This window comes from Limnohabitans sp. MMS-10A-192 (assembly GCF_003063335.1).
Lineage (GTDB): Bacteria > Pseudomonadota > Gammaproteobacteria > Burkholderiales > Burkholderiaceae_C > Limnohabitans_A.
Genome location: NZ_NERX01000002.1, coordinates 170154 through 285496, shown reverse-complemented (window position 1 = coordinate 285496; position 115343 = coordinate 170154). Strand labels below are relative to the sequence as shown.

Genomic DNA, 115343 nt, shown 5'->3' with positions numbered 1-115343 from the left:
AAGCCCGGCAGCGTGTTCGTGATGTGCTCCACCGTGGACCCGAACTGGTCGGTGGCTTTGGAAGCACGCCTGGAAGCCATGGGCCTGCGCTACGTGGATGCGCCCATCTCGGGCGGTGCGGCCAAAGCGGCCAGTGGCCAGATGACCATGATGACAGCAGGCAAGCCCGAGGCTTATGCCCTGGCCGAGCCGTTTTTGAACGCCATGGCCGCCAAGGTTTACAAGCTGGGCGACAGCGCGGGTGCGGGCAGCAAGGTCAAGATCATCAACCAGCTGCTGGCGGGCGTGCACATTGCCGCAGCGGCCGAAGCCATGGCGCTGGGCTTGCGCGAAGGTGTGGACGCCGCCGCTTTGTACGAGGTGATCACGAACAGCGCTGGCAACAGCTGGATGTTTGAAAACCGCATGGCCCATGTGCTGGCGGCCGACTACACGCCGCTGTCGGCCGTGGACATTTTTGTGAAAGATCTGGGCATCGTGCTCGACATGGCGCGGGCCAGCAAGTTCCCGCTGCCACTGTCGAGCACCGCGCACCAGATGTTCATGCAGGCCAGCACCGCTGGTTTTGCCAAAGAAGACGACAGCGCGGTGATCAAGATTTTCCCGGGCATTGAATTGCCGAAGGGCAAAGCATGAGCACGTTGAAGCTGGGTTGCATTGCCGACGACTTCACTGGCGCCACGGATCTGGCCAACAACCTGGTGCGCTCGGGCATGCGGGTGGTGCAAACCATTGGCGTGCCCTCAGCGCCTTTGGCCGCTGATGTGGATGCGGTGGTGGTGGCGCTCAAGTCGCGCACCATTCCCGCCGCCGAGGCGATCGCCCAATCGCTGCAAGCCTTGAAGTGGTTGCAGGCGCAAGGGGCGCAGCAAATCTATTTCAAATACTGCTCCACTTTTGACAGCACGCCCGAGGGCAACATCGGCCCGGTGACCGAGGCGCTGATGGACGCGTTGGGCTGTGACTTCACCATCGCGACCCCGGCCTTTCCGGACAACGGCCGCACAGTGTTCAAGGGCTACCTGTTTGCGGGCAATGTGCTGTTGAACGAAAGCGGCATGCAGAACCATCCGCTCACGCCCATGCGGGATGCGAACCTGGTGCGTGTGATGCAAGCGCAAACCCAACGCAAGGTGGGCCTGATCGATTACAAAACCGTGGCCCTTGGCGAAGCAGCCATCCGCGAACGCATCGGCGTACTGCGCAGCGAAGGCGTGGGCGTGGCCGTGGTGGACGCGACCAGCAACGAAGACCTGCTGCGCATGGGCCCGGCCTTGAAAGACCTGCCGCTGCTCACCGCAGGCTCGGGCGTGGCCATTGGCCTGCCGGCCAACTTTGGTCTGAAGCCTTCGCTGCAAGCGAGCCAATTGCCAGCAGCCAGCGGCTTGCAGGCGGTGGTGTCGGGCAGCTGCTCGCTGGCCACCAACGCGCAAGTCGCGCACTTCAAAGCCACCGGCAGACCTGCGATGGCCATCGACCCCGCCAGCTTGATGAACGGCCAAAGCGATGCGGTGGTGCAGCAGGTTCTGGGCTGGGCCGCGCCGCTTTTAAAAGACGGACCGGTGCTGGTGTATTCGACCGCCGAGCCGGATGCCGTCAAAGCCGTGCAAGCGCAGCTGGGCGTGGCCGAAGCGGGTGCTTTGGTCGAACACGCGATGGCGGCTGTGGCGCGGGGCTTGGTGGACATGGGCGTGCAGCAGCTGGTGGTGGCCGGGGGTGAAACCTCGGGCGCTTGCGTGCAGGCGCTGGACATCGCGCAGCTGCAGATCGGCCCGCAGATCGACCCGGGCGTGCCGTGGTGCCACGCGCCTTCAAGCCGAGGCGGTGTGCACATCACGCTCAAGTCAGGCAACTTTGGGACCGAAGACTTTTTCACCAAAGCCTTTACAGTGCTGGCATGAGCATCACCGAATCCCAAGCCCGCGAAGAAATTTGCCGCGTAGGCCGCAGCCTGTTCGAGCGCGGCTATGTGCACGCCACGGCGGGCAACATCAGCGTGCGGCTGGACGATGGTTTTTTGATCACGCCCACCGACGCGTGTTTGGGCTTTCTGGACCCTGCGCGTCTGGCCAAACTCGACCTGCAGGGTGAGCAACTCAGCGGCGACAAAGGCAGCAAAACCATCGCCTTGCACCGCCAGATTTACGCCGCCGCTGGCGAGCAGGATGCCAACACCCGCTGCGTGATCCACACGCACAGCACGCACTGCGTGGCCCTGAGCCTGAATGCCCACGGGCCTGAATTGTTGCCACCGATCACGCCTTACTTTGTGATGAAGGTGGGCCATGTGCCGTTGGTGCGTTACCACCGCCCCGGCAGCCCCGATGCCGCGCAAGAAGTAGCGGCGCTGATCCGCCAATACGCCGCGCAGGGTGCGCCGATCCGCGCCGTGATGCTCACTCGCCTGGGACCCAACGTCTGGCACGACTCGCCTGGGGCCGCCATGGCCACGCTCGAAGAGCTGGAAGAAACCGCGCGGCTCATGCAGCTGATGCCCCACACCGCGCCACTGAATGCCAGCGCCTTGGACGATTTGCGCCAGGCCTTTGGCGCGAGGTGGTGATGCCCTGCCACATGGCTCACCGTCTGTCACACCCTCACTTGTCATCCCGGCCTCCGAGCCGGGATCCAGTGTTGGTGGGTGCACATGGCCCCCGGATCAAGTCCGGGGCGACAGCTGCTGAGTCCTGCGTGACACCTGCTGGGCCCGAGCTGGCACCTGTCATCCCGGCCTCCGCGCCGGGATCTATTGTCTGCGGAGGCCCATGGACCCCGGATCAAGTCCGGGGTGACATTCGGTGCATTCGGGGGCACCGCTCGCCAATCGTCTGGGGTGACATGTGTCACCACTGAAATCCCCTTTTGCTGAAAGAAAACCCATGCCCCGTTTTGCCGCCAACCTCTCGATGATGTACCCCGACCTGCCGTTTCTGGACCGCTTTGAAGCAGCGGCCAAAGACGGTTTCAAGGCGGTAGAGTATTTGTTCCCGTATGCTTTTCCCGCGCAAGAGCTGGCGGCACGGTTGAAGGGCAACGGTTTGCAGCAGGTGCTGTTCAACACACCTTCTGGCGGCGCAGAGACAGACGGCTTTGCCAAGGCCTGGGAATCGGGCAGCCGTGGCACGGCCAGCGTGCCCGGACGCGAGGCCGAGTTCCGCACCGGCTTTGCGCAAGCGCTGGTCTATGCCGAGGCGCTCAACTGCCCCCGCATCCACGCCATGGTCGGCTTGCGTGCCGAAGGTGCGAGTGCCGATGCGGCCGATGCCACGCTGGTGAGCAACTTGCAGTGGGCCGCTCTTGAGGCGGCCAAGGCCGGACGCGATGTGCTGGTCGAGCCGATCAACACGCGCAGCGTGCCGGGCTTTCACCTCAACCGCCAAGACCACGCGCACCGCATCGTGCAGGCCGTGGGCGCGTCCAACGTGAAGGTGCAGATGGACCTGTTCCACTGCCAGATCGTCGAAGGCGACCTGAGCACCAAGATTGCGCAATACCTGCCCACGGGCCGAGTGGGTCACTTCCAGATTGCCGAAGTGCCGCACCGCCACGAGCCGGGCACAGGCGAGGTGAACTGGGCGCACATTTTCAAGACCATCGACGAGGTGTCTGCCGCCTGCGGCTGGGACGGCTGGATCGGCTGCGAATACAACCCGGCCGATGCCACGGCGGGTGGCACCTCGCGCGGCCTGAGCTGGGCACGTCCTTATTTATGAAACAAGGACCTTGTGATCTGTGATGGGTGAACTTCATTACCTGATCTGGGCGGGGCTGGCTGCGGCCATGGTGGGTTTGTCCAAAGGGGGATTGCCCACCGTGGGCATGCTGTCCGTGCCCATTCTTTCGCTGTTCATGTCACCGGTCAAAGCGGTCGTGATGCTGCTGCCGATTTACATCATCTCTGACATGGTGGGGCTGTGGTTGTACCGCAAAAATTTCAGCGCCATCAACCTGAAAATCCTCGTTCCGGCAGGCGTGGGCGGTGTCTTGGTGGGCTGGCTCACCGCATCGGTGGTGTCAGACACGGTCGTGAAAATGATGATCGGCCTGATGGGCGTGGGTTTTGTCTTGAACGCATGGCGTAAGCGCAACACCCTGCAATCGCCGCACCCGGCCAGTTGGAAAAAGGGGATTTTTTGGGGCAGTTTGTCGGGCTTTACCAGCTTCATTTCGCATGCGGGTGGGCCACCGTTTCAGGTTTACCTCTTGCCCCAAAAACTGCCCAAGCTGGTGTTTGCCGGCACATCGACCTTGTTTTTTGCCGTCATCAACCTGGCCAAACTGGGGCCTTACCACCAGCTGCAGCCTTATGGGTCCGCGGAACTGGCGGGTGCACTGGTGCTGATCCCGTTTGCCCTGGTGGGTACCGTGGCGGGTGCTTACCTGACACGGAAAATCGCCGACGACTGGTTCTTCAAATGGGTGCTATGGGGCTTGCTGGCGATTTCCATCAAGCTGATCGTGGACGTGCTTCGGGCTTGATATACCGTGCCAAGGCCAAGGCGCAGGTCGCCTTGGCCTTGGCGAAAGACAGGCTCACACCATCGGCAATGGCAAGGCCCGCAAACGCTTGCCGTTGAGCGACGCGATCGCATTGGCAATGGCTGGGGCCAAGGGGGGCAAGCCCGCTTCGCCAATACCGCCTGGGTGGTTGTCGGTGGGCATCACCTTCACGAACACTTCGGGTGCTTCGTTGGCACGCAGCACTTGGTACTTGTTCAGGTTGGTTTGCTGTGGCTCACCCGCCCTGAAGTCCATGCGCTCGTGCAGCGCAGCAGACAAGCCAAAGATCACTGAACCTTCGATTTGCGCTTGCACGTTTTGCGGCTGCAAAGCGTGACCGCAATCCACCGCCGACCAGACCTTGTGCACCTTGGGGCGGCCGTTGACGATGGAGACTTGCACCACCATGCCGCAGAAGGTGTTCCAAGCGTCCGAAAACGCCAGGCCCAGCGCGTGGCCTTTGGGCAGCTTGGCCTTGCCCCACTGCGACATGTCAGCCACGGCTTTGAGCACGGCCTGGCCACGCGGATTTTTCTGGAGCAAATCCATGCGGTAGGCCAGAGGGTCGGCTTTCACGCCACGTGCCACTTCATCGATCAGAGTCTCGATGGCGAACTTGGTGTAGCCCGGGCCCACCGCACGCCAGAAACCGGCATGGATGCCGCGCTCTTCTATCATGAACTGCACGCTGTGGTCAGGGATGTCGTAGGTGATCTCGGTGCCTTCCATCACGGGGGCGTCTTTGCCACCGGCGGCCTTGAAGGCTGGCGGCACCACCCGTGAATAAATACCTTCGGACACCACGCGGTGCAACAAGCCGACGAGCTTGCCCTGTGCATCCACCCCGGCCACCAGGTGCTGACCGGTCATGGGGCGGTACTTGTCGTGCGTCATGTCGTCTTCGCGGGTCCAGATCACCTGGATCGGGGTGCCTGGCATGGCCTTGGCCACAAGCGCCGCATCGGCCGCGTAATCGGCCTCCACCCGGCGACCAAAACCGCCACCGAGCAAGGTGATGTTGACCTTGATGTTTTCTGGCTTGAAACCGCCGGCGCCCGCCACCGTGCCGGTGACAAACGAGGCCGATTGGGCGGGTGCCCAGACTTCGATCTTGTCGCCGTCCACACGCGCTGTGCAGTTCATCGGCTCCAGGCAAATGTGGCTGACCATCTCGCTGATGTAGGTGGCGCTGAAAGTGCGGGTGGCACCGGCCAACTGCTTGGCCGCGTCACCGTGTGCAATGAAGGCCACGCCTTTGTCGTTCAGGTCTTCGGCGCGTTTGGCGTATTCCACGCGCATTTGGTCGGTGTACTGCACACGCGCTTTGGACTTTTGGCTCCAGACCACCTTGAGTTGGTCGCGTGCAGTCTTGGCCGTGAAAAATGAATCGGCCACCACGGCCACGCCGTAAGGCAGTCGCACCACGTTCTTGACTCCCGCCACTGCACGGGCAGCGGTGTCGTCCACGCTCTCGGGCACCTCGCCTTGCACCGGCGCACGCAGCACCGAGGCCCACAGCATGCCCGGCAATCGCTGGTCCATGCCGTACAAGGCCTGGCCGCCCGACTTGGCGGGCACGTCCACGCGGGGAATGTCTTTGCCAATCAGGCGGAACTGCGCCATCGGCTTGAGCATGCTCTTGTCGACCTTGGGCAACTCGGCTGGAGCCGTCGCCACTTTGGCGATGTCTGCATAAGTCATGGCGCGGCCGCTGCTATGGATGACGCGGCTGGCTTCGGTACGCAGCTCAGCAGCGGGCACGCCCATGGCCTGGGCCGCAGCGTTCACCATGACCAAACGGGCTTGGGCACCGGCCAAGCGCAGCGGCTCGTAATAGCCTTGCACTGTGCGCGATGCGCCGGTGGTCATGCCGCCGCCAAAGCGGGGGTTGCCAAAGCGCTTGGGGTCGCTGGGCGACTGCACCACGCGTACCTGGCTCCAGTCCAGGTCCATCTCTTCGGCCAGCAGCATGGGCATGGCAGTCATGGTGCCTTGGCCCATTTCTGCACCAGGGGACATCAAAGTCACCACGCCATCCAGGCCGATGTTGATCCAGCTGTTGGGGCCAAAGCCTCCGGCGTTGGGCGACTGGGCCAAAGCCAATTCGGTTTGCGTCAGGCCAAAAGACAGCCCCAGGGCCAGACCGCCGGAGCCGAGGATAAAGGAGCGGCGTGACACGCTCGGTGTCAGTGGGGTGTTCATGGTTTTCATGCCTTGCCTCCTTGGAGGGTTTTCTGGGCGTGCGAGACCGCGCTGGCGATCTGGTTGTAGGTGCCGCAGCGGCAAATGTTGCCGCTCATGGCTTCCAGGATTTCGGTGCGACTGAGGTTCTTCTTGACCACGCTGATCACTTTGGCCGCGGTCATGAGCTGACCCGACTGGCAGTAGCCGCACTGAGGTGCTTGGGCCTTGACCCAACCAGCTTGCAAAGCTTGTCCGGTGGGTGTCTTCATCAGGCCTTCCACGGTGGTGACGTTTTTGCCATCCACTGCCGATACGGGCAGCGAGCAAGAACGCACAGGCTCACCATTGAGGTGCACCGTGCAGGCACCGCACTGCGCAATACCGCAGCCGAATTTGGTGCCCGTGAGGTTGAGTTTTTCGCGGATGACCCACAGCAAAGGGGTCTCCGGCTTGGCATCGACCGACACGGCCTCGCCATTGACTTTGAATCGAACCATCTTGTCTCCTGTTGATTGCTAACGGACGAAGGGACTGTTCCCCGGTAAAACACAAGCGGTATGCAAAGACATTTTGCGAAGGGCACACCGCGTAAAACTCAGCCTGCGAACATAAAGTTGACTTGATGACCAGACTGTCGCTCAAGGCTCAATGTTGAGCAAACCCTGAGTCAGACGCTCAAGCCGCACACCGTTTTCGAGCCTGACCAATTGCTGAGCGCCTGGCTCAAATCCGTACCCCGACGCAAGGCGGTCATTTCGGCCACGATGCTCATGGCGATTTCGGGGGGTGTCAAGGCGCCCAGGTTCAAGCCCACCGGACCGTGCAGTTGGCTCACTTCGGCCTCGCTCACATCAAAGTCCAGCAAGCGCTTACGGCGTTGCGCGTTGTTGTGCTGAGAGCCCAATGCACCGACATAAAACGCGGGGGTGCGCAAAGCCTCCATCAGTGCCAGGTCGTCCAGTTTGGGGTCGTGTGTCACGGCCACCACGGCGCTGTTGTGGTCCAGCTGCATGCCCAGCACCAGGTCGTCGGGCATCTCTTTCGACAAGGTCACACCGCTCATGGCTTCCCAGCCCTCGTGGTATTCCACACGCGGCTCGCACACCGTGACCTGGTAGTCCAACATGACAGCCATGGCGGCCAGATAGCGCGACAACTGACCGCCACCAATGACGAGCAAACGCAGGCGCGGGCCGTGCACGGTGGTCAGGCTTTGGCCATCAAACTGCAGCTTGTCGCCTTCGGTGGCGGCACCCATGCGCACCATGCCGGTGGCCATGTCCATGCGGCGCTCCACACGCTGGTGTTGCTCAATCAGCACCAGCAATTCGCGCAGTTGCGAATGGGCCGACAGCGGCTCCAGCACCACCTGCACCGAGCCGCCGCAAGGCAAGCCAAAGCGGCGCACCTCTTCGGCCGTTTGGCCGTAGGTGGTGGACTCGGGCAGCCTGAGGGCCAACTCGCCTGCGGCCACGCGGCGAATCAGGTCGTCTTCGATGCAGCCGCCCGAGACCGAGCCGGCCACTTGTCCGTCGTCGCGGATGATCATGAGCGAGCCCGGCGGGCGTGGGGCCGAGCCCCAGGTGCGCACCACCGTGCCCAGCACCACGCGGTGGCCTCGGCTTTGCCAGTCCAGCGCGGTGCGGATCACGTCGATGTCGATGCTGTTCATGTTTGTCTCCGTTTTTCTTGTGCAAAAAAATGGGGTGCGTTACCCCGTCAAAATGGATGGGGCAAGCTCGCCGAGGGGGTCAGCGTCCAGCGCCACACCCCATGCAGCATTTGCACCGCCGCCAACGCCCCCAACAAGGCAAAGGACGACTGCACGGCCAGTGGGCCTTGCCAAGGACTGAGCAAACCCACCCAGCCCAGCAAACCGGGCCCCAGCAAAAGCGCCAAACCACGTTGCACACCCTGTGTCCACCGCACACCCGATTTCATCGGCATGCGGTGACGACCCAGATGCACAGCCCAGGCCAAGGAGGGCAGCACCATGGCCAAGGTCCCATGCACCGCGCTCTCGCCCAAGAGCATCAAGGGGCCCAAGATCAGAAAACCCAAACTGATGAAACTCAGGCGCTCATGAACAAGGGCATGGTCAACAGGCACGCACCACCGGATGCACCCGGCCACCAAGGCTGGCAAACCAGCCATCAACACCAAGTGCGAGGTGGCCATCCACTCCAGTGACAGGTTCAAACCAGCACACCATGCGTTGCCCAGCCACAGACTGCCCATCATCAGCCCCATCGCCGAAGCGGGCAGCACCTGAGGCAAACTGGCCTGGACACCCCGGCACACCGTGGGCTGCCCAGCATGAGAACGATCTCGGGCGTGCAAAACGGCCGCACACATGGCCAGCAATGCACTCACGCCCAAAGGTGCCAAGGAGACGCTACCGGGCATGCGCCAGGCGCCATAGGCCAATGCAGCGGCCACCACCGGGTGCCACGCCACACGACCCAACGTAAAGGTACTGGACTGGCTGCGGGTTTCCATCAAACCACACCACACCCCCCATAAGATGGCCAGCGCAAGCAGACCCGCATGGGCTGCACTGTGAGCCGACAAAAAGTCAGGCCACCAAACGCCCCACGCGGTCAGCAAGCCCAAAAGTCCCATCAAAGCAGGGGCTGACTCCAAGGCCCACACACGGCCTCGACTGAGCAGCCGCGCGGCCCACCACAGCACCACCGCTGACACACCGCTGGCCACGGACCAGCCCAGACGCATGCCTTGCTCTCCCAACCAAAGCCAACCGAGCAAGACCACGGTCCATTGAGCCACCTCACCGGCATGGACCAGCGCATGAACAGGCGGATGCCCCAAGCCATGCAGGCGAGTCACAGCGGGACGCTTTCGCTCAGACATGGGCATACCCGTGCAATTGGTCGGAACCACCGGTCGCGTGCACGCTCACATTGAACGACACGATCACCCGGTCGGCCGTGCCGTGGTAGGGCATGGCCTGGTGCGCCAACCATGAGGGAAACACCACCAACTGGCCCGGGACAGGTTCGATGTCGAGGTGCGCGTTTTGCAAATACGCGTTGCCAAAATCCATGGCCGCGCCGCCCAGCCGGTTGAAGTGCGGGCCATAAAACCGCGTCACGCCATTGGCCGCGCCCAGCACCGGGTGCTGGCGGCGCTGCTCGGACGGATCGACCTGCAGGCAATACACGCCCGACCACGAACAGTTGCCGTGGGTGTGCACATCGTGGTGGCTGCCTTGGCTGGAGATCTGAAACCAGATGCCGCGCAGCGCGATCTGAAAACCCGGCTTGGCCTCGGGCCAGGCGCCTTGGTTGGCCAGCACCACGGTCTGGCGCACGCTGTCCACGATGAAGCGCACCAGCTGTTCCCACTCGGCCACACGGATGCGTTGCAGCAAATCGTCACGGCTTGCGTAAAAAGCTTTGGGCTCACCCAACACGGCGGGGTCGGTGGCGCGCATGGTCTGAAACACCCGCACCAACACCTCGTTGACCGCCTCGGCGTGTGCCAAGCGGTGCACGCCGATGGGCGTGTGCCACAACTGGTGGAGCGGGTCGGGCTGGAGCATGGCAGTCTTGTGAGGATCAGGCCGTGACCATCAAATCGGCCGGCCACTTGAGCCGGTGCCCGGTGCGTGCGGCCAGCGCCTCGATGTCATCCAGCGTATCGACATCGGTGCGGTAACGGTTGTTGGTGCTGACCCAGGCGTGCACTTGTTCGGGGTTGGCCGACTGCCATTGACGGCAGCCCACGTTGGCCGCACCGGCCAAAATTTGGTCACGCACTTCGGCGCTGAACATGACCGGGTTGCCCGGCAGACCATCGACCGTGGGCTGCACCACTTGCGCGCCGGTGGGCCGCTTTTTATAGGCCCCGATCAGGTCGTTGATGTCTTGCGAGTTGATCAGCGGCTGGTCGGCCAGGGCCACCAGCACGGCATCGAGCTTGACAGACAGCGCCTGCAAGCCCAAACGCAACGATGAAATTTGACCGGCATCCGGATCGGGGTTGCGCACCAGCGTGACCGGGAACTCTTTCACGGCTTCTTCGATGCGGTCAGCGTAGTGGCCCAGCACCACCACCACCTCGTCCACCCCCGCACCCGACAGCGCGATCAGCTGGCGACGAATCAGCGGCACGCCGCCCAACTCCAGCAGGCTTTTGGGGCGGTGCCCCATGCGCGAGCCCGAACCCGCCGCCAACAACACCGCGCCCACGGTGACGCGGCTGTACAAGCCCCCACCGCCTTTGAGAATGCAACCCATATTCAGCCTCCACAGCAAGATGATTTGGCCGATGCTGCCACAGTGGTCAGCGCGACTTTCGGCTCGGCTGTCAAGGCCGGGACGGCGACAGCGTCGGACGCTGTGGCTGCGGCCTTCTTGGCTCCACCGCAGCAGCTGCTGGCAGCCACCGGCGCGAGGGTCTTGGCGCTTGCGGCCTCCTTGGAATCGCTGGCTGCAGTTGTCGAGCAGCATGTTGACGACTCAGCCGCAGAAGCTGCAACAGATGACTGAGTTGTAGAAGACGCTGAAGAAGCCATGGACGCCGACAAAGCTGCCTGAGCTGCAGGCACCATGGGCTCACGCCCACGCCGCGCCGCCACCACAGAGGTCAGCACAGACAAAGCAATTTCTTCGGGCGTTTGCGCACCGATGAACTCGCCAGCGGGCGCCACGATGCGGGCCACAGCCGCAGGGTCTTCGCCGCTGGCCACCAGCGAATCGAGCAAGACACTGGCCTTGCGGGCACTGGCCACAAACCACAGGCCTTGGGGCTGCAAAGCCAAGGCGGCTTTGAGGCCCTGCAGATCGCGGCGGCCTTGCGTGGCCACCACCACAAAGGGCGATGACAAACGGACGATGACGCCGGCCGCGTCGTCGCTGTCCAGCACCGTGTCGGCATCGGGGAAATCGGCCGCCTGCGCACCCTGCGCCACCACCGCCACGCGCAAGCCCACACGCGGGGCCAGGCCCACCAGCGCACGGGCTACGGGCGAATCGCCCACCACCGTCAAGGTGGCGCTGGGCATGACCGGGTCGATGAACAGTTCGAGTGTGCCACCCGAGTGGCAGGCCATGCCGAATTCGAGCACATCGCCCAAATCGCGCTCGGCGCTTTCATCCGATGGGGCGATGCGGATCTTGCGCGGCTGGCCGTCCAGCAAGGCGCGGCGCACGGTCTTGATGACAGCCGGTTGGGCGCAGCCGCCGCCGATCCAGCCGTGGATTTGACCGTCGGGCGTGACGACCGCTTTGTCACCCGCCTTGCCCGAGGTGGGGGCTTGTGCGCTCAAGACCGTGACCAAGGCAAAGGGCTGGTCGGCGCTTTGCAGGCGGGCGGCTTGGGTGATCCATTCATTGCGGTTCATGGGGTGCTCCTTCATGGCTCAAATTCAATGCAAAACGTGTCGGGCAGCGGCCAGATCGGCCAGGCTGGCCAGCGGCACAAAGCGTTCGATGCGGTGGCGGGCACGCTGTAAGGCACCCGCTGCGGGCACCTGGCGCGTGGGATGAAACCAGGTGATGCGGGCACCGCGTGCGCGCACTTCCTGCAAGGCGGCATCGAGCAGATCCGGCCCGTCGGTGTCAAAACCGTCCGAGAACACCCACACGCGTGCGCCCCGGTTGAGCTGGGCGCGGGCATGCTGGCGGGCAAACTCTTGCAGGCTGGCGGCGATGCGCGTGCCACCGCCAAAGCCTGCGGTGACGGCGTTGACTTTTTCCTGAATGGCGGGCGTGTCGCGGTGCATGTAGGGCGTGACTTCGGCCAAGCGGGTGTGGAACACAAACACACGGGCATCGGCCTCGAGGGCAAAGGCACGAGCCACGCGCAAGAACAGCGCGGCGTGTGATTCCATCGAGCGGCTCACATCGGCCAGGATGAACAGGCGCGGCGGCTCCACACGTTTGACTTTCCAGGCTGGTTGCATCAGCTCGCCACCCCAAGCCACGCTGCGGCGCAGGGTCTGGCGCAAATCCAGCCGCTGCCCACGCGGGGCCACGCGCCAGCGGCGGGTGGGGTGGGGCTGCAGTTTGGCGGTGATCTGGCGCGCCAGTTGTTGCAGGGCGCTCAGCTCTTGCGGCATCCACATCTGGCCGTCGCGCTGGTGCAGGGCTTCGGTGCGGCTGGCACCGCCTTGGGCGCGGGGCGTGCCGTTGTCTTGTTCATCCAGCTGGCTCGATGCCGAGTCAGCGGCTGTTTGGGGCGCGGCCTGCTGGCCGTTGGCTTGGGTGTTCGGTTGTTGCGCTGCATCCATCTGGTCGTGCAGCGCTTGCACGCTTTGGCGCAGGTTGCGGCTGGGCCGGGTCTGGCCGCTGACCTTGACGCCGCCGCGCAGTTTTTCGGGGTGCCAAAAGCGCTCGTACACATCGGCCCACAGCTGCCATTCGCGGTGGCTGTGGCAGGCAATCGCACGCCAGGCGGCTTGCAAAGGGCGCTCGTGCAGCGGGCCAAACAACTGAGCCGCTTGCAACATGGCTTGCTGCTCGGCCACGCCCACCGTCAGGCCATGGTCGCGCAGCAACGCAGCAAAACCCGCCAGACGCTCAGAGGGCGCGGTGGCGCTCTGGGCAGACGCGCCGGCAGGGAGGGTTATGTGGCGTTCGTGCATGCCACATTCAACATTCGGCGCTCAAACTGACGGCGGTCATGCCGTCGCCTTGGCCTGCTCGTTGGCGTTTTCAGCCACACCTACCGTGCGGCGGCCTTCGACCAGTTGGCGCAGGCGGTCAGCGCCCATCACAAAGCGGTCTTCGCGGGTCTTGAGCAGGCAGCCAAAGGTGCCCAGCACGGCCGACATGTCTTCGGGCAAGCTGTGGTGACGCATCTGAAACAGGGCGTTCACCCAGTCCAGGGTTTCGGCGATGCCAGGGATCTTGGCCAAGTCTTCGCGGCGCAGGCGCTGCACGAACTGCACAGCGTCTTCGACCAGCCGGGTGTCGACCTCGGGCAAGGCGGTTTTGACGATGGCGATCTCTCTCGCCAGCGTCGGGTAATCGAGGTAGTGGTACAGGCAGCGGCGGCGCAGCGCGTCCGACAACTCGCGCGTGCCGTTGCTGGTCAAAATGACCTGCGGAATGTGCGTGGCGCGGATGGTGCCGATCTCGGGCACGGTGATCTGGTATTCGGCCAACACTTCGAGCAAGAAGGCTTCAAAGGCTTCGTCGGCGCGGTCGATCTCGTCGATCAGCAGCACGCAAGGGCCTGACTGGCTGATGGCGCGCAGCAAGGGACGCTCCAGCAGGTAGTCGCGGCTGAACACATCCGACTCGCGCACCCGGCCAGTGCCATCTTGGCCAGATTCGCTCATGCGGATCGCCATCAACTGGCGGCCGTAGTTCCACTCGTAAGCGGCTTGCGCCAGGTCCAGGCCTTCAAAGCATTGCAAGCGCACCAGAGTCGCGCCTTGCGATTGGGCCAGCGCCGTGGCCAGCGCGGTTTTGCCCACGCCCGCGTCGCCTTCGAGCAAGAGCGGGCGCTGCAAGGCGGACGCCAGCCACACGGTGGTGGCCAGGTCCGCATCGGCCAGATAGCCCGCACGCTGCAGCCGCTCGCGCAGCAAGCGCTCCTCAGCTGCGGGTTGTCCGGGTTGGTCTGGCGTCGTCATGCTCAGGCCTTCTTGCCCAGCAGGCCGCCGAACCAGCTCTTGACCAGCGCCCAGAAGATGGCCAGGCCGTTGATCTCGCGGGCCACCACGGGTGCCTTGGGCGCAGCGGCAGGTGCTGCAGCCTCGCCAGCTGATGCAGCAGCCGGTGCAACAGCCACAGCGGGCGAGCCTTCGGCCGCAGGCAAGGTGAGCGCGGTCTGGCGGAAGTTCTCGACAAACTGCGCCAGCAGCATGTCGGACACCTGCACCATCATGCGGCCGCCGAACTGCGCGAACTTGCCGTTCACGATCACCGCAGCCTGGCCGTTCAGCACGCAATGCGCTGGATTGGCCGGGTCGGCGGTGATGATCGCGGTCAGGTCCATCGAGGCGGACGAGCCGCCCTTGTCAGCGCCCTTGCCGCGCAAGACCATCTTGCGCTCGGCCGCCACGGCTTCGATCACGTCCACGGTGCCGCCGAATTGCGCCACAGCCGGGCCGACCTTGACCTTGACGCCGCCCTTGAACGAGGTCTCGGACAGCTGCTCGGTGATTTCGGCACCGGGCATGCAGTTGGCCGTGGCTTTCAGATCGGTCAGCAGGGCCCAGGCCCGTGCCGCGTCCACATCAAGCGGGTATTGTTTGTCGAGTTTGACTTCCATTTTCTTTCCTGATTACAAATTAGCCCCATGCTCGCGCAGCGCTTTCCAGGTGCGGAAAGCGTTGTGCGGCATGTCCAGGTGCGTGACACCCAGGTGAGAGAAGGCATCGACCACGGCCGAGGTGAAGGTGGGGATCGAGCCGACGTGAGGCGACTCGGCCACGCCCTTGGCACCCAGGGGGTGATGCGGCGAAGGCGTCACGGTGTGGTCGGTTTCCCAGTGCGGGGTTTCCACGAAGGTGGGCAAGAAGTAGTCCATCAGCGTGTTGCCCAGCAAGTTGCCCTGCGCATCAAACGGCATTTGCTGGCCCATGGCCACGGCAAAACCTTCGGTCAGACCACCGTGGATCTGGCCGTCGATGATCATCGGGTTGATGCGGGTGCCGCAGTCGTCCAGCGCATAGAAGCGGCGGATTTTGGTCTCACCGGTCGCACGGTCGATGTCCACCACGCACAGGTAAATGCCGAAGGGGAAGGTGAAGTTCGGTGGGTCGTAGTAGTGCACGGCCTCCAAGCCTGGCTCCAAGCCATCTGGTGGCTGGTGGTAGGCCTGCCATGCCACATCGGCCATGGTTTTGAACTTGCTGTCGTCGCCCTTGACCTTGAAGCGGTCCACTTCCCAGTCGAGGTCGTTTTCATTGACTTCAAGCATGTGGGCGGCGATCTTGCGAGCCTTCGCGTGGATCTTGCGGGCAGCCAGAGCAATCGCAGCACCGGCCACAGGCGTAGAGCGCGAACCGTAAGTGCCCAGGCCGTAAGGCGCAGTGGATGTGTCGCCTTCTTCGACCTGAATCACTTCAGACGGAATACCCAGCTCGGTCGCGATGATCTGCGCATAGGTGGTTTGGTGGCCCTGACCTTGCGTGATCGTGCCCATGCGGGCGATGGCGCTGCCGGTGGGGTGGATGCGGATTTCGCAGGAGTCGAACATGCCCACACCCAAGATGTCGCACATCTTGGAAGGACCGGCACCGACCACCTCGGTGAAGGTGACGAGGCCAATACCCATCAAGGTGGGGCTGTTGGGGTCGGCGCGTTTGGCCGCTTGCTCGGCACGCAGGCCTTTGTAGTCCACGGCTTCGAGCACTTTGTCGAGTGCCGTCTGGTAGTCGCCCGAGTCGTATTCAAAACCGAAGGCGCTGGTGTAGGGGAACTGCTCTTTCTTGACGAAGTTCTTGGCGCGGATCTCGGCCTTGTCCATGCCCAGCTTTTGGGCCAGCACGTCGACCATGCGCTCGATCAGGTACACCGCTTCGGTCACACGGAAGGAACAGCGGTAAGCCACGCCACCGGGGGCCTTGTTGGTGTAGACGCCCTTGACGCTCGCATGTGCGGCGGGGATGTCATACGAGCCCGACACGATGTGGAACATGCCCGCAGGGAACTTGGTCGGGTCGGCACAGGCGTCAAACGCACCATGGTCGGCCACCACGTTCACACGCAGGCCGGTGATCTTGCCGTCGGCTGTGGCGGCCAGTTCGCCGTCCATGTGGTAGTCACGGGCGAAGGCGGTGGACGAGATGTTTTCGATGCGGTCTTCCACCCACTTGACGGGGCGGCCCAGCACGATGGAGGCCACGATGGCGCAGACATAGCCGGGGTAAATGCCGACCTTGTTGCCAAAGCCGCCACCGATGTCGGGGCTGACGATGCGCACTTTGGATTCGGGAATGCCCGAGAGCATGGACACCACGGTGCGCACCACGTGGGGAGCTTGCGAGGTGATGAAGGTGGTCAGGTCGCCCTTGATCGGGTCGAAGGAGGCCACGCAGCCGCAAGTCTCCAGCGGGCAGGGGTGCACGCGGGGGTAGTGCATGTGCTGCGACACGGTGATTTCGGCGTTGGCAAAAGCGGCATCGGCGGCCGACTTGTCACCGGCATCCCAGGTGAAGATGTGGTTGTGGTGGTCACGCTTGCCGTGGGCACCTTCGGTCTTGCCGGCCAAGTCGTCACGAATCACGGGCGCGCCGGGTTGCAAAGCGGCATAGGGGTCGAGCACCACGGGCAGCTCTTCGTATTCGATCTCGACGGCTTCGACCGCGTCGGCGGCGATGTAGCGGTCGTCGGCGATGACGATGGCCACTTCCTGCATTTGGAAGTGGACCTTCTCGTCGGCCAGCACGGCGGCCACGTCACCCGCCAGGGTGGGCATCCAGTGCAGTTTCAGAGGCTTCAGGTCGTCAGCGGTCAGCACGGCGTGCACGCCAGGGATGGCGAGCGCAGCTTCTTTGTTGATCTTGACGATGCGGCCATGGGCGATGGGGCTGCGGACGATGTCCATGTGCAGCATGCCGGGCATCTTGATGTCGTCAACGTAATTGCCCTTGCCCTGGATGAAACGGGCGTCTTCCTTGCGCAGGCGCGATGCGCCCATGCCTGCCAGCGCGAGTTCGCGGGCTTCAGCGGTTTGTACCGGTGCGTTCATGTGTGTCTCCGATCAAATGGTTTGTCGCATCAAGCCGCAACGGGCTCTTGCAGTTTTTTGGCGGCGTACTGGACGGCTTTGACGATGTTCTGGTAACCGGTGCAGCGGCACAGGTTGCCGGCCATGCCGTGGCGAATTTCGTCTTCGCTGGGGTTGGGGTTTTCTTGCAAGAAGCGGTAGGCACGCATCAGCATGCCGGGGGTGCAGAAACCGCACTGCAAGCCGTGCTCTTTGTAAAAGCCTTCTTGCACAGCGTGCAGCACGCCTTTGTTGGCCAGGCCTTCGACTGTCAGCACTTCGGAGCCGTCGCACTGCACCGCCAGGTGAGTGCAGGACTTGACCGATTGGCCGTCGATGTCCACGGTGCAGGCACCGCAGTGGCTGGTTTCGCAGCCAATGTGCGCGCCGGTCAGGTTGAGTTCTTCGCGCAAGAAATGGATCAGCAGGGTGCGTGGCTCAACGGCTTTTTCTTCTTTCTTGCCATTGACGGAAACGGTGACGAGTTTTTTGGACATGTTGATTTCCTTTTGCTTTAAGCGCAGCGCGACCAGGCTTTGTTCAGGGCGCGCTTGACCATCTCGCCAGCCATGGCGGTCTTGTATTCGATGTCGCCACGCAGGTCTTCGGCGGGGTCGCACGCGGCAATAGCGGCTTCGACGGCAGCTTGCACGTTGGCGGCGTTGAAGGGCTTGCCCAACAGGGCGGCTTCGGCGGCTTCCACGCGCACGGCGGCGGGGGCCACGTTGGTCAGGGCCACGCGCACATGGCTGACCTGGTCACCCGACTTGCGGATGACCACAGCGCAACCGGCTGTGGCCCAGTCACCGGTCTTGCGCTTGAGTTTTTCGTAGGCGTAGCCGGTGCCAGCCGCGAAAGCGGGCACGCGGATTTCGCACATGACTTCGTTTTCTTCGAGCAGCGTCATGTAGGTGCCGAGGAAAAAGCCGTCGGCGGCCACGGTGCGGCGGCCGTTCGGGCCTTCGAGCACGAAGGACGCGTCGATCACGATGGACAGTGCAGGGTGGTCGTTGCCGGGGTCGCCGTGGGCGATGTCGCCACCGATCGTGCCGCGATTGCGCACTTGCGGGTCAGCGATCAGCTTGGCCGCTTCGCACAGCAAAGGTACTTTGGCTTGCAAGATGGGCGAGGTGATCAGCTCGTTTTCGACCGTCATCGCACCGATCACCACGGTGTTGCCGTCTTCCCGGATGCCCTTGAGTTCGGGGATGCGGTTGATGTCGATCAGGTGTTCGGGCTGGGCAAAGCGCAGCTTCATCATGGGCAGCAGGCTGTGGCCGCCCGCCAGCAGCTTGGCATCGGAGCCCAATTGGCCGAGCAAGGCAACTGCCTCGCCGACGGTTTTGGGCGCGTGGTATTCAAAACGCGGTGGAATCATCAAGGTCTCCTGTGGTTTTTTTCAAAAACAGAAGCCGAGTATTGGCGAGAGTCCTTTTCCTACTGATGAGTCAGGTTTTAGACAGATTCACGTTTTATGGGGTGTTTTGTTGCACGAAACGCTCTAAAGCGGGCACGAGTTGCATAGAACGCGGCATACACGCCCCGGCAATCAGGGTATGTCCTAGGGCCAACGGGGACTGGGACTTACCCTAGAAGAGCCCTCGTCACAGACCCAAGGCCTCACGCAAGCGCCCCACCGCGGCACGCGAAACCGGTACAGCTTGCGTTTTCTTGCCCTTGAGCAACACATGTGTTTTGCTGCCCTCACGGCCGAGCTCTTGGATCGATTGCAAGTTGACGATGAAGCAGCGGTGCACACGCATGAACTGCGCAGGATCGAGTCGCAATTCCAAATCCCCAATGCTGAGGTTGCAAAAGTGGTAGCCCTCACGCGTCAGCACACGGGTGTAATGCGCCTGCGATTCGAGTGACAACACATCCGCGGTGTCCACAAAAGCGACTTTTTGGTCGGCCACCATCGGGATGCGCGACAAACGCATGTTTTTTGCGGGTGGCTCGGCGGGCGCCTGCTCTTGCCCGACGACTTGGGTCACGTCGTAGAACACCAGTGCAAAGCCCGTGGTATCGCCTCGGGCATCTCCGAGTCGGCTGACTTTGATCAACAAGACCTGCTCGGGGATGTTGATGATCATGGTCATCGGCACCGCATTGGCCATGGGGCAGCCCGAAGCTTCGTCCAAAAGGAACTTCACTTTGGGCTTGGAGCGCTCGGGATGAAAAGACGTGACCAGCTTGTCAAAGGGTTGCTTTTCTTCCACAGGCAACACGCGCCGGGCGTAGTCGTTCATGGCCAGCACATTGCGCTGCGCGTCCAAATGTATGACGCCCGCCTCGAACTTCTCAAACAAGTACAAGCTGGGATTCGCCGTGGTTTTTTGATCCATCTTTTTGCCTCCTGGCCATTGCGCCCAGTGGGCCAGATTCTGCCACCCCCCGCCCATTTGGGCCCTTGGCCGTACAGGCAGGGTGTAAAGTCATTTCTTCGCTCAGCCCTCTTGCGACCTTTTTTGGGACCCACCATGAACGCCCCCTTGCACCGTGAAATGCCCGCTGGCCAACTGGACAGCGCACAAGCCTTACGCGAAGTGACGCAGGCCTGGGACGCATCGATCCTGCCCGAGCTGAAAAAGTACATCGAGGTGCCGGCCAAGTCGCCCGCCTTTGATACCGACTGGGCTTCGCACGGCCACATCGACACCGTGGTGCGCCAGGCGGCCGATTGGGTGACGGCGCAAAAGGTCGAAGGCTTGACGCTGGAGATCATCCAGCTGCCCGGTCGCACACCGGTGCTGTTTTTTGAAGTGGCCGCCACGCGCTCAGCCGCTGAGGGCTCGGGCCAGACCGTGCTGATGTACGGCCACCTGGACAAACAGCCTGAGTTCACCGGCTGGCGCAACGATCTGGGGCCTTGGACGCCCACCTACGAAGACGGCAAGCTCTATGGCCGGGGCGGCGCAGACGACGGTTACGCGGTGTACGCCAGCATCACCGCGCTGCAAGCGCTCAAAAGCCAAAAGACACCGCACCCGCGCATCGTCGGCCTGATCGAGACCTGCGAAGAATCGGGCTCTTACGACCTGCTGCCTTATGTGGATGCGCTGCGCACGCGCCTGGGCGATGTGGGCTTGGTGATTTGCCTCGACAGCGGGGCGGGCAACTACGACCAGCTGTGGCTCACCACCAGTTTGCGCGGCATGGCCAGCGGCACGCTCAAGGTGCAGATCCTGACCGAAGGCATCCATTCGGGCGATGCCTCCGGCGTGGTGCCTTCGAGCTTTCGGATCATGCGCCAGGTGCTGGACCGGCTTGAAGACAGCGCCACCGGCCGCTTGTTGCCGCAGAGCTTTCACTGCGAAGTGCCTGCCGAACGCCTGGCGCAAGCGCAGGCCACGGCATCGATTTTGGGCGATGAGTTGTACAAACGCTTCCCGTGGGCGCACTACGACTGCGGCGGCTCCACCAGCTTTGCCTTGCCCACCACCACCGACCCGGTGCAAGCCCTGCTCAACCGCACCTGGGCACCCACTTTGAGCGTGACCGGGGCCGACGGCTTCCCGGCGCTCAAGGACGCGGGCAATGTGCTGCGGCCCTACACCGCCTTCAAGCTCAGCCTGCGCCTGCCGCCGCTGATCGATGCGGCCACTGCCGTGCAAGAACTCAAGACCTTGCTCGAAGACAACGCGCCCTACCAAGCGCAAGTGACCTTTGAAAGCGGGGGCGGCGCCACCGGCTGGAACGCGCCCGACACGCAGCCTTGGTTTGAGCAGGCGCTCAACCACGCCAGCCAGGCGCACTTTGGCGCCTCGGTCGGCTACATCGGGCAAGGCGGCACGATCCCGCTGATGAACATGCTCAGCGCAGGTTTTCCCAAAGCGCAGATGATGGTCTGTGGCGTGCTGGGCCCCAAGAGCAATGCGCACGGGCCGAATGAGTTTTTGCATGTGCCCTATGCCAAAAAGCTCACCGCTGCTGTGGCCGAAGTCATCGCCCGCATGCCATGAAAAACGTCAAACGCAGCGCCTTGCAGGGTCAAGCCGGTCAACTGGCCGTGTACGACTGGCCCCTGCCGCCAAGCCCGATCCGGGGCACGGTGCTGCTGGTGCACGGTTTGGGCGAACACACGGGGCGCTACGGGCATGTGGCCGAACATTTGCGGCAATGGGGCTTTGCTGTGCGCGGTTACGACCACCAGGGCCACGGCCACTCTGACGGCGTGCGCGGCACGCTGCACACCGACGATGGCCTCTTGCAAGACCTGGCCACCGTCATCGACGACACCCGCGATCGCCATGGCGCCCACGATGCGCCCTTGATCTTGCTGGGCCACAGCATGGGCGGTCTGGTGGTGGCCCGCGCCGTGGCAGAACAACTGCGTTATGTGGACGCGGTGATCATGTCGTCACCCGCTTTGGGCACCTGGGCCAACCCTTTGCAAAAACTGTTGCTGGCCACTTTGCCCAAATACTGGCCCAACCTGTGCGTGGGCAATGGGCTGAACCCCAAGCTGATCGCCCGCGATGCGCAAACGGTGCAGCGCTACACGCTCGACCCGTTGGTGCATGACCGCATCTCGACCCGGCTGGGGGCCTGGATCTACAAAGAAGGCCCCAAAACCGTGGCTTTGGCCGCCGAGTGGAAAGTGCCCAGCTTGTTGGTCTATGCCGGGCAAGACCGTCTGGTGCACCCGGATGCCAACGCGGCCTTTGCCGCCAAGGCGCCGGCATCGGTGGTGCACTCACACTGCTTTGCGCCGATGTACCACGAGATCTTCAACGACACCCAGCGCCAGCTGGTGTTCAAGGTGCTCAAGCGCTGGCTGGACGATCGCTTCGCTGCTTGAGGCCGAGCCAAGCCAAGGCCAGTCCGGCCAAAGCCACCGGCACCAATGAGCCCACGTTCAACCAGGTCCAGCCACCCGTGGTGACCAGCGCACCAGACGCGAATGAGGTGACCGCCATGGTGGCGAAGACGCAGAAATTGATGGCCGCCTGAGCGCGGTCTTTTTCTTCAGGGCGCCAAGCCCGCATGGCCAAGGTGGTGCTGCCGGTGAACAGGAAGTTCCAGCCCAGACCCAGCAAGAACAAGGCGATCAGGAATTGGTGCAATTCCACGCCTGACAAGGCCACCGCGATGCAGACAAAATTGAGCAACACGCCCACCCCCATGATGGTCAAGGTGCCGAATCGCTTGATCAAGTGTCCCGTGAAAAACCCCGGCGCGAACATGCCGATCACATGCCACTCCAGCACCCATGCGGCATCGCTGAAACCGAAACCGCACACCTGCATGGCCAAGGGCGTGGCCGCCATGAGCAGGTTCATCACGCCGTAGCTCAATGCCGCTGTGGATGCAGCAACGATGAAGATCGGCTGGCGCATGATGACGGACAAAGGGCGCCCCACCGCGTCACCGGCTTTTTTGGGCGGCAAGGCAGGAAAGCGGATGAAGCTGATCACCACCAGCCCCAAGACGGCCACAGCGGCCAACGCCAAGTACGCCCCCATGAATGGCGTTGCAACGATGTCCTTGGTGCGCGACGCCAAATTGGGGCCGACGATGGCGCCGATCAGGCCACCGGCCATGACCAGAGAGACAGCTTTTTCGCGGAAGCTCTCCACCGACAGTTCAGCTGCGGCAAAGCGGTACAGCTGGCCGTTGGCGCTGTAGTAACCGGCGATCACCGTGGCGCACACCAGCAACCAGAAATTGTGGCTCCAGGCCGCATAAGCGGCCAACAAGGCAGACAAGATGGCCACCAGCAAGCCCAGCTGGAAAGAGATGCGCCGCCCAAAGCGCGACTGGGTCTTGGCCACCAGGCCTGTGGACAAGGCGCCGCCCACCACATAACCCATGACCGGCAGGGTGGCCATCCAGCCCAACGGGGCCATGGACAAACCCACAAGGCCATTGATGGCGATGAAGGTGACGTTGTTCGTGAAGAACAGGCCCTGGCAGAGGGTCAGGAGAATGAGGTTGGCGTTCATGGGGACGAGTGTATCGTCAACCGCTTATAAAAGACTGTCACCAAGATCCCAAGCAGCCGCTCAACTCAAGCGCAAACAGCCAAAACAGCCAGGGGGGCTGTTTCTGCGCGCAATACGCGAGCACCCAATGTGACCGGCGCAAAGCCGCCAGCCAATGCGCTGGCCTCTTCGGCGGGACTCAAGCCGCCTTCAGGGCCACTGAGCACCGTCACGGGTCCGTCCGTCGGCATCTGCGACAAAGGCTGCGTGCCTTCGGACAAAGACAAGACCCACCGCTGCCCCGGCGGTGCTTTTTTGAGCCAGTCACTCAAGGTCACGGCCGCATGGATCACGGGCACCCGATTGCGACCACATTGCTCGGCGGCTGCCACGGCCACACCTTGCCAGTGGGCCAGTTTCTTATCCGCACGTTCGCCCTTGAGTTTGAGCACGCTGCGTTCAGCCATCAAGGGCGTGATGCTGGCAACCCCCAGCTCCGTGGCTTTTTCAACCAGCCAATCCATGCGCTCGTTGGCGGTGATGCCAGCCAGCAAATGGAGTGCACGGCTGGCTTCGCGCTCAATCGGATGGTGCACGCCCACTTCAACCTCGACATCGCTGCGGCCCATGCGGGTCACCGTGGCGTCGAATTCACCGCCCTCGCCATTGAACAAGGTGATCACGTCGCCCGGCTGCATGCGCAGCACCTGCACATGGCGGGCAGCGCCCGGCGGCAAGCTCAGCGCCAGGCCAGTTTGCAGGGGGGCAGGGCAGTAAAAACGGGGCATCAGGGTCTCACATCCGACCGTAAGCAAAACCGACCTGGGGCGTGGTGCCCTCGATCTCATCGATCACCTTCAGCAGTGGGCCCAGTTCGCGGTAACGGTCGCAGGCCTTGCGGATGTAGTGGATGAAGCGCGGGGCATCGGCCAGGTATTTGGGTTTGCCATCGCGCAGGGTCAGCCGCGCAAAAATGCCCGCCACTTTGAGGTGACGCTGCAAACCCATCCACTCCACGGCGCGGTAGAACGCACCAAAATCACTGTGCCAGTCCTCAAAGTCCATCAGCCCGGCCTTGCGGGCCTTTTCCCAGTAACGGATGGTGATGTCGAGCACAAAGTCTTCGTCCCAGGTCAGGAAGGCGTCGCGCATGAGGCTGGCGATGTCGTAGGTGACGGGGCCATACACCGCGTCCTGAAAGTCCAGCACACCGAGTTGCTCACTCTGGTGGGGCATCATCAAATTGCGCGGCATGAAGTCGCGGTGCACATACACGCTGGGCGCGGCCAGGTTGCGCTGCACGATCAAGGCAAAGGCCTTGTCCATGGTTTCTTTGTCCTGACCTTGCAACTGCACGCCTTTGTGCTGGGCCAGGTACCAATCGGGGAACAAGCTCAGTTCGCGGTTCAGCAAGGCTTGGTCATAAGGCGGCAACACGCCAGGGCGCGAAGCCAATTGCCACTGGATCAGCGCGTCCACTGCCTGCATGTACAGGCCGTGGTTGGCCTGGGGGCGTTCGGCGTCAATGGCCGACATCATGGTGGCGCTGCCCAGATCGTTCAACAACATGAAGCCATGGGCCTCGTGCCAGTCCAGCACTTCGGGCGCCCGCAGCCCCGCGTCCTTCATCAAAGCCGCAATCTTTACAAACGGTTGCGAATTTTCTTTGTCGGGTGGCGCGTCCATCACGATGCGGCTGTCACCGCTCAGTGTGTCAACGCGCAGATAGCGGCGAAAGCTGGCATCGGCCGAGGCGATGCGCACCGTTGCAGGCAAAAGCCCTTGGGCAGGTGCGATGCTGACCATCCAGCTGTTGAACAGGGCTTGACGGGCCGGATCGGCCCAGCTGACTTCAGAAGTCACGGCGGGGGAGGAAGTAGGGTGGCTCATGGATAATCCCATTCTACAAAGCCAGCGCTCTTGCCCTTGGGCCCGCCGCAGGCCCTGCCCACTTTGCCCACCTCGAGTTGTGTCCACCTTCCCTGTTTTGCCCTCTTTGCCACTGGCGCCTGTTGCCCCGCCCGCTTTGCGCGGCGTGGTCATCGCTGTGCTGTGGGCGATCAGCAGCCTGGCGCAAGCACAGGGCACTGGCTTGACGCTGCGCAGCAGCCCGGTGCTGGAAGAAAAGATTTCCGAGCGTCAGCGCAGCGAGGGGGCCATCTTTGTGGATGGCGAACAAATCACGGCCCGCCCCGACATGGACTTGGTCATTGACGGCCAGGCCACGGTGCGCCGCCCTGGCTTGGCGATCAAGGCCGACCACATCACCTACGACCAAAGTCGTGACATCGTCAACGCCACGGGTCATGTGCGGCTGAGCCGCGATGGCAGCTTGTTCGAAGGCCCCCGCTTGCAGCTGCAAGTCGACAGCTTTCAGGGGACCTTTGAAAAGCCCACTTTTGAGCTCTACCGCAGCGGCGGCTACGGCGATGCGGCGCAAGTCGAGTTCATCGATGACAAGCGTCAGATCATTCACCAGGCGCGCTACACCACTTGCAGACGTACACCCGGGCCGGAGTGGTTGCCTGAATGGTTCGTCAAAGCTGCGCACATGACCATGGACACGGAAGAATCCACCGTCCAGGCTGAAGATGTTCAGTTGCGCTTCAAGGGTGTCCCCATCATGAGCGCATCGTCCGTCAGTTTTGCGATGACCGACGAACGTAAATCGGGCTTGTTGCCCTCCCTCATCGGCGTGGACTCGGTCAGCGGTTTGAGCATGTCAGTGCCTTACTACCTGGACATCGCTCCCAACCGTGACGCCACCATCACCACCAACTTGATGAGCAAACGCGGCGTTTCGTTGGACAGCGAGTTCCGCTACCTGGAGCAAGACTACAAAGGCCAGGCTCGCTTGATCGCCATGCCCAACGACAGCCTGCGCCAGCAGTCACGCTGGGGCCTGACCACGCAACACAGCGGCAGCCTGGACACCGGGCTCGATGCCGTTGGCCGTGTCGGGATCGGCCTGACGCTCAACCGGGTGAGCGATGACAATTTCTGGCGTGATTTCCCCCGCTCTGGGCTGGCCCTGACTCAGCGTTTGCTGCCCTCGACCGGCGCACTGTCCTGGGGACGGGGCAACTTCAGCATGACGGCACAGGTGCAGCGCTGGCAAACCTTGCAAATCGACACGGCGGCGATCACGCCGCCTTATGACCGCGCACCACAGGTCACCATGCGCTACGGCCAATGGAATGCCGAAGGCCTGGACTGGTCGGTGGTGGGCGACACCACCCGCTTTGAGGCCGATTACACCCGCATTCCGAATGTGAGCGCGTCCACCTTGGCCAGTTTGCGCAATGGCGAGCGCAGTTATGTACAAGCGCAAGTCAGTCGACCATGGGTCCGGCCTTGGGGGTTTGTCACACCCAAGCTGCAATTGCACGCCACACGCTACCAACTGGACAACGCACTGAGCACCGGGGAAAGTTCTTTCAACCGCGTCTTGCCTACGTTCAGTTTGGATTCAGGCCTGGTGTTCGAGCGTGAAACCAAGTGGTTTGGCAAAGACATTTTGCAAACGCTGGAGCCACGGGCTTTTTATGCGCGCACACCCTACCGGGACCAAAGTCTGCTGCCGCTTTATGACAGCGGTGCTGCCGATTTCAACCTGTCGACCATTTACAGCGAGAACCCCTATGTAGGTCAAGACCGCCTGGTCGACAACAATTCACTCACCTTGGGTGTGACCACGCGCCTGTTCAATGCCACTTCAGGCGCTGAAATGCTCAAATTGGGCATGGCACAACGCATCCGATTTGCCAGTCAGGAAGTCGTCTTGCCAGGTCAATCGACCATCTCTGCCGGTCTGAGCGACATGCTGCTGGGTGCAGGCGTGCGTTGGGATGAGCGCTGGACCATCGATTCGGCCGTACAAATCAACGCCCAAACCAACGCGGTCTCTCGCACGACCTTGCAAAGCCGATACAACCCCTCTCCTTACCGTGTGTTCAACGTCGCCTACCGGCTCAACCAAGGTGTGAGTGAACAAGTGGACATGGGTTGGCAATGGCCGATCAACGATTTGTGGGGCGGCGGTGACCGCAAGGCAGAATCTGCCTGGAGTCGCACACGCGGACAAGGCCTGGGACCAGACCGCTGGTACAGCGTGGGCCGCATGAACTTCAGCTTGACCGAGAAACGTCTCGTGGACACCATCATCGGGTTCGAATACGATGCCGGTTGCTGGTTGGGGCGCGTCGTCTTGCAGCGTCTGCAAAGCACCGTGAGCACGGCCAGCACACAATTGATGTTCCAGTTGGAATTTTCGGGCTTGGCCAGGGTCGGTGCCAGCCCCCTGCAAAGCCTGCGCAACAACATCACCAACTACCAATTCCTGCGTGACCACACCGAACAACCGAGCCGATTCCAGTCTTATGAATGACCTTTTCTTCCGCCTGCGCTGTGCAGGCATGGCTTTGGGCTTGGCGAGCTTGCTCTGCAGCTCGGTGGCTTGGGCCCAAACGAATATCCCACGACAAGCCGACTTCATTGTGGCGGTGGTCAACTCCGAACCGATCACCAACCAGGAAGTGCAAGCGCTGCGCAAACGCATGAGCAAATCTGCCCAAGGCGGCAATTTGTCGGCGGCTGACGCGGCCGATTTGACACGCCAGGCTCTGGAGCAACTGATCAACGAAAAAGCCCAGCTTCAGCAAGCCCGTGACAACGGCATCAAGATCGAAGAAGAAGCCATTGACCAAGCTGAATTGAACGTGGCTGCCAACAGCCAAGTGACACGCGATGAACTGCGCAAAAACATGGCCAAGGAAGGCCTGACGGTCAAAGCATTCCGGGACCAATTGCGCGACCAATTGATGCTCACGCGGGTGCGCGAGCGCGAAGTTGAAGGCCGCGTGCGTGTGAGTGACCGCGAGATTGAGCAGTACCTGCAAGAACAAATCCAGGCACAAGGCGGGCAAGTCCCCACCGAATTGAATCTGGGCATGATCTTGATCGCCGTGCCGGAAACCAGCAGCGAAGCCCAGATCAAGGCGCTGCAAGACCGCGCCGATGACGTGGCCCGGCGTGCCCGCAGTGGTGAAAACTTTGCCGATTTGGCCAAGAACTTTTCGCAAGCCATCGACAAAGGCGCCAATGGCGGTGCCATGGGCTTGCGGCCTGCCGACCGTTACCCCGAGCTGTTTTTGAATGCCACGCGCAACCTGCGGGTCGGCGGCACCAGCGCGGTCATCCGTTCGGGTGCGGGCTTTCACATCCTGAAGGTGATCGAACGCAAGCAGGGCCAGGCCACCTTGAGGGTTCCACAAACCCGCGCCCGCCACATTCTGCTGCGCCCCACGGCGCAAATGCCGCAAGCCCAGGTGGTGGCACGTTTGAAAGACATCCGCCAAAGCATCGTCTCCGGCAAAGCCGATTTCGCGACAGTGGCACGACAGATCTCGCAGGACGGCAGCGCCGCACAAGGCGGCGACTTGGGCTGGGCCAACCCCGGCATGTTTGTGCCCGAATTCGAGCAAGTCATGAACGGCCTGCGTCCCGGCCAAGTGGGCGAGCCCCTGGTCTCGCGGTTTGGCGTCCATCTGATCGAAGTCACAGACCGCCGCAGTGCACCGGTGTCTGAACAAGACCAACGCACCATCGCGCGCAGTGCACTGCGTGAGAAAAAACTCGAAGAGGCTTACACCAGCTGGGTCGATGATGTGCGCAGCCGCGCCTATGTCGAGATGCGCGAGCCGCCCCAATGAAACACATCGCCCGCAAACGCTTCGGTCAGCATTTTTTGACCGACGGCGGCATCATCGATGCCATCGTGGACGCCATTGCCCCACAAGCAGGCCAAGCCATGGTCGAGATCGGCCCTGGCCTGGCCGCGCTCACACAGCCTTTGGTGGAGCGACTGGGTCACCTGACCGTGATCGAGCTGGACCGCGATCTGGCCGTGCGGCTGCGCCTGCACGAACAACTCACGGTGGTTGAATCTGACGTGCTCAAGGTCAACTTCACCGACTTATCGCACAGCATGCTGGCCGCAGCCACAGCAGCCACCAAAAGTAGCAAAATCCGCGTCGTGGGCAATCTGCCTTACAACATCTCCACGCCCATCCTGTTTCACTTGCTCGAGCATGTGGCGGTGATCGAAGACCAGCACTTCATGCTGCAAAAAGAAGTCATCGACCGCATGGTGGCCCAGCCCGCCACCTCGGACTACAGTCGGCTGTCTGTGATGCTGCAGTGGCGTTATGACATGGCCAACGTGCTGTTCGTCCCGCCCGAAAGCTTTGATCCACCGCCGCGCGTCGACAGCGCCGTGGTGCGCATGGTGCCGTTGGCACAACCCCCTGTGGTCAACGTGAAGACCTTGGAGACGCTGGTGCAGGTGGCTTTCAGTCAGCGCCGCAAGATCTTGCGCAACACGCTGGGCAAATGGCTGGACGAAAAGGGCTTTGCCGGGACATTTGACCTGCAACGCCGCGCCGAAGAAGTGCCCGTGGCCGAGTTTGTGGCTTTGGCGCAGAAAGTCTGAACACTGAAATATCTGTCACCCCGCACGGGATGCGGGGTCCCTGGCTGTTTTGTCTGCCGAGCTGAAAATCGTGGATCTCGGCTCGGGGGCCGGGACGACAGAGGACCATGCACCGCCAAAAAAAAGCCCGTCATTGACGGGCTTTTTTGTGGGTGCCGCGTGAGCGGCTCCATGCGAGATCAGGCTGCGGCGAGCCAATACCCTGCATTGAATGGGCTGCTCATGCGCAGCGCCAAAGGCGACACGTCGACCAATTTGTCGGTCGGCATTTTTTCGCCTTCTTCGACCGTTTCGGCCACTGCGGCGTCTTCGGTTTGTGCCTCAATCGCCCGTCCTGCTTGGCTGTTTTGCGCAGAACGGGCTACAGAAAAGAATAGAAGCATCGGAAGGGTATCTTCCGGTCTCCCCAGTAATCGGCCGTGTCGCGGAAGATGTCCAGCAATTGCTCGCGGGCTTCCTTGTCAAACTTCACATTGGCGGGGATCGATTCCAGCACCACAATGAAGCCGGGCTGTGGGCCCGACTTGTGCAGGGGGTCGGTCATGCAGTCGTACAGGGCATCAAAGTTCTTGCCGAAGTGCGAAGGCAGTGTGAATTGCGCGCCAATCAGGTCCAGCACGTCTTGTTTGCTCTGGGCTTCGGCCAGGTTGGCATACAAAAAGTGGTGGCCCAAGCCTTGGGCGGCCTCTTGCAAGTCGCTCACGCGGTAAGCGCGGATCGACTGCACGATGTTGGACCGCACGCCCTTCAAGGGCGCCTCTTGGTCCTGGCGAATCGGCATGTCCATCTCCGTGGTTCTTTCTCTTAAAAATCAGTTCTTATCGACAATTTCGCGAAAACTCGCGTAATGGTCCTGGGTGTAGTAACAGGCTCTCGGGTTGCGAGCTTCCTGTCCACCACACACGATGCGTCGGGCGCCGCGATCACGCGAACCGGGGGTCTTGACGGTGTACTCACGGTAGTAACCGCGTTCTTGTCGCGGCAACTGACGTTCACGGTTGCCAAATACAACCCCGTCCTTTTCGTAAGGAAAAGGACCACCCTGACGGATGAGTTGGTAAGTGGCTTGACCTTCACGCGGCAGATCGGCCACCAGCACAGTGGACGAACTTGGCGCGTCGGCAACGGTTTTGGCTTGCACCAAAAAAGTGCAGGCCATCAAAATCACCCCGACTATCACTGAGAACCAGCTTGGCCGGTCGTGGTTTTTGAACGCTACCTTCATGAAAACACCTTTCAAGAGCTCCGGGTTAACCCGAAAACTCGAAGGCGCTAGTGTGATGCAATTGTCACAAAAATGCAAGCACTTGCATCTTTAATAAGCAATGCTTCCAAGGGTTTAGACCTTGGAAGTTGGTGCTCGCTCTCTGTTTAACCCTTAACGGGCCGCGTTGGCGTCTGCCACGGTCAGGGCCGTCATGTTGACAATGCGGCGCACCGTGGTGCTGGGCGTCAGGATGTGCACGGGCTTGGAAGCCCCCAGCAAGACCGGCCCCACCGCGATGTTGCCGCCAGCGGCCGTCTTGAGCAGGTTGTAAGCGATGTTGGCCGCATCGATGTTGGGCAAAACCAGCAAATTGGCGTCGCCTGCCAGCGTGCTGTTGGGCATGATGGCATGACGCGCTGCAGCATCGAGGGCCACATCACCGTGCATCTCGCCATCGACTTCCAGCCATGGCGCGTTGTTGCGCAGCAGCTCCAGCACCTGGCGCATCTTGACCGCGCTGGGCTGGTTGGACGAACCAAAGTTGGAGTGCGACAGCAATGCGGCTTTGGGCTTGAGGCCAAAACGGCGCATTTCTTCGGCGGCCATCACGGTGATCTCCGCCAGCTCTTGCGCCGTGGGGTCGTAGTTCACGTGGGTGTCCAGCATGAACACCTGCCGGCCCGGCAGCATCAAACCGTTCATGCAGGCGAAGGTGTTCACGCCCTTGCGTTTGCCCACCACCTGGTCGATGTAGTTCAGGTGCATGGGGTTGGTGCCCCAAGTGCCGCAAATCATGCCGTCCACGTCGCCTTTGTGCAGCAACATGGCGCCAATGAGCGACAAACGGCGGCGCATCTCGATCTTGGCGATCTGCTGGGTGATGCCCTTGCGCTCGGTCATGCGGTGGTAGGTCTGCCAAAAGTCGCGGTAGCGGTGGTCCATCTCGACGTTGACCACGTCGTAGTCCAGCTCTTCCTTCAGGCGCAGGCCGAATTTTTCGATGCGTTCGGCGATCACGGCTGGGCGGCCAATCAGGGTGGGGCGGGCAATGCCCTCGTCCACCACGATCTGGGCGGCGCGCAACACGCGTTCTTCTTCACCTTCGCTGTAGGCGATGCGTTTCTTCAAGGCGCGCTTGGCGGCCGTGAAAATCGGCTTCATCATCGTGCCCGAGGCATAGACGAAGCCCTGCAATTTCTCGCGGTAAGCGTCCAGATCAGCAATCGGGCGCGAGGCCACACCGCTGTCGGCTGCGGCTTGCGCCACGGCCGGCGCGATCTTCATCATCAAGCGCGGGTCAAACGGCTTGGGGATCAGGTACTCGGGGCCAAAGGCCAGTGGCTCGCCCACATAGGCTGCGGCCACCACTTCGCTTTGCTCGGCTTGCGCCAGCTCGGCAATGGCGTGCACGGCGGCGATTTCCATCTCCAGCGTGATGGTGGTCGCGCCACAGTCCAGCGCCCCCCGGAAGATGTAGGGGAAGCACAGGACGTTGTTGACCTGGTTGGGGTAGTCGGTGCGACCGGTGGCCATGATGGCGTCGTCGCGCACGGCCTTCACATCGTCGGGATCGATTTCAGGGTTGGGATTGGCCAAGGCAAAAATCAGCGGCTTGGCGGCCATGGACTTGACCATGTCTTGCTTGAGCACGCCACCGGCCGACAGGCCCAGGAACACGTCAGCGCCCTCAATCACCTGTGCCAAGGTGCGGTGCTCGGTTTTTTGCACGAACTGGATCTTGTCTTCGTCCATGAGTTCGGTGCGGCCTTCGTAGACCACACCGGCCAGGTCGGTGACCCAGATGTTTTCACGCGGGATGCCCAACTTGACCAACAAGCCCAGGCAAGCCAGCGCGGCAGCGCCTGCGCCAGAGGTGACCAGTTTGATTTTCTTGGGGTCTTTGCCCACGATCTTCAGACCGTTCAAAATGGCCGCGCCCACCACGATGGCGGTGCCGTGCTGGTCGTCGTGGAAGACCGGGATCTTCATGCGCTCGCGCAGCTTGCGTTCAATGTAGAAGCAGTCTGGCGCCTTGATGTCTTCGAGGTTGATGCCGCCAAAGGTTGGCTCCAGCGAAGCGATGATTTCGACCAGTTTGTCGGGGTCTTTCTCGTTGATCTCGATGTCGAACACGTCGATGCCCGAGAACTTCTTGAACAGGACGCCCTTGCCTTCCATGACGGGCTTGCTGGCCAGGGGGCCAATGTCGCCCAGACCCAGAACGGCCGTGCCGTTGGTCACGACGCCCACCAGGTTGCCCCGGCTGGTGTACTTGAAGGCGTTGGCAGGGTCCTTGACGATTTCTTCGCAAGGAGCGGCCACGCCAGGCGAATAAGCCAAGGCCAAGTCGTGCTGGTTGACCAGTTGCTTGGTGGGGGCAATGGCAATTTTGCCGGGGGTGGGGAACTCGTGGTATTCGAGTGCGGCTTTGCGCAGCTGGGCGCGCTTTTCTTCGGCTTGGAGCTTGTTGCTCATGGTGATCTCCATCGTGTCATCGACCAGACATTTCATCTGGTGATATTGGTTTTTCCATTGTAGTCTGCCAACTTGACGCACAGCACTTGGTAAATCCGCGCACAAAGTGAGTTGGCTTTTGACTTTTACGCACAGATGGCGGTGCGCCTGCTGCTCTGCATCAGCGCAAATGCTTCCAGGCTTTGTGGCCCAAGGCCTGCGCGATCGAGACCGCCCGAGGGCCTGGCACCACCGTGAAGGACTCGCCGGTGTGCAAGGTGCCCCCGACATCCACCGCCAGATAAAACCCGCATCGCCCGCTTTGCACCATGTCTTTGGCCGCCTGCGAATAAGCCATCACCGCATTGAATTTGCCGCAAGGCTCACGCGGCTGGGTCACGCGCAAAACCACCTCGTCAAAACGCAAGAGGTCACCGATGAACACCTGTTCCTCCAGGACGCCCTCCAGACTGAGGTTCTCCCCCAGATAACCCGGTGCCAGGGCCTCTTCGAACAGGCTGACGCCTTGTTTTTGGCGTTGCTGCTGCCACCAGGCCAGGTGCTCTGAAGGCAATGCATAGATGGCCTTGCTCAAGCCCCCATGGACACTCAGATCCGATTGCTCATCGCCCGCCAAGCCCAAAGGTCCGGCCACGGCCTGCGCCACAGCGGTCTTGCCAATGGCCGACATGAGTTTGCGACCGCCCACCGTCAACGGGCGGACCGTGCCGGTTTGGATGGAGCGCAAGCGACCCATCACCCTCAGCCTCTCATCAAAGCTTCGATCTCATCGGCCTTGACCGGCACATCCCGCGTGATCAGCTCGCAACCGGTCTCGGTCACGATGGCATCGTCTTCGATGCGGATGCCGATGTTCCAGAACTGTTCGGGCACGCCTTGGGCAGGGCGCACATACAAACCCGGCTCGATGGTCAGCACCATGCCCGGCTGCAGGATGCGGCTGGGGCGGTCCTTGATGGTCTCGCCGCTGAGCGGGTCCTTGCGCTCGCTGATCTGGCCCACCTGCGAAGGCTCCACATAGCTGCCGCAGTCGTGCACATCCATGCCCAGCCAGTGGCCAGTGCGGTGCATGTAGAACGGAAAGTAACTGCGGTTGGCGATCACGTCCTGCGCATTGCCCACCTTGGCTTTGTCCAGCAAGCCCAGGTCCAGCAAGCCTTGGGCCAGCACGGCCACCGTGGCATCGTGCGGGTCCACAAAGCGGGCACCAGCGCGTGTCGCGGCCACGGCCGCGTCTTGCGAGGCCAGCACCAGGTCGTACAGCGCACGCTGCGGGCCGGTGAATTGGCCGTTGGCCGGGAAGGTGCGGGTGATGTCGCTGGCGTAGCCGTCGAGTTCGCAACCGGCATCGATCAGCACCAGTTCACCCTCGCGAATGCGCCCTTCGTCGGCGCGGTAGTGCAGCACACAGGCATTGGCACCAGCCGCCACGATGGAGCCGTAGGCGGGGTATTGCGAGCCGTGTTGGCGAAACTCGTGCAGCAGCTCGGCGTCCAGGTGGTATTCGCGCACATCCTGCCCGGCGCGCAGCATGGCGGCGCTGCGCTGCATGGCGCGGACATGGGCACGGGCACTGATCTGCGAAGCGCGGCGCATGATGTCTTGTTCGTGCGCGTCTTTGACCAAACGCATCTCGTCGAGCACGCTGCACAGGTCACGCTGCAAGTCGGGGCACAAGGCGCCAAAGCGCACACGGGCGCGCACCGATTGCAGCCAGCCGTCAACCCGGCCCTCCAGCCCCGCATGCGTGGCGAAGGGGTACCAAACGGTGCTGCGGTTTTCGAGCAGCTTGGGCATCTGCGCGGCCAACTCGGCCGACGAAAACGCCTTGTTCACCCCCAAGGCCGCAGGTGCAGCGTCTGGGCCCAAACGGATACCGTCCCAGATCTCACGCTCCAGATCCTTGGGCTGGCAAAACAAGGTGGCCTCGCCATCGGCCGTGATCACCAGCGTGACATGGGGCTCGGTGAAGCCGGTCAGGTAATAAAAATAGCTGTCGTGCCGGTACAAAAAATCGCTGTCGCGGTTGCGCTGCCGCTCAGGTGCGGTGGGGACGATGGCGATGCCACCAGCGCCCAATTGGGCAGCCACGCGGGCGCGGCGTTGGGCATAGATGGAAGCGTGTTCAATGACCGTCATGGGGTTCCAATTCACAGATTCAAAGCATTATGGTGGTCAAGTGTTCAATTGCGCCAAGCGCTCGGGGGTGCCCACATCGGTCCAAGCGCCCGCATACACCTCGCCCGACACCAGCCCCCGGTCCATGGCTGCACGCAACAAGGGCGCCAGCGCCAGCGCCGTGCCTGCTGGGTTGCCAGCGGGCAATCCGCAATCTGCGAAGAACGACCGTTTGTACAAAGCGATGGTGCTGAAGGTGTAATCGCAGCCCGGCGCGCCTTTGGCCAAGTTGAGCACACGCCCCTGGGCAGACAGGCCAAAGTCGCCCCCCGGGTTGTGCGCCGGATTGGGCACCAGCCAAAGGTGGGCCAACTGCTCACTGGCGGCAAAGCGCTGCACAGCGTTTGCAGAAAAAACAAAGTCGGGGGCAAACACATCGCCCGCCACCACCCAAAACACATCGGCCAAGCCGGGCAAGGCACGCACGATGCCGCCGGCCGTCTCCAGCGCATGGCCAAAATCCTGCCCCTCGTGGGAATAACTCAAATCGACCGTCGGCAAGCCTGGCAGAACAAGTTGCCGCCCGAAGTGCGTCGAGATTTTTTCACCCAGCCAGGCCGTGTTGATCAGCTGCCGAGTGAAGCCCCCGCGGGCCAGGGCCTGCATGGGCGACTGCATCAAGGGTTGGCCACGCACAGTCAGCATGGGCTTGGGCTGCACGTCGGTTAAAGGACGCATGCGCTCGCCACGACCGGCGGCCAAGATCATGGCTTGGGCACCACCGGACGCGGTCACATCAAAAGCAAGAGGATTCATGCCGCAATGTTGCCATGTTCCGTACCCAGCTTGTCGCGCGCAAACCGCCCGGGATGCGCTCTTTTCCACATGAAGGCTGGCCCAAACCGCTAAAATCTCGGGTTTTCCAGAATACTTTTCCCGGAGTTGCCCCCATGGCCAATCAACAACAAATGGCAAATGCCATCCGCGCCCTCGCAATGGACGCTGTTCAACAAGCCAACTCCGGTCACCCCGGCGCCCCCATGGGCATGGCCGACATGGCCGTCGCGCTGTGGGGCGATCACCTGCAACACAACCCCAAAAACCCGCACTGGGCCAACCGTGACCGCTTTGTGCTGTCCAACGGCCACGGCTCGATGCTGATCTATTCGGTGCTGCACCTGACCGGCTACAAACTGCCGATTGAAGAACTCAAGAACTTCCGCACCCTGCACAGCAAAACCGCTGGCCACCCCGAAGTGGGCGTGACCCCCGGCGTGGAAACCACCACCGGCCCACTGGGTCAGGGCATCACCAACGCCGTGGGCATGGCGCTGGCGGAGAAGATGCTGGCTGCCGAGTTCAACAAAGCCGAGCACAAAATCGTCTCACACCACACCTACGTGTTCCTGGGTGACGGTTGCCTGATGGAAGGCATCAGCCACGAAGCCGTGGCCCTGGCCGGCGCCTGGAAGCTGAACAAGCTGATCGCCCTGTACGACGACAACGGCATCTCCATCGACGGCCAAGTGGCCCCCTGGTTCATCGACAACACGCCCCAGCGTTTTGCCGCCTGCGGCTGGAACGTGATCGACGCCGTGGACGGCCATGACGCCGCTGCCGTGTCCGCTGCAATTGCCAGTGCCAAACACAGCGCCGACAAGCCCACCCTGATCGTCTGCAAAACCGCCATCGGCAAAGGCTCACCCAACCGTGCGGGCACTTCCAAAGCCCACGGCGAGCCTTTGGGCGCTGAAGAAATCAAACTCACCCGCGAAGCCCTGGGCTGGACGGCAGAGCCTTTCAAGATCCCCAAAGAGGTGTACGCCGACTGGGACGCCAAGGCCGCAGGCGCTGCCCGCGAAGCCGAGTGGAACACCGCATTTGCCGCTTACAAAGCCGCCTTCCCGGCCGAGGCCAAAGAGTTTGTTCGCCGCATGAAGGGCGACTTGCCCAAGAACTTCAACCAAGTGGCGTTTGACGCCGTGGTCGCGGCCCACACCAAGGGCGAGACCGTGGCCAGCCGCAAGGCCAGCCAATTGGCGCTCGAAGCCTTCACCGCTGCCTTGCCCGAAATGCTGGGCGGCTCGGCCGACCTGACCGGCTCCAACCTCACCAACACCAAGAGCACCCCCGCCTTCCGCGTGGACCTGGCCGGTGATGTGGTCAAAACCGAAGACGGCAAAATCGGCCGCCACATCAACTACGGCGTGCGCGAATTCGGCATGGCCGCCATCATGAACGGCGTGGCCCTGCACGGTGGTTACATCCCTTACGGTGGCACCTTCCTGACTTTCAGCGACTACAGCCGCAACGCCATCCGCATGGCCGCGCTGATGAAGCAGCGTGTGGTGCATGTGTTTACCCACGACTCCATCGGTCTGGGCGAAGACGGCCCGACGCACCAGTCGATCGAACACGCCGCCAGCCTGCGCCTGATCCCTGGCTTGGACGTGTGGCGTCCTGCTGACACGGCCGAAACCACCGTGGCCTGGGCTGTGGCGCTGCAAAACGCGAACCGTCCTTCGGCCCTGCTGCTCAGCCGCCAAAACCTGGCCTACTCGCCCAAGAGCGATCTGGGCGACATCAGCCGTGGCGCGTATGTGCTGTCGGAGCCCGAGCACGTCGGCATCAAGAAGACGCACGGCGTGATCATCGCTACCGGCTCTGAAGTGCAACTGGCCCTGGCCGCGCAAAAGCTGCTGGCCGAACGCAAGATCGGTGTGCGCGTGGTCTCCATGCCCAGCACCAATGTGTTCGACCGCCAGGACACCGAATACAAACAAAGCGTGCTGCCCGCAGGTCTCCCCCGCGTGGCGGTCGAAATGGGCTCCACCGACGGCTGGTGGAAATACGGCTGCGCTGCCGTGGTCGGCATCGACACCTATGGCGAGTCAGCCCCTGCACCTGTGCTGTTCAAACACTTCGGCTTCACCGCCGAGAACGTGGCCGACACGGTCCACGCTGCGCTGCTCAAGGCCTGACAAGGCCACTGACCGGCCGGACCCCATCAGCGCCCGCAAGGCGCTGATGCCACGTCCGGGATCAGGATTCTGAAAGGGTCCTGGTTTCCAATCCGGTTACGTAACGGTTTCGTAACTTTCTCCCGAGGCATTCACATGACCATCAAGCTTGGCATCAACGGATTTGGCCGCATCGGCCGCCTGGCCCTGCGCGCCGCCCTGAAACACGGCTACGACGACATCCAGATCGTCGGCATCAACGACCCCAAGCCCGCCGACTACCTGGCCTACATGCTCAAGTACGACAGCGTGCACGGCCGCTTTGATGGCACGGTGGACTTCACCGAAGACACGCTCATCGTCAATGGCAAGAAGATCAAGCTCTCGCACGAGCGCGACGCGCACAACCTGCGTTGGGGCGAGATGGGCGTGCACACCGTGCTGGAATGCACCGGCCACTACCTGACCGAGCCCACCAGCCAAATGCACATCGCCGCTGGCGCCAAAAAGGTCGTGATCTCGGCCCCGTCCAAAGACAGCATCCCGATGTTTGTCTATGGCGTGAACCACAAAAAGTATGCTGGCGAAGCCATCGTGTCGAACGCGTCATGCACCACCAACTGCCTGGCCCCCGTGGTGAAAGTGCTCAATGACAAGTGGGGCATCAAGCGCGGTTTGATGACCACGGTTCACGCCGCCACCGCCAGCCAAATGACCGTCGACGGCTCCTCGCGCAAAGACTGGCGCGGTGGCCGTGGCATCCTGGAAAACATCATCCCCAGCAGCACGGGCGCGGCCAAGGCCGTGGGCGTGGTGATCCCTGAGATCAAGGGCAAGATCACCGGCATGGCGTTTCGCGTGCCCACGTCGGATGTGTCGGTCATTGATCTGACCGTGGAGCTGAACAGCGACGCCAGCTATGCCGAGATCTGCGCCGAAATGAAAGCCCAAAGCGAAGGCGCCCTCCAAGGCGTGCTGGGCTACACCGACGAAAAAGTGGTCTCCACCGACTTCCGTGGCGAGCCCTGCGCCAGCGTGTTCGACGCGACCGCCGGCATTGCCCTGGACAAGAGCTTCGTCAAGATCGTCGCTTGGTACGACAACGAATGGGGCTACGCCAAGCAGTGCCTGGAGATGGTGCGGGTGGTGGCCAAGAAGAAGTGATCTGCTTCTGATGCGGTGGCAGGTGCCTGCGGCAGACGCAGATGCCGGTGCCCCGCCAGGGCTCAGAGGCGCTTCGCTTTGCCACATCGCCCAGGCGGAGCACCGGCATCTGAATCATGGTGGTCCTGCTCAAAGCGCCCTCGGGCGCTTTTTTCATGGGCACAAAAAATGTGGAAGCAAGCCCCAGCGCGCGAAGGGGCTGCCAGCACACGGGCATTAGGCCGCAGGTGGAGCCTTCTACAAAATTCAGAGACTTTGAACCCGCTCAACGCGCAGCCGCCCGAATCCAATCCGCCGCCTTCTCTGCAATCATGATCGTCGGCGCATTGGTGTTGCCGCTCACGATGCGCGGCATCACCGAGGCATCGACCACGCGCAGGCCCGGCACGCCGTGCACGCGCAGTTGCGCGTCCACCACCGCCATGTCGTCTTGGCCCATGCGGCAGGTGCCCACAGGGTGGTACACCGTGTCGGCGTTTTTCCGAATCCAGTGTTCGAGTTGTTCATCGCTGCGCGCATCGGCAGATGCTGCCCACTCTTTGCCATACGCCGCCAAGGCGGGTTGGGACAAGATGTTTTGTGCTTGACGGACGCCGTCGCGCAAGCGCTGCAGGTCACGCGGGTCGCTTAAAAACTGCGGATCAATCAGCGGTGCGCTGTGTGGCTTGCGGTCGGCCAATTGCACGCGGCCTCGGCTGTCGGGTTGCAACAGACACACATGCAGCGAGTAGCCGTGGCCCAGTGTCAATTGACGCCCGTGGTCCACCAGTTTGGCGACCACAAAGTGCAGCTGGATGTCGGGGTGCGCCTGGTCAGGTCGGCTTTTGTAAAAAGCCCCGCCCTCTGCAAAATTGGTGGTGAGCGGCCCCTTGCGGTGTTGGCGCCAAGCCCACAGGGCTTGCAAGGTGTGCCATGCGCCTTTGGGTGACACCCCGATCAAATCGGTTTGGCCAGGTGCATCGGCGACCAGCACCGCGTCTGGGTGGTCGTGCAGGTTTTCGCCCACGCCGGGCAAATCGTGCAGCACCTCGATGCCCAGGCTTTGCAAATGCGCGGCAGGCCCGATGCCCGAACGCATGAGGATGGCGGGCGACTGGAAAGCGCCTGCGCTCAAAATGATTTCGCGCCGGGCGGTCAAGGTCTGCGCCTTCCCGCCCTGCAAGGTGTGCACCTGCCGCGCCACGCCATCCACCAGGCCGATGCGGTCCACGGTGACGTCGGTCATCACATGCAAATTGGGTCTGCCCAAGTGCGGCGTGAGGTAAGCCTTGGCCGCGCTGAAACGCTCGCCTGCACGTTGCGTCACCTGGTACAGGCCCACGCCCTCCTGCGTGGGGCCATTGAAGTCGGTGGTGAGCGGCAAACCCGCTTGCACGCCCGCCTCGACAAAGCGTTTGGCGAACGCATTGGGGCTTTGCAGATCGGCCACGTTCAAGGGGCCGTTTTGGCCATGCCATTCGTTGTGGATGCGCTCGTTGTGCTCGGCCTTGAGAAAGTAAGGCAGCACATCGGCCCACGCCCAGCCCGCACAACCTTGCGCGGCCCAGTGGTCGTAATCGGCCTGTTGGCCGCGAATGTAGGCCATCGCATTGGTGGAGCTTGAGCCGCCCAAGGTGCGCCCACGCGGCTGAAAACCGCTGCGCCCCAGCAGACCCGGCTGCGGCACCGTGCTCAGGCCTTGCGTCACGATTTCAGTGCGCGCCATGAGGGCAATGCCCGCAGGACAATGGATCAAGGCACTGGTGTCCGGCGGCCCGGCTTCGATCAGGGCCACCTGCAGCGTGGGGTCTTCACTCAAACGACTGGCCAGCACACAACCGGCCGATCCACCGCCCACGATCACAACATCGAACTCCATGCATCACTCCGCTTGCTTGCCAACTTTTCCAATGTACTGGCTCCAGCGAAGACGTCTGTCACGGCGGTGTCTGCCTGTTTAGCGGGCTGCTTGACCACAAGGCATTCAGCTCCCTGATGGCCCGCAGACACTGCGGCCATTTCGCCTTGGGATCAAAAAAGCCGCCGACCCCTTGCAGGGCAGGCGGCTCATGCAAACAAAGGCCAATTACTTGACTGCTGCAACGGACTTCTTGACCGCTTCAGCCACATGCTCTTGCGCTTTGACCGTGTGCTCTTGGGCCACCAGGGTGTGCGTTTGTGCCGCTTTGTGGTCGCCAGCAACGATCAGCTTGGCCACTTCTTTGTGTGACTTGGCGGCGTGCTCAAAATGTTCAGCCGCTTGCGTGTGGTGCTGCTGAGGTGTGACAGCAGTCGAAGTGTCGTGTGGTTTGATTTCATTGAGGGACATGGGGTAACTTTCAAAAAATGGGAGAGTCTTCAAGCCTGTAAATCAAGTGCACCTGATCTACTGACCCATTCTTTCCACGAAGCGGCGTGCCGTCTGTTGGCCTGCACACGCTGGCTGGCGAGTTACAAAACCAAAACAAACCCTTGATTTCCCTAGGGGATGTAATTTAGTTACATATTTGCCATACGATGGTTACATAGGCGATTGGGCGCACAAAGCGCTTCGCATCCCACACGCTCAAGGAAAGAGACACAGACATGACCACCACGATCGGTATCAACGGATTTGGCCGCATCGGCCGCATGGTGCTGCGCGCAGCGGTGCAGAACTTCAACGACGTCGAGATCGTCGGCATCAACGATTTGCTGGAGCCTGAGTACCTGGCCTACATGCTGCAATACGACAGCGTGCATGGCCGCTTCAAGGGCACTGTGGCCGTAGAGGGCAACACCCTGGTGGTCAACGGCCAAAAGATCCGCCTGACACAAGAGCGCGACCCGGCCAACCTGAAGTGGAACGAGGTCGGAGCCGATATGGTGATCGAAGCCACGGGCCTGTTCCTCGACAAAGACAGCGCGGGCAAGCACTTGGCCGCAGGCGCCAAAAAGGTGGTGATCTCGGCGCCATCGAAGGACGACACGCCCATGTTTGTGTATGGCGTGAACCACGACACCTACGCTGGCCAAACCATCATCAGCAACGCCAGCTGCACCACCAACGCGTTGGCCCCGATCACCAAAGTGCTCAACGACAAGTGGGGCATCAAACGCGGCCTGATGACCACCGTGCACGCCGCCACTGCGACGCAAAAGACCGTGGACGGCCCGAGCAACAAAGACTGGCGCGGCGGTCGCGGCATTCTGGAAAACATCATCCCCAGCAGCACGGGCGCGGCCAAGGCGGTGGGCGTGGTGATCCCGGCTATTCAAGGCAAGCTGACCGGCATGGCGTTCCGCGTGCCCACCTCTGACGTGTCGGTGGTGGACTTGACCGCCGAGCTGGACACCCCCGCCACCTATGCCGAGATCTGCGCTGAAATGAAGGCGCAAAGCGAAGGCGCTTTGAAGGGCGTGCTGGGTTACACCACCGACAAAGTGGTCTCGACCGACTTCCGTGGCGAAGTCTGCACCAGCGTGTTTGATGCCGATGCGGGCATTGCGCTGGACAGCACCTTCATCAAGGTGGTGGCCTGGTACGACAACGAGTGGGGTTACTCCAACAAATGCCTGGAGATGGCACGGGTGGTCGGGCGCTGAGACTGAGCACTGTGGGCCGGCGCTGTCGGACCTGAAGGGACCGACCGACAGGCAGAAATGCGATGTGAATCCACCTGTCACCCCGGGCGAAGACCCGGGGTCCATGGGTGAAAAGTCATGGATCCCGGATCAAGTCCGGGATGACAAATTAAAAATTCCGGGATGACAGATTAAAAAGTCTGGGACAACAAATTAAAAAGTCAGGACAACAAATTAAAAGGTTCGGGATGACATGGCTGGGAGCGGGGTGGCTGGCTGAAACTCACTCACAAAGCCGCTGTCACCACCACTTCAATCTTCCAATCGGGGTTGGCCAGCTGCGCTTGCACCGTGGCGCGGGGTGGGGTGTGGCCGGGCACCACCCAGGCGTCCCACACGCGGTTCATGGCCGCAAAATCAGACAGATCGGTGATGAAAATCTGGGCCATCAAGATCTTGGTCTTGTCGGTCCCCGCCTTGGCCAGCAGCGTGTCGATGGCGGTCAGCACCTGACGGGTCTGGCCCTCGATGTCTTGTCCGGGCACTTCGGCGATTTGGCCGGCCAGATAAATCGTGCCGTTGTGGATGGCGACTTCTGACATGCGTGCGCCGACATCGATGCGTTGAACCATGGTGTTTCCTCGGGGTTATTTCCAAAGCGCCATGGTAGCGGCTCAGCCCTGCTGTGCGCGTGTGCGCGCCAGGCAACGGGCCGCCGCCAGGTCCCAGCCGCCCCAGCCGCAGCTTTTGAAAAACACCGGCCCACCAACGGGCCTGTGCGCGTTTTGCCAAGCCTCGGTCTGGCCCACCACATCGGCCAAGCTTGGCAAGGTGCTGACATCGAGGCCCGCTTGCAGCAAGTCACCGGCTTCGTGGTCGGCGTCGCGGGTGTCCACCACCAAGGTGCCGGTGCGGGCCAGGTGTTGGCAAACCTCGGCCGACCACTCGACCATGCGGGGGGTGAAGGCCCCCACAGCGGCCACAAAAGCATCGCTGCGGGGCCGTGCGGTCAACACGACTTGTTGTGCGGGCGTGGTGCTGACCACCAGCGGGCAATCGGCCAATGCGGCGTTGGGCTCATCCACACGCCGCGCTTGAAGGCCCATGCTGTGGGCATGCGCCACCAGCGCATCGGCACTGGCACGGCTGCGCGAGGCCACCCAAAACTCTTGCACACCCAGGCCTTGGTGGAACGCCTCCAGATGCGATTGGCCTTGCACCCCGGCGCCCACAATGAGCATCGGGCCATCGCGGCGCGGGGCCAGCTGTTGGGCTGCCAACAAAGACACGGCGGCGGTGCGGCGCGCCGTGACGGTGGGGCCATCCAGCAAGGCCACACGCTGACCGGTTTGCACATCAAACACCACGATGTCGCCCTGGATGGTCGGCAAGCCGCGCTCGGCATTGCCGGGAATGAAGCTTATGAGCTTGGTGATCGCGACCTGCGCATCGGCCGCAGGCATGACAAACAAACTGCCACCGCCCTGCAGGGCCTGCACGATGCGCGGCGGCACAGCCACCGTGGGGTCTTGCAGCAAAGCCGCGATCTCTTGCGCCAAGGCGCTGTACGGCAGGGCCCCGGCGGTTTGCTCAGGACTCAGGATCGCATCGCTCAAGACTGACCGATCTTGACTTGGTTGAGCTGGGCCTGCGCCTTGACCAGGGATGGCACCATCTCGCTGCCATAGCCCAAGGCCACCGCCGTGCTCAGCGCCTGGTGCACGCTGCCGCCAATGATGGAAGGCACTTTCATGCTTTCGCTCAGGTGCGCGTAGTAGCGCAAGTCCTTGGTCGCGTTGTTCAGCTCGAACTTCATGGCGGCATAGTCGCCTTGCAAGGTCTTGGCCATCAACTGGAACAGGCCCGAATTCACGCCGCCAGCCGAGATGACATCGACCAGTTTTTCGAGTTGTATGCCCGCCTTGGCACCCACCGCAAAAGCTTCGGCGGTGGCGGTACAAATGGCCTGCGCCACAAAGTTGTTGAGCAGTTTGATGACGTGGCCTGAGCCCATCTCGCCCACATGGAACACGTTCTCGCTGTAAGCCCGAATGACCGGCTCGATCTGCGCAAACACCTCGGGCGATGCGCCCACCATGGAGTTGAGCTTGCCCGCCTCGGCTTCGATGGGTGTGCGGGTCAGGGGCGCATCGACATACACCACGCCTTTCTCGGCGCACAGGGCGGCCAGGCGGCGGCTGGAATCGGGCTCGCTGGTGGAGGTGTCGATGATGACCAGGCCTGCACGGGCCTTTGACAAAAGGCCGCCGGGCCCAGCCACCACGGCCTCGACCTGGGGTGAGCCGGTCACACACACCAGCACCACGTCACAGGCGGCCAAGTCGGCATAGCTGGCCACTTGCCGCGCACCCGCTGCCAGCAAGTCCTGCACGGGCGCGGTGCGCTGGTGAACCGAAATCGACAAATCAAAACCCTTGGCCCGGATGTTTTTGGCCATGCCATGGCCCATCAAACCCGAAGCGCCGACAAATCCGATGTGTTGCATATGGCCTCTTGCGTGCAGTGAAAAAGAAAGGCCATTCTGAAAGAAGGGGCCACCGCCCCCTGTCACCTGTGCACATGCCCTGCAAAGCCCCACAAGCTTTTGCCGCATTTGCCGCCTGCGTGACAAAGCGCCACCCAGGCCATGGCTACCATCGCGCATGCACCTGACCGCCTCCTCCCCTGTTCAATCCTTGGCTGACCTCCAGCGCCTGGAAGCCACCCCTTTGGCGCAAGCCATGCCCTGGGCCAGCACTTACGACGTGATCCGCGCCAGCGCGCAAGTCCACGCCGACCGACCCGCGCTCACGTTTTTGGAAACCGGCCAAGTCGGCGGCCCCGCCACCACCTGGACTTACCGAGATCTGCTGCAAGGCATTCACCAGACAGCCAACTTGCTGTTCACCCTGGGCCTGCGCCAAGCCGATGCGGTGGCTGTTTTGCTGCCCGGTGGATTGGCCTACCACCTGGCCCTGTGGGGTGGCGAGGCGGCGGGCATTGTGCAGCCGCTCAACCCGCTGCTGAGCGAGGACAAGCTCTTGTCTTTGCTGCAAGCCAGTGGTGCCCAGGCGCTGATCGCACACGGTGTGGACGACGACAGCCAGCTGCGCGCCAAAGCGCTGCGCCTGCAAGCCCAATGCCCCACTTTGAAAACCGTGCTGCTGGTCCACCCCGATGGCGGACCGCTGTCGGCCACCCACGCGCTGCCCGCAGGCGTGCATGACTTTCACGCGGCACGGGCGCAGCAAGTGAGCGATCGGCTCATCAGCGAACGCGTGTTCCAGCCGCAAGACATCGCGGCCTACTTTCACACCGGGGGCACCACCGGTGCGCCCAAGCTGGCCCGCCACAGCCATGGGGCGCAAATCTTCACCGCCTGGGCCAACGCCCAGATGCAGGGCTTTCAAAGCACCGACGTCACCATCAATGGCTATCCGCTCTTCCATGTGGCGGGCGTGCTGCCGGGGGCTTTGTGCTCCTTGGCCGTGGGCATGCACATCCTCATCCCGACGGCCAGTTTGTTTCGCAACCGCGAGGTGATTGCCAACTATTGGCGGCTGGTCGCGCACCATGGCTGCACGCTCATGTCGGGTGTGCCCACGGTGCTGGCGGCGCTGGCCGCTGTGCCGCTGAACGGGGCCGACATTTCAAGCCTGCGTGCCGTGCGCACCGGCGCCGCGCCCCTGCCGCCCGAGCTGGCCTTGCGCTTTGAACAAGCCTTTGGCCTGCAGATCAACGAAAGCCTGGGCATGACCGAGACCGCCGGCCTGAGCACCGTGGCCCCGCCGGGCCTGAGCGCCCCGGCCGGTTGCGTGGGCTGGCCGTTGCCCCATGCCAGCGTGCGCATCGTGGCCTTGGGCAGCGACGACCAGGCCACTGCCCAGACCTTGCCCGCTGGCGACAAAGGCATGGTGCTCTACAAGGGCCCCAATTTGTTCTCGGGCTATCTGGACGCGGCCGAAACCGCCCGCAGCTTCACGCCCGATGGCTGGCTCATCACCGGCGATGTGGGCTTTGTCGATGAACAGGGTCGCCTGCACCTGACGGGCCGCGCCAAAGACCTGATCATCCGCGGCGGCCACAACATTGACCCCAAAGTGATCGAAGACGCGCTGGGTGCGCACCCCGACGTGGAACTGTGCGCCGCGGTGGGCGCGCCCGATGCCTATGCGGGCGAGCTGCCTGTGGCTTTCGCTTCGCTCAAACCCGGCGCCCAAGTGAGCGAGCAAGAGCTGCTCGCCTTCACAGCCGAGCGCGTGGACGAAGCGCCCGCCAAGCCCAAACGCATCACCATTTTGGAGCGCATGCCGGTCACCAATGTGGGCAAGATCTACAAGCCCGAACTGCGCACATTGGCCACGGGTGCGGTGGTGCAGGCCTTGGTCGATCAGGTGTATGGGGTCAATGAGATGCGCCCCAGTGTGACCGCACAAGGCGACCTGCCTGTGAGCGTGAGCCTAGAGCGCGATGGCAATTGCGATGGCGATGCCGACTTGCACCGCGAACTGCAAGCCCTGATCGCGGCGCTGCCCGTGAAGGTGCAAGTGATCAGCGCAAATTGAACGCCCGCACCGGGCGTGGGCTCCAGCGCTTAGGGAATCCCCGCTTGATACAGATTGGGGTGTCACTACATTGAGGGTTCCAACCCACCAAGGTGCCCCATGAAAATTCGCGAACTGGCCACAGGACTTCAATTCCCCGAGGGGCCCGTGGCCATGGACGACGGCTCGGTGCTCTTGGTCGAAATTGCACGCGGCACCCTGACCCGCGTGACGGCCGACGGGCGCGTTCAGGTGGTGGCCGACTTGGGCGCCGGCCCCAACGGCGCGGCCATCGGGCCTGACGGCGCGGTTTACATCTGCAACAACGGCGGCTTTGAATGGACGCGCGACCCCGGCAACTGCCTGCGCCCCATCGGGCAAGCGCACGACTACTCGGGCGGGCGCATCGAGCGCGTGAACCTGAACACCGGCAAATTTGAGCGCCTGTATGAGCAAGTGGACGGCATCGGCCTGCGCGGCCCCAACGACCTGGTGTTTGACGCACATGGCGGTTTTTACTTCACCGACCTGGGCAAGGTGCGCCAGCAAGAGATGGACCGGGGCGGCCTGTTTTATGCGCAGCCCAACGGCTCGGGCGTACACGCCGTGGCCAAGCCCGCGATGACGCCCAACGGCATCGCACTCTCGCCCGATGGCCAAACCTTGTATTACGCCGAAACCGAAGGCGCACGCGTGTGGGCCTTTGACGTCACCGCCCCCGGCCAAGTGCGCAAAGACCCCTGGCCATCGCCACAGGGTGCGCGCATGGTGACGGCATCACCCGGCGGCCACTACCAACGCTTTGACTCCATGGCCGTGGATGCCCAAGGCAACATTTGCGTGGCCACCTTGCTGCACGGCGGCATCTCCATCGTCAGCCCCGACGGCCAAGCCGTGCAACACGTGCCCCTGCCAGACCCTTACACCACCAACATCTGCTTCGGCGGCCCCGGCCACCGCACCGCCTACATCACCTTGTCTGGGACAGGGCGCTTGATCGCGGTGGACGACTGGCCGGTGGCGGGCTTGGGGTTGAATTTCAATGGGTGAGTTGTTGCATTGATTCGGGATCAGACAGTGAACATACTATTAACTTCTGGGATAGTGAAAAAGATGTTGATATCTTGGCTTGTTGCAAGACTGATAGCATTAGGAGCAAAAGGAGTATCGATGAAATTGATGTTGTAAGTTAGCTTGTGATCTCCCACTTTCGCCCACTCGGACAATCCACTGTTCACTGCGTCACTGGTTTTGAACACCCAATCAAAGTTACCGTCTTCATTCTTTTTTTCAAAAGTGGAGGTGTCAGCAATTACAAAAAAACTTTTCAAAATCGTTGCGTCATCACCGGTAATTTCAACACCATCCAAACTTACCGCTTTAAAAGCATAGTCAACACGATCTTCGTCAATGATTGTGAGGGAGCCTGTTACATTTGCCGTCAGACCGATAATGTTCCCCTCTGCCGAATCTCCGGCTCGGATTTGAACCTTGGGTGCATCGTTCGTACCGGTGATTTCAACTTTGACTGTTTCCGTTGCAAATGCACCATGCGGGTCCCTTTGAGTGACCGTGTACTCCAGCACCATCTTGGCAGCTTCAGGAATCATGTCCAATGCTTCTTTAGCAGCTGAATCAAAATTCCAGTTCAGTTTGCCCGAACCATTTTTGATGGCTGCGTCGTCCAACGAGAGCATGCTCATCAAACGGTCATAAGTCGCCTTCTCTGGAGCTGTCAGATTTGCTGGATCCAGGAAAGGGATGTAGTCACCACTGATCTTCAAATCCGTGACCACGTATACCGTTCCGCTTTCAATATCTGGGTCGCTCACAGTCACGCTACCCGAGGTCTTCACCGCATTCAGTGGGTCTTCGGTCAAACCCGTTACATCGACCCGATCACCTGTTTGAATTTGGAAAACGGGCACATCGTTCTCGCCCTTGACCGTCGCCGATATCACACTGGTCGTGCCATCTACCGCGGCGATCGTCATGCTTTCAAAAAATGCTTGATCTTGATAAAGCGCTTGGGTTTTTGTATTGTCCAAGGTGTATGACCATTCACCGACTGGTGCATCAAAAGTGAAGTGACCATATTTGCCAATCAGTTGAGCTGAAGGCACGGGCTTGAATGCAGCCTCACCCGTGTCCACATCCGTCACTGTCAATTTTCCGGTCAGCACATTGCTGGGTGCATCTTCTGTCACTTGGCCCGTAGAAGTGCCAGCGATCACCGCCTTGTCATTCACGCCTTTGACGACAATCGTCAAGGTCTGCTCTGCCGAGTCCACCGTCCCGTCGTTGGCCTTGAATTTCACGGCGATGGTTTTTAATTCACCCGTTTTGAGGCTGTTGTACGCAACGTTGTTTGCATCAAACATGTATGTCCCGTCTTTGTAGAAAGACAAGCCAGCAGGCGCTGTTTCAGTCAATGCATAAGTCAACTTGGCACCCGAATCGGCATCTGAGGCTGTCACAGAGCCTGCTGCTGCAACACCTTCATTGATCGCCTTGTTTGTTGCAATCGCCACAGGGGCATCATTCGCCCCGATCACAGTGATGCTGACCGTTTTGGCCTCACTGACACCACCCGCATTGTCCACAGCGCTGTAGGTGAAGCTGACAGTTCGTGTTTGACCTGCTGCCAACCCGTCAAAGTCTTTGTTGGCATCGAAACTGTACGAACCGTCTGCATTGAAGGTGAGTTTGCCAGCAGCAACATCACTCACCAAACGATAGCTTGCGACCGTTCCATCCGAATCTGTGGCTGCGGGAACTTTGTCACTGAGCAATTTGTTTTCATCCACCTTAGCTGCTGCATCTTGGGCAACAGGTGCCTGATTGGATTTACCACTGCCTGCCGCTGCCAAGGCACCCGTTCCAAGCACCGCTGCACCTACCCAAGGATTCAGCAAAGGGAAAACGCCAAGTGCCGCACCAGTGGTGGCGGACGTGCTCATCGCAGAATAAGAACTCGCAGCAGCGCCATCGACAGGCACATAGCTGGCGGCGGCTTCGCCGGTACCGGCAAACAAGCTCACATCTTCTTGCTTGTAATAGTTCTCCAACACCAGATCCGGCGTCTGTGCGTTGCTGACCGCCTCGTCCTCGATCTGCGCCTTTTCGTCTGTCACGATTTCAAGGTTGTCGCCCACCCGACGGGCCTTGATTTGCGCAGGGGCCTTGCCGCTTGCCGAATCGACCAATTCAAAACGGGTGTTGGGATCGACCTTCAGGTTGGCCGGCTGACCTGGTTTGACTTCTACTTTTTGTGTGTTTTTAGCGTTGATAACGTTGACATTTAGCATGTAAAGAACCCCCGGGTATGGTTGATGGATGAGGGTCCATTTTTACAAGAAATTTACTTAAACTGCTTGTAAAGTTCTAATTATTTATTTTTAGTTTGTTTTAATTTGTTATTTTATTGACAAAATTAATCGATTGAAGCACCTGTTGCCGGGAAAACCCGGAGCAAGTGTGGGGGCTGGCGCAGAATCACCGAACGCGTTCAGCCCCTAAAAAGCGTGGGAGCCCAACGCTTTGGGCTCCCACGGTATTCAGCTCAAATGCTTGCCAATGATCCCCGCCAACTCAAACATCGTGGCTTGGTCTTTGCCAAACACCGCTTGCAGCTTGTCATCGGCTTTGATGGAGCGCTTGTCTGCCGGGTCTTGCAGGCCATTGGCCTTGATGTAGTCCCAGATCTTCTTGACCACTTCGGTGCGGGCATAAGTGCCGTCACCGATCACGGCGGCCAATGAGGCGCTGGGCTTGAGCGTGCCGACAGCGGCTTTGCGCGGCGCTTTGAGGGCGGCGGTCTTGGCGGCTTTTTTGGCAGCGGGGGTTTTGACGGCGGTCTTCTTGGCGGCTGGCTTGCCAAAAGGTGTCTTTTTGGCAGCGGTCTTGCGCGGCGGGTATTTCTTGCCGCCTTCGCGCTGCTCAAATTCAAAAGCCACTTTGCCCTCTTCAGGGTTCCAAGCCAGCATGGCCTTGAAGCTGCGGCGCGTGCGGTTGCTCACGAATTTGTCGAGCAAATCGGTCTTGCCGGTGCTCAGCAATTTGACGACCTGCTCGCGTTCGACAGGCTGCTGCAAGATGATCTTGCCGGTTTTGAAGTCGCAGCTGGGCGTGGGTTGATCATTCGTCGGCACGGCTTTGCTGCACACATAGTTGCTGCCGTGCTCATGCACAGCGCTGCCGCACTTGGGGCAGACGCCCAGCGACTCGTCGGTGAATTCGACGATCTCGCCGCTCTCTTCGTTTTTCTTGTCGTCGCCGAAGTCGAATTCGAGCTTCCAGTTTTTCTCTTCTTCGTTGTACTTGAGCGCCATTTCGGCCACGAAAGGCCAGCCGGCTTTGGAGCGGAAGCCGTCCAATGGGCCGATCTTTTTGTCGCGCATGAACTGCTCGACTTCGGCGGGCTCAAAGGTGCGACCCGCAGGCGACTTGCCAAACGAGAAGCCGCAGCCTTCTGCCGCGCCATTGGCGCCTGTGCAGGTGTAACGGCGGTAGTTTTCTTTGACCACACCACCGCAGTTCGGGCAAGGCGTCGTGAGCGTGGCGTAGTCACCGGGCACGGTGTCGCGGTCGTACTCTTTGGCTTTCTTGACGATGTGCTCGGTCATGGCCGCGATCTCGGCCATGAAGGTGGCGCGGCTCAACTTGCCTTGCTCCATTTGCGCCAGCTTGTATTCCCACTCGCCGGTCAGCTCGGGTTTGGAGAGTTCCTCCACCTGCAGGCCGCGCAGCAGCGTCATCAGCTGGAAGGCCTTGGCCGTCGGGATCATCTCGCGGCCTTCGCGCAGCATGTATTTCTCGTTGATCAGGCCTTCAATGGTGGCGGCGCGGGTGGCTGGTGTGCCCAGGCCTTTTTCCTGCATGGCTTCGCGCAGTTCGTCGTCGTCGACCATCTTGCCCGCGCCTTCCATGGCGCCCAGCAGCGTGGCTTCTGAATAGCGGGCAGGGGGGCGGGTCTTCAGGCCCTTGGCTTCGACCGATTCCACACCCACTTGTTCGCCGGGCTGCACAGGCACCAGGTTCTGGCCTTTGTCGCCGTCTTTGGCGTCCTCCACCTCATCTGCCGCTTCTTTGCCGTAAATGGCCAACCAGCCGGGTTTGACCAGCACCTTGCCCACGGTCTTGAAGCTGTGGCCGGCGGCCACGCTGATGCGGGTGGTCACTTGGTACTCGGCGCTGGGGAAGAACACCGCCATGAAGCGGCGCACCACAAGGTCGTACAGCTTTTGTTCGGCCTCGGACAAGCCGCTGGGCGCTTGCAGCGTGGGGATGATGGCGAAGTGGTCCGACACCTTCTTGTTGTCGAACACACGCGGGATCTTGCGCACGTAGTTGTTGTTCAGGGCCGTGAGGGCGTGCGGGGCCAGGTGGCGCATGCCGCTGTCGGCCAGCATTTCAAAGGTTTGCTTGGCCACGGGCACGTAGTCTTCGGGCAGGTGGCGCGAGTCGGTACGCGGGTAGGTCAGGGCCTTGTGGCGCTCATACAGACTTTGGGCCAGCGCCAGCGTGGTCTTGGCCGAGAAGCCGAACTTGCCGTTGGCTTCGCGCTGCAAGCTGGTCAAGTCAAACAAACCGGGGCTCGCTTGCGTGGTGGGCGTGGCCTCTTCGGTGACGCTGGCGGTTTGGCCGCGCACCGCGTCCACAATGGCTTGCGCCTCGGCGGCGGTCCATTTGCGGTCGGCTTTCTTTTCGGCGTCTTCTTCTTTTTTCCACTTCGGATCGAACCACTTGCCGGGGTAGGTGCCTGCGGCGGCAGCGAACTCGGCATGGATCTCCCAGTAATCGCGGCTGACAAACTTGCGGATTTGTTCTTCGCGCTCGACCACCACAGCCAGCGTAGGCGTTTGCACCCGGCCCACGGTGGTGAGGAAGAAGCCGCCGTCGCGCGAGTTGAAGGCGGTCATGGCACGGGTGCCGTTGATGCCCACCAGCCAATCGGCCTCAGAGCGGCTGCGGGCGGCGTCGGCCAGGCCCTGCATCTGTTGTTCGCTGCGCAGGCTGTCAAAGCCGTCGCGGATGGCCTGGGGCGTCATGGACTGCAGCCACAGGCGCTTGACGGGCTTGTTCAGGGGTTTGGTGCCACCGGCGTACTGCTCGATCAGGCGGAAGATCAACTCCCCTTCGCGGCCCGCGTCACAGGCGTTGATGAGGGCGCTGACGTCCTTGCGCTTGGCCTGCTTGACCACGGCACTCAGGCGGCTCTTGGTCTTGTCCACGGGCTTCAAGTCAAAGTGCGGCGGAATCACCGGCAAGTTGGCAAAGCTCCACTTGCCACGCTTCACGTCGTATTGCTCGGGGGCCTGGATCTCCACCAGGTGACCCACCGCGCTCGTCACCACATAGGTGTCGCTCTCGAAATGGTCATCGTGTTTCTCGAACTTGCCCGCCACAGGGGTCAGGGCCCGAACGATGTCTTGAGCCACCGAAGGCTTCTCTGCAATCACCAAAGTTTTCATGTCTACAATCCCTTGTCTCGCGTGCGCTCGCGCGCTCGCACACATGCACGCCTGGGCGCGCTCACGCGCACGCCCACATGAATTCACCATAACAAATTTTTGAACGCCGTGGCCAAAACCCCTGTTTCTCCTTCCGCTTCGACATCCAAGCGACGCATCCAGGTCCGCCGCTCCGGCGTTCACGGCAAAGGCGTGTTTGCCCTGCAAGACCTCGCCGAGGGCGAGACGCTGATTGAATACGTGGGCGAAATCATCAGCTGGGACGAGGCGCAAGACCGCCACCCGCACGACCCCAAGGACCCGAACCACACCTTCTACTTCCATGTGAACGAGGACAAGGTGATCGACGCGCTGCACGGCGGCAACTCTTCGCGCTGGATCAACCACAGCTGCGACCCCAACTGCGAGGCCGACGAAGACAACGAGCGCGTCTTCATCAAGGCGCTGCGCAACATCAAGGCCGGTGAAGAGCTGAACTACGACTACGGCCTGATCATCGACGAGCCCTACACCAAGAAACTCAAGGCCGAGTACCCCTGCTGGTGCGGCGCCAAGAACTGCCGAGGCACGCTGCTGTCGCCCAAAGACCGTGCGGACACGCCCAAGATTCCAGGCCAAAAGAAGGCCAAAAGCAAAGCCAAAGACAAGGCCAAAGACAAGGCCAAGTCGGATGCCAAGCCAAAGTCCAAAGTGAAGGCCGAGACCAAAGCAGCCGCCAAACCGAAGGACAAGGACAAGAAGAAATCGGCCAAAAAGGTCAAGAAGGCCTCTCAATAGCATTGCGCCTCACAAGCCGTCATGGCGAGGAGCGCAGCGACGTGGCCATCCAGACTCCAAGCAAGACCGCAAACACGCTGGATCGCCACGCTTCGCTCGCGATGACGCCAGCCATGAAGTGAGCGCCCTTTTCGCAATGACACCCTGCTTGGCATTTTTCTCATGATGACCCCCACCGCCTGGCCCGCTGAAGCCATCTGGGAGCAAGTCTTTCCCTGGCTGCCCGACTTCACCGTCGAGATCCTGCCCGAGATCGACTCCAGCAACAGCGAACTCATGCGGCGCGCCCGCGCAGGCCGGCTTGAGCCCACGCTGCTGGTGGCCGAGCGGCAAACTGCAGGCCGTGGCCGCATGGGCCGCGTGTGGCAAAGCCAGCCGGGTGATTCACTGACCTTCTCGCTGAGCCTGCCCATCGCCCCCCAAGACTGGTCGGGCCTGTCCTTGGCGGTGGGTCTGAGCCTGGCCGAAAGCCTGCACCCCGATGTGCGCTTGAAATGGCCCAACGATTTGTGGATGCAAGAGCGCAAACTGGGCGGCATTCTGGTGGAAGCCGCCAGCATGGGGGGGCGCAGCCAGGTGGTGATCGGTGTCGGCCTGAACATCCGCCCGCGCCCGGCCGATGGCCTGAACACCCCGCCTGCCGCCTTGACCGAATGCTGGCCTGACGCGACCGCTGCTGCGGCACTGGCGCGCGTTGCGGCGCCCTTGATCCAGACCATTTTGGCTTTTGAGACCACCGGCTTTGCCCCCCTGCAAGCACGCTTTGAAGCGCGTGACGTGCTCAAAGGCCGACGCGTGCACACCAGCGATGGGCTGCAGGGCACTTCGCGGGGTGTCAGCGCCAGCGGTGCGCTACGATTGCAGACCGATGCTGGCGTGGTGGACATCCACAGTTCCGAAGTCAGCGTGCGCCCCTTTGCCGAGGACCAACCATGAAAATCCGCTGGTGGATTGCCCTGTTGCTGCTGCTCAACGTCATCACGATGGCTTGGCAGTGGGACGCCTTTGCCCGCTGGGGCTGGGGCCCCAATGTGCAACGCGAGCCAGAGCGCTTGCAGCAACAAATCAAGCCCGAAGCCTTGCAGTTCACGCTGCCTGGGCAGGCTGCCTCCGCACCTGCGCCTTCGTCTGCGTCTTCGCCTTCGCCCGCTGCACCAGCTTCTGAAGCGGCTGCTGCGCCTGCTGGCAAAGCGCCCGAAGTCTTGCCCGCCAAATCCACGCCAGCGGCAGTCGTTCCGTCCGCTGCCGGAGTTGCGCCGGTGAACACAGCGCCTGCCACGGCAACGCAGGCCAAGCCCGCATCCAATTAACCCCCTATCGGAGACCCCATGAGCCTGACACTGTATTTCGCCCCTGGCGCCTGTTCTTTTGTGCCCCATGTGCTGCTCGAGATGAGCGGCGCGGAGTTTGAACCACACATGGTCAAGCTGCACAAAGGCGAGCAAAACAGCGAGGAGTACAAAGCCATCAACCCGCGCGGCCAAGTGCCTGTGCTGGTCAACAACGGTCAGGTCGTCACCCAGATCGTGGCGATCGTGCTGCACCTGGACCAGCTCTTCCCGCAGGCGGGCTTCTTGCCCACCGAGCCCATTGCCCGCGCACAAGCCATCTCCACACTGGCCTGGATGAACAACACGGTGCACCCGACCTTCACGCACATCTTCATGCCGCAAAAGTTTTCAGATTTGCCCGAAGTGCAGGCAGCGCTCAAGCCCTACAACACGCAGTTGTTCCGGGGCATGTTGGGTGAGTTGCAGGCCTTGGTCAAAGCCGCAGCCGCCAAAGGCCAGGCTTGGTTGAGCGGAGAGCAGTTCGGCGTGCTCGACGCCTACAGCTTGACCTTGACCCGTTGGGGCACGATTGCCGGCATCACGCCCGAAGAGCACCCCGAGCTGTGGGCCTTTGTGCAAAAGGTTTCGGCGGTGCCTGCCGTGGCCCGCGTGATGGAGCGTGAACGCCTGCAGCTCAACATGGGCAAACCTGCCTGAGTAGTTTTGGCGCCTGGCCCGGGCTCAAAAGACTCTGAAGCGCAGCGTAAAGCACGCGCCAGGCGGCGTCTGGTTCTCAAACGTCGGGGCAATGCTGACCGTGGCGCCGTGCTGCTGCGCAATTTCCTTGACGATGGGCAGGCCCAGGCCTGAGCCATCCACGTTGGTGCCCAAGGCTCTGTAAAACGGCTGGAACACCAGATCGCGCTCGGGCACCGGAATGCCCGGGCCGTTGTCTTCGACCTGCAAGACCAGCGCCTTGCTGTAAGGGTCAACCAACACGCGCACCGTGATCACGCCCGGCCGCTGCGCCGTGGAAGGGGTGTAGTGGATGGCGTTTTCGACCAGGTTGCGCACCATCTCCTTGAGCAAGATGGGGTTGCCCGTCACTTTCACGCCGGGGGTATCGGCGTCCACGCCCTCGTAGCCCAGGTCCAGACCCTTGTCCATGGCGCGGGGCAAGCTGTCTTGCAGCACATCGCTGACCAATCGGACCATGTCGCAGGCTTGCTGGGGCACGCTGGTCCCGCCACCCTCGGCCCGCGCCAAAGACAACAACTGGTTCACGGTGTGGGTGGCTTGCACGCTGGCGCGGCCAATTTGCTGCAGCGATTTTTTGAGGTCTTCTTCGCTGGAGCCTGAGCGTTGCGCGAGGTCAGCCTGCATGCGCAAGCCTGCCAGCGGTGTCTTGAGCTGGTGCGCCGCATCGGCCAAAAAACGCTTTTGCGTGACGATGGAGTCTTTCAGCCGTTCAAGCAGGTCATTCACCGACAGCACCAGTGGCGCCACTTCCATGGGCACCGCCTTGTCGTCCAAAGGGCTCAAGTCGTCGGGTTTGCGGGCACGGATGCGCTCTTCCAGCTCGGACAAAGGCTTGATGCCGCGCACCAGCGCCAGCCACACCAAGAGCACCGCCAAGGGCAGCAAGGCAAACTGGGGCAGCATCACCCCCTTGATGATCTCTGCGGCCAGCACGGAGCGTTTTTCACGGGTCTCTGCCACTTGCACCAGCGCAGGCCGCTTGCCATCGGCGTCGAGGCGGATCCAGGTGTAGGCCACGCGCACTTCCATGCCGCGCATTTCGTCATCGCGAATGTGCACTTCGTAACTGCTGCCCTTGTCCTCGTCGTCCAATGGCAAAGGCACATCGCGGTCACCGCTCAAATGCTCGTTGTTCGCCCCGCGCACTTGGTAATAAACGAGATCGGTCTCATCGGCACGCAGCAATTCGCTGGCAGGCTGAGGCAGGTTGAACTGGACTTTTTTGTCAGCGCCCAGCTTGACCTGTTGCGCCAGCGCTTGCACGTTGTAGACCATGGCACGGTCAAACGGCTTGTTGGCCAGGCCTTGCGCCACCAGCCAGGTCAAAGCCAGACTGATGGGCCACAAGAGCAGCAGCGGGGTCAGCATCCAATCCAGGATTTCCCCGAAAAGCGAACGTTGTTCGCGTTTGAAAAGCTTGACACTCCAGCCCTTGGACTTCATGGCTCAGTGGGCACGAAGGCCGAGGTTGGGGTGAGCAAGCCGGGCACGTTCAACCAGGAATTTTCTCGAGGCAGTAGCCCAAGCCACGTACCGTGGCAATGCGGATCGGGCCTTTTTCGATTTTCTTGCGCAGACGGTGGATGTACACCTCGATCGCGTTGTTGCTGACCTCTTCGCCCCATTCACACAAGCGCTCAACCAACTGGTCTTTGCTGACCAGACGGCCCGCACGCTGAAGCAGCACTTCGAGCAAGCCCAACTCGCGGGCTGACAGCTCAACCATCTTGCCGTCGATGGTGGCGACGCGACCGGACTGGTCATAGATCAGTGGCCCGTGCTTGATCTGGGAAGTGGCGCCGCCCATGCCGCGACGGGTCAAGGCGCGCACACGCGCTTCGAGTTCTTGCAAGCTGAAGGGCTTGGCCATGTAATCGTCTGCGCCATAGTCCAACCCTTTGACGCGCTCTTCCACGCTGTCAGCGGCCGTGAGGATCAGCACGGGCAAAACAGAACCTCTGGAACGCAAACGCTTGAGCACTTCCAGACCATGCATGCGGGGCAGCCCCAAATCCAGGATCAGCAGATCAAATTCGTTGTTGGTCATGAGGGCCGCATCGGCCTCGCTGCCGCTGGCCACATGGTCCACCGCCGCCCCCGCGTTGCGCAGGGTGCGCAACAAACCATCGGCAAGCACCTGGTCGTCTTCGGCAATGAGAATTCGCATGGCTGTCTCCTGTTGTAGATGCTGGCTTTTTTGAGGTGTATATCGGGCGCTTGAGCTGATTTTAGTGTCAGGCCGCGGCTGATCGGGCGAGAGGTCGACCTTGAGGTCAACCCCGACTGACATCAATGCGCATACGCCTCCAGGCCCAAGGCCACCACCGTGGCCACATCCTGACCCACGGCGTCCCTGAATTCCGCTTCGGCTTGCGCCACAGCATCTTTGAAGGCTTGCAACCAGGCCAAGCCATCGGCGGTGAACACGACACGCTTGGCGCGGGCGTCCTGCAAATCACTTTGTCTTTGCACCAAGCCCCAGGCCGTGCACTGGTCCACCAAGTCGCCCATGGCCTGCTTGCTCATGCCCGCAGCTTGCGCCAGATCGGTCAGCCGCGAGCCTTCGATCGCCAAGTGGCGCGTGATGTGCACATGCGCCGCGCTGATCTGGTCGCGAGCGGCCAGGTTCGACAAGGCCAAAGGCACGCCTTCGTTGTGGGCCATCAGGTGCAAGACCCGCTCGTCAAAGCGCCGCATGGCGTGGCCCAGCAGGCGTCCCAAATGGGTTTGACGCCAGCGGTCGTCCACTGTTTTGGAGGGGTCTGTGGGGGTGACAAGTGGTGCATCGGCCATGCCGTAAATGATAAGGCAAACTGACCAAAAATATGGTTTACTCGTTTGTACAGTTCGTTTACAGTACTGTTCACGCATCCAGTAAAGCACAAGCTTTCAAGGGAGCGGATGCCCCAAACCATTGATATTCAAGGAGATTTCCATGAGCGAAGTGAACACCGAAAAAGCCAAAGCCCTGCAAGCCGCACTGGCCCAGATCGAAAAGCAATTTGGCAAAGGCACCATCATGCGCCTGGGCGAAGGCGAAGTGATCGAAGACATCCAGGTTGTCTCCACCGGCTCGCTCGGTCTGGACATCGCCTTGGGCGTCGGCGGCCTGCCCCGTGGACGCGTGATCGAGATCTACGGCCCTGAATCGTCGGGCAAAACCACCCTGACCTTGCAAGTGATCTCCGAAATGCAACGCCTGGGCGGCACCTGCGCCTTTGTGGACGCCGAGCACGCTTTGGACGTGCAGTACGCCCAAAATCTGGGGGTCAACCTGCAAGACCTGCTGATCAGCCAGCCCGACACCGGCGAACAAGCCTTGGAAATTGTGGACAGCCTGGTGCGCTCCGGCGCGGTGGATCTGGTGGTCGTCGACTCGGTGGCGGCCCTGACCCCCAAGGCCGAAATCGAAGGCGACATGGGCGACAGCCTGCCCGGCCTGCAAGCCCGCTTGATGAGCCAAGCGCTGCGCAAGCTGACCGCCACCATCAAGAAGACCAACTGCACCGTCATCTTCATCAACCAGATCCGCATGAAGATCGGCGTCATGTTCGGCAGCCCCGAAACCACCACCGGCGGCAACGCGCTCAAGTTCTACGCCTCAGTCCGCCTGGACATCCGCCGCACCGGCACCATCAAGAAAGGTGACGACGCGATCGGCAACGAGACCAAGGTCAAAGTGGTCAAGAACAAAGTCGCACCGCCCTTCAAGACCGCCGAGTTCGACATCCTGTTTGGCGAGGGCATCAGCCGCGAAGGCGAAGTGATCGACATGGGCGTGGAAGCCAAAATCATCGAAAAATCCGGCGCTTGGTACGCCTACCAGGGCGAGAAAATCGGCCAAGGCCGTGACAACGCCCGCGAATTCCTGCGCGAGAACCCCGACCTGGCTTTCGAAATCGAGAACAAAGTGCGTGACTCACTGGGCATTCCTTTGCTGGCAGGCGCTGCGGGTGACGCCACCCCCGCACCCACCAAGCCCGCCAAAGCAGCCAAAGAGCCCAAGGAAGCCAAAGACCCCGCGTAAGGCGCAGCATGAACAGTGCACCCAAGGCGCCCGGAACCCGCAAGGGTTTGGGGTTTCAGCCCTCACTCAAAGGCCGCGCCTTGCGGCTTTTGAGCCAGCGCGAGCATTCCCGGGCAGAGCTGGAGCGCAAACTGGCACCGCACGAGGAAACGCCGGGCGAGCTGGCCAAAGCGCTGGACGAGTTGCAAGCGCGGGATTTCATCAACGACGGGCGGGCCATCGAATCGGTGGTCCACCGCCGTGCCGGCAAGCTGGGCGCGGCCCGTGTTCGGCAAGAACTGGCCGCCAAAGGTCTGTCTGGCGAGGCAGTGGCCCAAGCGATGGAAGGGTTGCGCGACACCGAATTGAGCCGCGCACAAGAAGTCTGGCGCAAGAAATTCGGTCAGGCACCTGCCGATGCCCATGAGCGGGCCAGGCAAATGCGCTTTTTGATCACCCGGGGCTTTGCCGCCGAGGTGGTCCGCCGCGTGGTGCAAGGCTGTGAAGACGAATGAGCGCCGTTTGCAGACCGGGCAAAGCCCTCTGAGGGCTACCCCAATGAACCACCCTGATGACAGGGCAACCATCTTGCTTCGTCGTGCCCTCGAAAGGGCTCATCAAGCTGGAGAGAGCCGTCAGAAGGCTCTGTCGATGGTTGCAGTGTCCCGAAAAATGCAAATGCCGTCGGTGCCTTGGCTCACAAACACAGCATCAACTGGATGTTTTGCACCGCCGCGCCGCTGGCGCCCTTGCCCAGGTTGTCCAAACGCGCGATCAGCACCGCATGGCGCGCCTCTTCGTTGGCAAACACGCGCAACTCCAGCTTGTTGGTGTCGTTGAGCGCCAGCGCATCGAGCTTGCCGTTTTCGGTTGCGGGCTCCACGCTGACCCAGCCGCCTGCCGCTTGGCTGGCCGCATAGTGGGCACGCAAGGCTTCGTGCAAATCAGCGGCTTTGGGCTGGCCGGGCAGGGCGTCCAAGTGCAAGGGCAGTTGGACCAACATGCCCTGGCGGAAATTGCCCACCGCCGGCACAAACAGCGGACGGCAAGTCAGGCCCGTGAAGCGCATGATTTCAGGGATGTGCTTGTGCTGGAGGCCCAAGGCATAGGCTTCGTACAAAGGTGCTTTGCCCGCTTCGTAGTCTTCGATCATGGTGCGGCCACCGCCCGAATAACCACTGACCGACGGCAAGCAGACCGGGTAGTTGGCAGGCACCAAACCGGCTTGCACCAGGGGGCGCAGCAAGGCAATGGCGCCTGTGGCGTAGCAACCGGGGTTGGCCACACGGTCTGCGGCGATCACGGCCGCACGTTGGCCATCAGCCAGTTCAGGAAAGCCATAAACCCATCCGGGGTTGCAGCGGTGCGCGGTGGACGCGTCCACAATGCGTGGCTTTTGGCCGGTCAGGCTGTCGATCATGGCCACCGACTCGATGGCGGCATCGTCGTGCAGGCACAGCACCACCAAATCGGCTTCGGCCATCAATTCGCGCTTGGCTTGCGGGTCCTTGCGGCGGGCTGGATCGATGCTCAGCACCTGCACTTGGGGCATGAGCGCCAGGCGCTCGCGGATTTGCAAACCGGTGGTGCCGGCTTCGCCGTCGATGAAGATTTTGGCCATTTGTGTGTACTTCCTCATGAAATCAAGCACGCTGCGTCATGTCGCTGTAAGACGCCGGGCTCAGTATTGGTGCGTTGCAGCATGATACAGTCGCAGGCTGCAGTGTCCAGCGCCTGCTGGCGGGTGAATCACCCCAGCGGGCCGGTCAATCAACTACCCACTGAGAGAAGACCTCATGAAGATTCACGAGTACCAAGGCAAGGAAATCTTGCGTCAATTCGGCGTGCCAGTACCCCGCGGCATTCCAGCATTCACCGTTCAAGAGGCTGTTGAAGCCGCTCAAAAACTGGGCGGCCCAGTGTGGGTGGTCAAGGCCCAAATCCACGCCGGTGGCCGTGGCAAGGGCGGCGGCGTCAAGGTTGCCAAAACCATCGACGATGTGAAACGCATCTCTGGCGAGATCCTGGGCATGCAGCTCAAGACCCACCAGACTGGCCCCGAAGGCCAAAAAGTCCGACGCCTGTACATCGAAGACGGCGCTGACATCAACAAAGAATATTACGTGTCCGTGGTCACCGACCGCGCCACACAAAAGATCGCTTTCATCGCTTCGAGCGAAGGCGGCATGGACATCGAGGAAGTGGCCCATTCCACCCCCGAGAAGATCATCACCGAGTTCATCGATCCGCTGACCGGTCTGGGCGACGCCCAAGCCAAGAAGATCTCTGACGCCATCGGCATGCCTGCTGACTCCACCGCCCAAGCCGTGGACATCTTCAAGAAGCTGTACCAGTGCTACATGGAAACCGACGCTTCGTTGGTAGAAATCAACCCACTGAACCGCGACAGCAAGGGCAACGTCATGGCCTTGGACGCGAAGTTCAACTTCGATGCCAACGCCCTGTTCCGTCACCCCGAAATCGTGGCTTACCGCGATTTGGACGAAGAAGATCCTGCTGAAGTGGAAGCTTCCAAGTTCGACCTGGCCTACATCTCTTTGGACGGCAACATCGGTTGCTTGGTCAACGGCGCTGGCCTGGCCATGGCCACCATGGACACCATCAAGTTGTTCGGCGGCGAGCCAGCCAACTTCCTGGACGTGGGCGGCGGCGCAACAGCCGAAAAGGTCACTGAAGCCTTCAAGATCATGCTGGCCAACAAGAATGTCAAAGGCATTTTGGTCAACATCTTCGGCGGCATCATGAAGTGCGACACCATCGCCACCGGCGTGATCACCGCCTGCAAGGCCGTGAACCTGTCCGTGCCATTGGTCGTGCGCATGAAGGGCACCAACGACGAGCTGGGCAAGAAGATGCTGGCCGAATCCGGTCTGCCGATCATCTCTGCCGACACCATGGCCGAAGCCGCGACAGCCATCGTCGCAGCCGTCAAGTAAGGAACACACATGTCGATCTACATCAACAAAGACACCAAAGTCATCACCCAAGGTATCACCGGCAAAACCGGTCAGTTCCACACTGAAAAGTGCCAGGAATACGCGAACGGCAAGAACTGCTTCGTCGCAGGTGTGAACCCCAAGAAGGCTGGCGAGTCCATCTTCAACATCCCAATCTACGCCTCCGTCAAGGAAGCCGCCACACAAACTGGCGCGACCGTGTCCGTGATCTACGTGCCCCCAGCAGGCGCAGCAGCCGCCATCTGGGAAGCCGTGGAAGCCGACTTGGACATGGCCATCTGTATCACCGAAGGCATTCCAGTCCGTGACATGCTCGAAGTGCGCAACAAGATGAAGGCCAAGGAAGCCGCTGGCGGCAAGCGCACGCTGCTGCTCGGCCCCAACTGCCCCGGTCTCATCACCCCTGACGAAATCAAGATCGGCATCATGCCCGGTCACATCCACCGCAAAGGCCGCATCGGCGTGGTGTCCCGTTCGGGCACTTTGACCTATGAAGCCGTGGCGATGTTGACCGAAGTGGGCCTGGGCCAGTCCAGCGCCGTCGGTATCGGTGGTGACCCGATCAACGGTTTGAAGCACATCGACGTGATGAAGGCTTTCAACGACGATCCAGACACCGACGCCGTCATCATGATCGGTGAAATCGGCGGTCCAGACGAAGCCGAAGCCGCTCAGTGGTGCAAGGCCAACATGAAAAAGCCCGTGGTTGGCTTCATCGCTGGTGTGACTGCCCCTCCCGGCAAGCGCATGGGCCATGCTGGTGCCTTGATCTCTGGCGGTGCCGACACGGCCGATGCCAAGCTGGCCATCATGGAAGAGTGCGGCTTCATCGTCACGCGCAATCCGTCTGAACTGGGCAAATTGCTCAAGGCCCAGCTGAAGTAAACTCTGAGCCGCTTACGGGCGGCTGTGGTTTGCCACAATACCGAAGCCGGATGTCCTGCGGGACAATCCGGCTTTCCGTTTTTTGAAATCAAGTTTCGCCAAACATCAACAGGCGATCAAAGGAACACCGTGGAAGAATTTCTGACCGCTCATTTCTGGTTCGCTGTGGGCCAGATCATCATGATCGACATCCTGCTGGGTGGCGACAACGCCGTGGTGATTGCCTTGGCTTGCCGCCAACTGCCCGCACACCAACGCACCAAAGGCATTCTTTGGGGCACCGCCGGTGCCATCGTGCTGCGCGTGATCCTGATCTTTTTCGCACTCACACTGCTGGCCATTCCGTTTCTCAAATTTGTCGGCGCCTTGTTGCTCATCTGGATCGGCGTGAAACTGTTGACCCCTGACGAAGACGAAGACCACGGCAACATCAAGGGCAGCGACAAACTCTGGGGTGCCGTCAAAACCGTCATCATTGCGGATTTGGTCATGTCCATTGACAACGTGATCGCCATCGCTGGTGCCGCGCAAACCTCGGGCAATGCCGATCATCAAATGCCGCTGGTGATCTTCGGCCTGCTGGTCAGCATCCCGATCATCGTCTGGGGCAGCCAACTGGTCCTTAAACTCATGGACCGTTTCCCCATCATCATCACTGTGGGCGGCATGCTGCTGGGCTGGATTGCAGGCACCATGGTGCAAACCGATCCAGGTTTGATCGCCTACATCCCTCAGGACAAAGCTTGGGGCTATGGCTTGGGCGTGGCAGGTGCCTTGTTGGTGCTGGCCTTGGGCAAGATCATTTTGGCCCGACGCCCCGCACAGGAAGAAGCTTCTTAAGGGCCGCTGACTGGAGTTTGATCGGTGATTGATTTACCATCGAACTCCATTCAACAGGGAGGAGATGCCATGCAAAAAAGGCAACAAGGTTTGACTTTGATTGAGCTGATGATCGTGATCGCGGTCATCGGCATTCTGGGCGCACTGGCTCTGCCGGCGTATCAGGACTACACCATCCGCGCCAAGGTGTCTGAGCTGCTGTTGGCGGCCAACGGTTGCAAAACCGCTGTGAACGAGGCGATTTCCTCCTCATCCGATGCGGATGTGTCCAAAACCCTGCCCAAAGCCTGTGACAGCCAGACCAGCAAGTACGTCACCAGCATCGCCGTCGATGCCAATGGCGTGATCACTGTGGTCGGCAACCACGAAGCTTTGCGCGGCACCACCAGCAGCTCGGCCAATGCCATCGCATTGACACCACTGCAAAGCGGTGAGACCGCCGTGGTGGGCAGCACCGATGGTGGCAAAACCATCGCCGCTTGGCGCTGTGGCCCAGCCAGCAGCAACGGTTTGCCCGTCAAATACTTGCCCGCCTCATGCAAAGCTTCTTGAGCCTCCTGGCCCCCACCAACGCCCTGCTCTGCAGGGCGTTTTTCTTGGGGTTAGCGTGAATTGGTTTGACCGATCACCCGTCACACGCTGGCCCACTTTGCTGACCAGTTTCCTGTTGGTCTTGCCCTGGATGGCGCCTTGGGCATCGGCCCCCTTGCCCAATGTGCTGCCACTCTTGATCAGCTGGGGCTGCATCGGCTTGCTCATGGCATCGGGGCTGCGACTTCAAGCACTGGACATTGCCAGAGCTTGGGCCATGGCGGCGGTGCTCAGCAGCGCCATAGGACTCATGCAGTATTTCGGCCTGGCCGAAGCCTTCAGTGGCTGGGTCCATGTGCCCGATGTCCTGGGCGAGGCTCGGGCCAACCTGCGCCAGCGCAATCAATTGGCCACCCTCACATCCATGGGCATTCTGGCCGTACTTTGGTGGGCACGCAGTGGACTTGTCCTCACCCATGCGTTGTGGATGCTCGCCTTGATCGCCATCGGAAACGCCGCCACCAACTCACGCACCGGCCTCTTGCAGATGATCTTGGTGACAGCGCTGGTCATGGGGTGGTCCCTGCAACGTCGCCAGCATCAGGCGCATTTGTCCTGGCGCCTGGTGTTGTGGGCATTGGGCGTATATGCGGCAGCCATTTGGGCCTTGCCGCACCTGCTGTCAAACAGTTCCGGCACGGATGCCATCAGTGCCCTGACACGCATGGGCAACGACGATGGCTGCGGCAGCCGAAAAGTGTTGTGGCGCAATGTGATCGAACTGATCGCCCAAAAGCCGTGGTGGGGTTGGGGCTGGAACGAGCTCAAATACGCGCACTACAGTGCGAACTATTCGGGCGAGCGCTTTTGCGAAATACTGGGCAACGCCCACAACGCCCCCTTGCAACTGGCATTTGCCTTGGGTGTTCCGATTGCCTCACTGGTCACACTCAGCCTGATCGTGATCACGCTGGCCATGCGCCCCTGGCACGCGCGTGATGCGCAACATCAACTGACCTGGGGCGTGTTGGCCGTGATCGGTTTGCACAGCCTGTTGGAGTTTCCGCTTTGGTATGGGCCTTTTCAACTGGCGGTTTTGTTGTGCGCCGTTTTGCTGACGCAGCCAAAGTTGGCATACACCCATGCAACTCAGCGCATCTTGCCTATCATGGGCGCGGCCATCCTGGCCAGCACAGCATTCATCGCGGTGGACTATTCACGCGTGCGGCAAATTTTCATCCCAGCCAATGCGCGTTCAACGCTGTGGGGCAGCGATGCGGTGAGCGTTGCCAAGAGCAGCGTGCTGTTCCATACCACCGCCGATTTCGCCGAATTTTCCTTGACCCCCGTCACGCCTGAAAACGCGACACACCTGCTGGCAAAAGGTCAGTCGATGCTGCACTACTCGCCGGAACCGAAAGTGATCCGCAAGGTCATCGAAGCCGCACAGATGGTGGGTGATGTGCAAACAGCGCAACAGCATCAGCGGCTGATGAAAATCGCTTTTCCAAGTGAGCTCATCCAGCCTCATGCGAACTGAGCTGGTGTCAGCAGCGCCCCATCGGGGATGATGTCCAGGAGACATGGCGAATGGACTCACCTGACGCGCTTAACCTCTTTGCCTGCCCACCATCTCTCTGACGCCTGAGCGCACACGGCCATTCGGATCCAGAAATTGGAAATTGGTTTTGATGGCCAAACCCCATTCCGGTTGGACCCACAAGCTGGCGTTGAGCAAAGCTTCGCCTTCTATTTGGAATTGAATCTCCACGCGGTAAGCCAAAAACATTCCCGCTGGCACGGTGACTTGCTCACGAGCCACGACCTTGCCCGAATAATCCATCCAGGCTTTCTGCCCCTTGAGGTTGGTTCGCAATGAGCGACCACGCCAGCGTTTGCCCACCTGGTATTCAGCGCCGGGAACCAACACATACGGAGGATCAAAAGTATTTTGACCATCGCTGATCACCGCGCCCGCGATGGTCATCTGACCGCTTGGACCCTGATCAAAAACGTTGGTGTACTTGGCAGAGTCTTCGCTCACATCAAACACGGTTGACTTCACAATGAAACTGGGCCTGTGTTCATATGAAATTTTCATGGTGTACAGGTCACCATTTCTGAACCGCCCATCTGCCGGGTTTTGAACGACTTCTCCCTCGAAGGCCTGACTGCGGATGCTTTTACGGTCAATCCTCTCGAGAACGCCTTGTGCCAATTCACTCAAGCTGGATGCAGGGTACGCTTGAATGAAATTGAAAATCTGTTCAGGGTTCTTGCCATCCTTGATGTTGTTCCAGACTTGTCGTTCCTGGTCAAACTGCTTTTTCTTTTCTTCCGACGTCAAGCTGGCCGGGGATGATGCGCCTGTCAAATAAACATCTTCAAAAACACCATTGGAGTAAGCAGGCACTTGCTGGCCCTGACTGGCCCGTCTGACACCGAACTTGATGCGTTTAAAAATGTTGTCGATCGGGGCAGCGGTGTTTTTCAGCTCGTGCAACAAAGCAGCGGTGTAAAGACCATGAGCGCCATCCTCTTGTCCGTCGATGGCCACATTGCCGGCCTCTGTGGCATACCCCACCAATGTTCTTGCAGGTGCATCCACTGGCGCGAAACCGCGGAAATTTTGCTGGGCCCTGAAGGGGTTATCACGACAAGCATCCAGAACGAACACATTGAGCCGACCGCCCTGCGCGCTCATGCTTTCCACGAGTTTTTTGACACTGACGCCCTGCTCGGGAATGTCTTTTTCCGACTGGATGTTCACATCCACGGGCAAGATGAAATTTTCAGCCTCCAGTTGTACGCCGTGTCCCGCGTAATAGATGAAGCTCAAACCTTGCGTTCCCCGAATTGCCGCTTGGTGGTCTTGCAAGGCTTGGCCAAGTTGGCTTCGGTTGGCATCCAAAAGCAAATGGACTTTGAATCCTGCGGCCTCCAGCGCTTCCTTCATGGCGCGCGCATCGTTGCCCGGGTTTTTGAGTGGCGCGCTCTTGTAAGTGGCGTTGCCGATGACAAGGGCCCGCCGAAGTTGCTCGGGTGCGTTGGCCACAGCAGGCTGCAAAGAAGCCCACAACAGCCAGATGATCCATTGGATTTTCCGAAACAAGTTCATGGGTTCCCCAAGCAATATGGTTGAAACAGACTTGCCAACTGCAATCGGCAAGCACGCCGTCAGGCATTCGCCACAAAGCTCCCAGACTTGCCCCCGTGCTTTTCCAGCAAGGTCACACCATTGATGGTCATGCCCCGGTCCACGGCTTTGCACATGTCGTAGATCGTCAGCAAAGCCACTTGCACGGCGGTCAAAGCTTCCATCTCCACACCGGTCTGGCCCACGGTTTCGGCGGTAGCTTTGTATTTGATTTATCAAATTTTTCGTCCACATCCCTTAAGTTAGTGGGACAAAATTGGGACAAGATCAGTCATCCCACTAGCAGTTTACGGAATTTTTGACACCTTACCTATGTACCTTTGCACGAATCACTAGAGTTACCGTGTTGTTCTGCTCAACACACATGTTGCACTCAAACTAGATCGTTGATATTTTGTATTCTTTAGAACTACCTATTTGCATCCATAACCCGTGATCAAGCCAACAAGACAGATCTAATAACCTTGGTGTTCTGAGTCATCTACCTTAGCAATCACTTCAGCAGGTACAGCCCCGCAAGCTTTGCAATAGTCTATGAAAAAGAGAGTGTCTATGTAGCGTTCGCCTCTTTCAATTTTTGAAACGTTCGACTGTTCCATGCATAGCAGGTCCGCAATTTGAACCTGTGTCAGTCCTGATTTCAGCCGCAACTCTTTCATGATCGAGCGAAGCTTGTTGTAGCGCTTGTGATGAACAGATATGACCATCACTTGATGTTCTAGGTCAATCTGATATAGTCCATTTTGACCTATTTCATTGCATGGTTGTCCACACGAACGAGCGAAGACAGCTTACGAACCATAAAAGAAGGCTCAAAAGTATTTGAATAATATTTTTTGTTCAATATCGGCTTTATTAAATTTAATTAACATTCACCAATCGAATTGCAGAAATTACAAATGTCAAATAAATTATTAACTTTGTATATATTGACGATGTTGGCAGGATGTGGCGGTGGCGGCGGTGATGGTTCTACTGCCAATACCAACACACCAGCATTTAGTAATACAGTGCCCATTGCAAATGCTGGTGCATCAATTGAGGTTGCCACTAATGTCATTACCACGCTAGATGGCAGCAAAAGTCTTGATTCGGATAATAATTCACTAAATTACAAATGGACAATTAAATCAAAGCCAGAAGGAAGCATTATTTCAATTAATAAAAGCACGTCTGCCAAAGCAAATTTTACACCAGATTATGAAGGTATATATATATTTTCTTTGATTGTCAACGATGGTTTGTTAGATAGTGCCGAATCTTTGGTACGTGTTACTGCGACGGTTAGTCCAACTCAATTTGAAGGATATTTAAATGGCTGGTCAGTTTCCAGATTGGTTTCCAATATAGAGCAAAAAGCGAGTTGCTACATGTCTAAGACATTTGGAACATCAAGAGATGGAATAGATGGTTCTTTTAAAATACAGGCATTTACTTACGGAAATAATGCAACACCCCCTCAAATTGGAGTTTCATATTGCGGAGTAAGTTGTTATGACACATACTCTAATTTATCAAAACTTAGAGTTGGTGGATTTTTGGATAGAAATTTTTCAAATCTTAACGCTGCAACTTTGGCAGCAAATTATGCATCTATTTCTAATGGAGGTCCTCCAATATTAACGACTAATGGGTCTCCTGATCATTATGAAGGATTACTTGATGAGCTAATCACAGGTTCACTATTGACTGTGCGTGCTGTTCCTCAGAATCAATTTTTCTCTAGTGTCGAAGGAACAATAAGTTTGTCTGGCTTTAACCAAATGCTTAAAGTTTTTAATAATTGCTCGGCAAATAGACCTTAAACGTCCATTATGTTTAAATAGGCTGGTTGTTTCAAGTTGATCTGGCAGTCTCGCAGCTTTGTTTGAGTTGATCCCTCTTGGTCATGCACTGATTGGGCTCAATGCATAGTTGCAATGATGGGATTGCCTATCAGCTCTTTAGTAGCGCTATCTTTATATTTATTTCGCATGTTGCGTTTTTACAACTATTGACATTGCAATGTAATTTATTGTATGATAGAGACTTCAGGATATTTTTATCTTTTACCGGTGCTCCTGAAAGACAATAGGTGACTTCAAGTATTATTTAGTATTAAATATCATTTTCTAAATTTCTGGATGACTCCGTCTGCACCGTAGAAAAACTACGAAAGGAGTCTATATGACCATTGAAATTAATACTTTATCTACTTTAATTCAGGATGATACATCTAAGTGTGCTCTTGAATGGTTCACCAAGGGGTATCTCCCATATCCGATCGTTGAAGGGGAGAAATACCCGAGAACGAAACCGACCGATTGGTTACCAAAACTCTGTCCACAACAAATTGAACAATATTGGGATAAGAGTCCGAATGATGATGTAGCCCTCTATTGCTCCAATGGGTTGGTTGTGTTGGATGCAGATTCGCCTGAATCACAAGACGCCATTGAAAAATTAGAAGCAAAACATCAGCTGCGCTCAAATTTGAAAGTGCAGACCAAAAAAGGTGTTCACTATTACTACCGTCAAGATGCAAGCCTAAAAATTAAGCAGGCCGGTCACAGCACGGAAGAGCATCCAGAACGAATTGATATCCGGTGTGGCAACTCGTACATCATCGCTCCACCCAGTACGGGCAAGAAATTATTAGTCCCTGAGATTGTTTCGTTTGATCAACTTGTAGATCTAACACAATCCTTTGTTGATGATCTGTTGCTGCACAACGGCGCTGCTCCTGTGCTCGACCTGAAATATCTGCCAACAGCAGGGGCCAAAAAAAGTTCGCTGCCAGCTTTGAAAGATGAAAATCTTCCAGCGATTCGTGCATTGATCGCACAGCTAGATCCCGATATGGGATATGACGAATGGCGAAATGTCTTGATGGCTATTCATCATGAAACGAGTGGCTCAGTTGAAGGACTAGCTATTGCGGATGAATGGTCAAGTGCAGGAAGCAAGTACAAGGGCTATGCCGAAATTGAACGCAAATGGCAATCTTTCTCCTTCAAGGAGGGTTCATCGATAACGATGGGTACTGTTCGGCACATGCTCAAAGAACGTGGATTGAATGCTGATCAGATCCTACGAAATGCATTTGGTGTTGCCAAGGGAGGGAAGGCTCTAGGGCAATTGAGATCGAATCAAGAAGGTGCTGTTCAACCACTACCTTCCAATGGATTTCCGCATCAGCCTAGTGGTAAAGGCTTCGTACTACCTGCCACTATGGAGAATTTCACGCACCTGATGCAGTCGTACAGCGTGGATATCAAGTACAACGAAATCACGAAGAAGACGGTCATTTGCATCCCTTATCTTGAGACCTCAATGGACAATGCTGACAACGTCAAGCTAAGCTATATCCAAAGTTTGTGCGCCCTCAATAAATTCCCAGTAGGGGCCGCTAATAGCTTGTGCCATGCGTTAGCGGATCTACACCGATTCAATCCTGTGCGAGATTGGATCTCTTCAGCTTCTTGGGACGGTAATGATCGTTTAGAGGCGTTTTACGCAACCCTAGTTGCATCTGAAGATTTCCCTGATGAGTTCAAGAAGACGCTGATGAAGCGCTGGATGATCAGTGGAGTAGCTGCTGTATTCGAGCCTGACGGCTTCCATTGCAGGGGAGTGTTGACTCTTTCTGGTAAGCAAGGTCTTGGAAAAACTTCTTGGATCAAATCCTTAGTCAACGATCCTACGTTACATAAAGAGGTGGTTTTGACGGGTCATTGTTTAGATGCCTCACACAAGGATTCGAAGATGACTGCTATCCAAAATTGGCTCGTGGAATTAGGTGAACTGGAATCTACCTTGGGGAAGGACTTGCCGGTCTTGAAGTCATTCATTACGGATGCCATAGATACATTTCGTCGACCATATGCAGCTGCTGATTCAACATACCCTCGCAGAACCATCTTTTTTGCATCGGTCAATGACACACACTTTTTGAATGACTCAACTGGGAATAGCCGTTGGTGGTCAATCCCTGTGGTGGGTGTTGATCATCAACATGGTCTAGACATGCAACAGGTGTTTGCCCAAATCAAAGCGCAATGCTATGACAAAGGGGAACAATGGTGGCTCAGCTATGAGGAAGAAACTCAACTTACCGCTCAGAATAAAGATTACGAAGTCATTAGCCCAATACGAGAGATGGTGATCGCATATCTGGATGGTGCAAAAGGTCAGAACACTATGTTCATGACGGCAACGGCTTTACTACAAAAGCTTGGGATTGATCGTCCAACTAAAGGTCAAACCAAAGAGGTACACGGGGTGGTACCTGGAGTTCTTGGCCCCAAAAGAAAATCGGGAGGGAATTTCGGTTGGGATGTTCCAATGAAGGATATCTAACCTATTAGCCACTGGGGTTGTAGGGCAGTAGGGTGGTAGTTTTAAAACCATCTAGAGATGGAGAGGAGGGTCATTGGATTGGTTGTTTTGCTTTTGATAAAACTGCTACCCTGTGACCCTCCTGCCCTTTCGACTGCTTAATTGAACGTACAGAGTCATCCTTCGCCCCAACTCGAACTAAGCCCTCCCCCCCTTGGCATGAATCCAAGGCATTACGGGTGAAATACAGCGCAACAATAGTCACCCAAAAACAATAGAAGATGAAGGGCATATCAGTCTCTTCAGCTCTCGAATCATCTCCATTTGGTTGCCCCAAGTGCTACCCCAACTTCAGCGCCAGCGCCTCTGCTTTTGGTTGGTAATACCGCTTCAGCACCATCAAACTTTTGTGCCCACTAACCGCTGCCAACTCAATCACATTGGGCAACTTCTCCGCCATGCGAGTGATGGCTGTACGGCGGAGGTCATGAAAGCGCACATCGTTCAGTTTTGCACGTTTGCAAGCCCGCTTAAATGCGGCATCTAGTGTGAAATACCTCAATGGAATCACCACACCACTGATGTGCCGTGGCAACTCTTCCAACACCTGTACCGCAACAGTGGATAGCGGGACAGTTCGAGACTCCCCGTTTTTGGTATCTGACAGAAACGCTGTTCTTGCTTTCAGATCAATGTTCTCCCACCTCAACGACAACAACTCTCCTCGGCGCATCGCTGTTGCTAAAGCTAACTGCACAACGGGCTTTGTCCAATGACTTTTACGCCCTGTAGGTTCCAGCACAAGCATCAATTTCGCAATCTCTTCATTGGTCAAAACTCGTGTTCGTGCTTGAGGAGTTGGAGGCTTACGCACCATAAGAACGGGATTAAGAACGTTGATCCCCCATTCTTTTCGACCGTGGTTAATGATGGCAGAGAGGTACGCCAATTCCCTGATGACTGTACCTCCTGTAACCTCTTTAAGGCGTTCGTCCCGGTACGCTGCAATACGGGCTGCACTAAGGTTAGTCATGCTCCACCGTGAGATGTCTCTGCGCATGATGGCTTTAAGTCTGATCGTGTCCTCAGCTGCCCCTTTCATTGAGGGTGTGACCTCGACCAAATACCGATCGATGAGATCGCCCAAGGTTGTCCGCTGGGCTTCGCTAACGTTGACGAATTGCCCTTTATCAATCTCTGACTCAAGCGACCGAGCCCATTTCTCAGCATCTTGCCTTGATATGAAACTCTTGGTCTCATCCGGGTAGCCTTTACGCCGTACTCTTGCTTGCCAACGGTTGCTGCGATATCGAAAAGAAGCCATTTCCATCCTTCAGTGGGACAGGAATGGGACAAAGCTTTCAATAAATCATTACTGAGTTGCTGAAGTACTGCTACGAGACATGTCGCTTCAGGAAATCAACACCAGCGCAAACACAGCTAACCCATTGAAGATAAACAGGTTTCAAACCGGCGCAATGAAACTCCCCGACTTGCCCCCGTGCTTTTCCAGCAAGGTCACACCATTGATGGTCATGCCCCGGTCCACGGCTTTGCACATGTCATAGATGGTGAGCAGCGCCACTTGCACGGCGGTCAAGGCTTCCATCTCCACACCGGTCTGGCCAACGGTCTCGGCGGTGGCTTTGCAGACCACGCTCGATTCAGCCGTCAACACTTCAAACTCGACCGCCACACGGGTCAGGCCAATCGGGTGGCACAACGGGATCAACTCGCTGGTCTTTTTGGCGCCCATGATGCCGGCGAGGCGGGCAATGCCCAGCACATCGCCTTTTTTGGCGGTGCCCGATTCGATCAGCGCCAGCGTGGTGGGCAGCATGCTGATGCGGCCCGTGGCCACAGCCACGCGCTTGGTGGAAGATTTGGCGCCAACGTCCACCATATGGGCTTGGCCTTGGGCGTCAAAATGGGTCAAAACATCAGAGGTCGTCATGGGCGATGCGGTCCGAATGGTTTACAAGAAGTTCACGGGAATGGGTCATCATACGGCCATTGAATGGGACACTCCTTGTCGTGAAAAACAAATTCCACCGCACGAAACTGCTCCTCGGGCTGCTGGCCTCAAGCCTGTGTTTTCAGCCCGCCTGGCCACAAAACGCGGCGCTGCCCTCTCTGGGTGATGGTGATGGCATTTCCCTGGCCGCTGAACGCAAGCTGGGCGACCGCATCGCCCGCGAGCTTTACCGCGACCCGGACTACCTGGAAGACCCCGTGCTGGATGAGTACATTCAGCGCCTGTGGGCCCCCTTGGTCAAATCGGCTGCAGCACGCGGTGAGCTGTCCCCCGAGCTGCAAGAACGTTTTGCCTGGCGCATCCTGCTGGGACGCGACCGCAGCGTCAACGCCTTCGCCTTGCCCGGTGGTTATCTGGGCGTGCACCTGGGCTTGATTGCTGTGGTCAGCACACACGACGAATTGGCCTCGGTATTGGCACACGAACTCAGTCACGTCACGCAACGTCACATTGCGCGCTCCATGGGCGCGCAAGGCAAATTGACACCGTGGGTGATCGGCTCCTTGATTCTGGGCGTGTTGGCCGCCAGCAAAAGTGCGCAGGGCGCGCAGGCGCTGATCGTAGGGGGGCAGGCCGCCGCCATCCAGTCACAGCTGAGCTATTCACGCGACATGGAGCGCGAGGCCGACCGTGTGGGATTTGGCGTGATGCGTGAAGCCGGCTATGACCCCCAAGGCTTTGTCGGCATGTTCGGCAAGCTCCAGCAAGCCGCAGGACTCAACGACAACGGCGCCTACCCGTATTTGCGCAGCCACCCCCTGACCACCGAGCGGATCGCAGACATGCAAGCCCGCTTGCAATTGGATGCACCACCTGCTGGAAACCGGGTCGATGTCGAGCAAGCCATGCTGTCAGCGCGCGCTCGCGTGTTGTCTCAAGGCCAAGTGGACGCTTGGCGCGCCTCCACACAAACGAGTCAGGTCAACTTGCCCCAAGCCACTGCGGCCACCAAGGCTGGCGTCTGGTACGGCGCCACCTTGGCCCACATGCAGCTCAAGGACTTTGCGGCGGCCGAGCGCAGCTTGCAAAATTTGGAGCGCACGGTGAGCGGTCAAAACGCACCGGCCCGCTTGGCCAAATTGCTGCGCGCCGAATGGGCTGCGGCCCAAAACCGCTGGGATACGGTGGTGCAATTGCTGGCCCCTCCAGGGCAAGCCTCCAAGCTGGACAGGCCCACGCTGATCGCCACTGCACAAGCCTTGTTGAACCTGCCGCCCACCCCGACACGCACAGAAGTGCTGCACCAACTGCGCGAACAGGTGCAAGCCTTCCCACTGGACGCACAAGCGTGGAACACCTTGGCGAGCATGCTGGCCGTGGAAGGCCAGCATTTGCATGCCCTCAGAGCCGAAGGCGAAGCGCAAATGGCCCGCATGGATTGGCAAGGCGCCATTGATCGCTTCCGCGCCGCGCAGGACTGGGCCAAAAACCACACTCTGCAAGCCGGCGATCACATCGAAGCGTCGATTGTGGACACCCGCTTGCGGCAAGCCCAGTCGCTGGTGCGCGAGATGCAAGCCGAGCGCTGAGCCGGTTCAGGCCTTGGTGGACGTGCTGGCCACTCTGGAAGACCACCAACCCGCGCCCAACACCAAGGCGATGGCCACCAAGTAAGTGGTCCAGCGCCAGATGGCTTGAGAGGGCGCATCGAACACACTGTCCAGCAAAGGCTCGCCCACGATCATCTTGGCCGCGGTGAAAGCCAGCACGGCAGCGCCCAACTGGATGATCATCGGAAAACGATCGACCAGCTTGAGCACGACAGAGCTGCCAAACACCACAATCGGCACGCTGATGAGCAAACCCAGAATGACCAAGTCCCACGAACCATGTGCGGCACCTGCCACGCCCAAAACATTGTCGACACCCATCAAGGCATCGGCCACGATGATGGTCTTCATGGCACCCCAGAACGTGGTGGCAGCAGGACCGTGCTCATCGTGGTCACCGGTGTCGGCGATGAGTTTGTAGGCGATCCAGAGCAAACCCAAACCCCCCACCAGCATCAGGCCGGGGATTTGCAAGAGCCAGACCACGCACAAGGTCATGACCGAGCGCACAGCGATCGCACCCACCGTGCCCCAAAGGATGGCTTTCTTTTGCAGATCAGCGGGCAAACTGCGCGCAGCCAGTGCGATCACGATGGCATTGTCGCCAGCCAAAACGAGGTCAATCAAAATGATCGCCAACAAAGCAGACCACCAAGGTGCAGATAAAAATTCCATCAGAAGACTCCAGATTCCATTGTTGAACCTGCATCGAATCGAGGGGAACTTCATGTGCAAACCAAACTGCACGGCAAGCTTCGATCGATTCGACACAGGCGATGATCGAAGGTCTTGCTCGACGTCAGAACCAAGTTCTGGCGCCTGATAAACCGGAAGTAAAACTTCGTCATGACGGCTTATCAAAGTGCCTCAAGGCTTTGCACCTTGGGGCATGAGAGAGCTACTCCCCTTCAAGATCAGATTAAACCGTGGTTGGGTTTGTCCTTGTGCGTTGAAGGGAAATTCAGGCATGCAAGCCTGCACAAAGTGCATCACTCGCCTGCAACCCGCTATGATTTGCGTCCTGCTCTTCAACACACCATGGCCGGCATCCACATCACCGACATCGAAGCCGCCATCAACCACTGGCGGATCAAAAATCCCTCTGCGGACGGGGTATCCTTGCCGCGCGAGCTGCGCGCCTTGGCCGATGTCTATGGCCAGATGGTGTACTTCAAACAAGACCATGCCGACGAATTCAGTTTGCCACTGGCTGCTGCAGAGGCTTGGCAAGACTGGTATGTCAGCACACCCGACACCCCCTGCATCGCGATTTGCTCGACCAGCCAAGGTGACGACATGTGCAAAGGCTGTGGTCGCACTTTTGAAGAAGTGCAGTTGTGGACCGAAATGACGCCGGGTGAAAAGCGCGCCGTGTGGCACCGCATCACCATGGAAGGCACTTCCTGGCGTTTCAACAAATACGCCGAACGTGCCGCCGAAGACCGCCAGCTGGCCAAAGTGGCCGCTGAAGCCCAAACCAAACTGGATTTGTAAGTCGAAGCTGAAGCGCCGACCTGCAAATTAAAACAACAAGACTGACCGCGCTGCTCGTGCGCGGCCTGTTTCACTTCCAGCGTTGCAACTCGATGTGCACACTGCCTTTGTCGCTGCTGAAAGTGACTTCGCCTTCCTGCACCGTGGCCTGCAGCTGCATGCTGCGCTCAGCCAGCTGGGCCAACTCTTGTGAACGCTCGGTGGGCACACGCCAGACCTGCAGCTTGTCCAAGCGGGTGAGCTTGGTCTCGATGCCTTTCCACCAGACTTCAGCTGCATGGTTGAAGCAGTACAGCAGGACTTCGTCGGACTTCTGGCAGGCCTTCATGATGGGCTTGTCTTCGGGCTGACCGACCTCAATCCACATGCGGGTCTGGCCCGTGAAGTCACGCAGGCTCACGTCCGGGTCGTCCGGGTCAGACAAGCCCGCACCAAAGGCCAGCTTGCCGTCACCGTTGCACACGGCCTGCAGCTTGTAAGCGTTGATGGCCAACGCCAGCAGGCGGATCATCATGCGCTCGTCGGTCTCGCTGGGGTGGCGGGCCAAGGTCAGCTGGTGGTCTTCGTAGTAGCTGTGATCGATGTCAGCGATCGACAGGTTGGCTTTGTAGATGGTGGATTTGAGGGCCATGGGGTTCTTGAGTTTGCGCCTGCATCTGTCATGCTGGAGTTGATCCGGCATCCATGGCGGGGAAAGATGGACCCCGGATCAAGTCCGGGGTGACAAGCAATGGAAAGACTGTCTTCGTCGAAACCTCAGACGCGGCGGGCCAGTTCAGCGGCCTTGCCCACGTAGCTGCCTGGCGTCATGGCCAGCAGGCGGTCTTTGTCGGCTTGCGGGATGTCCAGGCCCCGAATCAGGCCATGCAGGTCCGCAGCGGTGACGGTCTTGCCGCGGGTCACTTCCTTGAGCTTTTCGTAGGCGCCCTGCACGCCATAGCGGCGCATCACGGTCTGGATCGGCTCGGCCAGCACTTCCCAGGCAGCGTCCAGATCAGCGGCCAAAGCTTCTTCATTGAGTTCGAGCTTGTTCAGGCCCGTCATCAAGGAGGCATAGGCCAATGCGGTGTAGCCCAAGCCCACGCCCATGTTGCGCAGCACAGTGGAGTCGGTCAGGTCACGCTGCCAGCGGCTGATCGGCAACTTCTCGCTCAGGTGCTTGAGCACGGCGTTGGCCAGGCCCAGGTTGCCTTCGGCGTTTTCAAAGTCAATCGGGTTGACCTTGTGGGGCATCGTCGATGAACCGATTTCGCCGGCCTTGAGGCGTTGCTTGAAGTAACCCAAGCTCACATAACCCCAAATGTCGCGAGACAGGTCGATCAAGATGGTGTTGGTGCGGGCCACGGCATCGAACAACTCGGCCATGTAATCGTGCGGCTCGATCTGGATGCTGTAGGGCTGGAACGTCAGGCCCAAGCCCCAATGGCTGTCCTGGGTTTCGCTCAGTTCGGGCGTTTCCACAACCTTTTTGGCGAAAGCTTCCCAGTCAAAGTCGGGCCAGGCCGACAGGTGGGCGTTGTAGTTGCCCACAGCGCCATTCATCTTGCCCATCAGCTTGACGGCGGCAATCTTTTCACGGCAACCGTTCAAGCGCATCACCACGTTGGCGATTTCCTTGCCCACGGTGGTGGGGCTGGCGGTCTGGCCGTGGGTGCGGCTGAGCATGGGCACTTCAGCAAAGGTGTGCGCCATCTCGCGCAACTTGGCAATCAAGCCGTCCAAGCCGGGCAAGATCACCTGAGCTCGGGCGCCTTTGATCTGCAGGGCATGGCTGGTGTTGTTGATGTCTTCGCTGGTACAGGCAAAGTGCACGAATTCACCCACATGCTCCAGCTCGGGGCGGTCCTTGAATTTGGACTTGATCCAGTACTCCACGGCCTTCACGTCGTGGTTGGTGACTTTCTCGAACTCTTTGATGGCCACCGCATCGGCTTCCGAAAAATTCTTCACCAGCGCCGTCAGGTAACTGCGGGCACCGGGGGTCAGGGGCTTGAATTCGGCAAAGCCCGCATCGGACAAGGCGATGAACCAGGCAATCTCCACCTGAACGCGGCGGTGCATATAGCCTTGCTCGCTCATCAACGGGCGCAGAGCATTGAGTTTGCTGGCGTAACGGCCATCCAGCGGCGAAAGGGCGGAAATGGGGGAAAAATTCATCCCCCAATTGTAGTTGGCGAGGCTTTCAAGAGCCTAAGCGACACAATCCTGTGGCCTGTCAGGCACTTTGCAGATTCTCCCCCCTAGAATCGTCCTCATCTTCACAAGACTTCTGGACACATGAAACTCATCGGCGCCATCACCAGTCCTTACGTGCGCAAAGTGCGCGTTGTCATGGCCGAAAAAAAGCTGGACTACCAGTTCATCAACGAAGATGTCTGGTCTGAGCAAACTCGCATTCATGAGTCCAATCCTTTGGGCAAAGTACCCTGCCTGATCATGGAAGGCGGCGAAGCCGTGTTCGACTCACGCGTGATCGTGGAGTACCTGGACACCCTCTCGCCCGTGGGCAAACTCATTCCTTCTGCGGGGCGCGAGCGTGCCGAAGTCAAAACCTGGGAAGCATTGGCCGATGGCCTGCTTGATGCCGCCATCCTGGCTCGCCTGGAGGCCGTGTGGCCCGGGCGCACAGACAGCCAGCGCAGCACGGCCTGGATTGACCGGCAACAGGACAAAATCCACCACAGCCTGCGCGCCATGAGCCTGGGTTTGGGCGACAAAGCGTTTTGCTCAGGCATCCACATGAGCTTGTCGGACATCGCTGTGGGCTGCGCGGTCGGCTATCTGGACTTCCGCTTCCCGCAGATCGACTGGCGCACACCTTATCCAAACTTGCAAAAGCTCTACGACAAACTGTCGCAACGCCCCAGCTTCGCAGACAGCCAACCGGCTTGATGTGGCTGTCGCTCGCAGCTGAAGCTGCGACGATGATCCATCCCCGCATGGCAACGCTTCACCGTCGGGGCTACAGCTCCGACTTGAGGATCACCTCAGGTGTTGGCCTTCTTTTTGAGCCAACGCATCACCCCGCCCAGCAGGGGCAGTTTTTCGTACAACTCTTCGGCCGCATCCCAGTAGTCTCGGTGCAAGGTCACCAAGCCTTGCTCGTTGAACAGGATGTGGCTGCCGCCACGCACGGTTTGCAAAGTGTGCGTGTCAAAGCGCTTGAAGCGAAAGCGGAACTCCCAAGTTAAAAAGGCCTGCGCCCCATCGACCAACTGGCTGGTGATGACGAAATGCGGCCCATCCAGCGCCACATACATGTGCCGAAAAATGCGCTCGATCTCGGGCAATCCCTGCACCTCATTGAAGGGGTCCTTGAAGTGGGCCTGTGCGTCATACAAGGCATGCAACTGCGGCACGCTTTGCGGCGTCAACGCTTCAAAGAACCGGGCCAGGCGGGCGGTGGCAAGGCGTGTGTCCATGGTCAAAGTCCTGTGAAGCGCCGCACCAGCGGAAAGTACCAACGGTAGGGCAAGACGCGCAAGAGCTTGAGCCACAGGGTAAATCGCTTGGGAAAGTGGATGTCAAAAGTACCTTGGGCCCAGCCCTTGAGCATCGCTTGAGCCGCTTGCTCAGGGCTGATCAAGGCGGGCATGGTGAACTCGTTTTGCGCTGTCAAAGGTGTGTCGACAAAACCGGGGTTGACCACGCTCACGCCGATGCCCACGTCTTGCAAATCGAGGTACAGGGTTTCGGCCAAATGGGTCAGGGCCGCCTTGGTCGGGCCATAGGCCAGACCATTGGGCAAGCCGCGCCACCCCGCCACACTGCTGAGCAAGCTGATGTGGCCATGACCTTGCGCCAACAGGCCGGGCAAGACGGCATCCAGCACCTGCAAAGCCCCCTGGTAATTGACCCGGTCGTGTTGCAACAGCTGCTGCAAGTCCATCGCCGTAGCGCGTTGAGCGCGGTAGTGGCCTGCGGCATAGACCACCATGTCGAGCGGACCTTGCGCCAGAATATTCTGCGCTGTGGCCTGCACATCGGCCTGCACCGTGACATCCAATGGCTGCCATTGGACACCCGTATCGCTTGCGGCCCAGTCACTAACGCCTTGCGGATTGCGCGCTGAAATGATCACCAGCGCACCGGCTTGCCGCATCTGCTGCGCACAGGCTAAGCCAATGCCAGTGGATGCGCCCACCAGCCAGACGCGTCGGCCCGTCCAATCGGTGATGGGTGTGTTCAAGGCCTTCATTTCGGCAACGCCAAAGGCGTGCGGCGGGTGAAGGACAAAGTCACTTCGCCCAGGCGAATGCCCCACTTGCTCATGGTCGCCTTGTTGAGCATCACCCGCTCGTCCATCAGGTACATCCAGTCGTCAAAGTCCACCTCCCAGACCTTGCCGTCAACCGGCAAGGCGAGGGTGTAGCCCCAGCGAAAAGCGTTGCCACTGACCTGGCCCTGGGCTTGGCCCACCACATCGTCGGCCACGCCGGTATAGGCGCCGTTTGGCCCGGCTTTGAGCTTCCAGATGCGGCGCTGGCGTGTGCCATCTGAATACACAAAGGCTTCATCCAACACGCCTTCGTCACCTTGCCAGCTGCAATCCATCTCGACCGTGAAGCGCTTGACCACCTGACCGCTGCGGTCGGTGAAGACGCCCCAAGCGTCGACCTTGCCATTGAAGTAGGTGCGCAAGTCGAGGTTGGGTTTTTCTTGCGCGTACTGCTGCACCTGAGGCGATGCACAGCCCCCCACAAAGGGCAGGCTTGCGGCCAGAGGGAATACGGCCATGCGCCGCAAAGCGCGGCGACGGTGATCGAATGCAGTCATGATGTGCCTTTCATTGGACCAGCTCGGGAGCCTGGCACCATTCACGGCGCCAAGCCTTGCAAAAGCTGCAAACGCATCTTGGGCTCAGACGTGCGTTCGTGCAGCCAAATGCCAAAAAATAACCGGGCAAAAACGGGGTCTTGCACCAGCCCCAAGCGCTGCCCGTTGAACCAAAACTCCACCCCTTTGCCGGGCCAGTTCAATCCTGTGATGCGGTCGTTGTGATCCACATTGGGAAACAACTGCCGCATGGCCTGAAGCCAGGTTTTTTCCTGCTGCTCGCTGAACGTGCCTACACGTCGCATTTCTTGTATCGACCGGCTGGCGATGGCATCACCATCGAGCTTGCGCAAATACTTCAGCTCCAGCGCAAACGGCTGTTGTTCAAACCGGGACGCAACGAAGCCCGGCAAAGTCCACAGTCGGGCGTCGTAGACATCAAAGCCCCACACACGCAAGCGCGAAAAGGCTGTCGGCACGGCGCCCTTGGGCACCGCCGTCTCAGACACCAAAGCTGTATCCGCCCAAGCCGATGGCAATGCACCCATGACCACGCATGAGAGTGTCAGGATCGATGAACGAATGGCGCGAAACATGGCCTGCTCAAGCGGGCTTGCGCAATGTGAACTGGATCACATCGATGTTGGCCTCATCAAAAGCCGCTTCGCAATACGCCAGATAAAACTCCCACAATCGAATGAAGCGGTCATCGAACTTGAGGGCGCGAACATGGTCCAGCTGCGCCATGAAGCTGTCGCGCCAACGACGCAAGGTCTCGGCGTAGTCGGGGCCAAAGTTCAACTCGTCCACCACCTCCAGGCCTGCGGCACGCGCTTGCTTGCGGAACTCGCTCGGACTGGGCAAGCAGCCGCCCGGGAAGATGTACTGCTGGATGAAGTCGGTGGACTTCACATACCGGTCGAACAAGGCATCGTCGATGGTGATGCTCTGGATGCAAGCGTGACCACCGGGCTTGAGCAAGCGACTCACGGTCTGAAAATACGTGGGCCAATACGCTTGGCCCACCGCCTCGATCATCTCGATCGAGCAAATCGCATCGAACGGTGCATCGCTGATGTCGCGGTAATCCTGCAAACGCAAATCGGCCTGCGCCGCCACACCCAAACGGCTCATGCGCGCTTGGGCAAAGGCCAGCTGTTCGGTGGACAAGGTCACGCCCGTGATGTGCGCACCCAGCTCGCAGGTGGCTGCCTCGGCCAAAGCACCCCAACCGCAACCGATCTCCAACACCCGGTCTCCCGGCTGGACACCCGTCATGCGCAAGGCCCGGCGGACTTTGGCTTTTTGCGCCTCCGCCATGTCCTGGGTCTTGTCGCCGTCAAACAAGGCCGACGAGTAATTCATCGTGCCATCCAGCCAAACTTGGTAAAACGCATTGCCCAGGTCGTAATGCGCGTGGATGTTTTTGCGGCTGTTGGTTTTGTTGTTGCGGTGCAGCCAATGTTTGACCTGGTACGCCAAGCGCCCCAGCCAGTGGCCATAAATGGCGCTTTCGATCTCGCGGCGGTTGGCGATGAACAAGCGCAACAAATCCGCCAAAGAGGGCGTGGCCCAATCGCCATCCATATAGGCTTCTGCAAAGCCGATGTCGCCCGACTTGAGCACGGCGGCGCACACCTCCCAGCGCTGAATGTGCAGCGTGGCAAAAGGGGCCTGGTGGTTGCCAAACACATGTACGGCACCATCGGGGCCGTACAAGGTGAGGGTGCCCACCTTCAAGCGGGCCAGCAAGGCCATCACCCGCTTGGCCGCTTGGGGCAGAGGGACAGAGGCTGCGGCCACGGGCGCCATTGCGCCATTCAAGGGGGAAGCCATCGATTCGGTGTCGTTTTTCATCGGGTCACAAACAATGAAGGGGGCGCGGGCTTGCGCCAAAAAGGAACCTTTTTGAGCCACAAGAGCAAGGCGTGCCAGTGGATGCGGGCCACCACACCCAGCGTGAGCAGGGGAAAGCGCCACATCACACGGCGCAGGGCCGCCGCAGTGGCCGGCTCCAGCGTGCCACTCCAGCTGGTGTCAATCAGAGGGCCGTCGGCGTCGGCATGCTCCACGCGGGCCACCAGTTGCTCTTGGCCATCGCGCTGGGTGCGCATGAAGCGAAAACGGTATTCGCCCTGCACGTCGCAAAAAGGCGAGACATGGAAAACCTTGTCGGCCCTCAGCGTGTGACCGTATTGGGGCTTGGGCAAGAGGTAACAGTGCCGCTCGCCAAAGGTGTTGTTGACCTCGGCCACAATGGCCGCCAAGCTGCCGTCGCTGCGGTGCGCGTACCAAAAGCTGACCGGCTTGAAGGCATGGCCCAGCACACGGGGAAACGTCTGCAACCAAACTTCGCCTTGCGCATCGGTGATGCCTTCTTGATGCAGCAACTCGTCCATCCAGGCCAAGGCACCGCCTTGATCGGCTGGGCGCCCGTCGCCATGGTCCACGTCGTGAAAGGCAAACCAGGCCCGGCGGTTGATGGCCAAATCGGCTGTGGCGGCATGGGCCTGCAAACGGCGCATGGGCAACATCAAAAATGCGGTGGGGTACACAAAAGCGTGGCGCGCAGGGCGCATGCGGGTGTGCCGCACCTGGCCCCAGCCAATGCAGGCACCCGCCGTGTTCATGGGGTGGTGGCTTTCATTTTGCTCAGCAACATGCGGCCCACCTGCAGGCCCGATTTGAGCCCGTCCTCGTGAAATCCATAACCAGCCCACGCCCCCGCAAACCAAGTGTGTTGCAAGCCCTGAATCAAGGGCAAGCACTGCTGGGCCTTGATGGCCCGCAAATCAAACACAGGGTGCGCGTAGTCGTACTCACCCACGATGGTGGACGGATCGATGCCTTGCACCGGGTTGAGCGACACCACCACCGGCTGCTCAAACGGGATGCGCTGCAAGCGGTTGAGCAGGTAATGCAAACACACGCGCGACGACTCGCGCTCATTGCTGGGGGCACGCTCGTAATTCCAGGCGGCCCAGGTCTTGGGATTGGCAGGCAACATCGAAGCATCGGTGTGCAAGACCGCGCGATTGGCCTGGTAGCGGATGCTGCCCAGCACATGCTGTTCGTTGGGTGTGGCTTCGCGCAGCATGGCCAGGGCCTGGTCGGTGTGCGTGGCGATCACGACCTCGTCAAAATGCTCGGTGCGCCCATCGGTGATGATGCGCACGCCTTGCTCATCGCGCTCAACCATGCGCACGGGTGTGTTCAAGCGCTTGTCGGGCACATGGGCCAAAATTTTGTCCACGTATTGCCGCGCACCGCCCACCACGCTGAACCATTGTGGCCGGTTCATCACTTGGATCAGCCCATGGTTGTGGCAAAAGCGGATCATGGTGGCCACGGGAAACTGCAGCATCTGATCGGTTGGGCAACTCCAGATACAGCCGAGCATCGGCAAGAAATACCAATCACGGAACTGCTCACTGAACTTGTGCGTGGTCAGAAAATCTTTCAGCGGCTGCTGCAAGGCTTGCTCACTTTGCTCTTGTGCGATGCGGGTGCACAGCTCGTTGAAGCGGATCACATCGCTGAGCATGCGCCAAAAACGGGGGCTCACCAAGTTGCCGCGTTGCGCAAACACCGTGTTCAGGTTGGTGCCGCTCCACTCCAGGGCTCGGCCATTTTTGGCGCCAGGCACTTTCACCGAAAACGACATGTCTGACGGCGCCGTCTCGACCTGCAGATCAGAAAACAGCTGGATCAAGTTCGGATAGGTCCGCTCATTGAAGACCAAAAACCCTGTGTCCACGCCGTGAGTGACCACGCCCTTGGCCGTTGGCAGCGTCACATCCACCGTGTGGGTGTGCCCGCCAAAATAATCGCCCGCTTCGAACAAAGTGATGTCCGCCACGCCTCGGAGCGTGTGTGCCACGGCCAGGCCTGAAATGCCCGAGCCCACAATGGCCAACTTCATGCGTGGAGAATTCATGGTGCAGTTTTCAAGGATTTCTCAATCGCCGAGATGAGCGACTTGCTGTCTGGCCCGGTGATGCTGCCATAGCTGTCCAGCAGCTTGCCATCACGGCCAATGAGGTATTTGTAAAAATTCCAGCGGGGCTTTTGGCCCGATTCGGCGATCAATTGTTTGTAGAGCGGTGAAGCCCCGTCGCCCGTGACCTGGGTCTTGGTGAACATGGGGAACTTCACGCCGAAGGTGTTTTCGCAAAAATCGGCGATTTGCTTGTTGCTGCCGGTCTCTTGCGAAAAATCGTTGGACGGAAAACCCAGCACCGCAAAGCCCTTGTCTTTGTACTTGGTATGCAAGGCCTCCAGCCCTTTGTACTGCGATGTGAAACCACAAAAACTGGCGGTGTTCACCACCAGCAAGACCTTGCCGCTGTATTGACACAAGGATTGGGGCTTTTCATCCTGCAAACGCTCCACCGTGTGGTTCAGCAAGGCCGGACATGCGGCTGTGGGCATGGCCGCAGGGCCAGCGGCCATGCCCTGCGCGGCCCATGCCAGCAGACCGGCAGCCATGGCCAGCCTTTTTTGATTCCAAACGTGTTTCATGTGAACTTCCCGCCTCATTGACCGACGGGTCAGTTTAATGGCCTTCTTTGCCCCTTGCCCAGCCAATGAATTAAGCAGCCAACCAATGCAGCAAGGCGTCTGCCACCGCTTGGGCCTGCTCCATTGGGGCCATGTGGCCTGCATCGGCAAAAACGGCCAGCCGGGCATGCGGCACCAATGCCCGCATCGCCTGGTGCTGGGCCAAAGGCGCCCACAAGTCCTGATCGCCACAAGCGATCAGGGTCGGCACACTCAGGCTTTGCAACACTGGGCGGGCATCTGGCCGCGCCAGCAGGGCACGGATCTGCGCTTCAAAAATGTCATCACTCTTGCATTCGAACATGGCCACAATGGTTTCGATCAAGGCCGCATCCGCCAAGCGCTGAGGATGCACCATACCTTGCACCCAGGCGCTGGCCATGCTGCGCACGCCTTGGGTGCGGGCAATGTGCAGCAGTTGCTGGCGTTTGTCTTGTTCGGCCCGCCCCGCATCCCCCTGGGCCAAGGGCAAGTAGCCGGTGTCCAGCAAGGCGATGCGGCTGACACGGTCCGGCGCCTGGCGCACCACCTCCAAAGCAACCCTGGCCCCCATGGAATGGCCCGCCAAAGCAAACCGTGCGGGTGCTTTTTGCAGCAGTTGCTCGGCCATCAGCGGCAAGCTGTCGGCTGCGCCATGGTCCACCACCTGGCAATCCGCTGCATGCGCGATGAAAGGGGTCACTGGCGCCCAGACGGCCTCATTGCACATGAGGCCGGGGACGAGCAGCAAGGGTTCTTTTGGATACATTTTTCTATTCATGGCTTGGATGTCACCTCAAAGCCAGTTGGTTTTTTCTGATTGTCGTTTGAAAAGCGCAGGCGCTACGCACTTCAGTCCGCGAGCATCGACACCGGCAATGGCCTCTTGCCAAGCGCTCAAGGACCATCTTTGGACATACGCTCAACCATCGTGGCGGCTTGACCGCGTCGACGGTGAGACCAGACTGGGCTGCTCCAGCTGCGGTGTTTTGAGCTGCCGCACGCAGCGGAAAGCCCATGGCCTGAGCAGGGTCAAGACGTCAGTCTCTCGATTGCCATATTTCGCCCTTTTATGACTTGCCATTGCGGAATTCAGCCATCTGTACAGAGTCCGCCATAAGCTTCAACTACTATGCGCTTAGTTGTTTTTTTCAATTGACTACGTTAATAGACATAAAAATCAATTTTGTGATTTAATTGCCACTCACCAATCTTCAGAAGTGCAAAAGACGCAAAAAGCGCATGCACATGACAGCTCAGGGAGGAAATCATGAATAAGCTCATTCACTGGAGCTGCGCCGCAGCTTGGTCTGCCACCTCACTCATGCCGGCCATGGCCCAGACCGATGCGCCGTTGAATAAATATCCTGCTCTAGAGATCAACGATACGCCGCTGGAATACCGGCAATTTGAAAAAGTAGAAATCACGGGGTCAGCCATCTTGGCCAAAGAGGCCAAGGAGGCCTTGCCCGTCCAAGTCATCACACAACGCGAGATTGAACGCACCGGCAGCACCAACTTGAGCGAGTTGCTGCAACAGCTGCCATTGATGAACAATTTTGCAGAAAACGGGACGCTCGGGACCGGCGCCGGCGGCCCGCAATCTGCCGCCATACATGGCTATGCCAGCGGCACGCTGGTTTTGCTCAATGGCAGGCGCCTGCCGTATTACGGCAACAACCCCATTGCCGGAGAACGCGCCTATATCGACTTGAACATACTTCCATTGTCAGCCATCGAACGGATTGAAATCCTCACCGATGGCGCATCGACACGGTACGGTTCTGACGCCATGGCTGGCGTGGTCAACATCATCACCAAATCCTCCGTTCAAGGCACCACCATCAGCACGCAACTGACCTGGCCAGCAGGCGGCAAAGCAGTAGGCGAGCAAATGAACTTGTCGTGGGGCAAGGGCAAAACCGAAATTGACGGCTTCAGTGTGCAGCTGCATCTGTCCCTGGAAAAGCAAAAACCGCTTTATGCAGGCGATCGCATGGCGTCCAAAGAAGCCGCTTATGTCCTGGACGTGAACGGTCAAAAGCTTTGGTCACTGGGTAACAACCTCAGTTTGCACGGCTGGCCGGCGAACATCATGACGCCTGAAGGCATCACTACCCACCCAGTCCTGAGCCAAACTGGACGGTGCCCCGATCAGTGGTATGGACTGTCCAACGGTCAGTATGCGGAGTGTTACCGCAATACGCAAACCGCCTTGACGCTTTACCCGGGATTGGACAAAAAACAAATCTTTGCAAGCGGTGAAGTGCAACTTAACAACAACTGGCATGCCTTCGGCCAATTGTTGCTGGGCGAATATGTTCAATCCTTCGTCGCCAAAGACTCGTATGACCTGGGAATTCCACTCAGTGATGGCAACTATGCCTTGTTCACCTCTCAGCCCTTGGGACCCATCACACAGGCCTACACCAACAAGTCATACCAAGCCACCTTGGGACTGCGAGGGCAAATTGAAGACTGGGACGTCGTGGCGTCACTGTCCAATGGCGAGCACCGTGTCGTTCGTGAATACACCAGCGGGATCGTTCGAGCAGCACAATGGCGAGCCATCCAAAAATCAGGTTTGACCCTTGAGGATTTTTCGCAAGATTACCGCCAGCTTTCTGACTCAACTTGGGCCAAGTTCAGCCCTCATCAGCAAAAAGAAAATTTATTGCTGGATGACGCCAACACCCACTTGAACGCTCTGGACTTGCTGGCCTCTAAAGAATTGGCCAATACCGACCATGGTCCCATTGCCTTGGGTCTTGGCTTGAACTGGCGCCGTGAAAGCATCAGCAATTTCGTCAACCCGTTGATCAACACAACACAAAGACCAGACTTTACAGCCCAACGCAGCAACACCGCTGTTTACGGGGAGCTCCAGCTCCCTGTGAGCGCGCGCAGTGAACTCACCGCGTCACTTCGTCAAGACCAGTACTCTGATTTTGGACAAGTACAAACGGGAAAACTGGGGTGGCGGTGGCGGCCTGCTTCTGATTTAATGTTGCGGGCGTCTGTTGGCACCGGATTCAGGGCACCGACATTGGCCCAAATGATGCCTCTCAGCACGCGCTTGGGCTATGTACTAGATCCGATCAGCGACACTTATATTCAAGTAAAAACCTACGGGAACCCCGATTTAAAACCCGAGCGCTCGATCCAGTCCAGTGTGGGCGTGCGTTGGGAGCCCAACCCCACCTGGACCCTTGGCGCCGATCTGTGGCAATTGCAACTCAAGGACACATTTGGAAACTTAACAGCTGAGTCGATCCTCCGCGACCCTCTGCTCCGTGCACAATTTTTGGTCGAGGGGCCTGACAGTTACCTCAAGTCGTTGAACAAAAATCTCGGCCACGCAATTTATCAAGGCATTGATTACGATGCCCAATGGCGCCATCCCACCGACTTTGGCCGCTTACGCCTGAACCTCAAGGGCACGTGGAACCTGACCTCCAAATCACAATCTGCGCCGAACGGCGATTACCAATCAGATTTGGGGCAATTCAATCCAAATAGTTATACCGTCACACCAAAGCACCAATTCATGATGTCCTTAGGGCTGGAGCAATCGAATTGGAGCATCTTCAGCGCCGTGAATTACCGGTCTGGGAACAAGGAAACGGTAAGCCTTCTGAATCTGGTGACGGGCGAATACACCGACATTGAGCGAAAAGTGCCTGCGTACTGGACACTTAATTTAGGCGCCCGCTGGCAAACCCATCGCCAATGGACATTGAGCGGTCTCATCGCCAACCTCACCGACAAAACACCACCCTTGCGGCTCATCTCCACCGGCATCATCAATGGCGTGGACACCCGATACGCCAACTACTACGGACGCACCCTCAAGCTCAAAGCCGAATACAAGTTCTAAGCCATGGCCCAGCGCCACAGCGCCAACACCGCATCGCGCTCTGACGCCAATGCGGCCAGGGGGACATCAGTGGGCTCTTCATTCAAGCGGGCCCGGTGCTGCACTCGGCGCATCTCGCGGTAAGCATTGGCCGCCGCTTCGCCCACACCCGCAGGCAACAAGCCAACTTTTTCTGCGCGTTGCAGCAAAGCGATGTTGCCCACGTTGTCGGCCAGCTCAGGGTGCTGGGCGGTGTGCAGCAGCACCAGGTATTGCACGGCAAACTCTGCGTCGACCATGCCGCCGGGGCTGTGCTTGACATCAAAACGGTCCGCCTTGACCGCATGACCCTGGCGCACGCGTTCGCGCATGGCCACGATTTCAGCCTTGAGGCTGGCCGCATCGCGCTCAGCGCTGATGACGGCGTGGCGCACGGCGTCAAAGCGGGGCGCCAGTGAGGGCAAGCCCATCACAAAACGGGCGCGGGTCATGGCTTGGTGCTCCCAAGTCCAGGCGGCGTTGCTGCCGCGTTGCGCTTGGTAGTCGGCATAGGCCTCAAAACGCGTGACCAAAAGACCCGCGTTGCCGTTGGGGCGCAAGGCGGTGTCGATTTCGTACAAATCGCCGTCAGCGGTCTTGACGGTCATCCAGTTGATGAGCTTGCGCACAAAGGCTGCATAAATTTCCTGGGCGCGTTCATCTTCGTCGTCGTACACAAACACGATGTCCAGGTCGCTGCCGTAGCCCAATTCTTTGCCGCCCAACTTGCCATACGCGATGATGGCAATGGCAGGCTCGTCGCGGTGCCGTTGCTTGAGGCGGCTCCAGCACCAACGCGCGGTCACGCGCAGCACCGCGTCTGCCAAGGCGCTCAGGTCATCGGCCACCTGTTCCACCGTGAGCACACCTTCCACGTCACGCGCCAGCGTGCGGAACTGCTCGGCGTGGTGGGCGCGGCGCAGCAAATTCAAAAGGCTTTCTTCGTCGTCTTCGCCGGTGCGCTGCAGCGCGACCAAACGCGCTTGCAGTTCGGCTTCAAATTCGGCGGCATCAAAGCGGCTGTCAAACAAGTTGCCGCCAGCCAGTTCGTCGATCACGCCCGGGTGTTGCAACAAGTAACGGGCAGGCCATTTGGCCGCGCCCAACAAACGCAGCAGCCGCTCGTGCACCGAGGGGCGCTCCAGCATGAGCGCGAGATAGCTTTCGCGGCGCAGCAAGGGCTCGATCCAGTCGACCATGCGCAGCACGGCTTCTTCGCTGACGCGGCCTTCTTGCAGCCACTGGGCCGTGCGTTGCAGCAAGCGCATGAGACGGCCTCGAGCGTCGTCGCGCAAGGCTTGCACACGGGGATTGCCAGGCCATTGGGCCAGGCGCTCACCGATGCGGCCACTGAACACGCTGGCGATGCCGTCCAGCTCGGCAGGGGCCCGTTGCCCGTTTTTGCCGTTGCAGCCTTTGCACTCGCGGTCACCGCCGAGCAAGATGTCAAACTCTTGCGCCACCACTTCGCGGTGCGCGTCGAGCGCGCTCAAAAAGCGGCAGGTATCGGCATACCCCATGGTCTGGGCGATCCAGGCCAGGTCGTCATCGCGTGTGGGCAATACATGGGTTTGCTGGTCGTCCAGGTACTGGATGCGGTGCTCCACCTGGCGCAAGAACACATAGGCCGCGCTCAGGGCATCGGCGGTGGCCTGTGGCATGAGGCCCGCTTTGGCCACACGCTGCAAGGCGTCCAGCGTGGGGCGCGTGCGCAGCTCTGGAAACTGCCCGCCGCGCACCACCTGCAAGAGTTGTACGGTGAACTCGATCTCCCGGATGCCGCCACGCGAGAGCTTCACATCGTTGGCGCGCTCGGGGTGGCCCGCGCTGCGCTTGGCCGCATGGTCGCGGATTTGCTGGTGCAGCGTGCGCAACGACTCGAACACGTTGTAGTCCAGATACCGGCGAAACACAAAGGGCAACACCACGCTGCGCAAATTCTGAGCCGAGCCGCTGACCACCGCACTGCGGGGCGCCACGACTCGGCTTTTCATCCAGGCAAAGCGCTCCCACTCGCGACCTTGCACCAGCAAATATTCTTCCAGTGCGCCCAAAGACACGACGCTGGGGCCCGAGTTGCCGTTGGGGCGCAGCGCCAAATCCACCCGGAACACAAAGCCATGCTCGGTGGTGTCGCCAATCAGCGCATACATGCGTTTGACGGCACGGCTGAAATATTCCTGCGTCGAAATCTTGTTGCGGCCCTCGGCGTTGCCCGCCGTCTCGCCGTCTTCGTCGTACACATAAATCAGGTCGATGTCGCTGGAGACATTGAGCTCGCGCGCACCGAGCTTGCCCATGCCAACAATCCACAGCTCGGCACGCTGGCCGCCGGCCGTCATGGGCGCGCCGTGGTTGTTGTCCAGATCGGCCAGCGCCTGCCGGCAAGCGATGTCGAGCGTGACTTCGGCCAGCCAGGTCATGCCGTGGGTGATGGCCTGCAGCGGCGCCTGCTGCGTGCAATCGAGCTGAACCAGGCGCTCCATGGTCAGTTGGCGCAACACCCGCAAGGCGGCGCCGGTGTCCAGCCCTTTGTCCTGAAGGGCGGCAAAGGTCTCGCTCAGGCTGTTTCGGGTCGGCGCGCCTGGCGGCAAGAGGGGCAGCCAGTCGGCATAACGGCGCTGCAAACGCTGCACAAAACGTGAATGCGAAGCCAAATTTGCCGAAACCTGCTCATTCGTGGGCTGAACGACATCCAAAGGCACACTGCGGGTCATAATTCCTGCCAACTTTCTGATTCAAACGTTTGTGCTGTCCATCCCCCATTTTCCCCGCCTGACTCGGTGGCTGAACCACGGCATCCACGCCCTGAGCTGGGTGCTGCTGGTGCTGTGTTTGTTGCTGGGGCTGGCCTGGGGCGTCCTGCATTTATGGATTGTGCCGCGAATCGCTGATTACCGCCCCGCACTGGAGCGCTTGGCCCAGCAAACCATGGGGGTGCCGGTTCGCATCGGCGCCTTGTCTGCGCAATCGACAGGTTGGGCACCCTCTTTTGAGCTGCGCCAAATTGAATTGCTCGACGCCCAAGGTCGACCCGGGCTGATCTTGCCGCGCGTGGTGCTGGCCATCAGCGTTCGGTCGGTCTTGCGCCTTCGCCTTGAACAGCTGGTGCTGGACGCGCCAGAGCTGGACATCCGGTGGACCGCTGACGGCCATTGGTTGATCGCGGGTCTGGATTTACCCCCCAACCCGCAAGGCAACAGCGCCGCAGCCGATTGGCTGTTCTCTCAAAACGAAGTGCTGGTGCGTGCTGGCACCGTCCGCTGGACCAACGAGCGTGCACAACTGCCCCCCAAGGGCAAGACACGGCCGTCGGACAAACCGGCGCCGGCCACCGAAACGCTGGCGTTGCGTGAGGTCGATCTGGTCCTGCGCAATTCGACCCGTTTTCACGACATGCGGCTGGACGCAACCCCCCCCGAAGAATGGGGCGCACGTTTCGTGACGGTGGGGCGCTTCAAGCGAGGCTTGCTGTCCACACACGCGGCGCAGTTCTCGGACTGGTCAGGGCAGGCCTACGCCTATTTCCCCAAAGTCGACGTGGCACAACTGCGCAAGCAAGTGCATCTGGGCGCAGACATCCAGTCCGGCCAAGGCGCCTTGCGACTGTGGAGCGATTTTGAAAAAGGGCAATGGACCGGAGGCGCGGCCGACAGCGACCTGACCGATCTGAACATCCGACTGGACCCACAACGAGCGCCCTTGGCTTTTGAACACGTCTCAGGGCGCGTCTCTGTGCAGCGGCTCCCGCAAAAATTTTCACTCGCTTTGCAGAACTTGTCTTTTGTCAGCGCCGAAGGTCTGCATTGGCCTGGTGGCAACCTGAAGTTGACCTACACCCACGAACAACTTCAGGCACGAAAACCCGCTCAAGGCCGCATCCAGGGCGACCACCTCGATTTGCAAGCGCTGCGCGATCTGTCTTTGCGCTTGCCGCTGCCCGATGCATTGCACCAACAACTGCAAACAGCCGACGTGATGGGCCAAGTGGACGCACTGCAATTGGCTTGGGTGGGTGACTGGGAAAATCCGCAAAGCTATGAAGCCCAAGCGAACGTTAGAAATTTGAACCTGCCAGCACGCGCACCCAGCGCAACACAGGAGCGCTCGCCAAGTTGGCCAGGGGTGCAAGGGGCTCAGGTCCAAGTCAAAATGACACAGGCCGGCGGTCAAATGCAGCTTGACATGGGCGCAGGCGCTGCCCTCATGTTGCCAGGCATTCTGGAAGAGCCCGTCGTGCCCATCAACAGTCTGCATGCCCAGGCACGTTGGCAACACAAGGATGGCTTGTGGGACGTGCCGCAATGGTCTGTGCAACTGAACAACGCCGATCTGAATGGCCAATGGCAAGGTCAATGGCATGGCCGTGCGAAAGGCCTGGGCATGCTCGAGTTGCAAGGCCAGGTCAGCCAGGCCAATGCAGCGCGTGTACACCGTTACCTGCCCCTGTCTTTGCCCGCATCGGTACGCCAGTATGTGCGCGATGCCGTGGTCAAGGGCAGCTACAGCGGGGTCCAGGTCAACATCAAAGGCGACCTCGATCGTTTGCCCTTTGCCAACCCCAAAGATGGTGAATTCCGATTCGCCGGACGTTTGAACGGTGTGGAACTGGACTATGTGCCCGCATCTTTGATGCCCAGCAACAGCCTGCCCTGGCCACGTCTGCACGAACTCTCGGGACAACTGGTGTTTGACCGATTGGGCATGAAACTCAGCGATGCCTCGGCCCGCGCTGGCGAGGCAAAAACGGGCATGCCTTTGAGCGGCATCCAGGCCAAAATTGCCAACATGGCCGAGCAAGCCACACTGGAAGTCTCTGCAGAACAAAAAGGCCCTGCCGCGCAAGTGCTCAGCCTGATTCAAAAGTCAGCCCTGGACAAGCTCTTGGGCTCGGCCTTGCATGACATGCAAGCCACGGGCGTCATCCAAACCCGCCTCAAACTGAGCATCCCCTTGCTGGCGACGCACAACACCAAAGTGCAAGGCGCCCTTGCCTTGAACAGCAACGATTTGCGGGCAAGCACGGTGTTACCGGTTTTTGAAAAAGCCCAAGGGACCATTCAATTTTCAGAATCTGGTTTTAGCCTGAATGCCGTTCAGGCACGTTTTCTGGGCGGCCCGATCCGGATAGAAGGCGGTTTGCGGCCCACCAGCAACAGCAGCGAACCCACATTGCAGCTGCGTGCACAAGGCGAAATCAGCGCCGAAGGCTTGCGTCAAGCCCGCGAATTCCAACCCCTTGATGACTTGGCCAAACACCTCAGTGGCAGCACGCCTTACACCGCCAATCTGGGGTGGCGTCAGGGCCAACCCGAGCTGCTCATTCAAAGTCAACTGGAAGGCCTGGGACTGAAGTTGCCCGCGCCATTGAACAAGTCAGCGGCATCGGCCATGCCGCTGAGCATACGCAGCCGCGTCCAAAACACCGGCAGCAATTTACAAGACCGCCTGCAAATTGATCTGGGCCGCGTGGCCGCGGTTCAGTATGTGCGCGACCTGTCAGGTCAAACGCCTCGCGTCTTGCGCGGCAGCATGAGTTTGGGCAACGCCAACGGCGCCTTGCCGCCCATGCCCGAAGCCGGTGTTGCCGCCACCATCACGATCGACCAATTCTCTGTCGGCGAGTGGCAGGCCTTGTGGCCCGCCAGCCAGAATGCAGAGGCGTCTGGCAAGGACCACAGCGCCATGCAAAGCTACTTGCCAACTCGCATTGGTTTGCAAGCCAACACCATCACCGCTGAAGGCCGCACCCTTCATGAAGTGGTCGCCGGTGGTTCGCGCGATGGCTTGACATGGCGCGCCAACGTGGATGCCCGCGAGTTGAGTGGGCACCTCGAGTTTCGCCAATCCTCCGGTGGCCAGCCAGGCCATTTGTATGCCCGCCTCGCACGCCTGAACCTGCCTCCATCCAGCGCAGCCGATGTCGAAAGCCTGTTGGATGCACCGCCAACCCAGCTGCCCGCGCTGGACATCGTGATCGAGCAACTGGAACTGCGTGGCCTGAAACTGGGACGCATCGAAATCGAAGCACTCAACAGTGCGCTGGCCATACCGAGAGGCAAACCCGCCGGCGAATGGCGACTCAACAAATTCAACATCATCTTGCCGGAGGCCACACTGCGAAGCACCGGCCGGTGGCTGACGGCCAGCGAAGGCAGCAACTTGCGCAAAACCGAAATGAATTTTCGCTTGACCGTCAACGATGCTGGGGACTTGCTGACACGCTTGGGCACCCCTGGCGCCCTGCGCGACGGCAGTGGCGATCTAGAAGGCCACATCAGTTGGAACGGTTCGCCGCTGACACTGCACCACCCCAGCATGAGCGGCCAGTTCGACGTGAAGATGGGCCGCGGTCAATTCCTCAAAGCCGACGCAGGTGCTGCCAAACTGCTGGGCGTGCTCAGCTTGCAAGCCTTGCCGCGCCGCTTTTTGCTGGATTTTCGTGACGTGTTCTACGAAGGTTTTGCCTTCGATTCTGTGACAGGACATGTCAGCATCGACCATGGCATTGCCACCACGCGCAACTTGCAAATCAAGGGCATCAATGCTGTGGTGCAACTGGATGGCTGGGCAGACCTGTCCAAGGAAACACAGCAATTGCGTGTGGTGATTTTGCCCGAGGTGGACACCGGCACAGCGTCTTTGGTGGCCGGCATCGCTGTCAATCCGCTGGTTGGCCTGACCACCTTTTTGGCACAGCTTTACTTGCAATCACCTTTGAGCCGTGCTTCGACACAGGAGTTCCTGATCGACGGCAACTGGACTGCACCACGCGTCAAACGCGTGTCGCGCGATGCAGACAAAACCGATGCGCCAACAAAGTAAACAGACGATGAAATCGCTGCGATCGTTGCAGATTTTTCAACCCCTCTTGAAAGGCCTGCGTGCTTGGCGCTTGGCGCAAAACGAGGGGCTGTTCAAGGTCTCCGGACGGCGTTCCTTGTGGGCCGCCCTCATGGCACTGGTGGTGGCTGTGCTGGTCACGCTGGTGTGGCTTGCTGGACGCTACGAAATCAGCCAACTGCAAGCCGAACTGGAGCGCGACACCACCGATGCGGTCAACGACATCCGCAGCGGCCTGTCTCTGGATGTGCAGACCTTGCAAGCACTGCAGGCACAGCACACCACGCTCAAAAGCTGGTCCACAGAGGCCCTCACTTTATTGCGCGACAACCGCGACTGGTTGCGCCTGGAGTGGCGCGATGCGCGGCTCAATAGCCTGGCGTTTGTGGAGTCCCCCCTGCGCGCACCCGTCTTTGAACGCGCACCGCGAATCGACACGTTCGCAGAAGGCATTCAAGCATGCCAGCGGGCACGGCGGCTCAACGGTCCCGCCTATTCCACCAGCTACTACGTGCCCCAAACCGACGGCTTGGGCATGGAGGTCATGGAGCTGTGCCTGCCGCAAACACTGGCAGGCGAGCTGGTGGGTTACACCATCGTGACCTATGGTCTGCAAGCCATGCTGGCCGAGCGTTTGGGCAACACACTGGGCCGACGCAACGAAGTGTCTTTCACCGAAGCCGACGGCACACGCCTGGCCATTGCCGGCACCCAGCGACGCGGCCTGCGGCTGTTCACAGCGCAGCAATTGGTGGACTTGCCGGGCAACACCCTGGTGCTGCGCATGGACAGCCGCAGGGGCGAACCCGATTTGTTCCCCAACGTGCTGACCGCCTTGGTCACCGCCATGTCGATTGCACTGATCACGGTGATGGTGCTTTTGGTCAAGGACTCGCGCAGACGCCTCAAAGCCGAACACGCCCTGGCCGATGCGCTGGCTTTTCGCAAAGCCATGGAAGACTCCTTGGTCACCGGCTTGCGCGCGCGGGATTTGGAGGGCCTCATCACCTACGTCAACCCGGCTTTTTGCGACATGGTGGGCCTACCGGCCAGTGCGCTCATTGGACACAACGCCCCCATGCCTTACTGGCCACCCGAAATGGTGGACGAATACAAACAACGCCAAGCGATCCGACTGGCGGGCAATGCCCCGCCGCGCGAAGGTTTCGAATCGGTGTTCATGCGCCAAGATGGCACGCGCTTTCCGGTGCTGATCATCGAAGCCCCGCTGATCAACACCCAAGGCCAGCAAAGCGGCTGGATGGGCGCGGTCATCGACATCAGCGAGCAGCGCCGCATTGAAGAAGTCTCACGCGCCAGCCAGGAGCGTTTGCAGGCCACCGCCAGGCTGGCCACGGTGGGCGAGATGGCTTCGCTGCTCAGCCATGAACTGAACCAGCCACTGGCCGCCATTGCCAGTTATGCCAACGGATCGCTCAATTTGCTCAAAGACCCCGATGCCTTGGCGCAATCGCAAGACGATGTGCACATGGCGCTGCGCCGCATTGCCGAACAAGCCGGCCGGGCCGGGCGCGTGATCAACAGCGTGCACGACTTTGTGCGCCGCCGCGACCAGGCCCGCGAAGCCGTGACACCCCATGCGCTGATGGATGCCATCTTGCCTTTGGTCAATCTGCAGGCCCGCAAACTGCAGGTGAACGTGGTGACCCGCATTGAGCCGCGCCTGCCTGCCGTGTGGTGTGACCGCACCATGGTTGAACAAGTGCTGCTGAACCTGGCGCGCAACGGCATGCAGGCCATGGACCGGCCCGAATGCACAGAGCGCGTGTTGCTCTTGCAAGCCCGGCGAGGAGCATCCAATGCCGAACAAAGTTGGGTGGAATTCGCTGTCACCGATGTGGGCACGGGCATTGCACCCGAAGTGGCCGAGCAACTTTTCACACCCTTTTTCACAACCAAAGCCGAGGGCATGGGCCTGGGCCTGAGCCTTTGCCGTACCGTGGTTGAACAACACGGTGGGCATCTGGAGTTCGAGGCGCAGACGACCAAGGGCACCGTGTTTCGCTTCACTTTGCCTGCGGCACTCGTTGAGCAGGCCAGCACCACACCGACCAAAGCCTAAAATCCGGCCATGCATTCTCCCCAAGACAGCACGGTTTACATCGTGGACGACGACATCAGCGTGCGCGAAGGCATGGCCTGGCTGCTGCGCACACGGCGCTTGCTGAGCGAGCCTTTTGACAGTGCTGAGGCCTTTTTGGCCATGCTGGAGAAAACCACGGACAACGGGGCATCTCCCGTCAAACAAGCCGGTTGCATTTTGCTGGACGTGCGCATGCCGGGCATGAGCGGACTGGCTTTGTTTGAGCAGTTGCTGGCCAATGGCCTTGCGCAGACTTGGCCCGTGATTTTTTTGACCGGCCACGCTGACGTGCCCACCGCGGTAGACAGCGTCAAGCGCGGGGCTTTCGATTTTTGCGAGAAGCCCTTTTCCGACAACGCGCTGGTTGATCGCATTGAGCAAGCCTTGCACCTGTCTCACGAACGGCTGGCGGCCCGTCGCCAAGCGGGACTGCTGCAATCGCAATTGGGCGAATTGACCGAGCGCGAACGCGACGTCATGCGCCTGGTGGTCGAAGGCCTGCCCAACAAACTCATCGCCGACCAGCTCGACATCAGCGTGCGCACCGTGGAAGTCCACCGGGCCCGTGTGTTCGACAAAATGCAGGTCAAGTCGGCGGTCGAGCTGGCCAATTTGCTGCGCACACTGTCATGAGCATGGCCCGGGCACACCTGACCCGCCAAGCCTGGTGGACGACAACAGAGCTTTGTCTAGCGGCAGCGCTGCTGGCAGGATGCAGCGCCCCTGCGCCTTACAAGGCCAAGCCCGCCACGCCACCCACGGCGTCCAGCACAAGCCCCTCACCGCACAACGCCACGCGCAACGACCTGGCCTTGTACGCAATGTCCTTGCTTGACACGCGTTATGCCTGGGGTGGGCGCGGGCCCGCCATGGGCTTTGACTGCTCGGGTTTGGTCACGCATGTTTACAAAGAGGCTGCGGGCATGAAGCTGCGCGGCACATCGGCCGATCTGGGCCGCTTGTCACGGCCTGTGGACACCGCTTCTCTACAAGCCGGCGATCTGGTGTTCTTCAACACCCTGGGCGCGAGGCATTCACACGTGGGCGTGTATGTGGGCGATGGCCGCTTTGTGCACGCCAGCAACGAGCGCACCGGCGTGCGCATCGACCACCTGAGCAACCGCTACTACGCCAAGCGGTTTGAAGGCGGTCAGACCTTGCTCGACTGATGTCGCCTGTTGCAGCCCGTCACGGTTTGTCTTGGTCCGCATCGTCTGGGCGGGCAGACAACTCCCCTTTGGAGCGTCCGGCAAACATCGTCCACCAGACAATCACAACCAAGACGACCAAGGCCAGCAAAGCTTCCAGCAAAATCAAACCCATGAACACGTTCCTTTTGATGCGATGGCCATCGGCCCGGGCCGCATGGTTATTGGCCGCGATTGTAGGCAGTCTGGCCGGCTGCAGCATGAGCCCGCGCCAGCAAACCCCTTGGCCAGAGGCAAAACCTGGCCCACAAGCAGGCCCAATGCCCTCGGTCATCACGCAGGCCCAAAGCCGCTGGGTGCCGGTGCCCTGGTCCCACATCACCGGGCTGGACAACGACGACCTTCAAGAAGCCTGGCCCGCCTGGCAACAAAGCTGCCTGCGCCCCGCACCCGCCTGGAAAACCCTCTGCCCCGAAGTGCAACAACTCGCCAACGCCTCGGCTGCTGCACAGCGCCAATGGCTGCGCCAGAAGCTGCAAGCCTACCGCGTGGAGTCGCTCGACCAACGCAGCGAAGGACTGCTGACCTCGTACTACGAGCCGGTGCTCAACGCCTCGCGCCAACCACGCGCAGGCTACAACGTGCCCTTGTATGCGCCCCCTGCCAGCCTGGCCCAGCGCAAGCCCTGGTACACCCGCCAGGAGATGGAGACCACATCCGCTGCCCGCACCGCCCTGCGCGGCAAAGATCTGGTGTACCTGGCCGACCCGGTCGATGCCATGGTGCTGCACATCCAGGGCTCGGGCCTGGTCAACCTGACCGAGCCCGATGGCCGCCAGCGCCTGGTGCGCATGGCCTATGCGGGCACCAACGAGCAACCCTACAAAAGCATTGGCCGATGGCTGCTCGACCAAGGCCTGATCCGCGATGCGTCCTGGCCCGGCATCAAGGACTGGATCGCACGCAACCCCTCGCGCGTGAACGAGCTGCTGTGGCAAAACCCGCGCGTGGTGTTCTTCAAGGAAGAAGCCTTGCCGCCGGGCATCACACCGCCCGGCCCCAAAGGCGCGCAAGGCGTGCCGCTCACCGCAGGCCGCTCCATCGCGGTGGACCGCAGCAGCATTCCCTATGGCACGCCGGTGTGGCTGCGCTCGCAAGGGCCGGTGACATCGCTGGACAAACTGGTGCTGGCGCAAGACACCGGCACCGCCATCGTGGGTGCGGTACGGGCCGACTACTACGCAGGCTCGGGTGCAGCCGCAGGCGAGCTGGCCGGGCGCATGAAACAGCCTTTGCAGTTGTGGGTCTTGTGGCCCAAATGAAGGCTTTGACATGAAGGCCGTGTCTTGCCGCGCAGGCTGCGCCGCTTGTTGCATTGCGCCGTCCATCTCCTCGGCCATCCCCGGCATGCCTGGCGGCAAACCGGCAGGCGTGCCCTGCGTGCAGCTCGACGAGCAGCTGCGCTGCAAGATTTTTGGCCAGCCCGGCCGCCCCGCCGTGTGCGGGCAGCTGCAAGCGTCTCTTGAGATGTGCGGCGCTGTGGACGATGGCGGGCAGTACGCAAGCATTTACCTCACGCAACTGGAAACGCAAACCCGCCCCGGCTGAAGGTGCGCCAAGTCACCAAGAGGTCTGACCGCGCACACGCTTGTGGTTAAGCTGAACGCCTTGTTCTGATTCACCCCCGCAGGAGCTGTGCCATGGCGTTTGAGATCCCTTCTTTGAAAGACAGCGTTCACCCCGATGAGTGGCAGTTGCGTGTCGATCTGGCCGCTTGTTATCGGCTGGTGGCGCTGTACGGCTGGAGCGATCTGGTCTTCACCCACATCAGCGCCAAGTTGCCCGAATCGGTCACCGGCGGGCAAGAACAGTTTTTGATCAACCCCTATGGCCTGATGTTCGACGAGATCACCGCATCCAGCCTGGTGAAGGTGGACATGCAGTGCAACAAACTGCACGACAGCCCCTTCCCGGTCAACCCGGCAGGCTTTGTGATCCACAGCGCAGTGCACGAGGCGCGGCACGATGCCGGGTGTGTGCTGCACACCCACACCCGGGCGGGCGTGGCCGTGAGCGCACAGGCGCACGGCGTGCTGCCCATCAGCCAGCAAAGCACTTTTGTGCTGGCCTCGCTGGCCTACCACGGCTACGAAGGCGTGGCCATCCGTGACGATGAGAAAACCCGCCTGCAAGCCGACCTGGGGGAAGCCAATTATTTGATGCTGCGCAACCACGGTCTGCTCACGGTGGGCAAATCGATCGCCGATGCTTTCTTGTCGATGTACACGTTTGAGAACACCTGCCGCATCCAGGTCGATGCCCTAGCCGGGCAATCGGGCCCGAAGGAGCTGACAGCCGTGAACCCGCAAATTTTGGACGGTATCTCACACGCCATGCGCGTGCAAACCGGTGGCCTGGGCGGCGCTTTTGTGTGGCCTTCGCTGCTGCGCAAACTGGCCCGCGAGAACCCGGGCTTTGACGTCTGAGCCCCTTTGAAATCCTTTGAAATCACTCTGAGAAATGCCCCCGATGACCTCCCTGTTTGAACCCTGCCAAGTCGGCGCCCTGGCTCTGTCAACCCGCATCGTGATGGCGCCGCTCACGCGCAACCGTGCGCCTGGCGGCTTGGCCAATGCCCGCATCGCCGCTTACTACCGACAACGCGCCAACCCCGCCACCGGCGCGGGCCTGATCATCACCGAAGCCACCGGCATCAGCCACCAGGGCCAAGGTTATGCCGATGTGCCCGGCATCTGGAGCGCTGAACAAATCGCCTCATGGAAGCAGGTGACCGATGCGGTGCATGCCGAAGGCGGCAAGATCGTCATGCAGCTGTGGCACGTGGGCCGCATCTCGCACACCAGCTTGCAGCCCAATGGCCAAGCGCCCGTGGCCCCGTCGGCTGTGGCGGCCAAAGGCAAAACCGTGTTGTTGGTCGATGGCAAAGCGCAATTTGTGGATGTGTCGGCTCCCCGCGCACTCGATGCCGCAGAGCTGCCCGGCATTGTGGAAGACTACCGCCGCGCCGCTGCCAACGCGGTGGCTGCGGGGTTTGATGGCGTCGAAGTGCATGCGGCCAACGGTTACCTGATCGACCAGTTTTTGCGTTCGGGCAGCAACCAGCGCAGCGACGCGTATGGCGGCTCGGTTGAAAACCGCGCCCGCTTTTTGCAAGAAGTCATGCAAGCCGTCGTGGCCGAAATCGGTGGCGGTCGCACCGGCATCCGCCTCTCGCCCGTGACGCCCGCCAACGACGCCAGCGACGACTTGCCACAGCCTTTATTCGAGCATGTGGCCCGGCAACTGGCCCCGCTGGGCCTGGCCTATGTGCACATCATCGAAGGCTCGACCGGTGGCCCGCGCGACCACCAGCAAGGCCCTGCGCCTTTCGATTACGCAGCGCTGAAAAACGCTTACCGCCAAAGCGGTGGGCAGGCAGCCTGGATGGTCAACAACGGTTACGACCTGCCACTGGCCGAACAGTCCTTGGCCGAAGGCGCCGACCTGATCGCCTTTGGTCGCCCCTTCATCGCCAACCCCGACTTGGGCGCGCGCCTGAAACAAGGTGGCCCCTTCAACACGCTGGAGCGCGCCACCTTGTACGGCGGCGGCGATGCCGGTTACCTGGACTACCCAACGCTGGGCTGAAGCGCAAAGCGCAGGCTGACTTTGAGGCCCTGGCCTTGGCTGGCGGGGCTGACCATCGACAGCTGCGCACCCATGATGCGGGCGTACTCGGCCACGATGGCCAGGCCCAGGCCCGAGCCTTGTTTGAGCGCTTCGCCCGCGCTGCCTTGGGCCCAGCGCCGCAAAAGACGCTCGCGCTGCGCCTCGGTGATGCCCGGGCCGTTGTCGATGACCGACAAGCACACCGCGCCCGGCTCTGGCTGAGAGACAGCCACCGTCACGTGCCGGTCGGCCCCGTCCGTGGGCACGCCATAGCGCAGGGCGTTGTCGATCAAATTGTCCAGCGCCCCTTCGAGCAAAGCGCGTTGGGCCAAGATGAACAACGGCAAGTCCAGGCCCTCTTCAAAGTCCACGCCCAGATCGACACCCAAGGCATCAGCCCGGTGCAAATGGCGCATCAGGCTGTCACGCACCACCTCGTCCAAAGCCAGGGGCTGGGGCTGCAAAACCTGCTGGGCTTCTTGCGCCAAAGCCAAGGCCAGCAACTGGTCGATCAAGTGGCTGGCTCTTTCCTGGCTTTGCGCGATGCTGCGCAGTTGCTCACGCCAAACCTGCGGGTCGGATTGGGTCAGGCCGTACTCCGCCAAGGCCCGGATGCCCGCCAGCGGCGTGCGCATCTCGTGCGCCACATTGCCCGCAAACTCTTTTTGGCCACGCACGCTTTGCTCAATGCGCGTGAGCAGAGCGTTGATGGATTCGCCGAGTTTTTGCACATCCAGCGTGCGGGTGGAAATCGTGAGCGGCGTGAGGTCGCGCACATCGCGCTGCGCCACCGCGCGCTCCAAGTCCATCAGGGGTTGCACATCTTTCTGAATGGCGCGGCGCAACCACCAGGCCAGCCAAATCAGCAGCAGCAACTGCGGCACCAGCGAGAAAAACAACAAGCGTTGAAACAAGCGGTCCTGCACCCGTGTGGTTTGCGCCACCACCACGGTGAAGTTGGCGGGCTTGCTGCGTTCCAACACCACGGCACGCACGCTGCGGTTCTGGAACGGGGTTTCCGTGAAAAATGGCGTCACGACCGTGCGGGCACCGACCGGCAACTGCAAACCGGCATGGCCGGCCAGCAGACGGCCATCGTCTTGGTAAACCGCAAAGTAAAGGTTTTCGTTCTGGTCAAAGAGCAAATTGCCCATCTCCACAGCACTCAAGCCCAAAGTCAGCCCACCGTCTTCGGCATCGCGGACATGGCTGGCCACGGCGTAAGCGTCATCGAGCAGGGCGCGGTCAAAGGCCTGCTGCGTGAAATAGCGCGCCACCGCCAAGGCCAGCATGGCGCCCACCAGCCATGTCAAGGCCAGCGGCAAGATCACGTGGCGCAACAAGCGCGCACGCAAAGAGGTGGAAACGCGCCTCATGAGCGCTGCTCTTCCATCAAATAGCCCAAGCCACGCAAGGTGCGAATCGATGCGCCCGATTGCGCCAGTTTTTTGCGCAAACGGGAAATGAAGGCTTCCAGCGCGTTGTCGGCCAGCGCTTCTTCAAAATCCGAGAGCTTGTTGGACAGGTCTTTTTTGCTCACCGTGCGGCCGGGCGGGCTCATCAGCTCCCACAGCACTTCGAGTTCGCGTGCAGGCAAGGTCAGCTCCTGGCCCTGAATCAAAATCCGCCGTGCTTTGCGGTCGAGCACCAGCTGCCCCACCTGGGTCTGCTCATCGGCCCCCTGACTGCGGCGCACCAGGGCACGCAAACGGGCCTCCACTTCGGCCAGCTCAAAGGGCTTGCCCAGATAGTCGTCAGCGCCCGCGTCCAGCCCCGCAATGCGTTCATCGGTGCGGTTGCGGGCGGTGAGCACCAGCACGGGGGTCTTGTCGCCTTTGGACCTGCGCTCACGCAACAAGGTCAAACCGCTGACCATCTCGGCGTAGCGGCGCTCGTTCAGGGGCAAGTTCAGATCCAGCAAAACGGCGTCATAGCTCTGCACGTGCCACAAGTGCTGCGCCGTCGCGTAGTCACCCGCCCCATCCACGCGATGCCCGGCATCGGCCAGACTGCGCAGCATGACCGCCTGCAGCACCGGATCGTCTTCCACCAACAAGATACGCATGAACCCTTAGTCTCCACAAAACAAGTCCCGAAGTCAGGTATTGGTCAGGCCAGTTCACTGATAAAGGAACAATGAGCATACGACACTTGTTTCTTTGGAGTGGCCTGGCGGCCTTGGGTTTGAGCCCCTGGGTTCTGGCGGCCGACGCGATCAGCCCGACGGCTGCGCCATCTTTGGGTACGCCCGCGCCCGCGTCTTCGGTCTTGGGCCTCCAAGAGGTGCTGCAGGCGGCCCGGCAAAGCCCCGAGGTGCTGGCCGCACAGCGCGCCGTGAACGCCGCTCGCGCCGAAGTGCTCAGCGCAGACCGGGCGCCCGCGCCCACTTTGTCGGCCGGCGTCGCTTCCATTGATTTGCAAAACGGCAATGGCAGCGGTTCTTTTTGGTCTCAAAAACGCATCGACAAATCCCTCGGCCTGGACTGGACATGGGAGCGCGGCAACAAACGGGCCTTGCGCACCGAAACGGCAGCGCACAGCGCCAACGCGGCCCAAGCCGACAGCCAAGAGGTCTTGCTGCTTCAACAAATCAACGCCCAAGCGGCTTTTTATGACTTGTTGGCGGCACAGCAACGCTTGCAGGCTGTCCAAGCCATCGGCCAAAGCGCCAAGCAACTGGCGCACAGCGCGCAGTTGCGGCTGAAGGCTGGCGATTTATCGGCACAGGACGCAGCGCGCATTCAAATTGAAGCCGAACGCAGTCGCGCCGAAGAACAAAGTGCCGCGCTGGACCGCCAGCAGGCGGTCTGGGCCCTGTCGCAATTCACAGGCTTGGCCGTGCCAAGGGGTGGCTGGCAGGTGCAAGGCGAATGGCCTGCCAGCACCGCCGACACCGCACAAGCCGATGCCCTGCTGGAGACGCTGATCGAGCAACGCCCCAATGTCATCGCTGCCCGCGAACGCTTGGCCGCAGCACAAACGGCCTTGCAATCGGCACAAGCTTTGCGCCAAACCGACCCCAGCATAGGCACCAGCTTTGACCATTTTCCGGGAACATCCACCCGCTTGATGGCTTTGCGCATCTCCATGCCCTTGAACGGCTGGCAGCGCTTTGACGGCGACATTGCCCGCGCTTTGGCACAAGAAGAGCAAAGCCAGGCCCTGCTGCAAAAAACCTTGCTGCAAGCGCACGCAGATCTGGGCGCGCTGGTGCAAGCGCGTCAAATCAGCGCACAACGCTTGCAAATATTCGAAAGCAGCATCCTGATACAAGCCACTCAGGTGGCCGCGCAAGCCGAGACGGCCTACAACAAAGGCGGCTTGACGCTGACCGATTTGCTGGACGCCCGCCGCACCCTCAAGACCATCCAACTCGAAGCTTTGGCCGCACGCAACGCGCACGCCAAAGCCTTGGGCGCTTGGCAATTGCGCTTGGCCATGCCAGGCCGCGCCCATTGAACCTCTTTGAATTCCCGAGCGAGACCAGCCCTTGAAAAACCTGCACACCCCAATCGCCGTCTTGAGCATCGCCGCCCTGGCTTTGTTGGCCGCCTGCCAAGAAAAGTCCGAACCAATGGCCGCTGCGCCCATGCCCATCATTCAGAACCAACAGTTGCGCTACCCGGCTGGGCATCCCCAGTTGGCCCTGTTGGTGAGCACGCCCGCCACACAGGCCCAAAGCATCCACATCGAGTTGCCCGCCAAGTTGGTCTGGAACGAAGAGCGAACACAACGCATCTTTCCGGCTTTCACGGGCCGCGTGACACGCATCAGCGCCGACATAGGTCAATCGGTCACGGCAGGTCAGGTGCTGGCTGAGCTGGCCTCGCCCGAGTTTGGTGCCGCGCAAGCCGATACCTCACGCGCTCAGGCCGATGCCCAATTGGCCAAACTCGCTTTGCAACGCCAACGGGAACTTTTCGATGCCGGTGTGGTGGCCCGCAAAGACCTGGAGCAAGCCGAGGCCGAAGCCGCTCGTGCGCAATCCGAACTGGCCCGTGCACAAGCGCGCACCAGCCTGTATGGCAGCAGCACAGGTGTCAACCAGCAGTTGGGCGTGCGCAGCGATGTATCCGGTGTGGTGGTGGAACGCAACCTCAACCCCGGCCAGGAAGTGCGCACCGACAATTCGGGAGCCCCGCTGTTTGTGGTGTCTGACCCCCGCGTGCTGTGGGTGAACATTGACGCCCAGGAAGCCGATGCCGCAAGCCTTCGTCTTGGCGCCAAGGTCAAGCTGCAGGTGCCGTCTTTGGCCGAACAGACTTTCGAAGCGACCATCACGGCGGTCACCGACCAGATTGATCCGAACACCCGCACCATCAAAATACGCGCCAAGGTGGCCAACCCCGCACGCCTGCTCAAAAATGAAATGCTGGCCCAAGTGCACTACCAACGCCAAGTGGGCAGCAACATCGAGGTGCCCGCTTCGGCGGTGTTCTTGCGAGGCAACCAGCATTTTGTATTTGTGCAAAGCCAGGCGGGGGTTTTTGAGCCCCGCGATGTGAAAGTTTCCTACGCAGGGGCGCAACGTGTCTTGCTCAGCGCCGGACTGAAAGAGGGAGAACAAGTGGTCAGCCAAAACGGCTTGCTGCTGGCCCGCGAGTTGCGACTCGCACAAGAAGCGGCCCACGCAGCGGAGCCAGGCAAGCCATGAAAAAACTCATCCACTACGCGCTGAACCAGCCGCTGTTCATCGTGCTGGGCACGCTGTTGTTTGTGATGTCGGGCGTCTTCGCCTTCAAGAACCTGTCGGTTGAAGCCTTTCCGGATGTGACCGACACGCAAGTGACGGTGATTGCCCTGTACCCCGGCCGCGCCGCCGAAGAGGTGGAAAAGCAGGTGACCTTGCCGATCGAAGTCGCCCTGGCCGGCTTGCCCAATTCGATCCGCGTGTTCTCGCACACCCAGTTTGGGCTGTCGTTCACCGTGGTCACCTACAACGACAACGCCGAGGTGAACACGGTTCGCCAACAGGTCAACGAGCGTCTTCGCGGACTGGATTTGCCGCCAGGCGTCGAGGCCAACATTGCCCCCAACGCCACGCCAGTGGGCGAGGTCATGCGCTACCGTTTGCGCGGCGATGGACAAACCACCACCGAGCTGCGCACCCTGCAAGACTGGGTGGTCGAGCGCGGCTTGCGACAGGTCCCCGGCGTGGCCGACGTGGTGGCCATGGGCGGCTTCATCAAGCAATACGAAGTGCAGCCCGATCTGGAAAAGCTGCGCGCCCACAAGTTGACCTTTCAGAACTTGCTCGACGCCTTGGGCCGAGGCAACGCCAATGCCGGTGGCAGCTATGTGGCACAGGGCCTGCAGCAATTCGCCATTCGCGGCATTGGCTTGTTGCGCTCGTCGGAAGAAATAGGCCAAGTGGTCGTTGCCACGCGCAACAACACCCCCATCTTGGTGCGCGATGTGGCGCAGGTCAAGATCGGTGCCGTGCCCCGCTTGGGCACCGTGGGGCAAGACGAAGACAACGACATCGTCACCGGCATCGTGGTCATGCGCAAAGGCGAAAACCCCAGCGTGGTGCTCAAGGGCGTGAAAGAAAAAATCAAGGAACTCAACACACGTGGCTTGCCGCAAGGTGTCGAGATTGCACCGTATTACGACCGCGCTTGGCTGATGGACAAAACGCTGACCACGGTCTTCAAAAACCTGGTGGAAGGAGCCCTGCTGGTCTCCTTGGTGCTCTACATCTTCCTGTCCAATCTGCGCGCCAGCCTGGCCGTGGTGGCGGTGATCCCGCTGGCCTTGCTGGCCACCTTCATGGGTTTGAAGATCATGGGCGTGCCAGCGAACTTGCTGAGCCTGGGTGCGATGGACTTCGGCATCATCGTGGACGGCGCGGTGATCGTGATTGAAAACATCATGCACCGACTGGCCGAGCGCGGTGAGGGCATGAACGAGAAAGAGCGCAAGACCCTGATCACCGAAGCAACCAACGAAGTCGGACGACCCACCTTGTTTTCGATGCTGATCATCATCGCCGCACACATCCCGATTTTTGCCTTGCAACGCCACGAAGGCCGCATCTTCCAGCCCATGGCCTTGTCGGTCACGGCCGCCTTGATTGGTGCGCTGATTTTTTCTCTGACCCTCGTGCCTTTGCTGGCTTACTGGATGTTGCGCAAGAAATTGCCACACCATGACAACCGCGTTGTCGCCAAGTCCAAACAACTTTACAAGCCCGCTTTGAACTGGGCCTTGGGCCATCGCCGTCAGGTGGTGGGCATCGCCATCGCCTGCTTTGCCATGGCCATGGCGGCCGCCTCGCGTCTGGGCTCGGAGTTTTTGCCCGAGCTCAATGAAGGCACGATTTGGGTGAATGTGCGCTTACCCGCCAGCGTGGCCAACGCGGAGGCCACGCGCATTTTGAGTGACATCCGCAAAACCTTGCGGTCTGTGCCCGAAGTGCGCACCACCGTGTCCAAAGCGGGTCAGCCCGAAGACGGCACAGACCCCAAAACCATCAGCATGGCCGAGATCTTTGTGGACCTGAAGCCGCCAGAGCAATGGCGCAAGGGTCTGACACGCGAAAAACTGATCGAGGAAATGGACCATGCGGTGTCGGCTTTGCCGGGCATGGAGCCGACGTTTTCGCAACCCATTCGTGACAACGTGCTGGAATCCATTTCGCAAATTGATGGCCAAATCGTGATCAAGATCGCAGGCGATGACCTGGCCACGCTCAAGCAAACCGCGGAGGCCATTGAGCGAGAAATCAAGCAAGTCAAAGGGGTCAGCCGTGCCGAGATCGACCGTCAGGGCGAATTGCCGCAGTTGCTGATCAACATCCAGCGTGAACAAGCGGCCCGTTATGGCCTGAACGTGGGTGATGTGCAAGATGTGATCGAAGCGGCCTTGGCGGGCAAAGCGGCCACCACTTTGTGGGACGGTGAGCGCCGCTTTGATGTGGCGGTACGTTTGCCGCAAGAGCGGCGCAACATTTCCGAGTTGGCGTCGATTCCCATCCCCAAACCGGATGGTGGTTACGTCAGCTTGGGCGCGGTGAGCAAGATCGAGCAAACCGGCGGCGCGATGAACATCGCACGCGAATCAGGCCGCCGCACCATGGCCATTGGCATCTTCATCAAGGGCCGTGACATGGGCTCTGTCGTCGCGGACATGAAACAACGTGTGCAGAAAAACGTGAAGATCCCGGCCAATTACGTGGTCAATTGGTCGGGTGAATTCGAGAACCAGGAGCGTGCCATGCAACGCCTGAGCGTGGTGGTGCCGATCTCATTGCTGTTGATCTTTGTGTTGCTGTTCGATGCGTTCAGTTCGTTCAAGAGCGCCGCGCTGATTCTGATCAATGTGCCCTTGGCCTTGATCGGTGGCTTTGTCGCCTTGTGGATTTTCAACATCCCCTTGTCGGTTTCAGCGGCCATTGGCTTCATTGCATTGTCAGGGCAAGCTGTGCTCAACGGGGTGGTGATGTTGTCGGTGTTCCAGCAATTGCGCAATGCCGGTCACACGGTGCTGGAAGCGGTCAAGGAGGGTGCGCTTCAGCGCCTGCGCACTGTGTTGATGACGGCCATGCTGGCGGCGCTGGGCCTCTTGCCCATGGCCATGAGCCACGACATCGGCTCGGAAACCCAACGCCCATTGGCCATCGTGGTGATCGGGGGCTTGTTCACCGCGACGCTGTTGACCTTGCTGGTTTTGCCCGTGTTGTATGTCTCCTGGTTCAAGGACCGCACGCACCACCACACACCGAACGCGCACTGAACATCGAGTCCGACAAGCCCTGCATGACGCCGTGCTTGTCGGCTCGGTAAAGTTGGTTCAGCCCAAGCCAATCGGTGAGGGCGCGCGCGTCACGATCAGGCTGAAAAGTTTCTCGTAGGCCTGTGTGGGTGGATAGTGGCCCGTGAGTGGGTCGGCGTTTTCGGCAAACGCTTGGTCCAGCAATACCCAGTCTGCCTCGCTCAGGCAACGCTCGGCCTCAGGCAAGATCACGGTTTCTTCCAAATGCATGTGCGCCAGGTAGAAGTCCACGTAATTCTTGAACGCATCTTCAAACGCCTGACGGCGGCTTGAACCCAGCAGTTCCCAAGACAGCAACAAGTGTTGCAAATCCCGTGCAGCTTTTTCGCTGTACATGTGGTCACGCTCGAGCTTGTCGACAGCGCCCATCACCTTGGGTGCCGCCTTGACCACCTTGGGAAACAGCAAGTTCGATTCTTTGGGGTGATGCAGGCGCTCGGGAAACTCGTCGATGTAAAACAACATCGCACGCACCACATCAAAAAAATTGCGACGGTCATCGCTGGGACCGCGCTCGACCATCATGCGCATGGACTGCAACATGGCCGCCAGTGAGGCGTGTTCATCACGGATGACCTGCAAACTGCTGTGTTTTTTCATCTGTCTGTTCTCCAATTCAATGGATCCCAGTGTGATGGTTTGTGTGTTTGTCTGCCGTGACGCAGGTCAAGAAATGTGAGATCAGCCGGCCACTGGACTTCGCTTGCCCACGGAATCAGTCACCCCGGGCGTGGACCCAGGGTCCAGGTCTTCAATCGGGCTTCCAGCGCTTGAGCAACAAGGCATTGCTCATCACGCTGACCGAGCTGAGCGCCATGGCGCCGCCAGCAATCACAGGGTTGAGGTAGCCCATCGCGGCCAGTGGGATACCGGCCACGTTATAGGCAAAAGCCCAGAACAGGTTTTGCCGGATCTTGGCGACGGTGCGCGCCGAGATGTCGAGCGCGGCCCCGACCAGGGCCACCTCGCCGCGCATGAGCGTGATGCCCGCCGCGTGCATGGCCACATCGGTGCCGTTGCCCATGGCCATGCCCACATCGGCTGCGGCCAGGGCCGGGGCGTCGTTCACGCCGTCGCCCACCATGGCCACGATGCGACCGCCCTCGCGCAGTTTTTGCACCTGTGCGGCCTTGTCGCCGGGCAAGACATCGGCGAGCACTTCGCCGTCTTCCGGGCGCAGGCCCAAACGGCGGGCCATGGCTTCGGCTGCGGCCTGGTTGTCACCCGAAATCATCACCAGCTTCAGCCCACGTTCACGCAGTGCAGCCAGCGCCTCCTGGGCGCCGGCCTTGGGCTCGTCGCCAAAGGCCATGAGCAAAACGCCTTGCACGCCGTCTGGGCCGCGTTCGGCGAGCGCCGACAAGGTGGCCCCTTGCGATTGCAAAGCCTTCACGTCTTCGGCCCACAAAGCGTTGTCCATGCCTTCTTGTTGCAGCCAACGAAAACTGCCCAGCAGCAGTTGCCTGCCATCCACTTGGGCTTGCACGCCGCGCCCGGGAACAGCGCTCAGGTCTTGCGGCGTGCTGGTCTTCAAGCCCTGCGCCTGCGCCGCTTTGAGCACGGCTCGGGCCAAGGGGTGTTCGCTGCCGCTTTGCACGCTGGCGGCCCAAGCCAAAGCGGTTGCGGCGTCATGGCCGGGTGCGACCAAGTGCTCAATCAGGCGGGGTTGACCGACCGTGAGGGTGCCGGTCTTGTCAAAGGCCACGGTTTGCACGCGGTGCGCCATTT

General features: G+C 60.1%; 101 protein-coding genes and 1 pseudogene (2 of these 102 cut by a window edge). 43 read left to right on the top strand and 59 right to left on the bottom strand.

Translation table 11 applies throughout. From position 1 onward, the window contains the following. The 5 genes from ltnD to B9Z43_RS06125 all read left to right on the top strand — a co-directional run. Positions 1-636 carry the 3' portion of an L-threonate dehydrogenase gene (gene ltnD, locus B9Z43_RS06145; RefSeq protein ID WP_108323775.1) on the top strand. It extends 264 nt beyond the left edge of the window, so only the last 636 of its 900 coding nucleotides appear in the window; its start codon lies beyond the left edge, outside the window; the stop codon is at positions 634-636. Next, complete coding sequence (otnK, locus tag B9Z43_RS06140) at positions 633-1901, top strand: 3-oxo-tetronate kinase (RefSeq protein ID WP_108323773.1); 1269 nt, start codon at positions 633-635, stop codon at positions 1899-1901. The genes ltnD and otnK overlap by 4 nt, the downstream gene beginning before the upstream one ends. 2 nt (positions 1902-1903) lie before the next feature. Beyond that, entirely contained in the window at positions 1904-2563 is a 660-nt protein-coding gene (locus B9Z43_RS06135) for an aldolase (protein ID WP_108324138.1), read from the top strand. 316 nt (positions 2564-2879) lie between these two features. Beyond that, positions 2880-3713, top strand: a complete 834-nt coding sequence (gene otnI / locus B9Z43_RS06130) for a 2-oxo-tetronate isomerase (RefSeq protein ID WP_108323771.1) — start codon at positions 2880-2882, stop codon at positions 3711-3713. 22 nt (positions 3714-3735) lie between these two features. Beyond that, entirely contained in the window at positions 3736-4479 is a 744-nt protein-coding gene (locus B9Z43_RS06125) for a sulfite exporter TauE/SafE family protein (protein WP_108323769.1), read from the top strand. A 54-nt stretch (positions 4480-4533) separates the two neighbouring features. Here the strand turns inward: B9Z43_RS06125 and B9Z43_RS06120 are convergent, their stop codons facing one another. From B9Z43_RS06120 to B9Z43_RS06055, 14 genes are all read right to left on the bottom strand, one after another. Beyond that, the gene (locus tag B9Z43_RS06120; protein WP_108323767.1) at positions 4534-6711 is read right to left on the bottom strand and encodes a xanthine dehydrogenase family protein molybdopterin-binding subunit; all 2178 of its coding nucleotides are present in this window, start codon (positions 6709-6711) and stop codon (positions 4534-4536) included. Continuing rightward, complete coding sequence (locus B9Z43_RS06115) at positions 6708-7181, bottom strand: (2Fe-2S)-binding protein (RefSeq protein WP_108323765.1); 474 nt, start codon at positions 7179-7181, stop codon at positions 6708-6710. The genes B9Z43_RS06120 and B9Z43_RS06115 overlap by 4 nt, the downstream gene beginning before the upstream one ends. 170 nt (positions 7182-7351) lie before the next feature. Further along, entirely contained in the window at positions 7352-8356 is a 1005-nt protein-coding gene (locus tag B9Z43_RS06110; RefSeq protein WP_108323763.1) for an XdhC family protein, read from the bottom strand. Between the two features lie 47 nt (positions 8357-8403). Next, the gene (locus B9Z43_RS06105; RefSeq protein WP_108323761.1) at positions 8404-9555 is read right to left on the bottom strand and encodes a hypothetical protein; all 1152 of its coding nucleotides are present in this window, start codon (positions 9553-9555) and stop codon (positions 8404-8406) included. After that, on the bottom strand, positions 9548-10246 hold the full coding sequence (locus B9Z43_RS06100) for a TIGR02466 family protein (protein ID WP_108323758.1): 699 nt from the start codon (positions 10244-10246) through the stop codon (positions 9548-9550). The genes B9Z43_RS06105 and B9Z43_RS06100 overlap by 8 nt, the downstream gene beginning before the upstream one ends. A gap of 16 nt (positions 10247-10262) precedes the next feature. Then, a complete protein-coding gene (locus tag B9Z43_RS06095) occupies positions 10263-10943 on the bottom strand; it encodes an NTP transferase domain-containing protein (RefSeq protein ID WP_108323756.1) in 681 nt (226 codons plus the stop codon). 2 nt (positions 10944-10945) lie between these two features. After that, positions 10946-12049 (bottom strand): XdhC family protein, encoded by a 1104-nt coding sequence (locus B9Z43_RS06090; protein ID WP_158270078.1) that lies wholly within the window; start codon positions 12047-12049, stop codon positions 10946-10948. Positions 12050-12073: 24 nt separating this feature from the next. Continuing rightward, a complete protein-coding gene (locus B9Z43_RS06085; RefSeq protein WP_108323752.1) occupies positions 12074-13291 on the bottom strand; it encodes a VWA domain-containing protein in 1218 nt (405 codons plus the stop codon). Positions 13292-13327: 36 nt separating this feature from the next. Then, a complete protein-coding gene (locus B9Z43_RS06080; RefSeq protein ID WP_108323750.1) occupies positions 13328-14287 on the bottom strand; it encodes a MoxR family ATPase in 960 nt (319 codons plus the stop codon). 2 nt (positions 14288-14289) lie between these two features. Next, a complete protein-coding gene (locus B9Z43_RS06075; protein ID WP_108323748.1) occupies positions 14290-14928 on the bottom strand; it encodes a CoxG family protein in 639 nt (212 codons plus the stop codon). 12 nt (positions 14929-14940) lie between these two features. Further along, entirely contained in the window at positions 14941-17352 is a 2412-nt protein-coding gene (locus B9Z43_RS06070; RefSeq protein WP_108323746.1) for an aerobic carbon-monoxide dehydrogenase large subunit, read from the bottom strand. A gap of 29 nt (positions 17353-17381) precedes the next feature. Next, positions 17382-17867 (bottom strand): (2Fe-2S)-binding protein, encoded by a 486-nt coding sequence (locus tag B9Z43_RS06065; protein ID WP_053169257.1) that lies wholly within the window; start codon positions 17865-17867, stop codon positions 17382-17384. Between the two features lie 17 nt (positions 17868-17884). Then, positions 17885-18748, bottom strand: coding sequence for a xanthine dehydrogenase family protein subunit M (locus tag B9Z43_RS06060; RefSeq protein WP_108323744.1), 864 nt, complete (start codon positions 18746-18748; stop codon positions 17885-17887). A gap of 226 nt (positions 18749-18974) precedes the next feature. After that, positions 18975-19715 (bottom strand): LytTR family transcriptional regulator, encoded by a 741-nt coding sequence (locus tag B9Z43_RS06055; RefSeq protein ID WP_158270077.1) that lies wholly within the window; start codon positions 19713-19715, stop codon positions 18975-18977. 135 nt (positions 19716-19850) lie between these two features. Here B9Z43_RS06055 and B9Z43_RS06050 point away from each other — a divergent pair, with 135 nt between their 5' ends. Together B9Z43_RS06050 and B9Z43_RS06045 are read left to right on the top strand one after the other, a co-directional pair. Next, entirely contained in the window at positions 19851-21332 is a 1482-nt protein-coding gene (locus tag B9Z43_RS06050) for a M20 family metallopeptidase (protein ID WP_108323740.1), read from the top strand. After that, complete coding sequence (locus B9Z43_RS06045) at positions 21329-22171, top strand: alpha/beta hydrolase (protein WP_108323738.1); 843 nt, start codon at positions 21329-21331, stop codon at positions 22169-22171. Before B9Z43_RS06050 ends, B9Z43_RS06045 begins: the two co-directional genes overlap by 4 nt. On the opposite strand, the gene B9Z43_RS06040 is transcribed toward B9Z43_RS06045, so the two are convergent. The 3 genes from B9Z43_RS06040 to B9Z43_RS06030 form a co-directional block, all read right to left on the bottom strand. Further along, positions 22137-23315, bottom strand: a complete 1179-nt coding sequence (locus B9Z43_RS06040; protein WP_108323736.1) for an MFS transporter — start codon at positions 23313-23315, stop codon at positions 22137-22139. The two genes, B9Z43_RS06045 and B9Z43_RS06040, sit on opposite strands and share 35 nt — an antisense overlap. A 65-nt stretch (positions 23316-23380) precedes the next feature. Continuing rightward, positions 23381-24082 carry a 16S rRNA (uracil(1498)-N(3))-methyltransferase gene (locus B9Z43_RS06035; protein ID WP_108323734.1) on the bottom strand — a complete coding sequence of 234 codons (702 nt, stop codon included), beginning with the start codon at positions 24080-24082 and terminating at the stop codon, positions 23381-23383. Between the two features lie 7 nt (positions 24083-24089). Then, on the bottom strand, positions 24090-25184 hold the full coding sequence (locus B9Z43_RS06030) for an aminoglycoside phosphotransferase family protein (RefSeq protein WP_108323732.1): 1095 nt from the start codon (positions 25182-25184) through the stop codon (positions 24090-24092). A gap of 79 nt (positions 25185-25263) precedes the next feature. Between B9Z43_RS06030 and B9Z43_RS06025 the strand changes: the two genes are divergently transcribed. From B9Z43_RS06025 to rsmA, 3 genes are read left to right on the top strand one after another with little or no spacing between them, the layout of a single operon-like run. Next, positions 25264-27681, top strand: a complete 2418-nt coding sequence (locus tag B9Z43_RS06025; protein WP_233250037.1) for an LPS-assembly protein LptD — start codon at positions 25264-25266, stop codon at positions 27679-27681. Beyond that, complete coding sequence (locus B9Z43_RS06020; RefSeq protein WP_108323728.1) at positions 27674-29005, top strand: peptidylprolyl isomerase; 1332 nt, start codon at positions 27674-27676, stop codon at positions 29003-29005. The genes B9Z43_RS06025 and B9Z43_RS06020 overlap by 8 nt, the downstream gene beginning before the upstream one ends. Continuing rightward, positions 29002-29784: a 16S rRNA (adenine(1518)-N(6)/adenine(1519)-N(6))-dimethyltransferase RsmA gene (gene rsmA, locus B9Z43_RS06015; protein ID WP_108323726.1), complete on the top strand. Its 783-nt coding sequence runs from the start codon at positions 29002-29004 to the stop codon at positions 29782-29784. The genes B9Z43_RS06020 and rsmA overlap by 4 nt, the downstream gene beginning before the upstream one ends. A 179-nt stretch (positions 29785-29963) precedes the next feature. Here the strand turns inward: rsmA and B9Z43_RS17030 are convergent, their stop codons facing one another. The 7 genes from B9Z43_RS17030 to B9Z43_RS05985 form a co-directional block, all read right to left on the bottom strand. After that, a complete protein-coding gene (locus B9Z43_RS17030) occupies positions 29964-30167 on the bottom strand; it encodes a hypothetical protein (RefSeq protein ID WP_146183911.1) in 204 nt (67 codons plus the stop codon). After that, a complete protein-coding gene (locus B9Z43_RS06010) occupies positions 30146-30571 on the bottom strand; it encodes a barstar family protein (protein ID WP_108323724.1) in 426 nt (141 codons plus the stop codon). The genes B9Z43_RS17030 and B9Z43_RS06010 overlap by 22 nt, the downstream gene beginning before the upstream one ends. Before the next feature lie 24 nt (positions 30572-30595). Continuing rightward, a complete protein-coding gene (locus B9Z43_RS06005; RefSeq protein ID WP_233250038.1) occupies positions 30596-30943 on the bottom strand; it encodes a ribonuclease in 348 nt (115 codons plus the stop codon). Positions 30944-31162: 219 nt separating this feature from the next. After that, the gene (locus tag B9Z43_RS06000; RefSeq protein ID WP_108324137.1) at positions 31163-33466 is read right to left on the bottom strand and encodes an NADP-dependent malic enzyme; all 2304 of its coding nucleotides are present in this window, start codon (positions 33464-33466) and stop codon (positions 31163-31165) included. Positions 33467-33626: 160 nt separating this feature from the next. Continuing rightward, positions 33627-34202, bottom strand: coding sequence for an MOSC domain-containing protein (locus B9Z43_RS05995; protein WP_108323720.1), 576 nt, complete (start codon positions 34200-34202; stop codon positions 33627-33629). Between the two features lie 5 nt (positions 34203-34207). After that, on the bottom strand, positions 34208-35605 hold the full coding sequence (locus B9Z43_RS05990; RefSeq protein ID WP_108323717.1) for an aminopeptidase P N-terminal domain-containing protein: 1398 nt from the start codon (positions 35603-35605) through the stop codon (positions 34208-34210). 36 nt (positions 35606-35641) lie between these two features. Next, complete coding sequence (locus B9Z43_RS05985; RefSeq protein ID WP_108324136.1) at positions 35642-36352, bottom strand: sugar phosphate nucleotidyltransferase; 711 nt, start codon at positions 36350-36352, stop codon at positions 35642-35644. Between the two features lie 182 nt (positions 36353-36534). Between B9Z43_RS05985 and tkt the strand changes: the two genes are divergently transcribed. Then, the gene (tkt, locus tag B9Z43_RS05980; RefSeq protein ID WP_108323715.1) at positions 36535-38565 is read left to right on the top strand and encodes a transketolase; all 2031 of its coding nucleotides are present in this window, start codon (positions 36535-36537) and stop codon (positions 38563-38565) included. A gap of 135 nt (positions 38566-38700) precedes the next feature. Next, complete coding sequence (gene gap, locus B9Z43_RS05975) at positions 38701-39708, top strand: type I glyceraldehyde-3-phosphate dehydrogenase (protein WP_108323713.1); 1008 nt, start codon at positions 38701-38703, stop codon at positions 39706-39708. Positions 39709-39973: 265 nt separating this feature from the next. On the opposite strand, the gene B9Z43_RS05970 is transcribed toward gap (B9Z43_RS05975), so the two are convergent. Together B9Z43_RS05970 and B9Z43_RS05965 are read right to left on the bottom strand one after the other, a co-directional pair. Next, positions 39974-41566, bottom strand: a complete 1593-nt coding sequence (locus B9Z43_RS05970) for a GMC family oxidoreductase (RefSeq protein WP_108323711.1) — start codon at positions 41564-41566, stop codon at positions 39974-39976. Between the two features lie 207 nt (positions 41567-41773). Continuing rightward, entirely contained in the window at positions 41774-42016 is a 243-nt protein-coding gene (locus B9Z43_RS05965) for a hypothetical protein (RefSeq protein ID WP_108323709.1), read from the bottom strand. 257 nt (positions 42017-42273) lie between these two features. Between B9Z43_RS05965 and gap (B9Z43_RS05960) the strand changes: the two genes are divergently transcribed. Then, the gene (gap, locus tag B9Z43_RS05960) at positions 42274-43272 is read left to right on the top strand and encodes a type I glyceraldehyde-3-phosphate dehydrogenase (RefSeq protein ID WP_108323706.1); all 999 of its coding nucleotides are present in this window, start codon (positions 42274-42276) and stop codon (positions 43270-43272) included. Positions 43273-43538: 266 nt separating this feature from the next. Here gap (B9Z43_RS05960) and B9Z43_RS05955 read toward each other — a convergent pair whose 3' ends face one another. From B9Z43_RS05955 to B9Z43_RS05945, 3 genes are read right to left on the bottom strand one after another with little or no spacing between them, the layout of a single operon-like run. After that, positions 43539-43883: a RidA family protein gene (locus B9Z43_RS05955; RefSeq protein ID WP_108323704.1), complete on the bottom strand. Its 345-nt coding sequence runs from the start codon at positions 43881-43883 to the stop codon at positions 43539-43541. A 42-nt stretch (positions 43884-43925) separates the two neighbouring features. Next, entirely contained in the window at positions 43926-44867 is a 942-nt protein-coding gene (locus tag B9Z43_RS05950; RefSeq protein ID WP_108323702.1) for a delta(1)-pyrroline-2-carboxylate reductase family protein, read from the bottom strand. Then, positions 44864-45757, bottom strand: a complete 894-nt coding sequence (locus B9Z43_RS05945) for an NAD(P)-dependent oxidoreductase (RefSeq protein ID WP_108323699.1) — start codon at positions 45755-45757, stop codon at positions 44864-44866. The genes B9Z43_RS05950 and B9Z43_RS05945 overlap by 4 nt, the downstream gene beginning before the upstream one ends. A gap of 157 nt (positions 45758-45914) precedes the next feature. Between B9Z43_RS05945 and B9Z43_RS05940 the strand changes: the two genes are divergently transcribed. Both B9Z43_RS05940 and B9Z43_RS05935 read left to right on the top strand, forming a co-directional pair. After that, positions 45915-47816 (top strand): acyl-CoA synthetase, encoded by a 1902-nt coding sequence (locus B9Z43_RS05940; protein WP_108323697.1) that lies wholly within the window; start codon positions 45915-45917, stop codon positions 47814-47816. A 99-nt stretch (positions 47817-47915) separates the two neighbouring features. Continuing rightward, on the top strand, positions 47916-48845 hold the full coding sequence (locus tag B9Z43_RS05935; protein ID WP_108323695.1) for an SMP-30/gluconolactonase/LRE family protein: 930 nt from the start codon (positions 47916-47918) through the stop codon (positions 48843-48845). Positions 48846-48865: 20 nt separating this feature from the next. On the opposite strand, the gene B9Z43_RS05930 is transcribed toward B9Z43_RS05935, so the two are convergent. Continuing rightward, on the bottom strand, positions 48866-51103 hold the full coding sequence (locus tag B9Z43_RS05930; RefSeq protein WP_108323693.1) for a VCBS domain-containing protein: 2238 nt from the start codon (positions 51101-51103) through the stop codon (positions 48866-48868). A 249-nt stretch (positions 51104-51352) separates the two neighbouring features. Next, positions 51353-54268 (bottom strand): DNA topoisomerase III, encoded by a 2916-nt coding sequence (locus B9Z43_RS05925; RefSeq protein WP_108323690.1) that lies wholly within the window; start codon positions 54266-54268, stop codon positions 51353-51355. A 108-nt stretch (positions 54269-54376) separates the two neighbouring features. Here B9Z43_RS05925 and B9Z43_RS05920 point away from each other — a divergent pair, with 108 nt between their 5' ends. From B9Z43_RS05920 to B9Z43_RS05905, 4 genes are all read left to right on the top strand, one after another. Further along, entirely contained in the window at positions 54377-55045 is a 669-nt protein-coding gene (locus B9Z43_RS05920) for an SET domain-containing protein (RefSeq protein ID WP_108324135.1), read from the top strand. Positions 55046-55210: 165 nt separating this feature from the next. Further along, complete coding sequence (locus B9Z43_RS05915) at positions 55211-55981, top strand: biotin--[acetyl-CoA-carboxylase] ligase (RefSeq protein WP_108324134.1); 771 nt, start codon at positions 55211-55213, stop codon at positions 55979-55981. Then, on the top strand, positions 55978-56355 hold the full coding sequence (locus B9Z43_RS05910) for a hypothetical protein (protein WP_108323688.1): 378 nt from the start codon (positions 55978-55980) through the stop codon (positions 56353-56355). The genes B9Z43_RS05915 and B9Z43_RS05910 overlap by 4 nt, the downstream gene beginning before the upstream one ends. 18 nt (positions 56356-56373) lie before the next feature. Further along, positions 56374-57033: a glutathione S-transferase family protein gene (locus B9Z43_RS05905; protein ID WP_108323686.1), complete on the top strand. Its 660-nt coding sequence runs from the start codon at positions 56374-56376 to the stop codon at positions 57031-57033. A gap of 24 nt (positions 57034-57057) precedes the next feature. Here B9Z43_RS05905 and B9Z43_RS05900 read toward each other — a convergent pair whose 3' ends face one another. The 3 genes from B9Z43_RS05900 to B9Z43_RS05890 form a co-directional block, all read right to left on the bottom strand. Beyond that, positions 57058-58518 carry a sensor histidine kinase gene (locus tag B9Z43_RS05900; RefSeq protein WP_108323684.1) on the bottom strand — a complete coding sequence of 487 codons (1461 nt, stop codon included), beginning with the start codon at positions 58516-58518 and terminating at the stop codon, positions 57058-57060. Positions 58519-58567: 49 nt separating this feature from the next. After that, positions 58568-59242 carry a response regulator transcription factor gene (locus B9Z43_RS05895; protein ID WP_108323682.1) on the bottom strand — a complete coding sequence of 225 codons (675 nt, stop codon included), beginning with the start codon at positions 59240-59242 and terminating at the stop codon, positions 58568-58570. A 122-nt stretch (positions 59243-59364) separates the two neighbouring features. Then, positions 59365-59868: a MarR family winged helix-turn-helix transcriptional regulator gene (locus tag B9Z43_RS05890; RefSeq protein ID WP_108323680.1), complete on the bottom strand. Its 504-nt coding sequence runs from the start codon at positions 59866-59868 to the stop codon at positions 59365-59367. A 142-nt stretch (positions 59869-60010) separates the two neighbouring features. Here B9Z43_RS05890 and recA point away from each other — a divergent pair, with 142 nt between their 5' ends. Together recA and recX are read left to right on the top strand one after the other, a co-directional pair. Beyond that, entirely contained in the window at positions 60011-61102 is a 1092-nt protein-coding gene (gene recA / locus B9Z43_RS05885; protein ID WP_108323677.1) for a recombinase RecA, read from the top strand. An 8-nt stretch (positions 61103-61110) separates the two neighbouring features. Next, positions 61111-61596, top strand: coding sequence for a recombination regulator RecX (recX, locus tag B9Z43_RS05880; RefSeq protein WP_108323675.1), 486 nt, complete (start codon positions 61111-61113; stop codon positions 61594-61596). A gap of 182 nt (positions 61597-61778) precedes the next feature. Here the strand turns inward: recX and argC are convergent, their stop codons facing one another. After that, on the bottom strand, positions 61779-62702 hold the full coding sequence (gene argC, locus B9Z43_RS05875; protein ID WP_108323672.1) for an N-acetyl-gamma-glutamyl-phosphate reductase: 924 nt from the start codon (positions 62700-62702) through the stop codon (positions 61779-61781). A 175-nt stretch (positions 62703-62877) separates the two neighbouring features. Here argC and sucC point away from each other — a divergent pair, with 175 nt between their 5' ends. The 5 genes from sucC to B9Z43_RS05850 all read left to right on the top strand — a co-directional run bounded on the left by sucC (position 62878) and on the right by B9Z43_RS05850 (position 67855). Further along, complete coding sequence (sucC, locus tag B9Z43_RS05870) at positions 62878-64038, top strand: ADP-forming succinate--CoA ligase subunit beta (RefSeq protein WP_090142736.1); 1161 nt, start codon at positions 62878-62880, stop codon at positions 64036-64038. Between the two features lie 9 nt (positions 64039-64047). Beyond that, positions 64048-64944: a succinate--CoA ligase subunit alpha gene (sucD, locus tag B9Z43_RS05865; RefSeq protein ID WP_108323670.1), complete on the top strand. Its 897-nt coding sequence runs from the start codon at positions 64048-64050 to the stop codon at positions 64942-64944. 129 nt (positions 64945-65073) lie between these two features. Then, entirely contained in the window at positions 65074-65784 is a 711-nt protein-coding gene (locus tag B9Z43_RS05860) for a TerC family protein (protein ID WP_108323668.1), read from the top strand. A 69-nt stretch (positions 65785-65853) separates the two neighbouring features. Then, complete coding sequence (locus B9Z43_RS05855) at positions 65854-66336, top strand: pilin (protein WP_108323666.1); 483 nt, start codon at positions 65854-65856, stop codon at positions 66334-66336. 55 nt (positions 66337-66391) lie between these two features. Beyond that, positions 66392-67855 (top strand): PglL family O-oligosaccharyltransferase, encoded by a 1464-nt coding sequence (locus B9Z43_RS05850; protein ID WP_158270076.1) that lies wholly within the window; start codon positions 66392-66394, stop codon positions 67853-67855. A gap of 69 nt (positions 67856-67924) precedes the next feature. On the opposite strand, the gene B9Z43_RS05845 is transcribed toward B9Z43_RS05850, so the two are convergent. From B9Z43_RS05845 to B9Z43_RS05835, 3 genes and pseudogenes are all read right to left on the bottom strand, one after another. Beyond that, positions 67925-69433 (bottom strand): caspase family protein, encoded by a 1509-nt coding sequence (locus B9Z43_RS05845; RefSeq protein ID WP_108323662.1) that lies wholly within the window; start codon positions 69431-69433, stop codon positions 67925-67927. 59 nt (positions 69434-69492) lie between these two features. Further along, positions 69493-69672, bottom strand: a pseudogene (locus tag B9Z43_RS05840) (cyclic pyranopterin monophosphate synthase MoaC); the annotation flags it as partial. Between the two features lie 255 nt (positions 69673-69927). Next, positions 69928-70179, bottom strand: coding sequence for a helix-turn-helix transcriptional regulator (locus tag B9Z43_RS05835; protein ID WP_108323659.1), 252 nt, complete (start codon positions 70177-70179; stop codon positions 69928-69930). Between the two features lie 192 nt (positions 70180-70371). Between B9Z43_RS05835 and B9Z43_RS17025 the strand changes: the two genes are divergently transcribed. Then, on the top strand, positions 70372-71277 hold the full coding sequence (locus tag B9Z43_RS17025) for a hypothetical protein (RefSeq protein ID WP_146183912.1): 906 nt from the start codon (positions 70372-70374) through the stop codon (positions 71275-71277). A gap of 361 nt (positions 71278-71638) precedes the next feature. Next, positions 71639-73810, top strand: coding sequence for a VapE domain-containing protein (locus tag B9Z43_RS05830; RefSeq protein ID WP_108323657.1), 2172 nt, complete (start codon positions 71639-71641; stop codon positions 73808-73810). A 70-nt stretch (positions 73811-73880) separates the two neighbouring features. Here the strand turns inward: B9Z43_RS05830 and B9Z43_RS17130 are convergent, their stop codons facing one another. The 3 genes from B9Z43_RS17130 to moaC form a co-directional block, all read right to left on the bottom strand. Further along, positions 73881-74081: a hypothetical protein gene (locus B9Z43_RS17130; RefSeq protein WP_158270074.1), complete on the bottom strand. Its 201-nt coding sequence runs from the start codon at positions 74079-74081 to the stop codon at positions 73881-73883. A 48-nt stretch (positions 74082-74129) separates the two neighbouring features. Beyond that, complete coding sequence (locus B9Z43_RS05825) at positions 74130-75113, bottom strand: integrase (protein ID WP_108324133.1); 984 nt, start codon at positions 75111-75113, stop codon at positions 74130-74132. 141 nt (positions 75114-75254) lie between these two features. After that, positions 75255-75743, bottom strand: a complete 489-nt coding sequence (gene moaC / locus B9Z43_RS05820; RefSeq protein WP_108323654.1) for a cyclic pyranopterin monophosphate synthase MoaC — start codon at positions 75741-75743, stop codon at positions 75255-75257. An 80-nt stretch (positions 75744-75823) separates the two neighbouring features. Between moaC and B9Z43_RS05815 the strand changes: the two genes are divergently transcribed. Beyond that, positions 75824-77353 carry a M48 family metalloprotease gene (locus B9Z43_RS05815; RefSeq protein WP_233250040.1) on the top strand — a complete coding sequence of 510 codons (1530 nt, stop codon included), beginning with the start codon at positions 75824-75826 and terminating at the stop codon, positions 77351-77353. Between the two features lie 6 nt (positions 77354-77359). Here B9Z43_RS05815 and B9Z43_RS05810 read toward each other — a convergent pair whose 3' ends face one another. Next, positions 77360-78049: a TerC family protein gene (locus tag B9Z43_RS05810; RefSeq protein WP_108323650.1), complete on the bottom strand. Its 690-nt coding sequence runs from the start codon at positions 78047-78049 to the stop codon at positions 77360-77362. Positions 78050-78412: 363 nt separating this feature from the next. On the opposite strand from B9Z43_RS05810, the gene B9Z43_RS05805 reads away from it, so the two are divergent. After that, positions 78413-78868 (top strand): DUF3717 domain-containing protein, encoded by a 456-nt coding sequence (locus tag B9Z43_RS05805; RefSeq protein ID WP_108323648.1) that lies wholly within the window; start codon positions 78413-78415, stop codon positions 78866-78868. Between the two features lie 70 nt (positions 78869-78938). On the opposite strand, the gene B9Z43_RS05800 is transcribed toward B9Z43_RS05805, so the two are convergent. Both B9Z43_RS05800 and purB read right to left on the bottom strand, forming a co-directional pair. Next, positions 78939-79499, bottom strand: a complete 561-nt coding sequence (locus tag B9Z43_RS05800) for a YaeQ family protein (RefSeq protein ID WP_108323646.1) — start codon at positions 79497-79499, stop codon at positions 78939-78941. 125 nt (positions 79500-79624) lie between these two features. Beyond that, positions 79625-81025 (bottom strand): adenylosuccinate lyase, encoded by a 1401-nt coding sequence (gene purB, locus B9Z43_RS05795; RefSeq protein WP_108323644.1) that lies wholly within the window; start codon positions 81023-81025, stop codon positions 79625-79627. A gap of 120 nt (positions 81026-81145) precedes the next feature. Between purB and B9Z43_RS05790 the strand changes: the two genes are divergently transcribed. Beyond that, positions 81146-81760 carry a glutathione S-transferase N-terminal domain-containing protein gene (locus B9Z43_RS05790; RefSeq protein WP_108323642.1) on the top strand — a complete coding sequence of 205 codons (615 nt, stop codon included), beginning with the start codon at positions 81146-81148 and terminating at the stop codon, positions 81758-81760. 95 nt (positions 81761-81855) lie between these two features. Here B9Z43_RS05790 and B9Z43_RS05785 read toward each other — a convergent pair whose 3' ends face one another. From B9Z43_RS05785 to B9Z43_RS05745, 9 genes are all read right to left on the bottom strand, one after another. After that, positions 81856-82290, bottom strand: a complete 435-nt coding sequence (locus B9Z43_RS05785) for a nuclear transport factor 2 family protein (protein WP_108323639.1) — start codon at positions 82288-82290, stop codon at positions 81856-81858. Between the two features lie 2 nt (positions 82291-82292). After that, positions 82293-83066: an SDR family oxidoreductase gene (locus B9Z43_RS05780; protein ID WP_108323636.1), complete on the bottom strand. Its 774-nt coding sequence runs from the start codon at positions 83064-83066 to the stop codon at positions 82293-82295. Further along, on the bottom strand, positions 83063-83605 hold the full coding sequence (locus B9Z43_RS05775; RefSeq protein WP_108323634.1) for a DUF3833 domain-containing protein: 543 nt from the start codon (positions 83603-83605) through the stop codon (positions 83063-83065). Before B9Z43_RS05775 ends, B9Z43_RS05780 begins: the two co-directional genes overlap by 4 nt. A gap of 80 nt (positions 83606-83685) precedes the next feature. Continuing rightward, on the bottom strand, positions 83686-84240 hold the full coding sequence (locus tag B9Z43_RS05770; RefSeq protein WP_108323632.1) for a chalcone isomerase family protein: 555 nt from the start codon (positions 84238-84240) through the stop codon (positions 83686-83688). Between the two features lie 7 nt (positions 84241-84247). After that, on the bottom strand, positions 84248-85480 hold the full coding sequence (locus B9Z43_RS05765; RefSeq protein WP_369910077.1) for a class I SAM-dependent methyltransferase: 1233 nt from the start codon (positions 85478-85480) through the stop codon (positions 84248-84250). A gap of 17 nt (positions 85481-85497) precedes the next feature. Continuing rightward, on the bottom strand, positions 85498-86274 hold the full coding sequence (locus tag B9Z43_RS05760) for a DUF1365 domain-containing protein (RefSeq protein WP_108323627.1): 777 nt from the start codon (positions 86272-86274) through the stop codon (positions 85498-85500). Next, positions 86271-87566, bottom strand: coding sequence for an NAD(P)/FAD-dependent oxidoreductase (locus B9Z43_RS05755; protein ID WP_108323625.1), 1296 nt, complete (start codon positions 87564-87566; stop codon positions 86271-86273). Before B9Z43_RS05755 ends, B9Z43_RS05760 begins: the two co-directional genes overlap by 4 nt. Positions 87567-87577: 11 nt before the next feature. Next, complete coding sequence (locus tag B9Z43_RS05750) at positions 87578-88165, bottom strand: glutathione peroxidase (protein WP_369910066.1); 588 nt, start codon at positions 88163-88165, stop codon at positions 87578-87580. A gap of 70 nt (positions 88166-88235) precedes the next feature. Further along, positions 88236-88952, bottom strand: coding sequence for an alpha/beta fold hydrolase (locus tag B9Z43_RS05745; protein ID WP_108323620.1), 717 nt, complete (start codon positions 88950-88952; stop codon positions 88236-88238). 501 nt (positions 88953-89453) lie between these two features. Here B9Z43_RS05745 and B9Z43_RS05740 point away from each other — a divergent pair. Further along, entirely contained in the window at positions 89454-92060 is a 2607-nt protein-coding gene (locus tag B9Z43_RS05740) for a TonB-dependent siderophore receptor (RefSeq protein ID WP_108323618.1), read from the top strand. On the opposite strand, the gene glnE is transcribed toward B9Z43_RS05740, so the two are convergent. Beyond that, positions 92057-94795 (bottom strand): bifunctional [glutamate--ammonia ligase]-adenylyl-L-tyrosine phosphorylase/[glutamate--ammonia-ligase] adenylyltransferase, encoded by a 2739-nt coding sequence (gene glnE / locus B9Z43_RS05735; protein ID WP_108323615.1) that lies wholly within the window; start codon positions 94793-94795, stop codon positions 92057-92059. The genes B9Z43_RS05740 and glnE overlap by 4 nt on opposite strands. 31 nt (positions 94796-94826) lie before the next feature. On the opposite strand from glnE, the gene B9Z43_RS05730 reads away from it, so the two are divergent. From B9Z43_RS05730 to B9Z43_RS05715, 4 genes are read left to right on the top strand one after another with little or no spacing between them, the layout of a single operon-like run. Next, entirely contained in the window at positions 94827-98903 is a 4077-nt protein-coding gene (locus B9Z43_RS05730) for a YhdP family protein (protein WP_233250041.1), read from the top strand. Positions 98904-98910: 7 nt separating this feature from the next. Then, a complete protein-coding gene (locus tag B9Z43_RS05725; protein WP_108323611.1) occupies positions 98911-101004 on the top strand; it encodes a sensor histidine kinase in 2094 nt (697 codons plus the stop codon). Positions 101005-101013: 9 nt separating this feature from the next. Further along, positions 101014-101658: a response regulator transcription factor gene (locus tag B9Z43_RS05720; protein ID WP_108323609.1), complete on the top strand. Its 645-nt coding sequence runs from the start codon at positions 101014-101016 to the stop codon at positions 101656-101658. A gap of 2 nt (positions 101659-101660) precedes the next feature. Then, entirely contained in the window at positions 101661-102194 is a 534-nt protein-coding gene (locus B9Z43_RS05715) for a C40 family peptidase (RefSeq protein WP_199222257.1), read from the top strand. 19 nt (positions 102195-102213) lie between these two features. Here the strand turns inward: B9Z43_RS05715 and B9Z43_RS17490 are convergent, their stop codons facing one another. Beyond that, complete coding sequence (locus B9Z43_RS17490) at positions 102214-102348, bottom strand: hypothetical protein (RefSeq protein WP_255417087.1); 135 nt, start codon at positions 102346-102348, stop codon at positions 102214-102216. Here B9Z43_RS17490 and B9Z43_RS05710 point away from each other — a divergent pair. The 4 genes from B9Z43_RS05710 to B9Z43_RS05695 all read left to right on the top strand — a co-directional run bounded on the left by B9Z43_RS05710 (position 102347) and on the right by B9Z43_RS05695 (position 105821). Continuing rightward, the gene (locus B9Z43_RS05710; protein ID WP_233250042.1) at positions 102347-103495 is read left to right on the top strand and encodes a murein transglycosylase A; all 1149 of its coding nucleotides are present in this window, start codon (positions 102347-102349) and stop codon (positions 103493-103495) included. The genes B9Z43_RS17490 and B9Z43_RS05710 overlap by 2 nt on opposite strands. 10 nt (positions 103496-103505) lie before the next feature. Further along, on the top strand, positions 103506-103781 hold the full coding sequence (locus B9Z43_RS05705; RefSeq protein ID WP_108323602.1) for a YkgJ family cysteine cluster protein: 276 nt from the start codon (positions 103506-103508) through the stop codon (positions 103779-103781). A 92-nt stretch (positions 103782-103873) separates the two neighbouring features. Next, positions 103874-104659: a class II aldolase/adducin family protein gene (locus tag B9Z43_RS05700; protein WP_108323600.1), complete on the top strand. Its 786-nt coding sequence runs from the start codon at positions 103874-103876 to the stop codon at positions 104657-104659. 43 nt (positions 104660-104702) lie between these two features. Then, positions 104703-105821 carry an alkene reductase gene (locus B9Z43_RS05695; protein WP_108323598.1) on the top strand — a complete coding sequence of 373 codons (1119 nt, stop codon included), beginning with the start codon at positions 104703-104705 and terminating at the stop codon, positions 105819-105821. On the opposite strand, the gene B9Z43_RS05690 is transcribed toward B9Z43_RS05695, so the two are convergent. Together B9Z43_RS05690 and B9Z43_RS05685 are read right to left on the bottom strand one after the other, a co-directional pair. Further along, a complete protein-coding gene (locus B9Z43_RS05690; RefSeq protein WP_108323596.1) occupies positions 105803-107218 on the bottom strand; it encodes a sensor histidine kinase in 1416 nt (471 codons plus the stop codon). The genes B9Z43_RS05695 and B9Z43_RS05690 overlap by 19 nt on opposite strands. Beyond that, positions 107215-107907, bottom strand: coding sequence for a response regulator transcription factor (locus tag B9Z43_RS05685; protein ID WP_108323594.1), 693 nt, complete (start codon positions 107905-107907; stop codon positions 107215-107217). Before B9Z43_RS05685 ends, B9Z43_RS05690 begins: the two co-directional genes overlap by 4 nt. Before the next feature lie 71 nt (positions 107908-107978). On the opposite strand from B9Z43_RS05685, the gene B9Z43_RS05680 reads away from it, so the two are divergent. From B9Z43_RS05680 to B9Z43_RS05670, 3 genes are read left to right on the top strand one after another with little or no spacing between them, the layout of a single operon-like run. Beyond that, entirely contained in the window at positions 107979-109301 is a 1323-nt protein-coding gene (locus tag B9Z43_RS05680; protein ID WP_108323592.1) for a TolC family protein, read from the top strand. 31 nt (positions 109302-109332) lie between these two features. Then, entirely contained in the window at positions 109333-110496 is a 1164-nt protein-coding gene (locus tag B9Z43_RS05675) for an efflux RND transporter periplasmic adaptor subunit (protein ID WP_233250043.1), read from the top strand. Further along, positions 110493-113576 carry an efflux RND transporter permease subunit gene (locus tag B9Z43_RS05670; protein ID WP_108323589.1) on the top strand — a complete coding sequence of 1028 codons (3084 nt, stop codon included), beginning with the start codon at positions 110493-110495 and terminating at the stop codon, positions 113574-113576. Before B9Z43_RS05675 ends, B9Z43_RS05670 begins: the two co-directional genes overlap by 4 nt. Before the next feature lie 57 nt (positions 113577-113633). On the opposite strand, the gene B9Z43_RS05665 is transcribed toward B9Z43_RS05670, so the two are convergent. Both B9Z43_RS05665 and B9Z43_RS05660 read right to left on the bottom strand, forming a co-directional pair. Next, positions 113634-114215: a hemerythrin domain-containing protein gene (locus B9Z43_RS05665; protein ID WP_108323587.1), complete on the bottom strand. Its 582-nt coding sequence runs from the start codon at positions 114213-114215 to the stop codon at positions 113634-113636. A 151-nt stretch (positions 114216-114366) separates the two neighbouring features. Continuing rightward, positions 114367-115343, bottom strand: the end of a protein-coding gene (locus B9Z43_RS05660) for a cation-translocating P-type ATPase (RefSeq protein ID WP_108323585.1). 1231 nt of this gene lie beyond the right edge of the window; 977 of the gene's 2208 nt are visible here — the last part of the coding sequence; its start codon lies beyond the right edge, outside the window — the gene reads right to left on this strand; the stop codon is at positions 114367-114369.

Coding starts and splice junctions, on each gene's coding strand:
- otnK (WP_108323773.1), top strand. CDS start 633: ATGAGCACGTTGAAGCTGGGTTGCATTGCCGACGACTTCACTGGCGCC.
- otnI (WP_108323771.1), top strand. CDS start 2,880: ATGCCCCGTTTTGCCGCCAACCTCTCGATGATGTACCCCGACCTGCCG.
- B9Z43_RS06125 (WP_108323769.1), top strand. CDS start 3,736: ATGGGTGAACTTCATTACCTGATCTGGGCGGGGCTGGCTGCGGCCATG.
- B9Z43_RS06120 (WP_108323767.1), bottom strand. CDS start 6,711: ATGAAAACCATGAACACCCCACTGACACCGAGCGTGTCACGCCGCTCC.
- B9Z43_RS06115 (WP_108323765.1), bottom strand. CDS start 7,181: ATGGTTCGATTCAAAGTCAATGGCGAGGCCGTGTCGGTCGATGCCAAG.
- B9Z43_RS06110 (WP_108323763.1), bottom strand. CDS start 8,356: ATGAACAGCATCGACATCGACGTGATCCGCACCGCGCTGGACTGGCAA.
- B9Z43_RS06105 (WP_108323761.1), bottom strand. CDS start 9,555: ATGTCTGAGCGAAAGCGTCCCGCTGTGACTCGCCTGCATGGCTTGGGG.
- B9Z43_RS06100 (WP_108323758.1), bottom strand. CDS start 10,246: ATGCTCCAGCCCGACCCGCTCCACCAGTTGTGGCACACGCCCATCGGC.
- B9Z43_RS06095 (WP_108323756.1), bottom strand. CDS start 10,943: ATGGGTTGCATTCTCAAAGGCGGTGGGGGCTTGTACAGCCGCGTCACC.
- B9Z43_RS06090 (WP_158270078.1), bottom strand. CDS start 12,049: ATGAACCGCAATGAATGGATCACCCAAGCCGCCCGCCTGCAAAGCGCC.
- B9Z43_RS06085 (WP_108323752.1), bottom strand. CDS start 13,291: ATGCACGAACGCCACATAACCCTCCCTGCCGGCGCGTCTGCCCAGAGC.
- B9Z43_RS06080 (WP_108323750.1), bottom strand. CDS start 14,287: ATGACGACGCCAGACCAACCCGGACAACCCGCAGCTGAGGAGCGCTTG.
- B9Z43_RS06075 (WP_108323748.1), bottom strand. CDS start 14,928: ATGGAAGTCAAACTCGACAAACAATACCCGCTTGATGTGGACGCGGCA.
- B9Z43_RS06070 (WP_108323746.1), bottom strand. CDS start 17,352: ATGAACGCACCGGTACAAACCGCTGAAGCCCGCGAACTCGCGCTGGCA.
- B9Z43_RS06065 (WP_053169257.1), bottom strand. CDS start 17,867: ATGTCCAAAAAACTCGTCACCGTTTCCGTCAATGGCAAGAAAGAAGAA.
- B9Z43_RS06060 (WP_108323744.1), bottom strand. CDS start 18,748: ATGATTCCACCGCGTTTTGAATACCACGCGCCCAAAACCGTCGGCGAG.
- B9Z43_RS06055 (WP_158270077.1), bottom strand. CDS start 19,715: ATGGATCAAAAAACCACGGCGAATCCCAGCTTGTACTTGTTTGAGAAG.
- B9Z43_RS06050 (WP_108323740.1), top strand. CDS start 19,851: ATGAACGCCCCCTTGCACCGTGAAATGCCCGCTGGCCAACTGGACAGC.
- B9Z43_RS06045 (WP_108323738.1), top strand. CDS start 21,329: ATGAAAAACGTCAAACGCAGCGCCTTGCAGGGTCAAGCCGGTCAACTG.
- B9Z43_RS06040 (WP_108323736.1), bottom strand. CDS start 23,315: ATGAACGCCAACCTCATTCTCCTGACCCTCTGCCAGGGCCTGTTCTTC.
- B9Z43_RS06035 (WP_108323734.1), bottom strand. CDS start 24,082: ATGCCCCGTTTTTACTGCCCTGCCCCCCTGCAAACTGGCCTGGCGCTG.
- B9Z43_RS06030 (WP_108323732.1), bottom strand. CDS start 25,184: ATGAGCCACCCTACTTCCTCCCCCGCCGTGACTTCTGAAGTCAGCTGG.
- B9Z43_RS06020 (WP_108323728.1), top strand. CDS start 27,674: ATGAATGACCTTTTCTTCCGCCTGCGCTGTGCAGGCATGGCTTTGGGC.
- rsmA (WP_108323726.1), top strand. CDS start 29,002: ATGAAACACATCGCCCGCAAACGCTTCGGTCAGCATTTTTTGACCGAC.
- B9Z43_RS17030 (WP_146183911.1), bottom strand. CDS start 30,167: ATGCTTCTATTCTTTTCTGTAGCCCGTTCTGCGCAAAACAGCCAAGCA.
- B9Z43_RS06010 (WP_108323724.1), bottom strand. CDS start 30,571: ATGGACATGCCGATTCGCCAGGACCAAGAGGCGCCCTTGAAGGGCGTG.
- B9Z43_RS06005 (WP_233250038.1), bottom strand. CDS start 30,943: ATGGCCTGCACTTTTTTGGTGCAAGCCAAAACCGTTGCCGACGCGCCA.
- B9Z43_RS06000 (WP_108324137.1), bottom strand. CDS start 33,466: ATGAGCAACAAGCTCCAAGCCGAAGAAAAGCGCGCCCAGCTGCGCAAA.
- B9Z43_RS05995 (WP_108323720.1), bottom strand. CDS start 34,202: ATGGGTCGCTTGCGCTCCATCCAAACCGGCACGGTCCGCCCGTTGACG.
- B9Z43_RS05990 (WP_108323717.1), bottom strand. CDS start 35,605: ATGACGGTCATTGAACACGCTTCCATCTATGCCCAACGCCGCGCCCGC.
- B9Z43_RS05985 (WP_108324136.1), bottom strand. CDS start 36,352: ATGATCTTGGCCGCCGGTCGTGGCGAGCGCATGCGTCCTTTAACCGAC.
- tkt (WP_108323715.1), top strand. CDS start 36,535: ATGGCCAATCAACAACAAATGGCAAATGCCATCCGCGCCCTCGCAATG.
- gap (WP_108323713.1), top strand. CDS start 38,701: ATGACCATCAAGCTTGGCATCAACGGATTTGGCCGCATCGGCCGCCTG.
- B9Z43_RS05970 (WP_108323711.1), bottom strand. CDS start 41,566: ATGGAGTTCGATGTTGTGATCGTGGGCGGTGGATCGGCCGGTTGTGTG.
- B9Z43_RS05965 (WP_108323709.1), bottom strand. CDS start 42,016: ATGTCCCTCAATGAAATCAAACCACACGACACTTCGACTGCTGTCACA.
- gap (WP_108323706.1), top strand. CDS start 42,274: ATGACCACCACGATCGGTATCAACGGATTTGGCCGCATCGGCCGCATG.
- B9Z43_RS05955 (WP_108323704.1), bottom strand. CDS start 43,883: ATGGTTCAACGCATCGATGTCGGCGCACGCATGTCAGAAGTCGCCATC.
- B9Z43_RS05945 (WP_108323699.1), bottom strand. CDS start 45,757: ATGCAACACATCGGATTTGTCGGCGCTTCGGGTTTGATGGGCCATGGC.
- B9Z43_RS05940 (WP_108323697.1), top strand. CDS start 45,915: ATGCACCTGACCGCCTCCTCCCCTGTTCAATCCTTGGCTGACCTCCAG.
- B9Z43_RS05935 (WP_108323695.1), top strand. CDS start 47,916: ATGAAAATTCGCGAACTGGCCACAGGACTTCAATTCCCCGAGGGGCCC.
- B9Z43_RS05930 (WP_108323693.1), bottom strand. CDS start 51,103: ATGCTAAATGTCAACGTTATCAACGCTAAAAACACACAAAAAGTAGAA.
- B9Z43_RS05925 (WP_108323690.1), bottom strand. CDS start 54,268: ATGAAAACTTTGGTGATTGCAGAGAAGCCTTCGGTGGCTCAAGACATC.
- B9Z43_RS05915 (WP_108324134.1), top strand. CDS start 55,211: ATGACCCCCACCGCCTGGCCCGCTGAAGCCATCTGGGAGCAAGTCTTT.
- B9Z43_RS05910 (WP_108323688.1), top strand. CDS start 55,978: ATGAAAATCCGCTGGTGGATTGCCCTGTTGCTGCTGCTCAACGTCATC.
- B9Z43_RS05905 (WP_108323686.1), top strand. CDS start 56,374: ATGAGCCTGACACTGTATTTCGCCCCTGGCGCCTGTTCTTTTGTGCCC.
- B9Z43_RS05900 (WP_108323684.1), bottom strand. CDS start 58,518: ATGAAGTCCAAGGGCTGGAGTGTCAAGCTTTTCAAACGCGAACAACGT.
- B9Z43_RS05895 (WP_108323682.1), bottom strand. CDS start 59,242: ATGCGAATTCTCATTGCCGAAGACGACCAGGTGCTTGCCGATGGTTTG.
- B9Z43_RS05890 (WP_108323680.1), bottom strand. CDS start 59,868: ATGGCCGATGCACCACTTGTCACCCCCACAGACCCCTCCAAAACAGTG.
- recA (WP_108323677.1), top strand. CDS start 60,011: ATGAGCGAAGTGAACACCGAAAAAGCCAAAGCCCTGCAAGCCGCACTG.
- recX (WP_108323675.1), top strand. CDS start 61,111: ATGAACAGTGCACCCAAGGCGCCCGGAACCCGCAAGGGTTTGGGGTTT.
- argC (WP_108323672.1), bottom strand. CDS start 62,702: ATGGCCAAAATCTTCATCGACGGCGAAGCCGGCACCACCGGTTTGCAA.
- sucC (WP_090142736.1), top strand. CDS start 62,878: ATGAAGATTCACGAGTACCAAGGCAAGGAAATCTTGCGTCAATTCGGC.
- sucD (WP_108323670.1), top strand. CDS start 64,048: ATGTCGATCTACATCAACAAAGACACCAAAGTCATCACCCAAGGTATC.
- B9Z43_RS05855 (WP_108323666.1), top strand. CDS start 65,854: ATGCAAAAAAGGCAACAAGGTTTGACTTTGATTGAGCTGATGATCGTG.
- B9Z43_RS05845 (WP_108323662.1), bottom strand. CDS start 69,433: ATGAACTTGTTTCGGAAAATCCAATGGATCATCTGGCTGTTGTGGGCT.
- B9Z43_RS05835 (WP_108323659.1), bottom strand. CDS start 70,179: ATGGTCATATCTGTTCATCACAAGCGCTACAACAAGCTTCGCTCGATC.
- B9Z43_RS17025 (WP_146183912.1), top strand. CDS start 70,372: ATGTCAAATAAATTATTAACTTTGTATATATTGACGATGTTGGCAGGA.
- B9Z43_RS05830 (WP_108323657.1), top strand. CDS start 71,639: ATGACCATTGAAATTAATACTTTATCTACTTTAATTCAGGATGATACA.
- B9Z43_RS17130 (WP_158270074.1), bottom strand. CDS start 74,081: ATGCCCTTCATCTTCTATTGTTTTTGGGTGACTATTGTTGCGCTGTAT.
- B9Z43_RS05825 (WP_108324133.1), bottom strand. CDS start 75,113: ATGGCTTCTTTTCGATATCGCAGCAACCGTTGGCAAGCAAGAGTACGG.
- moaC (WP_108323654.1), bottom strand. CDS start 75,743: ATGACGACCTCTGATGTTTTGACCCATTTTGACGCCCAAGGCCAAGCC.
- B9Z43_RS05810 (WP_108323650.1), bottom strand. CDS start 78,049: ATGGAATTTTTATCTGCACCTTGGTGGTCTGCTTTGTTGGCGATCATT.
- B9Z43_RS05805 (WP_108323648.1), top strand. CDS start 78,413: ATGGCCGGCATCCACATCACCGACATCGAAGCCGCCATCAACCACTGG.
- B9Z43_RS05800 (WP_108323646.1), bottom strand. CDS start 79,499: ATGGCCCTCAAATCCACCATCTACAAAGCCAACCTGTCGATCGCTGAC.
- purB (WP_108323644.1), bottom strand. CDS start 81,025: ATGAATTTTTCCCCCATTTCCGCCCTTTCGCCGCTGGATGGCCGTTAC.
- B9Z43_RS05790 (WP_108323642.1), top strand. CDS start 81,146: ATGAAACTCATCGGCGCCATCACCAGTCCTTACGTGCGCAAAGTGCGC.
- B9Z43_RS05785 (WP_108323639.1), bottom strand. CDS start 82,290: ATGGACACACGCCTTGCCACCGCCCGCCTGGCCCGGTTCTTTGAAGCG.
- B9Z43_RS05780 (WP_108323636.1), bottom strand. CDS start 83,066: ATGAAGGCCTTGAACACACCCATCACCGATTGGACGGGCCGACGCGTC.
- B9Z43_RS05775 (WP_108323634.1), bottom strand. CDS start 83,605: ATGGCCGTATTCCCTCTGGCCGCAAGCCTGCCCTTTGTGGGGGGCTGT.
- B9Z43_RS05770 (WP_108323632.1), bottom strand. CDS start 84,240: ATGTTTCGCGCCATTCGTTCATCGATCCTGACACTCTCATGCGTGGTC.
- B9Z43_RS05765 (WP_369910077.1), bottom strand. CDS start 85,480: ATGGCTTCCCCCTTGAATGGCGCAATGGCGCCCGTGGCCGCAGCCTCT.
- B9Z43_RS05760 (WP_108323627.1), bottom strand. CDS start 86,274: ATGAACACGGCGGGTGCCTGCATTGGCTGGGGCCAGGTGCGGCACACC.
- B9Z43_RS05755 (WP_108323625.1), bottom strand. CDS start 87,566: ATGAAGTTGGCCATTGTGGGCTCGGGCATTTCAGGCCTGGCCGTGGCA.
- B9Z43_RS05750 (WP_369910066.1), bottom strand. CDS start 88,165: ATGAAACACGTTTGGAATCAAAAAAGGCTGGCCATGGCTGCCGGTCTG.
- B9Z43_RS05745 (WP_108323620.1), bottom strand. CDS start 88,952: ATGTATCCAAAAGAACCCTTGCTGCTCGTCCCCGGCCTCATGTGCAAT.
- B9Z43_RS05740 (WP_108323618.1), top strand. CDS start 89,454: ATGAATAAGCTCATTCACTGGAGCTGCGCCGCAGCTTGGTCTGCCACC.
- glnE (WP_108323615.1), bottom strand. CDS start 94,795: ATGACCCGCAGTGTGCCTTTGGATGTCGTTCAGCCCACGAATGAGCAG.
- B9Z43_RS05725 (WP_108323611.1), top strand. CDS start 98,911: ATGAAATCGCTGCGATCGTTGCAGATTTTTCAACCCCTCTTGAAAGGC.
- B9Z43_RS05720 (WP_108323609.1), top strand. CDS start 101,014: ATGCATTCTCCCCAAGACAGCACGGTTTACATCGTGGACGACGACATC.
- B9Z43_RS05715 (WP_199222257.1), top strand. CDS start 101,661: ATGGCCCGGGCACACCTGACCCGCCAAGCCTGGTGGACGACAACAGAG.
- B9Z43_RS05710 (WP_233250042.1), top strand. CDS start 102,347: ATGAACACGTTCCTTTTGATGCGATGGCCATCGGCCCGGGCCGCATGG.
- B9Z43_RS17490 (WP_255417087.1), bottom strand. CDS start 102,348: ATGGGTTTGATTTTGCTGGAAGCTTTGCTGGCCTTGGTCGTCTTGGTT.
- B9Z43_RS05705 (WP_108323602.1), top strand. CDS start 103,506: ATGAAGGCCGTGTCTTGCCGCGCAGGCTGCGCCGCTTGTTGCATTGCG.
- B9Z43_RS05700 (WP_108323600.1), top strand. CDS start 103,874: ATGGCGTTTGAGATCCCTTCTTTGAAAGACAGCGTTCACCCCGATGAG.
- B9Z43_RS05695 (WP_108323598.1), top strand. CDS start 104,703: ATGACCTCCCTGTTTGAACCCTGCCAAGTCGGCGCCCTGGCTCTGTCA.
- B9Z43_RS05690 (WP_108323596.1), bottom strand. CDS start 107,218: ATGAGGCGCGTTTCCACCTCTTTGCGTGCGCGCTTGTTGCGCCACGTG.
- B9Z43_RS05685 (WP_108323594.1), bottom strand. CDS start 107,907: ATGCGTATCTTGTTGGTGGAAGACGATCCGGTGCTGCAGGCGGTCATG.
- B9Z43_RS05680 (WP_108323592.1), top strand. CDS start 107,979: ATGAGCATACGACACTTGTTTCTTTGGAGTGGCCTGGCGGCCTTGGGT.
- B9Z43_RS05670 (WP_108323589.1), top strand. CDS start 110,493: ATGAAAAAACTCATCCACTACGCGCTGAACCAGCCGCTGTTCATCGTG.
- B9Z43_RS05665 (WP_108323587.1), bottom strand. CDS start 114,215: ATGAAAAAACACAGCAGTTTGCAGGTCATCCGTGATGAACACGCCTCA.